The sequence below is a fragment of the Neisseria sp. HMSC058F07 genome, from assembly GCF_001810035.1.
Classification (GTDB): Bacteria; Pseudomonadota; Gammaproteobacteria; order Burkholderiales; family Neisseriaceae; genus Neisseria; species Neisseria perflava.
The window spans coordinates 356,880-472,222 of sequence record NZ_KV799674.1 but is presented as its reverse complement, the minus strand read 5'-3'; the positions used below and the strand labels follow the sequence as shown (position 1 = coordinate 472,222).

The following is a 115,343-nucleotide window of genomic DNA, read 5'->3' as shown; positions in this document are numbered from 1 at the left end:
TTTTGTCAAAAGCAATTTTGGCTTCCAGACTGGTATATCTGTCTTTGCAGAGGCGTTTTTCACGCCCTTTCAATTCATCGCAATCGCCAAAATATGCGCCGTTATCGTTACCGTTGATCATGACGCTGTTGCGGATTCGGTTGCTATCATCGGTAAACAGGAAGTTTTGCGAAGTCGTCGTGTCGCCTTGGCCTGTATAACTTGATTCGGCAACATAGCCCCAGTTTTGTGCGCCCACCTGAACAAACTTCCATTCCTTATTCTCCGGCGGCTCGCCCCATGCGCCGATTTTATCTTTTCCGTGCTGTTTGATTGCCCACTTGCCGTCTGTTTTCTCCAAAACAAACAATTCTGCCAGACCGGAAGAAACATGAGCGTCCTGTTTTACTTTTTGTTCCATATCGTAGGCAAAACCTGTGTACAACACATAGCGCGCGGCTTTGCCGTTGCGCGTTACGGTATGATCGGCAACAGGTTTCATGCAATACATAATGTTGTCAGATGCTGTCTCACTGTCTTTCGGCGGCTTGGCGAGCTGGCATTTGTGCGCGGCAAGCGGTCGGTTGTAATACTTGGCAATGACGGCCTGTACAGCGGCTTTGTCGTTATCGGGTGCAGCCGACGTCAAAATAGGGCAGGCAAGCAAAAGCAGGGAGATAATGCGTTTCATAGAAATTTTCCCAAAATGTTTTATTGAAAAAAGTACTGCTTACTTCAGGCCGTCTGAAACCGTTTTCAGACGGCCTTTTTGTGTTTGTTGCCGATACGCGCCAGCATACCGGCGACAAAAGTGGACGCAATAACGACGGTAATGCCCATCGCAGACATAGCACTTAAATGTTCGCCCAAAATTAACACCGCCATGATAACGCCGATGACAGGCTCAAGCGAAATCAGCAGGCCGGAGACGTTGGCAGGGACTTTGTTCATGCCTTTGTTCCACAACAGATAGGCAAGCCAACTGCAACCGATCCCCATATACAAAATCGACAGCGTACCGCCCCATGACCAGTTGATTTGATAACTGTCTGCCAACACCAGCGAAAACGGCAGACACAATACCGCCGCCACCGCCATGGAAGCCACGGTAAATGCAGGCGCACCGATGCGGGCAATCATCTGCTGGCTCGGTCGTATCACGCCTGCAAAACCCAATCCCGCAAGCAAAATCAGCAAACAGCCGAACCAATCAATCGTGCCGCCTTCTTCTGCACCGCCCATTACCATCATGCCCACGCCGGCAAACGCCACCGCGCCGCAAATCCAGTGGTAAATTTTCGCTTTGTCGCTGAAAAAGAAATGACCGACAAAAACCACCAGCAAGGGTTCCAGCCCGACCATGGTAATCGCGCTGGCGGCAGACGTGTATTTCAAACCGATAAACTGAAGCATCAAAACGACAACGTAGTTGACAAAGGAAATCCATAACAACGGCTTCCACTCGCTCCGCGGAATCCTTCCCAAATGACGGCGGCACGACGGCAGTACCATCAACGCGGCAATCAACAACCGTGCCTCAACCATCAGCGCAGGGTCGATCATCTCGTAAGAATACTTGGCAGCGATAAAAGAGCTGCCCCAAATCAGCAGGGCAAGTATTTGATAGAACATGGTCCGACCTTTTAAAAAGGGTTAATCGTTTCTTCTCTATATTTATTATTCAGACGGCCTGGAGGGTTGGCCTTTTTTATTTTGTCTGCGTCAGAGAATCCAAAAAGTCGAAGAGTTTGGCATTCATTTCACTGAAATCCGCCGCTTCGATTTTATCCGGATGCTGGACATAAGTTTGGGCTTGGCTTTGTTCGGCCACATTTTCGCGTCCGTCCGCCGCAATCAGCAGCCCGACGGCTTCACGGTCAAACTCCAAATGGGCCTGGAAGGCATAATGTTTGGGCGCAAAACGGATAATCTGGCGCGGACAGCCTTTGCTGGTTGCCAACACAACCGCCTTATCCGTCAAACCGGGCATATCGCCGTGCCAATGGCCGGTATTCAGGGTTTTGCCCAACAGGGAAACATGGGCATCCGCCAAACCTTCCGCCGTCAGCTCAATCGGATAAATGCCGATTTCACGCTCAGGGCTGCGTGTGTGGCGCGCGCCGTAGGCAACGGATAAAAGCTGCGCACCCAAACACACGCCGACAATATATTTATCCGCCGCCATCGCCTGACGCATCAGGCGCAGCTCGGATTCGGGGTCGTAATACGAGAATGCCTGCCTGTCTTCATCAGGCGATTGCGGCCCGCCCATCACAATCAAAAAATCTATATCGTCCACATTGTCAGGCAGGGTTTCCCTTTCGTACACTTTGGTTGTACTGATGTTATGTCCGCGCCATTGCGCCCATTTCAAATATGCTCCCGGCACTTCAAATGCCTCGTGCAAGATGAAATGGATATTTAATTTATTCGGATTTTGCATTGTTATTTCTCCTTCGACCGTCAGGACGGATTGCCCTGCCGTATTACAGCATACCGTGCTGTTGTAATTTTTTACGCAGGGTATTGCGGTTCAAACCCAAAATAACGGCCGCTTTAGACTGGTTTCCGCCGCATTGCTCCATCACGCAGGCAAGCATCGGCTTTTCCACTTGATGCAATACCATATCATACACACCGCAAGGTTCCGTACCATCCAAGTCTTTGAAGTATTGTCGTAAGTTTTGTTCAATACATTGCGCAATGTCAGTCGTCGTTTGATTCATCGTGATTGTCTTTCTTTAGATTTGTTTTTAGATGATGAGTCCGTCTGAACATTCAGACGGCGTTTATTTAATTTGATTGAGAAATTTACTCTATTCAATTCTTATTTTTTATCAAAATCTTATACTGCAATAGATTTCTGTAATTTACTATCCCAAAATGCCCGCCATATCCCGTTTTCTTGAGCCAGATAGATAACAAATTCATTATTGGCATGATCGGCAACGTAACGAATGGAATACGGTTTTTCTTCACAATTGACTATCCAAACATGAAATTTCCGTGCTTTTTCCCAAGATTGGCGGTTATATCCTATTTCTTGATACGCTCTAGGAATAGGCGATTGAGCCTCTTTTTCCAGAGAGGTTTGAACCTGATTATCCCATGCGTTCAAACGCTGCAGGATTTCCATACATTGAGCTTCATCCCCTGAGGCAAAATACAGCAGGATATTATGCGCTCCCTCACTTAACTCCAGCTCAACCGTATTACCCTGCTCGTCATAATGCCCTTCATCATTGACCAGCCGACGAGTGGCATCAGCCAATTCCTGTTCCCAATCCACATGTTCGAAACGATTGCGCGGAAACATGGAATCAGCTTGATGCTTTTTAGAAAATATACGTTTAATCAACTGAAACATAGGGTTTCCTGAAACCATCTCCTCACACAACCTACTGCTCAAAGCAAGTAATCTTGCCAACCTTTTCTCCGTCAGGTTCGATTTCTGCTACATTATCTCCATATTTATTACCCCAAAAGAAACGCCCGTTCTACTCATACCAAGGCTTGCCCAGTACATACCAAGCCTTGTCCAAACTGTCACCGGGGCGGATGGTTTCGCATGTTGCTTTATCCTTACCTGCACTCAGCATACAAGCATCATGTTGACGACAATCAGGATTCATGCACCTGCTCTTGTCTTCATTCCAATAGCGATCCATTAATTTACAGGCTATCAGATTGTAGTCATAAGCATAAATACCAAATCCTGTCAGCAACAGCACGGCTATGCCGAAGCGTTTGAACCGTGAGGTCAATTTCATATTTACTTCCCCAAAAGAAAAATGCCGTCTGAAACCCTTTAGCCTTCCCGATAGTGGCATACCCAACGGTCGGTTTTCTCTGAAAGCGTCTCAAGATAGGCGGCAAGGGTGTCGTATTGTGCTGCGGCGCTGTCCAAGCGGTTGATGTCTCGGCGTGTTTGCTCGCCGTTGGGCATTTCATCGATGTACCAGCCGATGTGTTTGCGGGCGATGCGTACGCCGGCCACTTCGCCATAAAATTCATACATAGCGCGGATGTGGTTCAAAATGGTGGCGTTGCATTCTGCCAAGCTTAAGGCCGGCGGCAAAACGCCGTGTTCGGCGTAATGTTTTAAATCACGGAAAAGCCACGGACTGCCTTGTGCGCCGCGCCCTATCATGATGCCGTCTGCGGCGGTTTGCTTGAGGACGGCGGCAGCTTTTTGCGGCGAAGTAATATCGCCGTTGACCCAAACGGGAATGTTCAGACGGCCTTTGGTTTCGGCAATCAGTTCGTAACGCGCTTCACCTTTGTACATCTGCGTACGGGTGCGGCCGTGGATGGCAAGGGCTGCGATGCCTGATTCTTCGGCGATTTTGGCAATGGTCGGCAAATTTTGATGTTCATTGTGCCAGCCCAAACGGGTTTTGAGGGTAACGGGTACGTCCACCGCGTTGACAACGGCTTCCAAGATTTCGGCAACCAAAGGCTCGTTTTGCATCAATGCGCTGCCTGCCTGCACATTACAGACTTTTTTGGCCGGACAGCCCATGTTTATATCAATCACCTGAGCGCCCAAGCCGACGTTATACCGCGCGGCTTCCGCCATCTGCTGCGGATCGCTGCCGGCAATCTGCACGGCCACCACTCCGCCCTCGCCTTCAAAATCGCTGCGGCGCAAAGTTTTTTTGGTATGGCGCAAGCTCGGATCGCTGGTCAGCATTTCGCATACCGCCCACCCTGCGCCAAACTCGCGGCAAATCCGGCGGAACGGTTTGTCCGTAATGCCTGCCATGGGGGCGAGTGCGATGGGGTTGTCAATGAAATAGCCGCCGATGTGCATGATGTGTGCGCCAAATTGAAAGGGCTGAAATTGTACAATTTTTAAGCAATTTTTCCAATTGTATTTACATGTTGCACAATGAAAAAGGCCGTCTGAAACTGAGTTTCAGACGGCCTTTTCAGCCAAAACATTTAAATAAACAACATGACAACCATCCGCACTGCGTCCTGAATCATGGCAATAATCGGCCAAATCAGTTTGGCCAGCAGGCCGGTAAACAACAGGATCAGGATAATCCATGTGCCGTATGGCTCGATTTTACGGAACTGCATGGACTGTTTGGCGTTGAGAAAGGTATCGATAAAAATACCGCCGTCCCAAGGCAAAATCGGAATCAGGCTGAATGCGACCCAAATCGAGTTCACCATCACGCCGTAACCGGCCATCTGCGCCAAGGGCGCTTGATAAGACTCAGGCACATACGCGGCAAGTACGACGACAAAACCCCAGAAGAACGCCAAAATCAGATTGGCTATCGGACCCGAAATCGACACCCAACGCCACGCGCGGCGCGGATCACGGAAATTGCGCGAATCGATGGGCATGGGACGCGCCCAGCCGAACAGAAAACTGCCTATCATCAGACACACCAACGGCACGACAATCGTACCGACAGGATCGATGTGCGGCAGCGGATTGAGCGTCAAACGCCCAAGCTGCTCGCCAGTATGGTCGCCCCAATACCGCGCCGTATAACCGCGTGCCACTTCGCGCACGGTAATGGCCAACAACACGGGCAATACTGCCAGCAGAAATACGCCTAAATCAAAATTTGCAAACATGGTTTTCCTTATCAAACATGCCGTCTGAAAACAGAAAATATCCTTTCAGACGGCCTGAGGCTTTAATCTTCTTCTGTCTTATCCGAATCGAAAGACTCTTTCAGCTCTTCCCAAGTAATGCCTTTACCTTGAGGATTAAATTTGAAGACTGGTTCACTATAAAGTAATGGCGAATATCTTTAATAAAAGGCCTGTCATGCTGAAATTTAACACGCAATACCGATTCCATAAAGGTTTTCAAACGGCATGATTTATTGCTTCTCGCTATCATACCTAATTCAATTGCCCTATCTATTTCAAGCCTAAAGGCCGTCTGAAACTTCAAATCCAGTTTCAGACGGCCTTTGATTTCCTATTTAAAATGCCTCAGCTGTTTTACAGGCTGTAATACATTTCAAATTCCAGCGGATGAGGTGCCATGCGGATACGGCGGACATCTTCCTCTTTAAAGGCAATGTAGCTGTCGATCCAGTCTTTGCTGAATACGCCGCCGCGCAGGAGGAATTCGTGGTCGGCTTTGAGGGCGGCCAGTGCTTCTTCCAAAGAGGCGCAAACGGTAGGCACCAATGCATCTTCTTCCGGAGGTAGGTCGTACAGGTTTTTATCGGCAGGGTCGCCCGGATGGATTTTGTTTTGAATACCGTCCAAACCGGCCATCAACAAAGCGGCAAACGCCAAGTATGGGTTGGCGGTCGGATCAGGGAAACGCGCTTCGATGCGGCGTGCCTTGCTGCTGTTCACGGACGGAATACGGATGGAAGCGGAACGGTTTTTGGCGGAATATGCCAGTTTGGTCGGTGCTTCAAAGTGCGGCACGAGGCGTTTGTAGGAGTTGGTGGACGGATTAGTAATCGCGTTCAGGGCTTTGGCGTGTTTGATGATGCCGCCGATGTAATAAAGGGCGGTATCGGACAAACCGGCATAGCCATCGCCTGAGAACAGGTTTTGACCGTCTTTCCAAATGGATTGGTGAACGTGCATACCGCTGCCGTTGTCGCCCATGATGGGTTTGGGCATGAAGGTAGCGGTTTTGCCGAAGTTGTGGGCGACGTTTTGAATCACGTATTTCATGTCTTGGGTTTGGTCGGCGCGTTTAACCAAAGTGGCAAAACGGGTGCCGATTTCCATTTGGCTGCCGGTACCGACTTCACTGTGGTGCACTTCCACTTCGATGCCGAGTTCTTCCAAAACATTGACCATGGAAGAACGCAGGTCTTGACCGCAGTCAATCGGTGCAACAGGCGCGTAACCGCCTTTGACGGTCGGACGGTGGCCGGTATTTTGACCGTCCATGTGCAGGCCGCTTGACCATGCGCCGCTTTCGGAAGTGATTTCGTAACGGGTTTTGTGCATGTCGGTTTCGAACTCTACGCCGTCGAAGACGAAGAATTCAGGTTCTGGGCCGAAATAGGCGGTGTCGCCGATACCGGAAGATTTCAAATAGGCTTCGGCGCGGCGTGCGATAGAACGAGGGTCGCGGTCATAACCTTGGCCGTCAGCAGGGTCGATAACGTCGCAGGTAAAGACAACGGTGGTATCGTCGTAGAAAGGATCGACGAAAGCTGTAGACGCATCGGGACGCAACTGCATATCGGAAGCCTGAATACCTTTCCAACCGCCGATGGACGAACCGTCAAACGCTTGACCGTTTTCGAACCATTCTTCGGGATCGTCGAGAACGATGCGGGCGGGGATGGTAAAGTGGTGCTGCTTGCCTTTGGTATCGGTAAAGCGCAAATCTACGAAGCGGGCTTCGCTTTCTTCAATCAGTTTTACAGCGTCTTTGATGGACATCTTCAGCTCCTGAGGGATTGGGTTTAAGTTGTTATTCTATCACGGTAAGGCCGTCTGAAATACATCAGGGCACCCGTTTTTACGCAATGAAATATAGTTTCAGACTGTTTAATTGTCAACAATTTTACATTACGCTTTCTTAACATAAAGACCGCTATAATAAGCACTCTTTTCTTTTGTTTTCTCAGACCCATTTTATGAACAACACTCCGCGTTACGCCGTTTTCGGCAACCCCGTCGCCCACAGCAAGTCGCCGCAAATCCATCGGCAGTTTGCCCTTCATGAAGGCATCGACATCGAATATGAGCGCATTTGTGCCGAAATCGGCGGTTTTGCCGAGGCTGTTGCGGCGTTTCGTGCCGAGGGCGGGCAAGGTGCGAATGTAACTGTCCCATTCAAGCAGGAAGCTTTTGCGCTGGCGGACGAGCATTCTGACCGCGCTTTGGCTGCCGGCGCGGTCAATACGCTAGTGTGGTTGGAAGACGGCAGGATACGCGGCGACAATACCGACGGTATCGGTTTGGCCAACGACATCACGCAGGTCAAAAATATTGCCATCGAAGACAAAACCATTTTGCTTTTGGGCGCAGGCGGCGCGGTACGCGGCGTGATTCCTGTTTTGAAAGAACACCGCCCTGCCCGTATCGTCATTGCCAACCGCACCCACGCCAAGGCCGAGGAATTGGCGCGGCTTTTCGGCATTGAAGCCGTCCCGATGTCGGATTTGAACGGCGGTTTTGATATCATCATCAACGGCACATCCGGCGGCTTGAGCGGTCAGCTTCCTGCCGTCAGCCCTGAAATTTTCCGCGGCTGCCGCCTTGCCTACGATATGGTTTACGGCGAAGCGGCTCAGGCGTTTTTGAACTTTGCCCAAAGCAACGGCGCGGCCGAAGTTTCAGACGGCCTGGGCATGCTGGTCGGTCAGGCTGCCGCCTCTTACCATACTTGGCGCGGATTTACGCCCGATATCCGCCCTGTTATCGAATACATGAAAGCCCTGTAACCATGTTCCGCATCATCAAATGGCTGATTGCCCTGCCCATCGGCATCTTCATTTTCTTCAACGCTTATGTGTACGGCAACATCATTACCTACCGCGCCGTCGCGCCCAGCAAAACCGCCTTCATGTCCATGCGCATGAGCCAGTTTGCAAAAGAAGGCCGCGATGTCAAGCTGGATTACCGCTGGGTGCCTTACGACCAAATTTCCGTCAACCTCAAAAAAGCCCTGATTGCTTCCGAAGACGCCAACTTTGCCGAACACAGCGGCTTTGACTGGAACGGCATCAAATACGCCATGAAACGCAATAAGCAAAGCGGCGAAGTCAAAGCCGGCGGTTCGACCATCAGCCAGCAGCTGGCGAAAAACCTGTTTCTCAACGAAAGCCGCAGCTACATCCGCAAAGGCGAAGAAGCGGCAATTACGGCAATGATGGAAGCGGTTACAGACAAAGACCGCATTTTTGAGCTGTATTTAAACTCAATCGAATGGCACTACGGCGTATTCGGCGCGGAAGCGGCGTCCCAGTATTTCTACAAGAAACCTGCCTCTGCCCTCACCCGCCAACAAGCCGCCAAACTCACGGCGCGCGTTCCGGCTCCGCTGTTTTACGCAGACCACCCTAAGAGCAAACGGATGCACAACAAAACCAATATCATCCTGCGCCGCATGGGTTCGGCAGAATTACCTGAAAGCGATATGGATTAATGAAAAAGGCCGTCTGAACATTTCAGACGGCCTTTGTTTTTAGGCTTTCTCTTCCGGCTCCGGTACGTCAAACACTTGGCGCAGGTAAGCGAGGAAGGTGTTGTTGGTGGTCATGGTTTTGCCCGGGGAGTCGGAGAGCTTGGCGACGGATTGGCCGTTACACTCGACGAGCTTCAAAACAATGTTCAAAGGCGTGTGTCCCAAGTCGTTGGTCAGATTGGTACCGATACCGAAACTGGTTTTGAAACGGTCTTTGAAGTATTGGTGCAACGCCCATGAACGCTCAATATCGAGGCCGTCTGAAAAGGTCAGCATTTTGGTGCGGCTGTCGATTTTAAGTTTTTTGTAATGCTCGTAGGCTTTGTCGCCCCAAACATAAGGATCGCCGCTGTCGTGGCGCAGGCCGTCGAAGAGTTTGGCGAAGTACAGGTCGAAATCACGCAAGAAGGCATCCATGCCGACTACGTCGGTCAGGGCGATACCGAGGTCGCCGCGGTATTCATGTACCCAGCTTTCCAGCGCGGCTTTTTGGAAATTACGCAAACGTACGTCCAAGGCTTGGAAGGCTTGGAGGAACTCGTGTGCCATGGTGCCGATGGGTGTGATGCCGAGCTTTTTGGCCAGATAAACGTTGCTGGTACCGCGCACGATGTCGGGAGCGGCTTCCAACAAGGTGCGGATAACGTGTTCCTGCCATGCAAGGGTGTAGCGGCGGCGTGTGCCGAAATCGGAAATAAGGAACGGCGGATCATTCGGATTTTGTGTAGCCGCAATTTCCTTCAGCTGTTGCGCTTTGGCCTGCAAACGGCGCTCGCCTTCTTCGATGACGGCAGGCGTTTCCAAGCGGCGGAAATAGAGTTCGTTGACGATGGCAAGAATAAAAATCTCGAAGAACATCGCCTGTACCATCGGGCCTTCGATGCGGATGTTCAGACGGCCTTGATCGTCAGGGCTGACTTGGACGAAGCGGCGTTGGAGTTGAAAAAGTTCGAGATAATCGACAAAATCGCTTTTGATAAAACGCAGGCTGCGCAGATAGTCGAGTTCGTCATGGGTAAAGCGCAGCTGGCACAGGGCGTTGAGCTCGCGTTCCAAGTCTTCTTGAATATCGGCCAGCGGATACACCATCTCTTTGTTGCGGCAGCGGAATTCGTAGAGGCTGTGGGTTTGCGGGAATTGGTGCAACACGACTTGCAGCATGGTGAATTTGTACAGGTCGGTATCAAGCAGGGATTGGATAATGGGCTGATAAGCAGACATAAGTTTTCTCTGAGTAAACGTGGGCGTTGAGGTATCAATTTTAATGGGAAAGGCCGTCTGAAAGAAACCTTATTCAGACGGCCTTTATCTTATTAATCCAGCTGCGCTACGGAAACCGGCAAAGAGCGGATGGTAGACAACATCGTGCTGGCATCTTTTTGCTGTTTGCGGAACGCGGCCATATTGGTCGGGGTCAATTTCGGCGTCGGCAGGGCGACGGTAGTCGGGTTGACCGGCTGGCCGTTGACGCGTGCTTCGTAGTGCAGGTGCGGGCCGGTCGAACGGCCGGTTGTACCGACAAAACCAATCACTTCGCCGGCGCGGACTCTGCCGTCGGCAGGGCTGAACGCGCTCATGTGGCCGTACAGGGTTTCCACACCGTTGGCATGTCGGATCATCACGGTATTGCCGTAGCCGCCTTTCCAACCTTTGAAAATCACTTCGCCGTCGGCAGCAGCCTTAATAGGCGTACCGGTCGGCGCGGCATAGTCGATACCGGTGTGCATACGAACGGTATGCAAAACCGGATGGACACGGTAGCCAAACGGGGAAGAAATGCGCGTGTATGCAACAGGCTCGGTATTAAAGCCTTCTTTTTGTTGCAGGGACTTACCGTTTTGGTCGTAGTAGCTGCCGCTTTCTTCGTCGCCTTTGCCTTGGCTGTAATAATAGGCTTGGTAGGTTTTGCCGTCTTTAACCACTTCAGCCGCCAAAATATCGCCGACCGCCATTTGTTGGCCGCGGAAATACATGCTGTTGTACAAAAGACGCACGGTATCGCCTTCTTTCAAATCGCTCATATTAAACGAGTCGGCAAAGATTTCTTTGAGCTGGATATACACTTCGGAAGGGATTTCGGCACGGAGCATATCGCCGATGGCGGAAGTGCGGATTTGCACAGAACGCAGGGTCGGCATGGTTTTCATGTCGATTTCGGCATTGGAGATGCGCCATTTACCTTTGACTTTTTCCAAAGCCACCAAGTTGCGTTCCAATTCTTCATCAGTAAAGAATTGAACGTCGGTCACTTGGCCTGAAGAATCGATGCGGATGTTGACGGATTGGTTGGTCCGCAGGTTTTTCATGTCGAGGTTGGCATTGTTTTTCGCCATGATTTGCTTGATGTCTTCTTGGTTGACACCCATACGTGTCAAAACGTCTGCCAAAGAGTCGCCGGCTTGGACGGCTTCTTGCGCCCAATAGCTGGATTGATAGGTATTGGTTTCCACATAAACGGCAGGCAGCTCTTCGGAAATACGCTCGACTTTAAAATCGGTTTGTGCAGGTTGAGGGTCGGTAATGGCGTATGCGGTCATGATGCCTGAAGCCGGCAGCAGAAACGCTAAGAGGGTTGCTTTGAATCGAGTGGAATATTTGTTTTTAATCACGCGTTATCCTTAATGGGGCGGTCTGTTTTTGAGGTTTGCAGAATGCCGGCACATCCGGCCTGCTGCGACCGCCTGCTGGTTTAAACAGTTTTGGGGATAAAGGACTTTGAGTCTTTTTTCCGATCTGAAAATCAGGTTTTCATTCGGAATGAATGAGGTCGTGTTTGAGATTGACGTTATTATCAGGGCTATTGTGTTGATTTACACCCTGTTTTTCTGAAATTTACGCCACGCATTTTAGCATGGCAGCCCGTTTTTTCCAAACCGGCCGTCTGAACGGCTCTTTTTGAGTACGTGAGGGCAAGGTTCCGAAACGCATCATTTGTCGCGTAAAATAACGGTTTTTCTATCTATTTGCGCTTATGAAGCTGACCCTCGCCCTCCCCTCACTCAACCGCTTTGCCGACGAATCCGTCCCTGAGCTTGCCTTACCTGCTTTTAACCGTCTTTTGCGTTACGGCACATTACGCAAAGAAACACTCAGGCCGTCTGAATTTTACGGACGCCATTTGTGGGGCGGCAGCCTCATTGCCCAAGTGCAACGTTTACGCCACACAAGCCAAAAACGCACAGCCGCTTTTGCCTCTCCGGTTTGGCAACAGATGGGCATGCACCATGTCAACATTATCAGTGGCGAGTTTATCGGCATCCAAAAAGAGGAGGCGCAACGGTTATGTGCGGACTTGTCGGCGTTTTATCAAGATAAAGATTGGCAATTCGAGCCGCTTTGCGAAAGCATGTGGCTGCTCAGTATGCCGACGATAGAAGATTGGGGGGCGGAATGTGTTTTGGATGTGTGCGGGCAGCCGGAAATGGACGGTCAGGCGCACGGCAAAGATGCGGTGTCTTGGTTGGCCGTGCAGACGGAAATCCAAATGTTTCTCCACTCGCATCCGATTAACCAAGCGCGTGAACAACAAGGATTGCCGGAAATCAACGGTTTGTGGCTGTGGAACGATGCGAACGGCACACAATCTGCGGATATTGTCGCCTCAGACAGCGCATGGGCGCGTTTTTTAGATACGCCCAAACTCGATGCGCCGTATGATTTGAAGGCTTGGTTTGAGATGGTTCAAGAAACAGGCAGCACAGTTTCAGACGGCCTTATCTTTTTGGACGACTTGGTTTCCACCTTACAGACAGGCGATGTTTGGGCATACAAAGATATTTTGGAAAGCTGGGAAACCCGTTGGTTTTCGCCTTTATGGGACGCACTCGCCTCAGGCCGTCTGAAAACTGTATGCATTACCACAGACGGCGAAAACGGCGGCACGCTGGAAATCGGCCGCCGTTCCAAATGGGCATTTTGGCGCAAAGCTAAAACGTTTAACGGATCGTGGTAAGCGGTTTTAAGCCTCCAACGCCTCCAATTTGGCAGAAATTCTATCCCACACATCCTGCAAAGGAATCGCTTTCAACAAACGTGTCGGATCGTTGGTATCGATACTGTCGGGGTGAGGCAGTTCGGCATAATCGCCGGCATAAATGACTTCGGCCTGCTCGGAATACGGACGCCATTTATCCACCCATGATGCGCCAAACAAAGCGATTTGCGGTTTATCCAAAGCTGCAGCGATGTGCATCGGTGCGGAATCGACACCGACAAACAGCTTGGCGCCCTCAATGGCCGCCGCCAATTCACGCAGGCTCAAACATCCGGACAACACATATACTTTTCTGCCTTCCGGAATATTCAGACGGCCTATAATTTCCTGAAGCATGTATTGTTCGACAGTGTCGGGAGAAGCAGTCAATACGACATTCTGTCCGCTGTTGAGCAGAAGTTGTACGATGGCGGCGTTTTTGCCGTCTTCCCAACATTTGAAATGCCAACGCGCACCCGGGTGCAGTAACACATAATCTTCACCGCTCCACCCCTGCTCACGCAATTTCTGCTGCATGCTTTCCCTTGCATCTTGTGCTACCCAAAGGCGTACCTTCGCATCGGCGACGTCTTCAGGCTGGATAAGCGGCGCAAGGATATTCAATTGGTTTTCAACGATATGATGGCTGGGATCAAGCTCATGGTTGATAAAATCATGACAGAAACGCCACCAAAAACCGTCGCGCTTGATGCAGTCAAAACCCACACTGCAACGGGCGCACAGTTTGGCGATTATTGCCGCGCGCCATTGGTCGGACAGGTTGAAAGCCCAGTCGTAATCGCGCGCCTTCAGCTTAGACAAAAGGTTTTTCTCACACGCCAACTGCTTGAATACGCCTAGCTTCTTCCAATTTCGATCAATGGTCAAAATCTGCGCAATCTGCGGATTATCAGCAATCAGCTGCTCCGTACCGGCATACACCAGCATATCGATTTCGCAATCGGGGAAACGGGTTTTCAGCGCATCGACCACCGGCGTGCTCAAAAGCACATCGCCATGATGGCGCAATTTGATGATCAGAATACGTTTGGGTTGGGCTAAAGACATACAAAACTTTCAGACGGCCTGTTGATTGGCTGCTATTGTAAAGCGGAAAACAGGTTTCATAAAATACAAAACAGGCCGTCTGAAAGCTATCCTGCTGATTCATCGCTATAAAATCCGCACAAGTCATGCAATTTATATTACAATCCGCACCCCGTGGTTCGAAAACCTCCCACATTAAAAAACTAAGGAAACCTCATGTCCCGCAACAACGAAGAGCTGCAAGGCATCTCCCTTTTGGGCAACCAGAAAACCCAATACCCAAGCGAATACGCGCCTGAAATTTTGGAAGCGTTCGACAACAAACATCCAGACAACGACTATTTCGTCAAATTCGTCTGCCCCGAGTTCACCAGCCTCTGCCCGATGACTGGCCAGCCCGACTTTGCCACCATCTACATCCGCTACATCCCCCATATCAAAATGGTGGAAAGCAAATCACTGAAACTCTATCTCTTCAGCTTCCGCAACCACGGCGACTTCCATGAAGACTGCGTCAACATCATCATGAAAGACCTCATCGCCCTGATGGATCCGAAATACATCGAAGTATTCGGCGAATTCACACCGCGCGGCGGCATCGCCATTCATCCGTTTGCCAACTACGGCAAAGCAGGCACAGAGTTTGAAGCTTTGGCACGCAAACGCCTGTTTGAGCACGATGCACAATAATCCTATTCAGACGGCCTAACGCCCTTTTCATTGCAAGACTTTCTCTATTGCACGGTCTCGCAAGGCTTCATGCCGTCTGAAAAAACTTCCGAAAGATTTCCATGTACGAATTTACTGCCGCACAGCAGAAGAAAGCGCTCTTCTGGCTGGTGCTTTTCCATATTTTTATTATCGCCGCCAGCAACTATCTGGTGCAGTTCCCCTTTCAAATTTTCAGTATCTTTACCACTTGGGGCGCATTTTCCTTCCCCTTTATCTTCCTCGCAACCGACCTGACCGTGCGCATTTTCGGCGCACCGTTGGCGAGACGGATTATTTTTTGGGTGATGTTCCCCGCCCTGCTGCTCTCTTACGTCTTCTCCGTCCTCTTTCATGACGGCAACTGGACAGGCTGGGCATCTTTAGCCGAATTTAACACCTTCGTCGGCCGTATCGCATTGGCCAGCTTTTCTGCCTATGCGCTCGGGCAAATCCTCGATATTTTCGTGTTCAACAGATTACGCCGTCTAAAATCATGGTGGATTGCCCCCACAGCTTCTACCGTTGTCGGCAACGCTTTGGATACGCTGGTGTTTTTCGCCGTTGCCTTTTATGCGAGCAACGATGAATTTATGGCGGCAAACTGGCAAGGAATCGCATTTGTCGACTATCTATTCAAACTTGCCATCTGCACCCTCTTCTTCCTGCCTGCCTACGGCATCGTATTGAGCATCTTGACCAAAAAACTGACTTCCTTAAACGTCCGTCAAGAAATGCCCGAATCGGTTTTAGCCAAATAAGCAGTAGATAAAAAACAAGGCCGTCTGAAACTTTAATCGTTCAGACGGCCTTTTATGTTTTAAACAATTAACCGGTTAATTGTTTGGTAATCAGTTTTTTCAGCGGCGGGAAGTTATTGCTTGCACGCAATACCAAACCGCGCAGCAGTTTTGCCGGAGCAGTTTCATTGGTAAAGAGTTTCAGCAGCATATTGGTGCCGTGGTAAATCGGATGGGCGTGTAGCATATGCTTGGTGCTGTATTTTTCCAGCAGGCTCTTCGCACCAATATCCTGACCGCGTTGCTCGGCTTCAAGAACCAATTTAGCCAAAAGATCGGCACTTGCCAGACCCAAGTTGAAACCGTGCGCAGTAACCGGATGCATACCGACTGCGGCATCGCCGATCAACGCGCTGCGTTTGCCGTAGAAACGTTGGGCAATCATGCCGACCAAAGGATAATTGTGAATGGTGCTGACCAATTCCATATCACCCAAACGGCCTTTGAGTTGCTCTTTCACGCTGGCTGCCAACTCTTCCGGCGACATGTTTTTAATCGTCTCGGCTTTATCGCTGTCCACCGTAATCACCGTATTGGTTAAATGCTCTTCCAAAGGCAGCAACGCAATGGTACGGCCGTAGTGGAAGCATTCATATGCGGTATGCAGATTAGACAAAGTATGCTTCATGCGGCACACAAACATAGTGCGGCTGTAATCGTGCATATCGGAAGAAATGCCCAATTGACGGCGCGTTTGCGAGAAGCGGCTATCGGCGGCCAACAACAGACGGCCGGTCAATACTTCGCCGCTTTCCAAAATAACTTGCGCCTCATTGTCGGAAGTTTTAACTTCTTTAACATTGGTGCCGGTCAAGATTTTGACGTTATCCAATTTGGACACGACTTCATAAGCGGCTTTACGGATGTTGTGATTGGAAATCAAATAGCCCAAGCAGTCCGCAGGCTCACCGCGTGCCTCTGTCGGTTGCGGGAAGTGGAGCTGGTAATCGGAATGACCGTTCAACACTTTGGCATCGCGCAAAGGATAAATTTCGTCTTTTGGAATCAAATCCCACATACCCAATCGCTGCATGATTTCGCGCGACAAGTGCGTCAGTGCGATTTCACGGCCGTCATACGGCGGATTTTGCAACACTTCTAAAGGACTTCTTTCAATCAGGGTTATGTTCAAACCGCTTCCGGCCAACTCTGCGGCAAAACTTAATCCGGCAGGGCCTGCGCCGACGACGAGAATATCACTGTGTAAGCTCATGGGAGGAATTCCTTGTATTCAACTGATACGGATTTTTTCAGACGGCCTTAAGTTTACTGTGTTTAGCTACATGAGGGTAAATCAAAGGCATTTGATAGATTATATAGAAAGCATTGATAGAATAAAACAAATGTTATCAATTGTAAGCGCGTTTTTACTTTGGCCTTAATATAAATCAAGCTTCACGACATACGGATTTTATCAAACGGACAAACATTCAGATAAACAAAAACCGCATTCCGAAAAGGGAATGCGGCTTTCAATCGTAAAACGATTATTCTTCAGAACCGGTGTAAGGACGGATGCTGACAGTTTTACGGTTCAGCGCGCCTTTGGTTTTGAATTCAACGTAACCGTCGACTTTAGCAAACAAAGTGTGGTCTTTGCCCATGCCTACGTTGTCACCTGCGTGGAATTTAGTACCACGTTGACGAACGATGATAGAGCCTGCCGGAATCAGCTCGTTGCCGTAGGCTTTAACGCCCAAGCGTTTGGCTTCTGAATCGCGACCGTTGCGGGTGCTACCGCCTGCTTTTTTACTTGCCATTTGTAATACTCCTGAACTTACTTGAAATTAGGCGATTGCCACGATTTCGATTTGGGTGAAATTTTGGCGATGGCCTTGGCGTTTTTGGTAGTGTTTGCGACGACGCATTTTGAAAATGCGTACTTTCTCGCCACGACCATGAGCAACGACTTTAGCTGTTACTTTTGCGCCTTCGATAAAAGGTGCGCCTACTTTTACAGATTCGCCGTCAGCAATCATCAAAACTTCAGTCAGTTCGATTTGGCTGTCGAGTTCGGCTGGTATCTGTTCTACTTTCAATTTTTCGCCAACGGAAACTTTGTATTGTTTACCGCCGGTTTTTACGACCGCGTACATACTCAACTCCATGAGAATTAGGTTAACATTCCGCACACCATGTGCGAAACGAGCTATTCTATTTCTATTTGCCTGTTTTGTCAAAATTTATTTTATTTACAAGTGAAAATGCCGTCTGAAAGATATGTTGCATGCTTTTTAACTGATATAATCACGCGCTGGATTGCTGATATCTTTATGCAACGTTATTACCCCGACCGAATGTACGGGTTTAAACAGATTCATTGGAGCCACCGCTCCGTTTTATCAACAGAGAATGTTTTATGCTCGAAAACCTGCCTTACTTCCAACGCCACCTGCCCGATGACCTTGCCAAAGTTAATGCGGTCATCAACCAAGCTGTTCAATCCGATGTTGCGCTGATTTCGCAAATCGGCACATACATCATCAGCGCGGGCGGTAAGCGCCTGCGTCCGATTATTACCATTTTGGCAGGCAAAGCAGTCGGGCATGACGATGAAAAACTGTACTCGCTGGCAGCGATGGTGGAATTCATCCACACCTCCACCCTCCTGCACGACGATGTCGTCGATGAAAGCGATTTGCGCCGCGGCCGTAAAACCGCAAACAACCTCTTCGGCAACGCGGCGGCTGTTTTGGTCGGCGACTTCCTCTATACACGCGCCTTCCAACTGATGGTCGGTTCGGGCAGCATGCGTATCTTGGAAGTGATGGCAGATGCGACCAACATCATCGCCGAAGGCGAAGTCATGCAGCTGATGAACATCGGCAATACGGATATTACCGAAGAGCAATACGTCCAAGTTATCCAATACAAAACAGCAAAACTATTTGAAGCGGCCGCACAAGTCGGCGCAATTTTGGGCAAGGCTTCCCCCGAACACGAGCAAGCCCTAAAAGACTACGGCATGTACGTCGGCACGGCTTTCCAAATCATTGACGATGTATTGGACTATTCTGGCGAAACCGAAGAAATTGGCAAAAACGTCGGCGACGATTTGGCAGAAGGCAAACCCACCCTGCCATTGATTTACCTGATGCGAAACGGCTCCGAACAGGCCGCCAACGATGTGCGCCATGCTTTGGAAAATGCCGACCGCAACTATTTTGAAAAAATCCACGACTATGTCGTCAACTCCGACGCTTTGCCGTATTCGATTTCCGAGGCGAAAAAAGCCGTCGACAAAGCCATCGCTTCATTGAACGTGTTGCCTGACAGCGAAGTCAAAGAAGCCATGATCCAACTGGCAAAAGAATCTTTGGCCCGAGTATCTTAATCCGATGAATTTCAGCTTTGTCCCTTTGTTTCTGGTTACGCTGATTTTTTTGGGCGTCGTCAGCAACAACAACTCGATTACGATTTCGGCAGCGGTATTGCTGCTCATGCAGCAGACGGCCTTGTCGCAATATCTTCCCTTGGTGGAAAAACACGGTTTGTATCTGGGCATCATCCTGCTGACCATCGGTGTATTGAGCCCGCTGGTTTCCGGTAAAATCCAGATTCCGCCGCTGTCCGAGTTTATCAATTTTAAAATGATTGCCGCCGTCCTTATCGGCATTTTGGTTGCCTGGCTTGCCGGACGCGGCGTTCCCTTGATGAGCGAACAGCCTGTTTTGGTAACCGGATTATTAATCGGCACGGTCATCGGCGTTGCCTTTGTCGGCGGCATTCCGGTTGGCCCTTTGATTGCCGCCGGCTTATTGTCTTTTTTTGCCGGAAAGGTTTAAAATCCCCTCCTTTACCGCCTCGCCATAGTTCAACGGATAGAACGTATGCCTCCTAAGCGTAAAATACAGGTTCGATTCCTGTTGGCGAGGCCATAATTTCAATAAAAGCCTTTCATATTCTGAAAGGCTTTTTTATTATCAATAATAAAGGCCATCTGAAACTTTTCAGACGGCCTTCTCATTTCGCCAAACCGTTAACCCGGACGACCATCCGAACGCGGACGGATCAACCAAGGAATATATTTCCATGCGTACAACAGCAAAGAGGCGGCAAACAAAGCGGCGGAGCAACGGATACTGTGCGTGTATGCCGTACCGCTCACAAAGGTTGCCAAAACACGGACAACCGTTGCGGCTATCATCAACCAAAAGGCAACAGGAACCACTTTAGGCGGTGGATAAATGGAGTTGCCGGTATGGCCAAGCGCAGTTCGCGCCATCATGCCCAAAGTCAGCACGCCGATACCGCCAACGCCGATAAGGTGCACGCCCAAATTCAGGAAGTTTGAAATCCAATAGGAAAGACCGACCGCAATCAAACCCAAGCCGGTAAACAGATAGCCGGCAAACAAAATCCAAAGCATAGGCTCTTTCAGCACGGCTTTATACCACCAGCGGTACACCTGCACGGTAAAAATCACACCGGCAGCCAGAGCAAACAACGCGGCCAGTCCCGGCAAAATGTTATGCGCCATCAGCATGGCGGTCAGCATAGGCAGCCAAAGTGAAGCGTGCGCTACCCATTGAGGGCTGGGAATTTGCGGCACGTTCAGGCGCTTGGACGTAAAGAACGAGATAATCCGCATACCGATCAAACCGATAAATCCGGCCACCATAATCAAACCGGATTGCAAACCGGTCATCAGCGCAATGGCATCAAACGGCTGCACTTTCAGATGGAAGGCGAAATGGGTGCCGCCCAAAACAAAAATAGCGAACACGGCAACATAGTTGCGCTTGTTTTGAGAACGAATTACCGGCAAAGCCATGCATACCGCGCCATACCAGAAAAAAATCGTACCGAATATGCCGCTTGCCGTTACCCCCCAACCAGGAATAAACATACAAATGCGGGCCAACAGCCAAAATGCGGTCAAACCGGCCAACGCCTTACCGCGTGTCGGCGGCTGGCCTGTCCAAGTCGCCACGGCCGTCAATAAGAATGCAATGACAACCAATCCGGCATAGCCCCAAATCATTTCATGGGCATGCCAATAGAAACCCGGCAACTCAGGCATACCCTGAAAGCCGAAGCCCCAAAGCAGTATAGACAATGCGCCATACAAAGCCGCCAACGAATAAAACGGGCGGAAGGCCATTGCCCAAACCGGGTGTTTGAACAAATCGGTCATGGTGGTTCCTTCAATTTTTATATCATCATAAAACAGCAACAGAGGCCGTCTGAAACTTTTCAGACGGCCATCGACTCCTTTACCTGTTACACATTTTCAGGCAAAGGCAAAAAAGGTTCAATCGCAGGGAAAAGCTCGCGCTCCTCAAAGCGCGCATGATCGCGCAAAGTGACAGCAAACTCCTTATTCCATGATTCATTCATATATTCAGGATGCGCCATCATCGCACGCAATTTGGCATGATCGCCTTCAAAACGCTGCTGCAACGCAGGGTCAATTTTATCCCAATACGGAGCAAACATGGTTTCCTCTTCCAAAAAATGTGGCTCAAGCTCAACAAAATGAGGCTCCAGCTCCGCCTGATGGCTTTGATCGGGCGTACGCAGAAGACGGACGCACAACGATAGCGAGCCATGATGTTCGCGGGAAAGTTCTATTAAGGCAGGATGGCGTTTCAAGGGCTTCATAAGTTCGTTATAATGGTAACAGTTTGTCAAACTGGATTAATTTAAATGTTTCAGATATTATGAAACCCAATCCCACATAAAGTCAAACAACCCTTTACCAAACACTACCCTTTTGACATATAAGAAAAAATATTCAAAGAGCCAGCCATGTATCTGACCCAACATACCGATTACGGATTGCGCGTATTGGTTTATACCGCCATCAACGACGACACCCTCGTCAATATCGGCACCATTGCCGAGACTTACAATATTTCCAAAAGCCATTTGATGAAAGTAGTTACCTCATTAGTCAAAGGCGGTTTTCTGGTCAGTGTGCGCGGCAAAGGCGGCGGTTTACGCTTGGCAGACAATCCTGAAAACATCAATATCGGTGCAGTTGTACGCCATCTTGAGCCGATGCAGGTCGTTGAATGCATGGGCGATAACAACGAATGCCTCATCACCCCATCCTGCCGACTGACCGGCATCATCACCGGCGCCATCAAAGCCTTCTTCAATCATTTAGATCAATATTCACTGCAAGATCTGCTGGACAAGCCGACTTACGACATACTTTATACACCGCGCATCCCAATCAACGAAATACGCGGAACGGCCGACTAAATCTTCAGGCCGTCTGAAAACAATCCAGTCATACTGAAATGGTATTACTTAAATAATAAAAAATGCCGTCTGAAATGAAGATTTTCAGACGGCATTGGTTTACAAAACACTCTACAACTTAAATAGCTGACTTTCATTCTATAGGTTAATTTTTATACTAAATATGTCGAATATAAGACAATAGAAAAACCTAAAATAAGAATAATCATAGCAACCGTAAAATTTATTCTTAATACTTTCAAATAAAATTTATTGGAGATTTTTTGCACTCCAAACAGCACCTTGAAAAAATTAAATTGCATTCTTCTAGCAATAAACAGATATTCAAAAAAACCCGCATTCATCCCTTCTAATTTTGATATTTTATATAGCATTACTAGATTAATGATAATTACAATAAAATACACAAATACTAAAAAAAACAGAAAATAAGGCAATAACTCCACCAAACTACTCCTTCTTTTTTAAAAAGAATTTTCCCTAAAAAACATATTGGACGACATAACCGAATTGCTATACTCGACATTATATTCCAACCCTTCACAAACCAATAAATACAAAAATGCCCGAAGCCAAAAGCCTCGGGCATTTTTAATATTTGGTGGGTCCGGTGGGTTTCGAACCCACGACCAAGGGATTATGAGTCCCCTGCTCTAACCCCTGAGCTACAGACCCGTCAAGAGTAGACGCGGATTATAGCATAACTTGTTGCTTGTTCAAAATGCCGAAAAATGTTTCAGACGGCCTGTTGGTTTTCTATTCGGGTATTATGCCGATATGCCCAATGCTTCCCAAACTTTCAAAGCGTCCGATGTTGCTTTGACATCGTGAACACGGATGATTTGCGCGCCTCTAGCCACTGTGGCCAAAGCGGCTGCAACGCTGCCGTGTACACGTTTGGCGGCATCTTGTTCGCCTGTCAGTTCGCCAATCATACGTTTGCGCGACACGCCGATCAGAAGTGGGAATCCGGTTGCGTCCATCAATTCAGGCAAATGTTTTATCAGGGTGATGTTGTGTTGCAGATTTTTGCCGAAACCGAAGCCGGGGTCTAGTGTGATGCGTTCAGGGGCAATACCTGCTTGAACGCATTCTGCCGCGCGTGCTTTTAAATAACGCACAACTTCTTCGACGACATCTTGATATTGCGGATTAAGCTGCATGGTTTTGGGCAAACCCTGCATGTGCATGAGACACACGCCTGTCTTCGGCTGTTGCGCCAGCAATGCGACTGCACCTTCATCACTCAATGCGGCAACATCGTTGATAATATCGATGCCGCCTTGCGCCAAGGCTTTTTCCATAATCACCGTGCGGCGCGTGTCCAAGCTGACGGGAACATTCCACTTGGCCACCTCCGCCAAAACCGGCTGCACCCTGGACCATTCTTCTTCGAGAGAAACATCATCCGAACCCGGGCGGGTAGATTCGCCGCCGATATCGAGAATATCCGCACCGTCTTTCAGCAGCTGCTCAGCATGTGCCAATGCTATTGAGACATTTTGCGAATAGGTGCCGCCATCGGAAAATGAATCGGGGGTCAGATTGACGATGCCCATGATTTTCGGTTTGTCTAAGGCGATTTCAAATCGGCCTGCCTGCCAAATGTGCGTGTTCATAATGCTTCCATTGATGAAATAATAGGATAGAGGCCGTCTGAAACTTTTCAGACGGCCTTTAGGTTTTGACTTCAAAACAGTAAATTACATTCCGCCGTAATTCGGTCCGCTCGCACCCTCAGGACAAATCCAAGTGATGTTTTGCGTCGGGTCTTTGATGTCGCACGTTTTGCAATGAACGCAGTTGGCGGCGTTGATTTGCAGGCGCGGGCTGCCGTTTTCTTCGACGATCTCATATACGCCGGCCGGACAATAGCGCGTTTCGGGCGAGGCGTATTCTTTGTAGTTTACGTCTATCATGACCTGCGGATTTTTCAGCACCAAATGGTCGGGCTGGTTTTCTTCGTGCGCAAGGTTGGCAAGGAAAACACTACTCAAACGGTCAAAGGTCAAAACACCGTCGGGCTTCGGATAATCAATCGGCTTGCATTCGGAGGCTTTTTTGAGCTGCTCGTTGTCTTTGCCGTGATGTTTCAAAGTCCAAGGGGCTTTGCCTCTGAAAATCATTTGGTCGATACCGGTATAGATTGAGCCGAGGTAAACGCCCCATTTGAATGACGGACGGACATTGCGCGCGGCGTAAAGCTCTTGATACAGCCAGCTTTGTTCAAAACGTTGCTGATAATCGGTGGCCTCTTTGCCGCTGTCGAAGCTTTCCACTTCTTCGAGGTTTTCCAACATAGGGAACACTGCTTCTGCGGCAAGCATGGCGGATTTCATGGCCGTATGGATGCCTTTGATGCGTGGCATATTCAGGAAACCTGCGGCATCGCCGACCAAAACGCCGCCTTTAAACGAGAGTTTCGGCAGGCTTTGCAAACCGCCTTCAATCAGCGAACGCGCGCCATACGCGATACGGCGGCCACCTTCAAAGGTTTTGCGGATTTCAGGATGGGTTTTGAAACGTTGGAACTCTTCAAACGGCGACAGATAAGGGTTTTGATAATCCAAGCCGACCACAAAGCCGACAGCGACTTTGTTGTCGTCAAAATGATAAATAAACGAGCCGCCATAGGTTTTGCTGTCCAACGGCCAGCCTGCACTGTGCATCACCAAACCGGGCTGATGTTTTTCAGACGGCACTTCCCAAATTTCTTTAATGCCCAAGCCGTAAGTTTGCGGCTCGCTGTTTTGGTCGAGCTTAAATTGTTCAATGACTTGCTTGGAAAGCGAGCCGCGACAGCCTTCGGCAAATATGGTTTGCTGCGCCCAAAGCTCCATGCCTGGCTGGAATGAATCGGTCGGTTCACCGTCTTTGCCCACGCCCATATTGCCGGTCGCAATGCCTTTGACCGAACCATCTTCGTGATAAAGCACTTCGGCGGCGGCAAAGCCCGGATAGATTTCCACGCCCAAATTTTCCGCCTGCTCCGCCAGCCAGCGGACAACTTCTCCCAAGCTGGCGATGTAATTTGCATGGTTGTCGAAATTAGGGGTAATCGGCAGGTTGAACGCTTTTTTCTCGGTCAGGAACACAACCCTGTCCTTCGTCACTGTACGCGTCAGCGGCGCACCTTTTTCTTTCCAATCAGGAATCAGCTCATTCAAAGAAATCGGATCGATGATGGCACCGGCCAGCGAGTGCGCACCGGCCTCCGAACCCTTCTCCACCACGCAAACGCTGATTTCGCGTCCATTCTTTTCGGCAAGCTGCTTGAGTTTGATGGCGGCAGACAAACCCGACGGGCCTGCGCCGACAATCACGACATCGTATTGCATACTGTCGCGCTCGATGGTTTCTGTCATAGTGGTTCCTGTATTGTCATTATTCAATTTAATCCGCTAATTATACAGCCTGGACATATAGTTACCAAATACAACAAAAGGCCGTCTGAAAGTCAATCAAGCTTTCAGACGGCCTTTACTGTGTTCAAAAGATTACTGCGCTTTGGTTTCCGTTACAAAACCAATTTTGCTGATACCGGCTTCGCGCGCCGCTTGCAGGGCTTGGTTGACATAATCGTATTCAACCGCTTTATCCGCCGCAATCGCCACAATCACATCTTCGTTTTTCGCTTTGGCTTCTTTCAGCTTGGCAGTTACCGTTGCTAAATCCACTTTGTTATCCGAATCGCCGCCAACGACATAAGCACCATTGGCATCAATGCTCAAACGCAAAGGATCTTTAGGCTGCTTATCCTCTTTCGCCGCTTTTTCCGAAGCAGTCGGCAACTCCAAAGGAATCGAGTGGGTCAGCACCGGCATGGTAATCATAAATACAATCAGCAACACCAGCATCACATCCACCAAAGGTGTCACATTGATATCCGACATCGGCGCATCATCGCCGGAATTCATTGATCCGAAAGCCATGGTTTAATCCTTTTGGTTCAGCAGGCGGACATGCAGGTCATGTGCAAATGCGTCCATATCTTGCGCGATGGTTTTTGTACCGCGATTGAGGAAGTTGTATGCCAATACAGCAGGAATCGCTACAAACAGGCCGACGGCAGTCGATACCAAAGCCTCACCAATCGGACCGGCTACCGCAGCAATGCTCATTTGACCGCTTTCGCTGATGCCGATCAGGGCATGGTAAATACCCCAAACAGTACCCAACAGACCGATAAATGGAGCGGTTGCGCCGATAGAGGCCAAAGCAGTCATACCGTAGTCGAACTGGCGCATAGTTTGGGACATGCTGTTGCGGATGTGAACAACCAAGTATTCGTTCAAAGGCAATTCGTCAATCAGCGATTTACTTGTCGTTTGACGGTAGTTTTGGTATGCGCGCAGAGACTCATCGGCAACATTGCTCATCGGTGCTTCTACCGCTTTGGCTTTTTGTACGGCATCGGCCAGCGTAAACGCATTCAACATCAACTCTTTTACCTGAGCATTGCCTTTTTTCGCTTTGCGGTATTTGATGCAGCGGATCACAATGACACTCCAAGTCACCACACTCATCAACAACATCAGGACAAATACACCAATCAGTACCACATCACCTGATTTGAAAACTAAACTTAAATCCATAATTTTTCCAAGTTAAAAATAAAATTAAAATTTCTATCGGGTCATTTAAAAATATTTCCCAACAGCATATATTTTCCAATCAATCAGCTTAGTCCTAGATACTTATTCAAGCGTGAATTTGACAGGTACTTTAAATTCAGTCCAAACACTTGCATGACAGCTACCATCTTTAACGGCTTTACGCGCTGCATTATCCAGACGACTATAACCACTTGATTTATTCACACTAATTGAATCCACTTTACCGCCGGGACCAACCAAGACTTTCAAAACAACCAAGCCCTCTTCGCCATTTTCAGTGGACAGTGAAGGATACGGAGGTCTCGGAATATGGCAGGTTCCTTTTGCCGGATTGCCTTTACTGCTGCCGGCACCTGTACCGCTGCCACCACCTCCGCCACCGGTACCGGAGCCATGTTCGCCTTTCGCACCACCACTGCCGGATCCGCTGCCTTCGCCACGGCCGCTGCCTGTACCTTTCGTACCGCCGCCGTTGCCTTTCCCTTCTCCGCCCAAGGCTTTGCCTTCGCCGTTGCCTTTACCGTTTTCAGCAGTATTCGGCCCGGTTTTGCTGCCTGAGTATTCAGATGCTTTGGGAGACGGTTTAGGTTCTGCCTTCGGCTCTGGTTTTGGTTCAGGTTTTGGTTCGGGCTTCGGCTCAGGTTTGGGTTCCGGCTTAGGCTCGGGCTTAGGTTTCTCGATAGGTTTCGGTTTTTCCTTTTGCTGTACGATATCCGCTTTTTCTTTTTTCGTTACCACAGGTTTGATAACAGGTTTGGGCGGCTCGACAGGCTTAGGTTTGGGTTTTGGCTTGGGTTTCGGTTGTTCGGGGGTTGGCTCGGGTGCGGCAGGTGCGCCTTCGCCTTCAGGGCTGCCGTCGCCACCGCCGAAATCGCCTAAATCGACAAATTCAATATTCGCCATTTCGACAGGAGGCGGTTTGTGCGCGTGCCATAAAAGTGCAACCAAGCCGACGTGAATCAACGCAACGGAAGTCACGACGGCTGGAGTTAAAATTCGTTTTTTATCCATAATTCCGTTATGTTAATAGCAACAATTCCCGTTTGCAAGTCGTTTTACAGTCAAAATAAGCATTAATGCTTATAGAGAAAGTTTATAGACCTGCTGTTTTAAAGGCTGCATATCATAATATGATATTAGCTCTCATTACTAATATTATCAAACAAAAGGTAGTTTTAAAAGATAAGCGGTAAGTCAAAACAGCCTATTCTTCCGGCGTTTATGCTATCCGCACATTAAACCAACATCCGAAACCTCGTCAGACCGATAAAAATTCAAATGGTTTCAAATTATCTTGTATTTTTATCCATAAAACATCAGGCCGTCTGAAAACGCTCTTCAGACGGCCTGACTCAAACAAAATCATTTTTTCCGTTTCGCCCTTGGGTGCGCCTCATCATAAACACGCGCCAAATGGTCGAAATCCAGCTTGGTATAAACTTGCGTAGCGGAAAGATTGCTGTGCCCCAACAATTCCTGCACAGCACGGATATCGCCCGATGCCTGCAAAAGATGGGTCGCATAGCTGTGGCGCATCATGTGCGGCGAGATATGGCTGGCACTGCCCACGCGCACTGCCCACGCCTGCAGGCGTTTTTGAATTTGACGTTGCCCCAGCCTGCTGCCGTTCTTATTGGTGAACAAGGCCTGCTCGCCCTCTTTAGCAATACGCACCGCCAGATAATCGCGCAATGCCGCAATGCTCTTGCCCACCAAAGGCACTTGCCGCTGCTTGCCGCCTTTACCCTTCACACTGACCCAGCCTTCGTCCAAAACGATACCGTCCAGATTCAAACCTTGTATCTCGCTCAGGCGCAAACCGCTACCATACATCAATTCAAACATGGCCTTATCGCGTACGTCCAACTCGTCATCAACAGGCGCATGGTCAAGGATATGGTTTAAAGGTTCTTGCGGCAGCGCTTTGGGCAGGCGTTCGGGCAGGCGCGGCGCTTTCATATTAAATGTCGGATCGCCTTCCATGACTTCTATCTGCACCAGCCAACTGCAATACTGCCGCCATACCGACAATTTCCGCGCCAAGCTGCTTTCGCTCAAGCCCTTTTGCGACAGCTTTTTCAATACCGCCACAAAATCACGGCGCGTCGGCAGACCGTTTTCCAGATTATCGGGCAATAGGCGCATCAATTCACTCAAATCGCGCCGATAAGCGGAAACGGTATGCTCCGACTTGCCTTGTTGCAGCAAGGTTTTCAGATAGCGTTCAAGATGAAGCGCAAAATTATTTGATTCCGCCATTTCAGACGGCCTCCAATGCTGCTTTCAAGGCCGAAGGCAGACGGCAGACGCGTTGTTTGCCATAATCAAAACACACCATGCCTGTCTGTACTTTCGCCAGCACAAGGCCGTCTGAAATCCTGCGGATACGGTACAACAAAGAAAAGCCCACACCGGCCATGCCTGCCGCCCCCATTTCTACCGACAGCTCATCGCCATGATGACCTTGCGCCAAATACTGCACCGCCGCATCCGCCATAATCAGGCCTGCCCCTCCAGCATCCATTTCGCTCCAACCCAGCTTCGCCAACCAACGCATCCGCACTTCATGGCACAAACGCAACACAGCATCGTTCGCCAAATGGCCGCCATAGTTCACATCGCCCACCTGCACCGTCAAGGCCGTCTGAAACAAAGGCTTATCACACTTGGCCACCGAAATCCTATCCATTTTGCACACCCGTTTTCAATACCACGCCATTATAAACCGAGACCCTGTTCGTTAATATATAAAAACAATGTAGCAGCTTGTAGTTTTTCATTTCAAAAAACATTATAATTTATCGGATAAATTTACCCTTCACTACTTCAGGAGCTTCTCATGGCACTCGTATCCATGCGCCAATTATTGGACCATGCTGCCGAAAACAGCTACGGTCTGCCCGCATTCAACGTTAACAACCTCGAACAGATGCGCGCCATCATGGAGGCGGCCGACCAAGTCAACGCCCCCGTTATCGTTCAAGCATCCGCAGGCGCACGCAAATACGCAGGTGCCCCATTCCTGCGCCATCTGATTTTGGCCGCAGTTGAAGAATTCCCGCACATCCCTGTCGTAATGCACCAAGACCACGGCGCATCTCCTGATGTGTGCCAACGCTCCATCCAACTGGGCTTCTCCTCTGTGATGATGGACGGCTCGCTGATGGAAGACGGCAAAACCCCTTCTTCTTACGAATACAACGTCAACGCCACCCGTACCGTCGTTAACTTCTCCCACGCTTGCGGCGTGTCCGTCGAAGGCGAAATCGGCGTATTGGGCAACCTCGAAACCGGAGAAGCCGGCGAAGAAGACGGCGTCGGCGCAGTGGGCAAACTTTCCCACGACCAAATGCTGACCAGCGTCGAAGATGCCGTACGTTTCGTTAAAGATACCGGCGTTGACGCATTGGCTATTGCCGTCGGTACCAGCCACGGTGCATACAAATTCACCCGTCCGCCCACAGGCGACGTATTGCGTATCGACCGCATCAAAGAAATCCACCAAGCCCTGCCCAACACCCACATCGTGATGCACGGTTCCAGCTCCGTTCCGCAAGAATGGCTGAAAGTCATCAACGAACACGGCGGCAAAATTGGTGAAACCTACGGCGTACCCGTAGAAGAAATCGTCGAAGGCATCAAACACGGCGTGCGCAAAGTCAACATCGATACCGACTTGCGCCTCGCCTCTACCGGTGCCATCCGCCGCTTCATGGCAGAAAACCCATCCGAATTCGACCCGCGCAAATACTTGAGCAAAACCGTCGAAGCCATGAAACAAATCTGTCTTGACCGCTACCTCGCATTCGGTTGCGAAGGCCAAGCCGACAAAATCAAACCGATTTCTTTGGAAAAAATGGCAACCAAATACGCCAAAGGCGAATTGAACCAAATCGTTAAATAATCCGTATCTCGGATTCACACTAAGGCCGTCTGAAAACTTGAAAATAAGGTTTCAGACGGCCTTAGCTTTTGGGAAATTTATAGTAAAATCTTCCACCGACTACACATCAAAACACATCGAAAGCAAACATGAAACTCGCCGTTATTTTGCCGGCCTATTGTGCCGAAGCTTATTTGCCCGAATGCTTGGATTCGGTATTGAATCAAACATTCCGTGACTTTTTCGTCATCGCCATCAACGATGCTTCAACAGACAAAACCGGCGAAATCCTCGAGGCTTACGCAGCTAAAGATTCACGTTTGCAGGTTTTCCACCTTCCGGAAAACAGGGGCGAGCCGTTTGCCTGCCAATTTGCCATGGATATGCTCAAAGACGTAAAGGTCGAATATGTGGCACGAATGGACGCAGACGATATTTGCGCCTTGGATCGTTTTGAAAAACAGATTCAGTTTTTAGACAGCCATCCCGAAATCGATATTGTCGGCAGCCAAGCCACCATCTTTTTCGACGACCAAACCGGAAGAGAACCCGTTTTAAGCGACCTCCCCCTGCTCGACAAAGACATTAAAGCCTTTCTCTCCTTTGCCGCCCAAAACATGTTCAACCCCACCACCATGTGGCGGCACGATAGCATTAAAAACCTTGGGATAAACTACACCGCGACAGAAACCGCTCCCGATTTCCATATGTGGGTACAATGCGCCCTACATGGCAAAACCTTTGCCAACCTGCCCGAGTCTTTGTTGTCATACAGGATACACACAAATCAAGAAAGCAAAAAAAGAGACAAAATCAACAGATCCGTCCAATACACCATGGAGTTGTGGATCAGTCATCTCTTCCCTGATTTGAACGCGACGGAAGTAACGCTCTTAAGCCGCATCTTGTACGAAAAGCAACTGCGCTTGACCACCGAAGAGCTGAAAACCATTTTTGCCGCGTATGACAGAATCAGTAAGGACCGCAGCATTTCTTTGTTTGGCGAAGACCGCAATACGATGTTCGACATGATAGACAATTTCTTCAATTTCTTAAAAAGCCGGTTGAAATTCACTTAAATTATAAAAGGCCGTCTGAAACCTCGTTTCAGACGGCCTTTATCTATTTCAAAATCAATCTAAATCAGAACAAGCCATGAATCACGCCGTCTGCATCCACATCGATTTTCTCGGCAGCTGGAACTTTCGGCAGACCCGGCATCTTCATCATGTTGCCGCACAGCGCAACGATGAAGCCCGCACCGGAAGAAACGGTAATACCGCGCACGGTAATGCGGAAGCCTTCAGGGCAGCCCAAGAGTTTGGCGTTGTCGCTCAAAGAATATTGGGTTTTCGCCATGCAGACCGGCATTTTGTCCAAGCCCAGTTTTTCCAGTGAAGCGATTTCGGCAGACGCTTCTGCGCTGAAATCGACATCTTCCGCGCCGTACACTTTTTGGGCAATCGCACGGATTTTGTCTTTAATGCTCAACTCAACATCGTAGGCAAAATTGAAGTTATTCGGTTGATTTTCGATGGCGTTGACGACTTTGTGCGCCAAGTCTGCACCACCCGCGCCGCCTTTACCCCACACTTCGGTCAAGGAAACTTCGACGCCGTGTTCCGCACAGGCTTTTTCAATCATGGCCAACTCGGCATCGGAGTCGGACACAAAGCGGTTGATGGCAACCACCACAGGCAGGCCGAATACGTTTTTCAGGTTGGAAATGTGTTTCAGCAGATTAGGCAGGCCTTTTGCCAAGGCTTCGAGGTTTTCTTCGCCGAGATTGGCACGCTCCACGCCGCCGTTGTATTTCAAAGCGCGGACGGTAGCCACGACAACAGCCGCATCAGGTTTCAAATCCGCCAGACGGCATTTGATGTCGCAGAATTTTTCCGCGCCCAAATCCGCGCCGAAGCCTGCTTCGGTTACGGCGTAATCGGCAAGGTGTTTCGCCAAACGGGTAGCGGTTACAGAGTTACAGCCGTGGGCGATGTTGGCGAACGGGCCGCCGTGTACAAAGGCCGGAGTGCCTTCGATGGTTTGTACCAAGTTAGGCTTAATCGCATCTTTAAGCAATGCCGCCATCGCGCCATTCGCTTTTAAATCTTTGGCGTAAACAGGGCTGCCGTCTTTGGCATAGGCGACAAGGATGTTGCCCAAACGCTCTTTTAAATCGCTGATGTCTTTGGCAAGACAGAATACTGCCATCACTTCGGACGCAACGGTAATGTCAAAACCATCGGGACGCATCACACCGTCAACAGGTTTGCCCATACCGTCGATAATGTTGCGCAACTGACGATCGTTCATATCGACCACGCGACGCCACAGCACGCGTTTCGGATCGATGTTCAACTCATTGCCTTGATAGATATGGTTGTCGAGCATGGCGGCGAGCAGGTTATTCGCCGCACCGATGGCGTGAAAGTCGCCGGTAAAGTGCAGGTTAATGTCTTCCATCGGCAAAACTTGGGCATAGCCGCCGCCTGCCGCACCACCTTTAACACCAAACACCGGACCCAAAGAAGGCTCGCGCAGGGCGATAACCGAGTCTTTGCCGATATGGCGCAATGCGTCCGCCAAACCGATGGTTACGGTGGTTTTACCCTCACCCGCAGGAGTCGGATTAATGGCGGTAACCAAAATCAGACGGCCTTGTTTTTCCGGCAGCTTGAATGCCTCGGCAGGATTGATTTTGGCTTTGTAATGACCATAGGGCTCGATGTTGTCAACGTTCAAACCCAGCTTGGCGGCAATTTCACCAATCGGGCGCATGGTGGAAGACTGGGCAATTTCAGCATCGGTTTTGAAGCTCATGATTTTCCTTTATTGAGAGAGGGAAAGGCCGTCTGAAACAATATAATAAAGACGGCTGGAAGAAAAAGAATATTAGTTCTATTATAGCGTTTTCCAAAGACAAACCGCAGTGAAAATTTCGATATTTCATCAACAAGCGGATTCATATTGTCAACAATTTGAAACAAAGGAATAAAACATGAGCAGTAACGCATGGCTGTTTTGGGCATTGGCATCGGCAGGCTTCGCCTCATTGACCGCCATTTTCGCCAAAATGGGTTTACAGGGCATAGATTCAGATTTCGCCACCTTTATCCGCACCTTGGTCATCCTCGCCGCTTTGGTATTGTTTTTAACCTACACCGGCAAATGGCAGGGTGTGAACGGCTTTACCGGCCGCAACTGGACATTCCTCATCCTATCCGGCCTCGCTACCGGCGCATCTTGGCTTGCCTACTTCAAAGCCCTGCAACTGGGCAACGCCTCACAAGTCGCGCCCGTCGACAAATTCAGCCTGGTCTTGGTTGCCCTGATGGCCGTCGTTTTCTTAGACGAGCGCCCAAGCACGCAGGAATGGATAGGCTTAGGCTTGGTAACCGCAGGCGTATTGACTTTGGCTTTGAAACGATAAAAATTGGGACATCAAAAAAGGCCGTCTGAAAAATTTCAGACGGCCTTTGCTTTGCTTCAAACAATCAGCTCACAATTAATTTGAACCGACTTTGATTTTTTGCCACAAGTTGACAGACAGTTTTTTCGCATCTGCGCTCATTTGAGGCATGACGAAACCGTCTTTCATGTCTTGCTCGTTCGGGAAAATAGAACGTGTATTCACCAGCTCTGCAGGCATTTTTTCGCGTGCCGGTTTGCTGGCCGGTGCGAAGGTCACGGCAATACCGTTTTTCGCAGCCACTTCGGGATCAAGTGTGTAGTTGATGTATTTGTGGGCATTAGCGATGTTTTTTGCATCAGCCGGAATCAACCAAGATTCAATCCAGAAGCCCATGCCTTTCGGTGTCAACACTTCAATGCCGACGTTGTTTTTCACTTCTTCGGAACGCGCTTTGGCCAAGTTCAAGTCGCCGCCGTTACCTGCCGCCAAGCAGATATCGCCGCGCGCCAATTCGTCAATGATGGAAGGGCTGAAACGTTTCACGTCAGGACGGATAGACTTCAACACTTCCGCCGCCGCTTTCAAATCTTCAGGATTCGAGCCTTTAGGATCTTTACCCAAGTAGTTCAACAAGATTGGGAACATTTCGCTCGGGGTATCCCACAAAGCGATGCCACAAGATTTCAGCTTGTTGGTGTATTCGGGTTTGAACAGCAAATCCCAGCCGTTTTCAGGCAATTTTCCGCCCAAAAGCTCTTTGCCCTTCGCCGTAATCGCAATCGTATTCACACCTGAGAAGTATGGAACGGCGTATTGATTGCCAGGGTCGGCGGTTTCCAACATCTTCAGCAATTCAGGGTCGATGTTTTTGTAGTTCGGAATCAGATCCTTATTGATTTTTTGGTATGCACCTGCCTCAATTTGGCGCGGCAGGAAGGCAATACCGGGTACAACCAAGTCATAGCCGGATTTGCCGGTCAGCATTTTGGCTTCCAACGTTTCGTTGTTTTCATACAAATCGTAAGTCAGCTTCAAATTGTTGGTTTTTTTGAAGTCTTCGACTGTACTTTCGTCAACGTAGTTTGACCAGTTGTAGATATTCAAAGTATCGGTGGCGGCTGCTTCGGTATTGGCAGCAGGCGCGCTGCCTGCTTGAGGTTGCTCGGCTTTTTTCTCGCCACCGCCGCACGCGGCCAAAGACAATGCGGCCAATACGGCTAATACGGATTTTTTCATACGGGCAGATTCCTGATGAAAGAGTGGTTAATGTCAATAAATAAGAAACCCTGCACCCCATAAACACCCCGGCGCAGAGTTAGGTTATTGTAATGGAAACGTAAGCAAACGCAAAGCAATATCCATCTGATTTTTATTGAAATAAGGCAAAGCAACACCATCTTTTTACCAAAAGCGTTGCACCGGCTGTAGTTTTTGGGCAAAATACGGCTGATTTGCGCGCGTTATAGAGAAAAAGCTTGCATATAAGGAAATCTGTCTTTAAAATTGCGCGTTTACAGAATTTATTTTTCAGGAGATATTCAATATGGCAAACAGCGCACAAGCCCGCAAACGTGCCCGCCAGTCGGTTAAACAACGCGCCCACAACGCCAGCCTGCGTACTGCATTCCGTACCGCTGTGAAAAAAGTGTTGAAAGCAGTTGAAGCCGGCGACAAAGCTGCTGCTCAAGCAGTTTACCAAGAATCCGTTAAAGTCATCGACCGTATCGCTGACAAAGGCGTATTCCACAAAAACAAAGCAGCCCGTCACAAAAGCCGTCTGTCTGCTAAAGTAAAAGCTTTGGCTTAATACTGATGCAGATGCTGGAAGTCCTGATAACCAAAGCAGGATAATCGAGCTGATACGATGCCCCTGAGGTCTTGCCTTTCAGGGGCATTGCCGTATTCACAGTCCAAACCAACTAAATAAAACCATTTACCCTTTCATCAGGCCGTCTGGAAAACAACGGAAACTCTCATGAACAAGATGTTGAAACATTCCCTAAGTATCGGATTCATTGCCGCCGCCCCGCTGGCCGCCGCCGATACCGCCCTACACTGCACCACCATTCAAGACAACGCCACCCGTTTGGCGTGTTACGACAACATCTACTCGGCGCAACTCCCCCCTCAATTCCCACTGCCGCAAGCGCAAACCGAAACCGCCAAAACACCAGTTGACCTCGAACAAAGCGTCCGCAAGAGCATCGAGAAAAAAGAAGCGGCCATCGTATTCGACAACCCTACCCATCCGAATATTTCAGACGACGTATTAAGCGAAACTACCGACAGCTACACACCTTTAAGCCTGATGTACGATTTGGATAAAAACGACACACGCGGCCTGTTGAGCGTACGCGAGCACAACCCTATGTACCTCATGCCCGTTTGGTACAACAGCAGCCCCAACTATTACCCGGAATCCCCCAGCCGCGGCGTAACCACACAGGAAAAATTCAGCGAGCAAAAACGCCTCGAAACCAAAATGCAGGTTTCCTTCAAAAGCAAGATTGCCGAAGATTTATTCAAGACCCGTGCCGACGTATGGTTTGGCTACACCCAAAAATCCGACTGGCAAATCTTTAACCAAGGCCGCAAATCCGCTCCGTTCCGCAATACCGACTACGAGCCTGAAATCTTCATTACCCAACCCGTTAAAGCAGACCTGCCTTTCGGCGGCAAACTGCGCATGGTTGGCGCAGGTTTTGTTCACCAATCCAACGGTCAAAGCCGCCCCGAATCACGCTCATGGAACCGCGTTTACGCCATGGCCGGTATGGAATGGGGCAAGCTGACCGTTATTCCTAGAGTTTGGGTGCGTGCCTTCGACCAAAAAGGGGATGACGATGACAATCCGGACATCAACAAATACATGGGCTACGGCGACTTAAAAGTCCAATACCGTTTCAACGATAAGCAAAATGTTTATTCCGTCCTGCGTTACAACCCGAAAAGCGGACGCGGTGCCGTTGAAGCGGCCTATACTTTCCCCATCAAAGGCAAACTCAAAGGCGTTGTCCGCGGCTTCCACGGCTACGGCGAAAGTCTGATTGACTACAACCACAAACAAAACGGCATCGGCTTCGGCCTGATGTTCAACGACTGGGACGGCATCTAAATGACCCCATATTATTTCAGACGGCCTTTGCAATCAAGGCAGCCGTCTGAAACAATGAAACAAAACAAGCCATTCGTTTAAAATACTCGTTTCCTAGCGTCCAAACGCGTATAATGCAAAGTTTGGGCAAAACTTGCCGGAATGAAACAAAGATGACAGAAGCCGCAGCCGAAAGCGGAAAAATCGCCAAGGCTTTAAAGAAATACCTGATTACAGGCGTGCTGGTTTGGTTGCCGATTGCCGTAACCATCTGGGCGATGAGCTATATCATCTCCGCCGCCGACAAACTGATCAACCTATTACCGGAAAGCTGGCAGCCCCAGCATTTCTGGGGGTTCAACATTCCCGGCTTGGGCATCGTCGCCGCCACAGTCGTCTTGTTCGTTACCGGTGTATTCGCCGCCAACGTATTGGGCAGACGGATTCTCGGCGCATGGGACAGCCTTTTAGGACGCATTCCCGTCGTCAAATCCATCTACTCCAGCGTTAAAAAAGTTTCCGAATCCCTGCTCTCCGACAGTAGCCGCTCGTTCAAAACCCCCGTACTGGTTCCCTTTCCGCAACCGGGCATTTGGACGATAGCCTTTGTTTCCGGCCATATCCCCGACAAACTCAAAGGCAGCCTGCCGCAAGATGACGACTATATTTCCGTTTACGTCCCAACCACGCCCAACCCGACCGGCGGCTACTACATCATGGTTAAAAAAAGCGACGTTCGCGAGCTGGACATGAGTGTGGATCAGGCATTGAAATATGTAATTTCACTGGGCATGGTGATGCCGGACGACTTACCAGTTAAAGCCCTACCTGCCCAAAAGCCGTCTGAAGACGGTGATACCGAACACAACAATTAAGGTCTTCTTTTTTTTCAGACGGCCTTTCCTTCTTTTCAAATTGAACAATATAAAAAGGTGATTTTATGCGTACCAACTATTGCGGCCTTATCAGCGAGCAATACTTAGACCAAACCGTTACCGTCAAAGGCTGGGTACACCGCCGACGCGACCACGGCGGTGTGATTTTTATCGACCTGCGCGACCGCGAAGGCATCGTTCAAGTCGTTATCGACCCTGATACTCCGGAAGCATTTGCCGCTGCCGACTCTTCCCGCAACGAATACGTTTTAAGCATTACCGGCCGCGTACGCAACCGTCCAGAAGGTACAACCAACGACAAAATGATTTCCGGCAAAATCGAAATCCTTGCCAAAGAAATCGAAGTCTTGAACGCTGCCGCTACGCCTCCGTTCCAAATCGACGATGAAAACATCAGCGAAAACGTTCGCCTGACCAACCGCGTTATCGACTTGCGCCGTCCTGCCATGCAACGCAACCTGCGCCTGCGTTACCAAGTGGCCATGGGCGTTCGCCGCTACTTGGACGCACAAGGCTTCATCGACATCGAAACACCGATGCTGACCCGCTCCACTCCGGAAGGCGCGCGCGACTACCTCGTACCAAGCCGCGTTCATCCGGGCGAATTCTTCGCGCTGCCGCAATCTCCACAATTGTTCAAACAATTGCTGATGGTTGCCGGTTTCGACCGTTACTACCAAATCACCAAATGTTTCCGTGACGAAGACTTGCGTGCCGATCGCCAACCTGAATTTACTCAAATCGACTTAGAAACCTCGTTCTTGAACGAGGATGAAATCATGGACATCACTGAAGGCATGGCCAAACAAGTCTTCAAAGATGCTTTAAACGTAGATTTGGGCGACTTTCCTCGCATGCCTTACTCTGAAGCCATGTTCTACTACGGCTCTGACAAACCGGATATGCGCATCAACTTGAAATTCACCGAGTTGACCGACCTAATGAAGACCGAAGAATTCAAAGTCTTCCGTGGTGCAGCCGACATGAAAGGCGGCCGCGTAGTCGCTCTGCGCGTGCCTAACGGTGCGAAATTCAGCCGCAAAGAGATCGACGAATATACTAAATTTGTCGGCATCTACGGCGCGAAAGGTCTGGCATACATCAAAGTAAACGATGTCAGCAACCTCTCCAACGGCGAAAACAGCGGCCTGCAATCTCCAATCGTGAAATTCCTGTCCGAAAACGCCCTGAAAGAAATCATCGAGCGTACCGGCGCGCAAAACGGCGACATCATCTTCTTTGGCGCAGACAAAACCAAAGTTGTGAACGAAGCCATCGGCGCATTGCGTATTAAAGTCGGCTTGGAACACGGTAAAGACAACGGCTACTTCGTAGACGAATGGAAACCTTTGTGGGTTGTCGATTTCCCAATGTTCGAATACGACGAAGAAGCCAACCGCTACGTAGCCGTACACCATCCGTTTACAGCGCCTAAAGAAGGTCATGAAGACCTGATGGTTTCCGACCCTGCAAACTGCCTGGCCCGTGCCTACGACATGGTATTGAACGGCTGGGAAATCGGCGGCGGCTCTATCCGTATCCACCGCGCAGACGTACAAGAGAAAGTGTTTGCCGCGCTGAAAATCAGCCCTGAAGAGCAACAAGAGAAATTCGGCTTCCTCTTGGACAACCTGAAATTCGGCGCGCCTCCGCACGGCGGCCTTGCATTCGGCCTCGACCGTCTGGTTACCCTGATGACCGGTGCAGAATCTATCCGCGACGTGATTGCCTTCCCAAAAACACAACGTGCACAATGTCTGCTGACCAATGCACCTAATGTGGTCGACGACAAACAACTTCGCGAGTTAAGCCTACGTCTGCGTCAGAAAGCAGTTGAAACAAAAGAAGCATAATTTACCGGCTTAACCTTTAAAATATCAAGGCCGTCTGAAATTTTTGAAATTTCTTTCAAATTTTTCAGACGGCCTTTCTACATTTTGGTCGTTTATATATAATCAACCCGCAAACTGTTTTATTTTAAATGTTCACTTTAATGACGTTAGAGTATGAAAAACAACCGTTTGTAAGAAAAACAAACAAATAAGCTCCACAAGCACTATCATGACTGTTACAACAATAAAGGAACCAAACAATGTTTCTGATACTGACGGGGCTGATACTGACTTTTTTTATTTTGTTGTTTATTATTACTTCAATTATTCACAAAAAACAGTTTGCCTATAACACACACCAAGACTATAACTATCCCTCCCTTCCCTCTACCGCGCATGCTACCCTCAAAGGCGGCAGCCTAACCTTGCCCGCCACTGTCAGCGGACAGGATACCGTCATTGCCAAAATCCGTATCAAGTCCAACTGGATGGGACTGCTGTTCTTGCCTTTTATCGAAACCATTTCATCCAAAGGCAAATGGAAGCAATATTTCGAATACGGCGCAAAAGGCGTGCGCTATATCAATCTGAGCGACACCTTCTCCGACAGTGACAAAACCATCCGTTTGGAAGGCAAATACCTGTCCTTGCCCGATCAAGAAATCGAACTCTCCGTTTATCCGCGTGAAAACCTCGACGGCAAAAAAATCCTTGTCCTCGCGCCCCATGCCGACGATGCTGAACTCAGCGCATACGGTTTGTACGAAAAACACGCCGCCAATTCAATGATCTGCACCTTAACCGCTAGCGAAGGCGGCAGCTTCCACTATGGCAACCTTTATAGCACGTGCGACTGCGACACCCAGGCACAATATCTGCAAAAAGGCCGGATGCGCGTTTGGAACAGCCTGACCGTTCCCCTTTTGGCCGGTGTGCCGTCTGAAAACATCCTGCAACTGGGCTACTTCGACAGCACATTGACCGCCATGCGCCAAAATCCGGAAAAAGAGATTAAATCGACCAAGATCGATACGACCGACGTCTATATTTTCCGTCGTGCCAATACATCCCCATTGGCGAAACACCTCAAACCCGGCTCAACTTGGAACAGCTTGGTAGACAACCTTGGCTATCTGATAGAAACGTTCCAGCCGGATATTATCGTGTCGCCGTCCCCCAATATTGATGCGCATCCCGACCACCAACATACTGCGCTGGCCGCCATCGAAGCCCTGCGCAAAATCGATTACCGCCGCGGCAATCTGTTTTTGCACACCATACATTATCTGAGCGACGACTTCCCTATCGGCAAAGTAGGCTCTTCCCTCAGCCTGCCGCCATCCTCCGAGCAACCGTTTTACTTCCAAAGCATCTATTCCCATCCTTTGGATAGAGAAGAGCAAAACCGCAAACTTCTCGCCCTTGACGCCATGAACGACATCCGTCCTAATTCAGACGGCTATATGCGTTGGAGTACCATGATATTCAAAGGCCTAAACAAACTGCGACACCATGTCCTCCATCTCGACAAAGACTTGGTCAACCGCTTTGTCCGCAGCAACGAATTCTTCTATACCGTCCCCATCAGCGACTTGTACCAAGAAGATACGCTGAAACAAATCACTTATCAGGGCAAAGCCCTATAAACCACAAAGGCCGTCTGAAAAGATGTTTCAGACGGCCTTTATCACACCAAATCAAAACAATAAAATCACTACATTACAAACGAAAAACACCAAACCCAACCAAACGCGACAACCCAAGTTATAATAAAACCCTTCCCACACGTCCCACATCATCATGCCGATTTACTTCATCGCCGATTTGCACCTGAGCGAATCCCATCCTCAACTGACCGCACTCTTCCAGAAATTTATCCAAGAAAAAGCCGTTCATGCCCAAGCCGTATACATTCTTGGCGACCTTTTCGATTTTTGGATCGGCGATGACGAAAACAGCCCTTTGGTTCAAATCATCAAGCAAACCATCCGCAGCCTGACCGAGCGTGGTGTCGCCTGCTATTTCATCCACGGCAACCGCGACTTCCTCATCGGCAAAACCTTCGCCCGCGATACCGGCATGACCTTACTGCCCGAGTACGCCGTTATCGACTTGTTCGGCACACCCACCCTGCTCTGTCACGGCGACACCCTCTGCACCGACGACCATTCTTATCAAAAATTCCGCCGTACCGTCCATCAAAAATGGCTGCAACGCCTGTTTCTGCTCCTGCCGCTCACACTCCGACTGAACATCGCCACCAAAATCCGCAAACAGAGCAAACAGGACAAGCAACACAAAACCGCCGACATCATGGATGTCAATCCGGCCTTTACCCACGAAACCGTCCAACGCTTCCACACGCCCCTGCTCATCCACGGCCATACCCACCGCGAAAACATCCATCGCAACGCCGATTACACCCGCATCGTACTTGGCGACTGGCGCGACAATTACGCCTCCATTCTCGAAGTCGATGCCGAAGGCTACCGTTTTATCGCCTTATAAAACATCAGGCCGTCTGAAAACCGGTTTCCCGATTGTTCAGACAGCCTGACTGACAAATATCCTCAACCGGTTTACGCAAACCAACCGCGTATCCGCTCCAAACCACCAAAGCGCACACACGCATCCGCATTCGCCTCAGTTTTCGGTTTCGCCCGATAAGCAATGCCGAATCCCGCCTCCCTTATCATCGGAATATCGTTCGCACCATCACCCATCGCCACCACCTGCCACGGAGCCAAACCCAGACGCTCACGGTATTCACGCAACAAATCCGTCTTAGCCTGTGCATCGATAATCCGCCCTTTCAGACGGCCTGTCAGCTTGCCGTTTTCCACTTCCAACACATTCGCAAAATGGAAATCCAAGCCCAAACGCCGTTGTAGGCGTTCCGTAAAGAACGTAAATCCGCCCGACACCAGCATAAACTTCACATCATTCCGTTTACACTCTTCCAACAAAAATTCCGCGCCCGGCGACAGCTGCAACACATTCTCGTACACCTCTTCCAACACGCGCTCGTCCAAACCGGCCAGCAAAGCCACACGCTTGCGCAAAGACTGCTCAAAGTCCAGCTCGCCGCGCATCGACTGCTCCGTAATCTTGGCCACCTCATCTTTCAGCCCGACACCGGCCGCAATCTCATCCACGCACTCAATCGTAATCAGCGTCGAATCCATATCGCTGACAATCAGCCTCAAATCAGCAAAAGCCATATCCGGCAACATCGCGCCATCTATCTGCTGCGCAATCAACGCCGCACGCATCTCGTCCGTCAATTCAAAATCATCCGAAACCGGCACACGCAACACCGACTTCCCTGATGGCGCAGACACCAAACCGCCAAACGCCGACCAGTCGCACGCGCCCAAATCCCCATGTTGCAACACCAAAACTTTCTTCATCTCATTCTCCTCATACCCCAAAACCTTTGCAAACAGATCGGGTACACATTCAGCCTAAAACCCCGAAACCGTATTTTTGCGAAGACCTTAAAAAACCAAAACAGCATTATAGCCAACCACCCCGAAAATTTTTAGACGGCCTGGAAACAAATTCAGCTAGAGCTACCAACCCCTGCATCAACCAAGTAATTACTCAAAAATTTGATTTTAGGCAAGCCGACTAAAAATTTTTGCCAGTAACAGGCAACTTGTGTTGATTTTTCTTACAGTTTCGATATAGTTACTTATAGCTAGTTTGGCACTACTCCTTATATCTAGCTTTCATTGCATTACCACCTCCATTCGTTGCCAACGACTTCCTTTCCGGTGGCAACCTTTTTTTTGGCTCGATGGTTTGACAATATCAAATTTAAATGAAATAAAATGATTCAGGGATCTATATTTAAAAACAAACCCTTCCTCATCTGCGCACGCATTTCATGCCTTGCAGCTATTTTATCTAACAGTTTGAAGAAGCCCTCACTTTAACTCAATTCGGTTAGTCAGGAGATTTCAGCTTTCCCCCCCCGACCGACTCAATCAATATGGCCATGTACACACACATCAGAGTAATGCTCAGAGTATGGCTGCTCCCAATCACTGATGCCTGCCGTTTTAATTGTCCTTAGCCTATCCTCTATTACCATCATCTCAAGATTCAATCCCTATCTGATAACTCACTGAATTTGAATGAAAAAATTATTTAAATGTTAAAATGTGCAAAACGCTTGCTTTCAATCCTAACAAGAGATATAGTACTAAATAACTAGTTCTTATTGATGAGAGATACTCCTTGGATACTTGCCTCCGGTCCTCCAACCCGGGGGCATTTTTTTACATTTTTATTTTGTGTTCGTATGGATAGGATAAAGACGAAACACCCACCACAAATCAACAAACAAATCGAACCGCAAACTGCGTTTTCCAAACGCTCAGGCCGTCTGAAACCCGCTCTCGAATATTATTCATGCCATATTTCAGACAGCCTGTTTAACCCTCTATTGCAAAGCTTGGCACAAGCACCTCTGACCGACGGCAATTAATTACTATATAATCAAACGCATCATCATCCCTACAAAGGAGCCACACCATGACCACAAAAATTAAAATTGGTATCGTCGGTGCAACCGGTTACACAGGCGTTGAATTGTTACGCCTGCTCAGCAGCCACCCCAACGCAGAAGTCACTGCCGTCACCAGCCGAAGCGAAGCCGGTATTGCGGTTGCCGACTACTTTCCCAGCCTGCGCGGCATTTACGACCTTGCATTCCAAACGCCCGAAGATGCCGGGCTTGACCGTTGCGACCTCGTGTTCTTCGCCACACCCAACGGCGTGGCCATGAAAGAAGCACCGTCCCTTGTCGAAAAAGGCGTACGCGTGATTGACCTGTCTGCCGACTTCCGCATCCGCGACATCTCAACATGGGAACAATGGTACAAAATGACCCATGCCGCGCCGCAACTCGTTTCCCAAGCAGTGTACGGTTTGTGCGAACTTCACAAAGACGACATCGCCAAAGCCATGCTGGTGGCCAATCCGGGCTGCTACCCCACCTGCGTTTCCCTGCCCTTATTGCCACTGCTTCAGGCTGGCCGTCTGAAAGCCAATGCGCCGCTGATTGCCGACTGTAAATCCGGTGTTTCCGGTGCAGGCCGCAAAGCCAGCACCCACGCCCTATTGTGCGAAGCAGGCGACAACTTCAAAGCCTACGGCGTCGGCGGCCACCGCCATCTGCCTGAAATCCGACAAACCCTGTCCGGGCTGCAAGACCATGTTTCAGACGGCCTGATTTTCGTGCCACACCTTGTTCCAATGATACGCGGTATGCACGCCACCCTGTATCTGCACCTGCAAGAACATACCGATCCTGAAGCCTTACTGCGCGAATACTACCGCGACAGTCCTTTTGTCGATATCCTGCCTTCAGGTTCGACACCTGAAACCCGCAGCGTGCGCGGCGCCAACCTTTGTCGTATCAGCGTTCAAAAAGCGCCCGAACAAGACGATGTGTGGATTGTTCTTTCCGTCATCGACAACTTGGTCAAAGGCGCAGCCGGTCAAGCCGTGCAGAATATGAACATCATGTTCGGCCTACCCGAAACCACCGGCCTGACTAATGCACCATTGATGCCTTAAGCCATCATTATTAAAAACACAAGGCCGTCTGAAACTTTGATCATTCAGACGGCCTTTATCGATTCATTCACAAACATCACTCATACACTACGCCGGCAAGCATTTCTTCTTCATTCAAGTTGCCGTACTGTTGCTCCCAATCGTGGGTAGCCTCCACCATATCGCATTCTTTGGCAAAAGCCAGCAGCCTGCCGTCCATCTGATCCAGACTCAAGCTGCCCAAGCGTTCGCATTCCGAAGCCGTCAGATTACCGTCCGCCTCATGCGCCTCCGAAGATCCGAAAGGCAGAGCAAAAAAACCCAGTACCAACGCCAGCAGCACCCAAAAAGTATTTTTACGCGAACGAGTCATTTCACACCTCTCATCATAATCATATAGCAGGTTTAAATCAGAAAAACTAAACCAAATAAAATTAAACTAAGAAAAATCGAACAGAAATTTAGAAATATCGATTTATCTAAGACAAAACGAATAATACTAAGAAAAAATAGAATATGCAATACTTTTTCTTAGATGAAGTAATTTTTTTCTTACAATTTTATAAAAACTAAGGTAAAATACACTCAAATCGTCCAAACCATATAAAAAACATACCTCCACAAAGGCATAAACATGGATACCTTTAAAGACCGCCTGGCTTTCTTATGGAAAGATGAAGCCCGCCAAGCCAAAATTGCCGCCGACATCGATATGACCATCGCCGGATTCAGCCGTATCTGGAACGAAGGAGGCCTGCCGAAATCGGAAACGCTAAAAAAAATCAAACAACTTAAAGGCTGCAGCATAGACTGGCTTTTAACAGGCGAAGGTTCTCCCTTCCCTGATTCCGAAGCCCCAAAGGCCACAGCAACCGACACACTAGGCAACCCTGTCGATATAGACGAATTTGTCTTCGTACCGCGTTACGACATCCAGGCCGCGGCCGGACACGGCCAGCTCGTCGGCGATGAGCAACCCATATTCGCCATGGCGTTCCGACGCTATTGGATTGAAAATTATGTAACGCGAGACATCAAAAACCTTTCCGTTATCTCAGTCAAAGGCGACTCGATGGAAGGCGTGCTGAATGATGGCGACACCATCCTCATCAACCACGGCCAAACCACGCCGCGCGACGGCCTCTATGTTTTACGCCTCAATGAAAACCTTTTGGTCAAACGCCTGCAACTGATACCCGGTGGCATCGTCAACGTCATTTCTGCCAACGAAGCCTACCCTACTTTTGAAATCGACTTGAAAAACCCGACCGACGACGTTGCCATCATCGGCCGTGTAGAATGGTTTGGCAGAAGCATCTAAATCTGACATACTGGTGCTTGAAATTTCTGCCATGCCCTCCATGTAAGCTGGCAGACCCTGTCTGCACAAACTTGCCTTGGCTAACGGTTTGAGCGACAATAGTAAAAATATTCATATAAAAGGAATCACATCATGTCAGACGAAAGCCCTATTATCTTTACTGACAGCTGCTGCACCAAAGTTGCCGACCTGATCGCCGAAGAGAACAATCCCGATTTGAAATTGCGCGTATTCGTCAACGGCGGCGGTTGCTCCGGCTTCCAATATGGTTTTACCTTTGATGAAATCAAAAACGACGACGATTTCGAAATCCAAAAAAACGGCCTGACGTTCTTGGTCGACCCGATGAGCTACCAATATCTGGTTGGTGCAGAAATCGACTACACCGAAAGCCTGCAAGGTTCTCAATTCGTCATCCGCAATCCGAATGCCGAAACAACTTGCGGTTGCGGCTCGTCCTTCTCCGTATAAATAATCCGTTTCTTCATGAAAAACAGGCCGTCTGTATCTTCAGACGGCCTTTTGTGTGAATTTATTTTAAACAATATTGGATTTATCTTATAATAATAATATCGGGCGTGAATATTTACTCTACAATAGACATAACATTGGACATGCATATTGCCATATAAATAAAAAATCATTGTCCAGCCGATTAACGACACAAAGGCACCCCCTATCCGGTCTGCCTAAGACTGCGGCCTCTGTTTTTGCCTGCATCGCAAGCCAAAACAGCTCAAACACAATAACAAAACCTCAGACCCAACCCATTTGGTTGATGCAGTCGAAATATTCATGGGATATCAATGAGCAAACAAGAAAAATTTTTCGACGTATACGTTTCCTATCCGCCGAACACGGATAGGGAGCGCATCCATGCCTGCCTGTATGACAACCTGCCTGAAAACGAAGTCGAGAGTCTGATTCAAGCTTTGGCCGAGCGTCCGCAAGCTATTGTGGCCGAGAAATGCACCCAAGACGAGCGCGAAAATGCGCAGCATTACTTCAGCTATTTAGGTTTGGACGTAATCGTCCGTCAGGCTATGGAGTTGGAAGCGGTTGAAGAAGAACCCGTGTTGGCAGTCAACACGCCCGACCCTATCCAATGCCCAGTCTGCATGACGATTATCGACGAACTCGACGCACAGGAATGTAAAACCTGCCACTTTGATTTGACAGAAAAAAATGAGCTGGCCATCCAGCGCAAGCGCATTGAATGGCAGGAAAAAATCTCTTTCGAGCATAAAAAACAAACCGAAATTGCCCACAAGCTCAAATATGAACGCGAGCAGGAAGAGAAAAAGCTGCGCAAGAAAATCCGTGCTGAATTGGAATCCCAACTACGCGAAGAGTTAGGCCAAAATCCTGAGCTGGCCGCACTTGCAGCAAGGAAGAAAACACAGTTTCTGCTTACAATGGCTATCGTATTCGCCGTTTTGAGTCTGCTTGCACTCGGCTATATCGCTGCAAAATTCTTCTAAACTGATTCCAAAACTTAAGGCCGTCTGAAAAACAGATTTTCAGACGGCCTTTTATTTCTATATTGATTGAATCATTTCAATCAAGCCTCTTGCACATCAACGTCCACCGACCATCGGATTTTGCCGTCCCTGTTTTGCTGTAACACTTGTACCCACAAACTCACGGCGCGATGCAAATCTTGTCGAGATGTCGATTCGAGGAAAACTTGCGCACGTTCGCGTTCGGCAAGGCGCACCATCAGCATGGGGGCGGCGCCGAACTGGGAGACGCTTTCAGGCAAAAGCGGAGCAATGGTTTCTTTGGCGGCGTTGAGAAACTCCATCGCATCGGCAACGCGCGGCGCGTCGGCGCGGACGGCAGTCTGGAAACCGAAGGGCGGCATGGCGAACATTTGTCGCTCGTTCAATTCGTTTTCGGCAAACACGGCGTAGTCCTGCGCTTTGACGGCGGCGAAGACGGGATGTTCGGGCAGTTGGGTCTGTATCAACACCTTGCCGGGTTTGTCGGCGCGCCCCGCCCTGCCGGACACCTGCATCAGCTCGGCGAACAGCCTTTCCGGCGCGCGGAAATCCGCGCTGTATAGACTGCCGTCGGCGTTTAACACGATAACAAGGTTGAGTCGCGCGAAATCATGACCTTTGGCGAGCATCTGCGTGCCGACCAGAATATCGATTTCGTTGTCGGCGATGCGGCGGTACAAATCCGCCCAGTCATTTTTGTGCGCGGTGCTGTCCCTGTCGACGCGGACGACGGCGGCCTTGGGCAGGAAGGCGCGCAGGGTTTCTTCGACGCGCTGCGTGCCGTGGCCGACGGCGGTCAGGTCTTGGTTGCCGCAGTCGGGGCATTTGAATGGGATGGGTTCGCGGTGGTCGCAGTGGTGGCAGCGCAGTTGGCGGGCGCGTTGGTGCAGCACCATCTTGGCGGAGCAGTTCGGGCAGCCGAAGGTATGGCCGCAGTCGCCGCAAAACAGCGCGGGCGCGAAGCCGCGCCGGTTGAGGTACACCAGCGACATGCCGCCTGCTTCAAAGTTCTGTTTCAAAAGCTGCAAGGCTTGCGGCGAGAAGCCGTTGTCGAGTTTCAGACGACCTACGTTGAGGATGTCTACTTGCGGCAGTTGCGCAGTGGTATGGGCGCGTTCGGTCAGTTGCAGCAGGCGGTACGCGCCGCTTTGCGCCTTGTGCCAGCTCTCCAAGCTGGGCGTGGCGCTGCCCAAGACGACGGGACAGCCGCTCTGCTTCGCCCGCCACACCGCCAAATCGCGGGCGTGGTAGCGTAATTCGTTGTCCTGTTTGAACGAGCCGTCGTGTTCCTCATCGACCACAATCAGCCCGACATCATCCATCGGTGTGAACACCGCCAGCCGCGTGCCGATGACCAATTTCGCCTGTCCCAACATCGCGCGCAGATAATCCTGCGTGCGTTTGCCTGCCGCCATTTGGCTGTGCAACACAGCGGTCGGCACATCGGCAAAACGGTCTTCCACCCGCTTCAAAAGCTGCGGCGTGAGGTTGATTTCGGGCAACAGAAACAACACCTGCCGCCCCTGCGCCAACACTTTCGCCATCGCATCGAAATATACCTCGGTCTTGCCGCTGCCGGTGATGCCGTACAGCAAAAACGGCTGAAATTTACCGAAGGCCGTCTGAATTTCATCGGAAGCCTTCTGCTGGTCAGCATTTAATACAAATTCAGAGTGCGAAGCCTGCCCATTGCACGACCTTAAAACGGGTTTCGCCGCTTCCATAGTTTCAATCCAACCCTGTTCCGCCCAATCTTCAATTAATTTCGCCGCCTGCGCGTTCACCTGCTTCAACGCCGCCATCGTCATTCCACCCGACAGCAGCGCGTCCCACAAAGCCGCTTTTTTGTTGAACCGAGCCGGCGGCGGCGTTTGCGCCCTACCCGCTTCGTTCAAAGTATAAAAAAACGGCGGCTGCGGCATTTCCACCGCGCGCGTTTCCTTCAAACCCTGCGGCAATGCGGTAAATACTGCCTGCCCGGTCGGATAGTGGTAATAACGCGACGTAAACGCCAACAAATCACGCCAGCCTTGAGGCAACGGCTTTTCTTCCACAAAGGCCGTCTGAACGCTCAAAATCCGCGCCGTATCCATATCGGGCGCAATATCCGTTTCCCACACAATCCCAACAACGGTTTTATTGCGGAAAGGCACGAGCACCCGCGTTCCCGGAGGAAGCGGCTTAGAATAGGAATAAGTCAAAAGGCCGTCTGAAAGCGGCACGTTTACGGCAATACGGTGGTAGAACATACAAACAATCAAATCATTTTTTCGTATTTTAACAGCCGAAAGCTATTTTCAGACGATAAATTGAGCCTCAATACAATGCAGGCATGACAGAGGTTTGATACAATGCCTTACTTTCAACACACGCAAGTCTCTCGCATGAAAACCAAGTTAATCAAAATCTTAACACCGTTTGCCGTCCTTCCTTTGTTGGCATGCGGTCAACCTGCCGTATCCAACGCCAACGCCGCGCCTGCGCCGGCTGCCAAAGCAGAAGCGCCTGCCGACAAATCCGTTGCCGCTTCTTTGAAAGCGCGTCTGGAAAAAGTCTATGCCGCCCAAGATTTGAAAGTTTTGAGCGTCAGTGAAACACCGATTAAAGGCATTTACGAAGTTGTTGTCAGCGGCAAACAAATCATCTATACCGATGCCAAAGGCGACTATATGCTCGTCGGCGACCTCATTAACGTCAACACGCGCCAAAGCCTGACTGAAGAACGCGCCGCCGATTTGAACAAAATCGACTTCGCTTCCCTGCCTTTGGACAAAGCCATTAAAGAAGTTCGCGGCAACGGCAAACTGAAAGTCGCTGTTTTCTCCGATCCGGACTGCCCGTACTGCAAACGCTTGGAGCATGAATTTGAAAAAATGACCGACATCACGATTTATACCTTCATGATGCCGATCCCAAGCCTGCACCCTGATGCCGCGCGCAAAGCCGAGCTGTTGTGGTGTCAGCCTAATCCGACCCAGGCATGGATCGACTGGATGCGCAAAGGCAAACTCCCAAGCGGCAAAGCAAACTGCGAAAACCCTGTTGCGGAAACCACTTCGTTGGGCGAACAATTCGGCTTCAACGGTACGCCGACCCTGGTCTTCCCTAACGGCCGCAGCCAAAGCGGTTACAGCCCTATGCCTCACCTCAAAGAAATCATCGAGAAAAACCAGTAATACTTTTCAGGTTTTAATCTCCATAAAGGACGCTTTACGCGTCCTTTATTCATGTTGCCCGCCATCAACTGCCTTCAGACGGCCTCGATACTGACAAGTACAAAAAAGGACGTGTCCAACACGTCCTTTTTTCCCTTTACCTTACAGGTAGAATTTTTCAATCACTTTCAGGTTTTCATCCAATTTGTACACCAGCGGCTGACCGGTCGGGATTTCCAAGCCCATGATGTCTTCATCGGAAATGCCTTCGATATGTTTGGCCAACGCACGCAGGGAGTTGCCGTGTGCCGCAACCAAAACACGTTTGCCGCTCAGGATGGCCGGAGCGATTTGGTCTTCCCAGAAAGGCAGGACGCGCTCGAGGGTAACTTTGAGGTTTTCACCATCAGGTACGACATCGCTAGGCAGGTTGGCATAGCGGCGGTCGTTGTGGGCGGAGTGAGGGTCTTTAGGATCAAGCAGAGGAGGCAGGGTGTCGTAGCTGCGGCGCCAGATGTGGACTTGCTCGTCGCCGTATTTTTCTGCGGTTTGTTTTTTATCCATACCTTGCAGCTGACCGTAGTGGCGCTCGTTCAAACGCCATGATTTGATTTGTGGAACAAACAGTTGGTCGGATTCTTCCAAAACGATGTTACAGGTTTTGATGGCACGGGTCAGAACGGAGGTAAAGGCGATGTCGAATTCATAGCCTTTTTCTTTCAGCTTTTTACCTGCTGCTGCGGCTTCTGCCAAACCTTGCTCGCTCAGCTTGACGTCGCACCAGCCGGTGAAAAGGTTTTTCGCGTTCCATTCGCTTTGTCCGTGACGGATGAATACTAATTCCATGATTGTTTGCTCCAATGAAGTTTGGGAAAAGGTATTTATAGCACACTTTGCCGCCGCGCTGATAACGTCGGCAGTTTCTTTTGATATGTTGCAAATTTGCTTCTAGTCTTCAGACGGCCTTGTCGGAAGGTAAACGTCAAAACGCGTGCTTTTGCCTGTGTATTGATAAGCAGGTTTGCGCCCGTCAAGAAATTCGCCCAAGCGCGGGCGTTTGACGACAATGCGCTTTTTGGCGGTATTCAACGCTGCGTCCAACAACTCGGCTTCGTCTTGTGCCGCGCCGACCAAGTCGTGGAAATAGGCCATTTCTTTTTTCACGGCGGCGGTTTTGCGGCGTTCCGGGTACATCGGGTCGAGGTACACCACATCGGGTCTGCCTTTTTGCGCGGCCAATTTCTGCATTAAATCAACGGCATTGCCGAAGTGCAAAGTAATTCGCTGGGCAATCTCCCGTGTCTCTTCACTTTGTCCTGCCCTGTTGAGGCCGTCTAAAAGTAGACAGGCAACAGCAGGATTTTGTTCAAAAGTTTGTACATTCAAGCCCAACGAGGCAAGCACGAAGCTGTCGCGTCCCAGTCCGCCGGTAGCGTCCCAGACAGTCGGTTGCGCAGTATGGTTGACGGCTTTGGCAATCAACTCACCTCCGCCTTTAGTACGCCGGTAATGGGAGGCACCGCCATCAAAATCAACGCGGACACGGCCTTTTTCACCTGCGCGGCACAAGCTGATGCCGCTTTCGTCAGCGATAAGGAAACTGTCTTCTTCAGGCTGCCGGTCGATAACGGTCAGCCCGAACGGCTCGGCAAGGCTGCGAAGTTCGGCAGATGCGGTTTCGTCAAAATAAATCTTGTACATGATGCCCATGTTTCAGACGGCCTTGAAAACTCAGGCCGTCTGAACGTTTTAATTGATGTCCAAGCGTTCCATACGGTAGCGCATAGAGCGGAAGCTGATGCCCAAAAGCTTGGCGGCTTGGGTACGGTTGTAACGGGTTTGCTGCAAAGCCTGCTCGATGATGCTGCGTTCCACTTGGTCGAGGTAATCCTGTATCTGCATGGTGCGTGGATCAAACGGTGGAATGGGACTGTGATTGAGCGTAGTTTCACGCGCGTCGGGTTCGGCAATATCGTCAAAAGAGAAGCCGCTGCGTTCTGCCTTAACCTGCGGAGCATTTTGAATCTGCAAGTCGTCCACTTGTATCACTTGGCCTACCGTTAGCGCAACGGCGCGTTCGAGGATGTTTTCCAACTCACGGAAGTTGCCGGGATAGCTGTAATGCAACAGGGCTTCTTGGGCTTTCGGGCTGAGTTTGTAGGTTTGATTGCCGTGACGGTGTTTATACAGCAGATACAGAATCAGCGCGCCCAAGTCTTCGCGCATTTCGCGTAAAGGCGGCATATGCAGAGAGACTACGTTGAGGCGGTAATACAAGTCCTGACGGAATGCGCCGCTTTCAACCAAAGCTTCGAGGTTTTTATGGGTCGCACAAATAATGCGCACATCCACAAAGGTTTCCCGCGCATCGCCGATACGACGCACGGCTTTTTCTTGAATGGCGCGCAGGAGTTTGACCTGCATGGCAAGTGGCAAATCGGCAACTTCATCAAGGAACAAAGTGCCGCCGTCAGCGTGTTGGAAAAAACCTAAACGGTCTTGATCCGCACCGGTAAAGCTGCCTTTTTTGTAGCCGAAAAATTCGCTTTCCATCAGGTTTTCAGGAATGGCACCGCAGTTGACGGCAATAAATGGTTTGTCGGCGCGGTCGGACAGCTCGTGAATCGTGCGCGCCGCCTGCTCTTTACCCGTACCGGATTCACCGGAGATATAAACAGGAACAAGGCTGCGGGCCAATCTGCGAATCAGGTGGCGTACTTCGACCATTTGCGGCGAAGTACCCAACAGGCGCGGCATATCGTCCTCGCCTTCCAATACAGGTGCGTCTTGTTGCAAAGCAGGATTGATGCTACCGGCCGAAAAACGCTCTTTTAAGGAATTGAGCCCTTCCGGAACAGTCAAAGGCCGGTTAAATTCACTCTGTACGCTCTTAGGAGGCGTAACGACAGGCTTAGCCGGCTGAGGTTCGGGTTTATACAGGGCGGCAGAAACAGGCGCAGGCTGCGATTTGACTTTTTCAGACGGCGTGGGTTCGGCAGTATTGTCTGAAACCGACACTGCCGATTTAACCAATGAACGCAACTGCGACAGCGTAATCGGTTTTTGCAGATAATCAAACGCCCCTGCTTTCAAGGCTTCAACAGCTTGGTCGGCATTGCCGAAAGCCGTAATCACGGCGACGGGCGTATCGAGCATCAACTCGTCAATGTATTGGACCACCTCGAGGCCGGAGCCGTCGGGCATACGCATATCGGTCAACACCAGCGAATAATCGTTGTTGTCCAGCTTGTCTTTGGCTTCTTCAACACCAGCCGCCGTATCGACGCGCAGACCCATTTTCATCAGGGTCATTTCCATCAGATCGCGGATGTCTGCCTCGTCATCGACAACCAAAACCGGCTCTTGCAATTTATTCATCCTGCGCTTGCTCCTTCGGTAAAATCAGTTCGAACCCGTTCATTTCAGGGTGATAATGCAGCTGTCCCATATTGGCGTGTGCCAACTCGCGTGCGACGTAAAGCCCCAAACCGGTGCCTTGTTTTTCGGTGGTGTAAAACGGCTCGAACAGATGGTTTCGCACATCCGGCGGCACGCCTTTGCCGTTGTCCGCCACGACGATGGAAATATGCATCCTGCCGCTGGGGCGGATCAGGACGGTAATGGCGTTTTCGTCCTGACGGCTGTGTCGCCAAGCGTTGTTGCACAAGTTCCACATCACTTGCTGCAAGTGCATGGGATCGACCAATACGGTCAGGTTGTTGCCGTCCATATTCATGCGCAGACAGCCAATGGCATCGGGATTGTTCAAGGTAAATTCCTGCTTGAATTCCAACCAGAATTTCATCAGATTAATCGGCTGGCGGCTGATGTTGTCGCGTTTGTTAATCAGGGATACGTCTTCCAACATTTTGTCGATACGTTGGATATTGCTGTCGATGATGTTGTACAGCTTGGCCTTGAGCGGATCTGCCTCGTCGCCTTCCTGCAACAAATCGCTGGCATGGCGGATGGCGGACATCGGGTTGCGGATTTCGTGGGCGAGGTTGGCAGTCAATTGACCGAGCGAAGTCAGCTTGGTGGACATGGCCTCTGCAGCCACTTCACGCAATGAGCGGACGTACAACATCAGCAGCTCGGTCTGCTCCTGAATCAGCGGAACGGCTCGGACGTGCATGGCGTGTTGGAAAATATGGATATCGGTTTCAAAAGGTTTGTCGGGTTGGCGCTGCCATCGGGCCACCAGTTCGCCAAACACGATTTCCTGCTGATCGATAATCAGGCTGGGGAAATAGATTTTTGCCTGTTTGTTAAACAGCCACACGCGCTGGGTCGCATCAATCACCACCACCGCTTCCTGTACGCGGTTTAAAACCAAATGGTTCAGGCCGCTGATACGGCGGTAGGCCAATTGATGGCGGCTGGCGGACTCTGTGGCCTGTTCGAGATAACGGGCGGCAAACGAGGTCAGCATCGCCACCAGATAGCTGGCACCGATCAGCATCGAAGAATTCACCATTGATTTCGCGTCCCAATTAAACGAATCGAAACGCATACTGCCGTCTAAAAACAGGTTCAAAATAAACAACATTGCCGTATAGCCTGCATACAGCATAGGATAGTGGCCATAACTGAGCAGACACGACGTGGCGACAAACGGCAAAACCAAAATCCCGAAACCGGAAGCCGTACCGCCGGAGATATACACCAAAACCATCATCATGGTGATGTCGACCACGGCGCTGGCATTGGGCAAATCCAAAGACTGCCACTGCCAGCCCGGACGGAACACGGAAAGCATAATCAGGAAGAAATACAACGTTACCCAGATATAAAACTCAACGTCCGGCAACGAAACGCCAATCAGGTTGCCGCCTGTGTAGCTGCCGAAAGCGTGCAAAACCAAAAGCGGTAAGACGATGGCTATTCGGGCAATGTTGATTACACCGGGAATCCGCTCCCTCAGATTACCCAGCTCTTGAAGATTGGCTCTGTTCATAAGTGAACCTTTTTTATTTTCATGCAATGTCGTAGTAAATTTAATTTATTTGAATATATTGGTTTTTGCCTTAAGACAAACTTTTCAGACGGCCTGATATTTCCAATACTTTGCCTTTTTTACCGCGTTTGCCGTCAATATCGGCAATCCGCAGTTTTTCCTGATGCTCGGCGCCGCGTCGGCCGACCGATACAACGGTAAATTCAGGAGAGGTCGTCACCATAATGTGTTCCAAAGACGCGCCATCGGTCAGCGACATCAGCTGCAAACCGCGGCCTTTGGGCATGACTTTGAGCTCGCCGATGGAAAACGCCAAGAGACGGTGGTCGCTGCTGGCCAGTACGACTTTGCAGTCGGGATTGATCAGCGAAGAAGCATAGACGGCAACCGGCGGCAGGACGGTTTCGCCGCTGTCCACGGTCATGACCACTTTGCCCGCTTTCACGCGTCCGACCATATCGGCCAACTTGGTAATAAAGCCGTAGCCGCCGCTGCCTGAAAGCAAGTAATGCTGTTCGGGCTGGCCGGTGAACATGGCGACAGGTTTGGCACCGTTTTGCAGCTCAATTAAGGATGAAACCGGCACGCCGTCGCCGCGTCCGCCGGGGATTTCAGCGGCATCAAGCGTGTAGGTTCTGCCCAATGAATCAAGAATAACGACGGGTAAAACGGTGCGGCCTTCAAGGGTTTGTTTGAGGCGGTCGCCTTCTTTGAACGCGGTTTGACTTAAATCGAGATTATGTCCGGCACGGCTGCGTATCCACCCTTTTTCCGACAGAATCAGCGTGATCGGTTCGTCGGCGGTGGTCTGCGTCAACACGGCGCGCCCGGCTTCTTCCACCAGCGTGCGGCGCGCGTCGCCAAACTGCTTCATGTCCGCCTGCATCTCTTTGATAATCAGCTTGCGTTTTTCGTTTTCGTCGCCCAAAAGGATATTCAGACGGCCTTGTTCTTCGCGCAACTCGTTCAATTCTTTTTCAAGTTTGAAACCTTCCAAACGCGCCAACTGACGCAGGCGGATTTCCAAAATGTCTTCGGCTTGGATTTCAGTCAGCCCGAACGCCGCCATCAAATCGGCTTTCGGATCGTCTGATTCGCGGATGACTTTAACCACTTCGTCAATGTGCAGAAAGACTTTCAGACGGCCTTCAAGGATGTGCAGTCGTTTTTCCACTTGGTTCAAACGGAATTTCAGACGGCGTGTTACGGTCACGACGCGGAAATCCAGCCATTCCTGCAAAATCGTTTTCAGGTTTTTCTGCGCAGGGCGGTTGTCCAGCCCCATCATCACCAAGTTCATGGACACATTGCCTTCCAGAGAAGTCTGCGCCATCAACGTGTTGATGAAGGTATCCGTATCGATGCGGCTGGATTTCGGTTCGAACACAAGTCGCACGGGATGTTCGCCATCTGACTCGTCGCGCACGCGGTCGATTAAATCCAGCATCAGCTTTTTGGTGTTGAGCTGGTCTTGGTTGAGCTGCTTTTTACCCGCTTTTGGTTTCGGGTTGGTCTGCTCTTCGATTTCGGCAAGGATTTTGGCGGAATTGGCGTTTGGCGGCAGCTCGGTCACAATCACGCGCCACTGTCCGCGCGCCAGCTTCTCGATTTCGTAACGCGCACGCACACGCACGCTGCCCTTGCCGGTTTCGTAAATGCGGCGCAATTCGTCCGCCGGCGTGATGATTTGACCGCCACCGGCAAAATCGGGCGCAGGGATGTACTGCATCAGGTCGGCGGTTTCCAGCGTCGGCTTTTTCAACAACGCAATCGCCGCCTGTGTCACTTCGTTCAAATTGTGCGATGGGATTTCGGTCGCCATGCCCACTGCAATGCCTGACGCGCCGTTGAGCAACACCATAGGCAGGCGGGCGGGCAGGTGCAGCGGTTCGTCAAACGCGCCGTCATAGTTCGGCACAAAATCCACCGTCCCCTGATTGATTTCGGACAACAGCAATTCCGCAATCGGCGTCAACCGCGCTTCAGTGTAACGCATCGCCGCCGCCCCGTCGCCGTCGCGTGAGCCGAAGTTGCCGATGCCGTCGATTAAGGGATAGCGCAAGATAAAATCCTGCGCCATGCGAACCATCGCTTCATAGGCGGAACTGTCGCCGTGCGGGTGGTATTTACCCAAAATCTCGCCAACCACGCGCGCCGATTTCACCGGCTTCGCGCCTGCCGTCAAACCCATATCGCGCATGGCAAACAAAATACGCCGTTGTACAGGCTTTTGGCCGTCTGAAACTTCAGGCAGCGCGCGGCCTTTGACCACACTCATGGCGTATTCGAGATAGGCGCGTTCGGCGTATTGACCTAACAGCAGGTAGTCTTCACCGACAGGAGATGGGCTTGGAGCGGAAATGTGTTCTGTCATCAGGATGGTAAAACGAAATAAATTAAAGAAGGATATTGTAAAGCAAAATCGGTAGTCATAGCCAATTTGAGTGATGAACGGTAGCGCAGCAACAATAAGGTTTACCGAATCAGGTCAGCAAATGGAATCCATTTCGACAAAAAAGGCCGTCTGAAACCATTTCATGTTTCAGACGGCCTTTTCATTTTGGTTTTAAATCAAGACTTCGTTATTCTGCAGTAGCCGGTTTGGCCGCAGTTTTAATGGTTAAGGTCACCGCTGCGGCAATGGCCAGGGAAACACCGGCAAAAGTCATCGCATTGGCAGGGTTTGAACCCAAGAAAGTTCTGTACACCCAGCCGAAAGATACAGTTTCAATCAGCATTGGAATCACAATCATCATGTTCACAATACCCATGTACACGCCGTAACGTTCTTTAGGGATAGAGCCGACCACAATCATAAACGGCACGCCCATCATACTTGCCCAACCGACACCGAAACCAATCATCGGCGCAAACATCAGGTATTTGTTGCTGATGTGCGGAATGGTGAGCAAAGCCAGCGCAGCAAGGGTAACGGCAAAGGCGTGAACATATTTGGCAGCGTATTTGCGCGCCATCCACATCAGGCCGAAAGCAGAGATAAAGGTTACAACGTTGTAGAAACCGTTTACCAAACCGGTCCATGCAACCGCTTGACTATATGCTTCGGTATTTTCAACAGTCGAATCCCAAACGGATTGAACGATACTGTGGGAAATATATTGCCAGTAGATGAAGAGCGCGTACCATTGGAAGAGATACACCAAAGCCAGTTGCCATAGGGCAGTCGGCATTTCTCGGACAGCAACGATAATATCTTTAACGGCATGGGCCGGACCGCTCGGCTGGGCTTTAATGGCCGCCATTTCTTCAGGGCTGGGCTCGCGTTCGGCCGTTGATAAAACGGTAATCAAAACCGAACCGATGGAGCAGACCGCACCAATATAAAACGAACCGAATACCCAATACGGAATGCCTGCTTCGGAAGTTTGTTGCAACCAGCCGATTTGTTGGAAGATATAGAGGGAAACGTTGGCCAGGGTAATGCCCAAGCCGGTAAACACAGACTGCATCAAGAAACCGGTGGATTGCTGGTGTTCAGGAACGGTATCGGCAATGAAGGCACGGAAAGGTTCCATTGCAGTATTATTACTGATGTCCAAGAGCCACAGCAGCAATACGGCCACCCACAAGGCGGTAACGTGCGGATAGATAAAGAGACAGAGACTGCAACCAATGGCGCCAATCAAGAAATACGGACGGCGGCGGCCCAATCCGGGCACCCAAGTGCGGTCACTCATCGCACCAATCATCGGCTGCACCAGCAAACCGGTAATCGGGCCTGCCATATTCAAAATCGGCAATTGGCTCGGATCGGCATGAAGAAAGCTGAAAATCGGGTTAATCGCAGTTTGCTGCAACCCGAAGCTGTATTGAATGCCGAAGAAACCGAAGTTCATCAGCATAATCTGGCGAAGTGTCATCGCCACTTGTGGGGAGATTTTCATAGGAAGGCTACTCCTGGATAATAAACTATGGAAACAACAAACTCCAATTTCAGCGGTATGACGCTCTTATTGTATTGAGCCGCCTTTTTTAATGAGGCAACCCTGTTTTCAGACGGCCTTTATTTTGACCGTTTATATAATCTTGTTTTGATGTGTGTTTGTGTTGTTTGAAGCTTATTTTTAGGCCGTCTGAAACTATTTATTCATTACAGACTGACGCCAGATGGTTTCCCCAACGACCTTGACGGGCTGAGCCGTACCGGCCGGATGTTCGATGTATTGGAACAGCAAATCCGCCGCCATTTCGCCCATGCGCAGATAAGGCAGCTCGGTGCTGGTCAACGGCGGAAACAGCGTTTCCGCAATCGCACTGTGGTTATCATAGCCGGCAACGGAGACTTGCTCGGGAACCCGCACGCCGCGCGTCCTCAAAATCCCGTACACGCGCACGGCCATTTCATCGTTGCCGCAGCAAATTACCGTCGGCGGAAGCGGCAAAGACAGCAGCTTCAAAATAGCCGAAATCAAAGACCCGCTGTCATTGCTGAAGTCAGGATAACCAGTTTGCACCAAATCAGGATCGAAGACAATATCCGCATCCGCCAAAGCCCGGCGGTATCCGGCCAATCTCAATCTCGTTGCTTCTACACCCGGCTGCAAAGTTACATAAGCAATCCGTTTGTGTCCGCTCTGGATAATCCGGCGCACCAAGCCATACTGCCCTGCCTCATCGTCCGGCAAAACCGACGGCGTACCTGCCAAATCAAAACAGTTAACCAATACCATCGGGCAGCGGTTGGGCACTTCCGGCAACAACACTTCCTGATGGAAACCGGCCACATACAAAATCCCCTCGGCACGGTGTTCCATAAAGGTACGGATCAGTGGCTCCATCTGACCGGGCTGACCCGGCTTGTTGTCGATGTCGGCAATCATCAAAATCTTGCCTTGTGTGCGAATCTGCTGCTGAATGCCCTTAATCAAGAACATATCCGGTATGCCGTGTCCGCCCGTATTCTCGCCTGTCCGCGAAATGGCGCCGGTAATCAGACCGACCAATCCGGAACGGTGTGACCGCATAATCCGCGCCGCAGAAGACGGGATATAGCCCAAAGCAGCAATCGCTGTTTCTACTTTGGAACGGGTTTTATCACTGACCGGCGCATCGCCGTTAATCACCCGGCTGACCGTCTTGGGAGACACTCCGGCATAAGCAGCGACATCATAAATTGTAGCCATCTTACGAACCCGCCCCGACAGGATTTCAATAATGTTACATAGGATAACACAGCAGACATCGGTGTCATACCCTTTTTTTTACAGAAACTTGATGATAATCAACCGTTTCTATTGCATTTTGCATACATTTCTTAAACAAAACCGCCCCTACCATCTCCCAAAAGTTGTCCAAATTTGTTAAACTACAAGCCACTACAAAAAAGCAGGAAATACCTATCTATCCTGCTTATTTTACCGTTACATACTAAGGAAACGAGATGTCCGCATACTCAGACGCATGGCAGGCCTTGGAAACCCATCATGCCGATACTCAACACGTTACCCTGCGCGAACGCTTCGCCGCAGATGCCGAACGTTTCAACAATATGCACGAAATTCTGCATGGTTTGTTATTTGATTACAGTAAAAACCGCCTAGATGAAAATACCCTTGATTTATTGTGCCAACTGGCCGAAGCGGCCGATTTGCCACAATATATGCAGGCCATGAGCAGCGGTGAAAAAATCAACACCAGCGAACACCGTGCCGTCCTCCACACTGCCCTACGCCTGCCTGCCAATGCCAAACCTGTTTACGTCGACGGCGAAAACATCGTGTCCAAAGTTCATCACGAACTCAACCGCACCCTCGAATTCGCACGCCAACTCCTAGACGGCACCCACGCAGGCATTACCGGCAAACCGATTACCGACCTGGTTCACATCGGCATCGGCGGCTCCGATTTAGGCCCGCGCATGGCCACACAGGCGCTGCAGCCTTATTGGAAAAACATCCGCGTCCACTTTGTCAGCAACTCCGATGATGCCGACCTGACCCAAACCCTTCTCGGCCTCAACCCCGAAACCACCGTATTCAGCATTGCCAGCAAATCGTTCCGCACACCGGAAACCCTGCTTAATGCCTATGCGGCGCGTACTTGGTACCGTGATGCAGGTTTGCCTGATTCCGGCATCTACCGCCACTTCTGCGCCATTTCCGCCGATGTGGCCGCAGCCCAAAATTTCGGTATCTCCCCCGACAAAGTCTTTGCCATGTCCGACTGGGTCGGCGGCCGCTATTCCGTCTGGTCGCCCATTGGCCTGCCACTGATGGTTGCCGTCGGCGAAAAAGCGTTCCGCAAAATGCTGGCTGGCGCACACGCGATGGATACCCATTTCTTCGAAACGCCATTCCGCCGCAATATTCCCGTCCTGATGGCACTCATCAACGTTTGGTACAACAACTTCCAACATTCAGACGGCCAAACCGTTGTCCCATACAGCCACAACATGCGCCTCTTTACCCCATGGCTCAACCAACTCGATATGGAAAGCCTCGGCAAACAGCGTACTTCAGACGGCCAACCCGTTTCCTGCACCACCGGCGGCATTGTCTTTGGTGATGAAGGCGTCAACTGCCAACATGCCTACTTCCAGCTTCTGCACCAAGGTACGCGTCTGATTCCCGTTGATTTCATCGTCCCCATGACCACAATCTACGGCAACCACCGCCAACACCGCTTTACCGTTGCCAACGCCTTCGCCCAAGCCGAAGCGCTGATGAAAGGCAAGACCTTAGACGAAGTACAAGTCGAATTAGCTGCCCTGTCCCAAGACGAACGCGACCGCCTTGCACCGCAAAAAGAATTCCCCGGCAACCGTCCGAGCAACAGCCTGCTCATCGACAGCCTGACGCCTTTCAACCTCGGCATGCTGATGGCTGCTTACGAACATCGTACTTTCGTTCAAGGCGTGATTTGGCGTATCAACCCCTTCGACCAATGGGGCGTGGAATACGGTAAAGAGCTGGCCAAAACCATCGAACCCGAACTCGAACGCGGCACGCCTGCACACGACAGCTCCACCAACGGTCTGATCGCCTTCTACCGCAACTGCAACGCAAGATCGAAGGCCGTCTGAAAATAAAATGCCCGTAAGACAAGCATATCTGCCTGTCTTACGGGCATTTCAAAACCTAATCGGCGGTAAGAATGAACCGTTAAAGCACCGCACTTTTAGACAAAAGTAGCTAGATTTTGATATAAAAAAAGGCTAAATCGATAATGACTTAGCCTTTTTCATCAGACTTGATTAGTTGTTTGTTGTTAATGCGCCTAAATCTTTATCAACTAAGAACAAACCTTTACCATCTTCACCAAGAAGATTTAATTTATCCAAAATTCCACTGAATAATTTTTCTTCTTCATGTTGTTCAGCCACATACCATTGTAAGAAGTTAAAGGCAGAGTAGTCTTTCTCTTCAAAAGTTCTACCAACTAATTCATTGATTTTAGAGGTAATTAACTTTTCATGTTCATAAGTTAATTCAAGTACTTGTTTCAATGATGAAAATTGATGAGGTGGTTCATCAATTTGTGTGATGATAGCCAATGCGCCGGTCTCATTTAAATAAGTGAAGAGTTTACGCATATGCTGCATTTCCTCAGCCGCATGCTCTGATAAAAATTTTGCAGCTCCTTCGAAACCTTGTTGTTCGCACCAGGCGCTCATTTGTAAATATAAGTTAGAAGAATAAAACTCTAAATTCATTTGATCATTTAATAGTTTAATCACGCTATTTGATAACATTTTATTTCTCCTATTCTTATAAAGTTTTTAATTCACGATCAATGTAGTAGAGCGCTGTACCACTTTCACCAAGAAGTTTGAATTTATCAACAATACTGTTAAATAATTTTTCTTCTTCATGCTGTTCAGCTACATACCATTGTAAGAAGTTAAAAGTAGAGTAATCCTTTTCTGCAAAAGTACTCTCAACTAACTCATTAATTTTAGATGTCACTAGTTTTTCGTGTTCAAGTGTTGTTTCAAAAACTTCTTTTAATGAAGCGTAATCGTGTTTAGGGGCGTCAATTTTACCTAACAAAGGCATTCCACTGGTTTCGCTCACATAAGTAAACAACTTTTGCATATGTTCCAATTCTTCATCGGCATGACGAAGTAAAAATGCTGCAGCGCCTTCATAACCATGTTTATGGCACCATGCACTCATTTGCAAATAGACATTTGATGAATACAACTCGAGATTAATTTGTTCGTTTAATTTTGCTGTAATTGACTTACTTAGCATAACTAACTCCTTTTCTTAATGCGGTTAATAGATGTATCACAATACAAAATTTGTATTTGCGGATGAATTTTACTCATTTTATTGAGAATAGTCAATTTTATTTTATCAATTTTTATTGTAACCCATTAATTTAAAAGGATTTTATAAATAAATAATTCTCATTTAGTTCCATTTAATGAAATGAGTTATCAATATCGCCTTTGCCTAAATTCTCTAGAGAAATGATGAGGTGTTGGAAGGAGAATCGTAGATTTCCAAAGTTTTTTGCTCTCACTTATCAACTCCAAAATACTGGATAAATAGAAAACATGAAAATTCAATGTTTTTTATAGAATTACGCATCAAAGCGATATAGTTTCAAAGTAGGTTATCCTTAATATTTGAATGTGACAATTACCATTTATTATTTAACATAATATACATATTGTTGAAAAATCTACTGGTTAACTTCAATCAGGGAAAGCATGAAGAAGTTAGGAAGTTGGTTGGAAAGTTGATTAGGGTAGATTTTATTCAAATGAAAGACTAGGCTATGAAATCAAAATTTGTGTATAAGTTACTGGTAATTTCAAAGTCCCTGTACATTTTAATTTGTATATCAATACCAATCGTTTTTATTTATGAAAGCTACCAAGGAGATAATGTTGATTTTATGATTTATATTCATGCTTTTATTATTTTTTCCATATTGGGTGTATTAACTCAATATTCTACATCTAATTTTTTTGAAAAGGAAAAATAACATGATTGAACTATCCATTGAGGATCTGGAACTAATTTATGGAGGAGGCTTAGGAGAGAGAATCCTTCAAGGAGGAGCAAATGGTGCATAAATAGGAGGATCAATTGGTGCAGGTATTGGTCTGGTGTCGGTATAGCTTTTGGCAGTATTCCTGCCGGACCAGCTATTATGGTCGGTGGCACAATTGGTGCTGCTGTTGGTGCTGCAACTGGTATGGGTGTTGCAGCATATGAGTATTACCAAGAAACTCAGCCTAAAGGGACAGTAACGGTCGGTCCGATTTCTGCTTTTGCTGTGGACAAATCAGGAAACGGCTACACTGACGGCACAAATTACCACTGATATTTCTCATCGTTCAAACGATCTCTAGGGGTCGTCTGAAACTTTCTTAACTTCAATTTTATAAATACACCCAAGCAACCCTTCTTCCGTCCTGAAGTCTCCGTTGCCCGCCAAACCAGTTGTTCCAACAAAAGGCCGTCTGAAACTTAATTTGTCAAAGTTTCAGACGGCCTTTATTCAATAAAGATAGCAGAAGCTCATTCGCCATATCCCCCATCTTTGCTACAATATCCCTTTTCTTTTTTTATTGATTCCATTATGACAACCGCACCCCAACCCAGCACTTGGCGCAAGATTTTTTCGCGCAAAATGCTGATTTGTATTTTCACAGGCTTCACTTCGGGGCTGCCGCTTTATTTTCTGATCAACCTGATTCCGGCATGGTTGCGCAGCGAACACGTCGATTTGAAAACCATCGGCCTGATGGCACTAATCGGCCTGCCTTTTACTTGGAAATTTATCTGGTCTCCCGTCATTGATTTGGTCAGATTACCTTTTTTAGGACGGCGGCGCGGTTGGATGCTGGTGACACAAATTGGTTTGCTGCTGGCCTTGCTCATTTACGCCTTCCTAAATCCTGCTCAGCATTTATATGTAATTATGGGCTTATCGTTGGTGGTCGCCTTTTTCTCTGCTAGCCAAGATATTGTATTGGATGCATTTCGCCGCGAAATTTTGTCAGATGAAGAATTAGGCTTAGGCAACTCTATCCACGTCAATGCCTACCGTATCGCCGCTTTGGTACCCGGATCGCTCAGCTTGATTTTGGCCGACTTGATGCCTTGGCACAACGTATTCATCATTACTGCACTATTTATGCTGCCCGGTCTGCTGATGACCCTGTTTTTAGCCAAAGAGCCTGACATTCCACCATCTGTGTCGCGTACATTTGCCCAAACAGTCTCTGACCCTTTCAGTGAGTTCTTCTCCCGCAAAGGAATCAAACAGGCTATATTGGTATTGCTGTTTATCTTTCTCTACAAACTGGGCGACAGCATGGCAACTTCTCTGGCCACACCGTTTTATCTGGACATGGGCTTCAGCAAAACCGACATCGGCCTGATTGCCAAAAATGCCGGCCTGTGGCCTGCTGTCATTGCCGGTATTGTAGGCGGTATTTGGATGTTGAAACTTGGTATCAATAGGGCATTATGGGTTTTCGGCGTAGCTCAATGGGTAACGATTCTAGGCTTTTCCTGGTTGGCAAATTTTGGCAAGTTTGAAACCATCACACTGACAGAACAAATGATGCTTGCGGCAGTGATTGGTGCAGAAGCAGCTGGTGTCGGTTTAGGTACAGCAGCATTTGTTGCCTATATGGCTCGTGAAACCAATCCTGCATTTACGGCCACACAATTAGCCCTCTTTACCAGCCTGTCAGCCGTTCCACGTACATTTATCAATGCTTCGGCAGGTTATCTGATTGAAGCGATGGGTTACTTTAATTTCTACTGGCTGTGTTTCGCTTTGGGAATACCAGGTATGTTATTGCTGTTTAAAGTGGCACCGTGGAATGGTGAAAAAGTGAGTAACTAGATTGCCAGTCTAAAACATCTAGCAAAACAAAAGGCCGTCTGAATATTCAGACGGCCTTTATCATACAAAAACTTTATTCGGCAGCAGGTTTGACAGTACTGCGGACATCGCCGCTTTTTTCTTTATGTTTCAAAACAGCGCGGTCGAGTTTGTCCATCAAAACATCAATCGCGGCATACATATCCTGTTCAATCGCTTCAACGTGCAAATCTTTGCCTGCCAAATGCACATCGGCTTCGGCTTTCTGGCTGACTTTTTCCACCGAGAGCGTGATGGTCACGGAAATGATGTTGTCGGCGTGGCGACTGATTCGTGCCAACTTGTCGGAAACGTAGTTTTTGATGGCTTCGGTAACATCAAAATTCAGACCGGTGATTTTCAGATTCATGATACAGCTCCTTCGGTTGGTTAGTCCGTCAAAACGGATCGGAATATATCTACTCGGTAAATTTTCGTTTGTGTGCCGGTGGGATGTCTAATGATTCTCTATATTTAGCAACTGTACGTCTGGCAATTTCAATGCCGCGTTGTTTTAATAATTTGACGAGGGTCTCGTCCGAATAGGGTTTGCTGCTGTCTTCACTTTCAATCAACTGGCTCAATACGGCTTTGATTGCGCCTTGGCTGAACCCTTCGCCATCATCATCGGCATTGACTGCCTGTGTGAAGAAATAGCGTAACGCAAACAGGCCGCGCGGGCAAGACAAATATTTCTGATTGGCGGCACGCGAGATGGTACTTTCCGCCAAACCCAATTCGGCGGCGGCATCTTTCATCAGCATGGGAGACAGGCCGATTTCTCCGAAGATGAAAAAATCTTCCTGATTTTTGACGATATACTCGGCAAGGCGGAGGACAGTGCTTTTACGCAGCTCCAAAGAATCAATGCGCTGCTTGGCTTCGTTGATTTTTTCCTTCCACTCCGGTGCGCCCTCTTCCTCTGATTTCATCAGGTCGCAATATTCCTGATTGAGCTGCAGCTTCGGCCAAGCCGCTTCGTTGCTGATGACTTCCCAGCCGTCCTTGCCCTCTTTGACCCAAACGTCAGGCTGAATATAAGGCGTAGGCGTGGCAGAGGCGAAGCCGTAGGCTGGATAGGGATTGAGCCCGGCAATCATATCGAGCGCGGCTTCTATGGTTTTGCTGTCGGTATCGGGATAAAGTTTGCGGAAACGCAGAACGTTTTGTTTGCGGTTTTTGCCTAAGTCTTGAAGCGAACTTTGCACCAAATGCGCGGCCATTTGTCGGGCAGGAGAAGCCGGCAAACGCATTAACTGCAACATAAGCGACTCGGTCAAATCCGCCGCCGCCACGCCGGGCGGCTCAAAGGTTTGCAATACATCCAGCGCGTTTTGCAGGGCTTCTTCGTCCAGCATCCATTCCAACGGCGTGTGGTCGATAATTTCTTCGAGGCTGTCGGTGAGGTAGCCTTGTTCGTCCAAAAAATCAATCAAGACGTGAACATAGGCCGCTTCCACTTGCGAGAGCGGATGCTCGCACACTTGGGCATGCAGATAGTGTTTGAAATCCTCTTCTTCGGCGATGTTGCTCCAAATATCTTCGGCATCGTCGCCGCTCAACTGCTGACCTGCGCGCGGCATGGTTACCGCACGGTTGAGCCCGCTATCGGCAAATTCATCGCTTTCCGGACGCTCAAGCAGAGGATTGTCTGACAACCAGTCTTCCACTTCGCGCTCAAGCTCAAGACCCGACATCTGCAAGATGCGCAGAGACTGTTGCAGCCGCTGGTTGAGCTGCTGGGTCTGTTTGAGTTTAAGGACGAGTGAAGACATAGTGTTTAATTCGAAATGTATGGATAGTTTTTCAGACGGCCTTTATACGGCAGGCCGTCTGAAAGATTAGTTTATCGGTATTATATTTGTATTTTTAGTGATTATTCCAATATTTATAGCCGCCCTCAATTGAAATGAGGGTCTCATATACCGTCAAATATGCATTCAATATTTGAAATTTTCACCCAAATAAACCGAACGGACTTGTTCATTGTTGACTAAATCATCCGGCTTGCCTGAAGCCAATACCGTACCGTCGCTGATGATGTAGGCACGGTCGCAGATGCTGAGGGTTTCGCGCACGTTGTGGTCGGTAATCAATACGCCGATACCGCGTGATTTGAGGAACTCGATGATTTTCTGAATATCGATGACGGCAATCGGGTCAACGCCGGCAAAAGGTTCGTCCAACAAAATGAAACGCGGCTGCATGGCCAACACGCGCGCGATTTCGACACGGCGGCGTTCGCCACCGGACAAGGACGGCGCAGGGTTGTTGCGCAGGCGCTCAATATTCAAATCTGCCAACAGTTTTTCAAGTTCGGCATCGATGCGGCTTTTGTCCTTCATGCTGATTTCCAAAATGGCGCGGATATTTTGTTCCACGGTCATTTTGCGGAAAATCGAGGCCTCCTGCGGCAGATAGCCAACGCCGAGGCGGGCGCGTTCGTGAATGGGCAGGTGGCGCAATTCTTGGCCGTCCAACATTACGCTGCCTGCATCGGCGGCAATCAGGCCGACTATCATGTAAAAGCTGGTGGTCTTACCCGCGCCGTTGGGGCCGAGCAGGCCGATGACTTCGCCGCTTTCGATTTCAAGGGAGAAGCTTTTGACGACTTGGCGTTTTTTGAAACTTTTTTGCAGGTTTTGAACCACAAGACGGCTGTTGTTTGCGCTCATATTCTGTTGACTTTCGATATTGACCTCAGGCCGTCTGAAACTTTTTCAGACGGCCTTTTTGTGTGTTTTCTTATTTGTTTTTCTGCGTACTGGACGGCTGGATAACAACGCTGACGCGGCCGGATTTGGCGGCGGATTTCACACCGGATTTGGCGCTGCCGTTGATGGTGTAAACCTCGGTTTTGGTGTTGTAAGTGATGACCGCACCTTCGGCCACATCGCCGCCGCGCTGTACTTTGGCATTGCCGGACAGAGTAACGAGGTTGGCTGCGGAAGAATACATGACGGTATTGGCTTGGCCGTTGACTACGCCTTTGCCGCCGTCCAACTCTTGGCTGAATTTGACGGGCGAGCCGGTGGCTTTCATCAACTGCTCGCTTTTGTCGTTGCGCGAAACGGTCACGCTGCCGGCACGGATATTGAGCGTGCCTTGTTTGATGATGACGTTGCCGGAAAAGGTGGTGCTTTGGTTGTTTTGGTCAAGCGAGCCTTGGTCGGCTTCGATTTGAATCGGCTGCTTGCTGTCGCTTTGCAGGGCAAAGGCCGGGCTGGCGGCAAAAACGGCAACAAGGGCTAAAGTTTTACAAATTTTTTGTATCATAAATTGTGGCTTTCACTTTGGAAGGGAAATTCAGCAAACCGGTTTTGTGATCATAAGTCATGCCGTTTGCCTGACCGCTGGACTGTCCGTATTGGAAAGTAACGGGGCTGTCGGTATGGGCGTATTGCGCCTCGGTATCGACATTCAAGCGTTCGGTTTTGACGATGCCGGCCAAACGCTTGGCATCTGCCGCTTTGTTTAAGACAACATTCTGTTCAAAAACGACTTTCTTGTTTTGAATATTGTACGCTGCTTTGTCACTGCCGACTTCGTACAGCAGGCTGCCGTCGCGGTAAAACGAAAGATGTGGTTTGTCCAAATGCACGTCTGCGCTATTCGGATATTGGACGGCATCGACCGCGCTCAGGTTTTCTTTCAGACGGCCTTCTTGGTCAAAACGTTTGCCGTTGATGCCTTTCATCGAATATTGCGGCTCATTCGGATTGAGGACGACTTCTTCGACCTGCACTTCGCTGATGCGGCCGAGCCACGCCGCCAGTGCGCCGAGTGAAACGGCCAACACCAGCGGAAAGGCGATTCCGTAACGCCATCTGATTTTCATCGTACATACTCTTTCAAAGCAGGTTCAAGCGTACCTTGCGCCTGCATAATCAAATCGCACACTTCACGCACCGCGCCTGCGCCGCCGGAACGTCGGGTTACATAATGGGCGTATTGCAAAGTAAACCAATGCGCTTCCGGGACGGCGACCGCCAATCCGCAACGCACCATCACGGGCAAATCGACAACATCGTCGCCGACAAAGGCGCACTCATGCTCCTCCACACCGGCCTGTTCGCGTAATTGGGCGTAGGCGACACGTTTGTCATGAATGCCTTTGAAGTAATAGTTGATACCGAGCTGCTTCACGCGGATACCGACGGAAGGCGCATCGCGGCCGGTAATAATCGCCGTTTGCACGCCGCTGGCCTGAAGCATTTTCAAACCATGTCCGTCCAAAGTGTGGAACGATTTGATTTCTTCGCCGTTGTCGCGAATAAAAATGCGGCCGTCGGTCAAAACACCGTCCACATCCAGTATCAGCAGTTTGATGCCTGAAGCGCGTTGTTGCAGGTCGGAAGAGAGGTTTTGCATAAGGTTTCCTTGTTTCAGACGGCCTATTCTAGCATAAGGCCATCTGAAAACGTTTTTGCCGTCGATTCAGACAATTCGTGCCATCAATAAATCGTGCATGTTCAGCGCGCCAATCAGCACGCCGTTTTCTTCGACCACCAGCAAACCGTTCACATGGCCGCTTTGCATGGCTTTCAAAGCTTCGGTGGCGAGACGATCGGCAGAGATGGTTTTCGGAGAGGCGTGCATGATGTCGTCCACTTTCAAACCGGCAAAGCTGTCGCGTTCTTGAAACAGACGGCGCAAGTCGCCATCGGTAAATACGCCTTTCAGACGGCCTTCGGCATCGGTTACCGCCAACATACCCAAGCCTTTTTCACTCATGCGGACAATGGCTTCTTTTAACGGCGTGCCCAACAAAACGGCTGGCAGGGCTTCGTCTTTGTGCATGATATCCGCCACGCGCAGCAACAGGCGTTTGCCCAAGCTTCCGGCCGGATGGCTCAAAGCAAAATCATCCGGCGTAAACGCTCGCGCCTGCAGCAATACCACCGCCAGCGCATCGCCCAAGGCCATCACGGCGGTCGTACTGGAAGTCGGTGCAAGGCCGAGCGGACAAGCTTCTTTGGAAACCGCCGCGGTAATATGGATATCGGCATGACGCGCCATGGTCGAAGTCGGATGGGCAGTGATACAAATAAGCGTGATGTTTTTACGTTTCAACGCCGGAATAATCGCCGCAATTTCATCGCTTTCGCCGGAATTAGAAATGGCAACCACGACATCGTGGTCCACAATCATGCCCAAGTCGCCGTGTGCCGCTTCGGCAGGATGGACGAAAAACGCAGGTGTGCCGGTAGAAGCCATGGTTGCCGCCATTTTGCGGCCGATGTGTCCGGACTTACCCATGCCGGTAATGACGACCCTGCCCTTGCAGTGCAACAATGCTTCCGCCGCACGGATAAAATCATGGTCCAAAGCCGCCGCAATTTCGCGCAAACCTTCGGCTTCCGTATCCAATACATCGCGCGCCCAGTCGAGATAAAGTGTGTTTTCCGCCATCAAAGCCACCTTTCGTGCTTGAATTTAGGTTTGTTTTGCCCAAATTAATCGGCTGTAAACTGTTCAAATTCATCGAATCGGCGTAGCATTACCGCCACTTCACAAACAAACCTATTATGTAAAAGGAATCAGAGATGACTATTTTATCGGACGTTAAAGCATTAGGACAACAAATCTGGTTGGACAATCTCTCCCGTTCGCTGGTACAAAGCGGCGAATTGGCAGAAATGCTGAAGCAAGGTGTGTGTGGCGTAACTTCCAATCCTGCCATTTTCCAAAAAGCCTTTGCCGGAGATGCCCTGTACGCCGATAAAGTAGCCGCACTCAAACAGCAAAACCTGACCCCGAAACAACGCTACGAAACCATGGCGGTTGCCGACGTACAAGCCGCTTGCGACGTATGTCTTGCCGAACATGAATCCACCGGCGGCAAAACCGGCTTCGTCAGCCTCGAAGTTTCGCCTGAATTATCCAAAGACGCACAAGGCACGGTTGAAGAAGCGCGCCGCCTGCACGCCGCCATCGGCCGTAAAAATGTCATGATTAAAGTACCGGCAACCGACGAAGGCATCGAAGCGCTTGAAATCCTCGTTTCAGACGGCATCAGCGTCAACCTGACCCTGCTCTTCTCCCGCGCCCAAACCCTCAAAGCCTATGCGGCCTACACGCGCGGCATTGCCAAACGTTTGGAAGCAGGACACGACGTTTCCCATATCCAAGTTGTCGCCAGCTTCTTTATTTCCCGTGTCGATGCCGCATTGGACGCCACCCTGCCCGACCACCTCAAAGGCAAAGTCGCCATTGCACTGGCCAAAGCCGCCTATCAAGATTGGGCGCAATACTTCGGCAGCAGCGAATTTGCCGCACTTGCCGAAAAAGGTGCCAACCGCGTCCAACTTTTATGGGCATCTACCGGCGTGAAAAACCCTGCCTATCCTGACACGTTGTACGTTGATAGCCTGATTGGCGCCCATACCGTCAACACCGTTCCCGATGCCACACTCAAAGCCTTTATCGACCACGGCACCGCCAAAGCTACTTTGACCGAAGGTGTGGACGAAGCCAAAGCGCAGCTTGCCGAAACCGCGAAACTCGGCATTGATGTCGAAACTTTGGCAACTCGTTTGCAGGAAGACGGTTTGAAACAATTTGAAGACGCTTTCGCCAAACTACTGGCTCCCTTGGCTTAAGCGGATTGAACGGACGGCCGAGAAACTTAAATCATTTTGAAAAGTCTCAGGCCGTCTGAAACCCAAATTCGGGCGTGTACGGCACGCCCTTTTCTATCACGATTTGAATACCGTGCAGGCATACTTCCCCTGCCCTACAAAACCACCCTGCCATGTATATAGGACGTTTCGCCCCCAGCCCTACCGGCCTGCTTCATATCGGCTCCCTACTGACCGCCGTCGCCTCCTATGCCGACGCGCGCGCTCATCAGGGCAAATGGCTGGTCCGCATTGAAGACCTTGACCCCCCGCGCGAAATGCCCGGCGCCGCCGCCGACATTTTGCGCACGCTTGAAGCCTTCGGCTTTGAGTGGGATGGCGAAGTCGTCTATCAAAGCCGCCGTTACGACCTATATCAAGACACCCTCGACCACCTCAAAGCAGCCGAGCTGGTGTATCCCTGCTATTGCAGCCGCAAAGACTGGCAGGCGGCGGCAACACATGGCGCAGACGGATTTGTATATAACGGCCGTTGCCGCAATCCTCAGCAAAGACCCGATACGCAAAACAAAACTCCGGCATGGCGCATTCAAGTTCCCGATCGCGTGATCGGTTTTTCAGACGGCATTGTCGGACATTACGCACAAAATCTGGCACACGATATCGGCGATTTCGTCCTGCTCCGTGCCGACGGCTATTGGGCATATCAGCTTGCCGTGGTTGCTGACGATGCCGACCAAGGCATAACCCATATTGTCCGCGGTCAAGATTTGCTCGTTTCCACGCCACGCCAAATCTATCTGCAACAATGCCTCGGCGTTCCCACACCGGCCTACGCACACCTTCCCCTATTGACCAACAGCCAAGGGCAAAAATGGTCGAAACAAACCCTTGCCCCGGCTTTGGATTTGAATCAAAAAGAACAACTTCTCCGCCAAGTCCTAACCTACCTCAACCTGCCCGATGCACCTGCTATGAACCGTCCGCAGGAATTGCTCGATTGGGCGGTGGCACACTGGCAAATGGACAAAATCCCAAAATCGTCCATTATCACGGACTGAATTAGCATGATTACAACAAAATTACTCTGGGTATTACAATATTTCATAAAATTATGTAAGTAATCTTCCGACTCATCCCAAACCATGCCCAAGAAGCGAAAAATCATGTATATTTTAAAAATTTCCTAAAATTGTCACAAACTGATAATTTCAAGGTTGTAACAACATACGGCTGACGCGTTATTGAGGATGACAAAGCGCGGCAGATCTCCCACGATACAACAAAAAGAATACCGCTATGCCAAGTGCCATTATTGTAGAAGACGAAGTATTAGCAGCAGAACGCTTACGTGTATTATTGGAAGAGTGCAATGTCGTACTGCTCAACGTCTTTCACCATGCCATGCCAGCATTGGAGTGGCTGAGTGTCCACGAAGTCGACATCGTATTTGCCGACATCGGCATGCCGGAAATCGACGGTCTCGAGTTTGTCGAACGCATTAAGCGTACCGCCAAACGCCAGCCGGAAATTGTATTCACCACAGCCTACGAAGAACACGCCCTGCGCGCGTTTGAGCTGGCCGCCGCAGACTATCTGCTCAAACCGATCAAAATGACCCGCCTGCAAACCGCGCTTGACCGCATCATCGAGAAAAACCGCGAAAAAGCAGACAGTTTCACCCATTTCAAAGTGTACAACCGCGAACGCATGGTTGAAATCCCATGGCAACAGGCGCGTTACCTGATGGCGGAACACAAAACCGTCTATCTGTTTACCGGCGACGGCCACAGCTACGAATTACCGAAGACCTTGGTTTACTGGGAAGAATTGCTGGGCGACAAAGTCATCCGCATCCATCGCAATGCCCTCGTCTTCCGCCACACCCTCGACAGCCTGATTCGACTGGACGACGACGAAAACGACGAATACGCATCCACATGGGGCGCTAAAATTCTCGATATTCCGACCCCGCTGCCCGTCAGCCGCCGGCAACTATCCACTCTGCGGAAAATTATTAAAAACAGCATCTAACAATGCGCTCCTTGATTAGCTCTTTTTAAATCAAAGGCCGTCTGAAAAGATATTTTTCAGACGGCCTTTTAACTTCTTAGCCAAATAGTAGAAAATTAAAAAAGAATAGCCTAAGTCTGTCATTTAACTTTATCCAAGCTCTCAATTTGATCAAAGCTTGTTATATCCACAAACAAAGTTTTCCATTTTTTAATCCAGCATCTCTCAATTACTACCACTCAACAGAAAAGGCCGTCTGAAAAAATTCAGACGGCCTCGATGCTTAATCCTTACCAATTAAAAGAACAATTCACGCCAGCTGATGCGTTTGAGTCCGCATGTACGGCCTTGTACTTCCAGGCTAACCAGCTGGTTAGACAAGAGACTGCGATCGCCTTTGGTTGCAAAACATTTATTGTTTGGCACGCTCGGCGTAGCGTTCAACTCCTTATCCGTACCCGTGCCGCCGCTATCGCCATCGGCAGTTACCGGAGAATCATCGGCTTTGCTGGAATTTATATAAGTAAAGTTGATAACACCATCAAAAGTCATACCGTTGGCGTAATAAATCTGGCCATTATTCTCGCGTTTGATAAATGTACGATCCTTGCTGGAGATACGCGCATCACGCAAGCCCAAACGACCGCCATTTTCAGCATTTACACCCAGAATAATCGTTTTCGCTGTCGTTTGTGTGGATGTACTGTCCGGTAAACAAACATCGGTACTAGAAGAGTCAGTATGAATTGTTTTGGTTTCATACTTGCGGATGGTCACAACAGCTGTACGCAAAATCATCGTCGGCTTGACAGTCACACGTTCATTCGGATCTAAAGTCAGACTCCAGCCTTTTTTACCTTCACCAACCTTATTGTCGCTGACATAAATATGTTCGTCGTCACTTTCTCTGGTTTGCTGTTCCAACTCACTACTTTTTGCCAAAACCGCATCAGTAGATACATCATCGTAAATACCGTAAACGGCATTGATTTGTCCGTTAGTACCTTCTAGTTCATTCTGATAAATCTCGCTACCCGTACCAAAAATAACGACATACTTATCTTTACCACGACGTGATACCGCAGGCGCAGACGTAATCGGTTGATTCCCCGAACCTTGGAAAATCATTTGCGCCGACCATTCAGACTCGGTTTTACCTCTCAAGTCGAAGCGGAACATATTGCCGTAACGGTCACCGGCATAAGCAATATCAACAATACCGTCAAAATCGGTGTCTACCAAAGTAGGGGTAGAGAGGCCGCCTTTGCCATTCGGTGCAGGAATTCTAGCTAAGAGCTTGCCGGCTTTAGAAGAAGAAACATTAGTACCAGTATTTTTTGTCCCTGCCTCTTTCCCTGTCATATCATAAACATACAAAGCCGTTTCATTGTCGGCACTGTTCACATCCTCAGTACGATAGCCGCTAGCCAAGAAGCCCGCATAACGCACATTCGATTCCAGATTGACCGGAGTGGTATCGCGTTTGATGGAAACACGGCCGATTTGTGTCGAACCAATGGTATAACCCAGCTTATTGTCAAAGCCTTTTTTTGTTTCAAACAAAGGCACAGTCGTATTCCAACCACTACGATCGCTGTTAGCTACCGCACCAATATTCAACGCATACGCACCGCGTCCACCTTGACCCATCGCACCAAACATAAAGGTTTGCTTATCAGGTGTTTGGCGGAGAACAAAGCCACCATTAACCATATAACGGTGCGGCGTGCCAGAGCCGTAACCATCGCGTGCAATATCTTTCAGAACCTTGCCCAAAGTTGTCGCTTGACCTTGATCGTCCTCGCGCTCCATGCCTGCCGGAATATAGCTGAGTTTCAAGTCATAAGGATTGCTAGGCGTACCATTACGGAAAATATGTACCATGCCGTCATTGGCAGCAGAGACCAAAAACTCTTGACGGTTGTCGCGCTTATCGCCAATAGCTGCAACCGAACCATCTAAAATATCGCCTAAATTACGTTCATCTTTACTTGAATCAGCAGAATCTGTCGGACGAATTCGATAAGACTGGCTATAACCTTTTGTCTCTGCATCCGCTTTGATGGTTTCATCACTACCTACTCGGCCAGTCCATTTCAGCAATGCATTTTTCCATTCCAACTTATCTTTCGCACTACCGTCTGAAATGCCAAAATCGGCATTTGAAGCCTCATTATCTGCAACTCTATCGATGAAATAGGTCTTACTGCCGTCATTAACCAAAGTAAGGCGGTTATTAAATGATGGCTGAACAAACTCAGTCGTATTGATAGGTGTACCATCACGGTTCAATTTATAAAACCGCAATTGACTACTCCAAGAGCCGGTATTCAAATGAACCGTTGCCGCCATATCGGGAATACCCATACTGGTCGTTGCCGGAGCAGTAGAGGATACTCCTTCAAATTTCGTATTTTTGCTGTCATTTTCAATATTGTCGACAATGGTTTTAAAGGCTTCAAGCAAATCTTCTTTTTTCGCAGCATTAAAATACCAGTCTGGACGGCTCGCACCCTTTTCCAGATACTCTCTCCCAACTTCAGAGATCCCCTCACCAAAACCCACAGTAAAAGTCTGAACCAATTGCTTGCTGTAATCTATGCCTTTGGGATCGCTTGGATCACCATCCCAGCTCTTACCCGCAGCATCTGAACCGTCTTTTGCTGTTTTAATGTCTTTTTCTGCCAAAGTCTGGCTAAAGAAACGCATACCGCGTTTTTCATCCTTATAGTTCCTATCCCAATAAGGAACAATAATTTCGCCTGCAGCTACCCACATATACCTACCATAATTAGGATCATACTCATGCTTATATTTACTAGATTGACATAGCAATTTCTTTTCATTCTCAGGCAAGCCAAAATCATTATCATATTGATAAGGTAGAAAATCAAAGTATCCTTTGATACGACCTCCACCATTAAAGAATTTACCTTTCCCATAGCTATCATCATTAGCCTTCACTTCAGACGGACCAAAATATTGGTATGCAGACGTACCCGCACTACGTTCAATATCGCGGTAATAGTTTGAATAGTAATAATCCCTATCGTAGTTGAAGTTAGTATTACGAGATAAACGAGGATCTTCACCTGGAATCTGGTTACTACAACTCATATTGGCATCGCCGTCCGACATCACAATCACATAAGACTTCTGACAACGGTATTTGATATTGGGCATCACAAAGTTTTTGACTACTTCATAGTAGCGGCGCGTGATTGGCGTAGCATGGCCAGGATCAATGCCATCTACCCTCCTTTGAACATCCTTCCAATCATCGGTAAAGCCCCCCTCATCTGGAGTATCAGTACGACCATTGTTATGCAGAGTTTGCAAACCCCACTGGAATCGTTGTTTTTCGCCATACTCTTTCAATACCGATTTTAGGGCCTCCTTAGTAATCGTTATTCTTTTATCAGCCCGTACAGATGTTTCCTTACCTTGTACATTCCATTGCATACTGCCCGAGTCATCAATCAAAAACATAATATTGTGTTTGACTTTGGGTTGGCCGCTGACGTCGGTTTTGTTTTGCAGGTAAAAAGGAGTTTGGGCAAATTGCTGCGTATTTGCCTGAACGGAAATACTGATGAGTGCTAAAGCGGAAGCTACGCTTGCATGAATGAGGCGATAGCGGCCTGATGGAGCGTTTTGCATAATGTGTTCTTTTTTCATCGGATAATCTCAGCTAAAAATGACGTTGTTTTTATTTTTTATGAGGTTACGATTCTAGCATAAACAGCCTGTTTCATGTTTGATTCGGCTGAATTTCCCTACACCTGCATTTCAAACACAACAAAAATGAAACAATCTGCCTGCTCAGTTTTCAGACGGCCTGACTGAATATTTAGTTCAACTTTATTCATCAAGCATTCCAAAAGCAAGGGACTGTACCGTAAGATAAAACGTTTTTAAATTATCGATTATTTGCTCTATGCTTGAAATTCCTATTACTTTGACTTAAAATACATTGCTTCTACGGCATAGACCGCTATGTCTGAAAAAGCACGTTACACAGCAAAATCAAAGCTGCGGAGCGTGTTTTTTTTTAGCCGAGATTTCCGAAGGCTGTCTTTTTTGTAAACAATTTTTATTTTTCAGACGGCCTGACCCATTTTTTTCGAACCGATCATCATCAGGCAAACAGGATTCCATCATGACCACTCCGGCTCTTCTCGTTCTCGCTGACGGCAGCGTATTTCACGGCACATCAATCGGTTACGAAGGTTCGACTTCAGGCGAAGTCGTGTTCAACACTTCCATGACCGGCTATCAGGAAATCCTGACCGACCCTTCCTACTGCAAACAAATCGTTACCCTTACCTACCCACACATCGGCAACACCGGCACCAACGCCGAAGATGAAGAAAGCCGCAGTGTTTACGCCGCCGGTTTGATTATCCGCGACCTGCCACTCTTACACAGCAACTTCCGCGCCTCTGAAAGCCTGCACGACTATTTGGTACGCAACCAAACCGTCGCCATCGCAGATATCGACACCCGCCGCCTAACCACCCTGTTGCGTGAAAAAGGCTCGCAAGGCGGTGCAATCTTGACCGGTGCAGATGCCACCGTTGAAAAAGCACAAGAACTGATTGCCGCATTCGGCAGCATGGTCGGCAAAGACTTGGCAAAAGAAGTTTCCTGCACAGAAACTTACGAATGGACCGAAGGCGAATGGGAATTGGGCAAAGGTTTCGTTACTCCTTCCGAACAGCCTTACCACGTCGTCGCCTACGATTTCGGCGTCAAAACCAACATCCTGCGCATGCTCGCCTCGCGCGGCTGCCGCCTGACCGTTGTTCCCGCACAAACCAGCGCGGAAGACGTGTTGGCACTCAATCCTGACGGCGTATTCCTGTCCAACGGCCCCGGCGACCCCGAGCCTTGCGACTACGCCATCAAAGCCGTACAAAAACTGATGGAAAGCGGCAAACCGATTTTCGGCATTTGTTTGGGACATCAGCTGATCAGCCTCGCAATCGGCGCAAAAACCCTGAAAATGCGCTTCAGCCATCACGGTGCCAACCACCCGGTACAAGATTTGGACAGCGGCAAAGTCGTCATTACCAGCCAAAACCACGGTTTCGCCGTCGATGCCGATACCCTGCCCGCCAACGCGCGCATTACCCACAAATCCTTGTTTGACAACACCTTGCAAGGTATCGAACTGACAGACAAACCTGTGTTCTGCTTCCAAGGCCACCCCGAAGCCAGCCCGGGTCCGCAAGATGTCGGCTATCTGTTTGACAAATTTATTGACAATATCAAAGCAGCAAAACAATAAAGCTGATTTTTTCAGACGGCCACACTCAACTCAACAACAGGCCGTCTGAAAACCAAACCTCAAAAAATAAATTCAGACACCCTCTCAACATCTACACAGTCTGAAACCCAACCCTCTAATCAGAAAGGAAGAACCATGACAGAAAAGCAAATGCGCATTCTTTCCGTCGTCGCCACCCTGACCGCCGTCGGTATGTACGTTTCCTATATCCCACAAATCCAAAACAACCTTGCCGGCAACCCCGGCTCGCCGTTGCAACCCCTCGTCGCCGCCATCAACTGCACATTATGGGTTGCCTACGGCTTTTTAAAAGAAAAACGCGACTACCCCGTCATGCTGGCAAATGCCCCGGGCATCATTTTGGGTTTGATTACATTTGTCACTAGTTTTTAATCCTTTGGGAGGTTGAGTTATTAAACCTACTGTTCGTTAAATAACGAAAAAAATTTCATTAAGTTTTAGCTCAACCTACTCCACAGCTACTTGGAGAATTAAATGCCATTATATGATTTTCGTTCTGTTCATTTACCATATTGCTTAGAAAAACAAGAAGACGGAAGTTATGTAGTATTAAATAGAGAATATGCGCCAATTGGCTTTACACAACGAAAAGACTATAACCAACTACCAATTTTTGTAAAAATCAAAAATTTAACTCCAAAATTAGCGGAAAAACTTTCTTACAAAAAAAGCAACGACACTTCAAATATTTACTTATACAATGATGGAAGTATTCCCACTAGTTCAAAAGAAAATATGCAATCCTATCTAGACAAGCTAGCCCTACTAGCAGAGCTGCAATTTCATACAGAAGATCAATGACATTAATTAATCTAAGGTATAGATAAACCTAATTATAAAATCTTATTTTAATCAAAGAGTTTAATGAATTTTATATTGGATAATACCCAATACACATTTGTTTGATAAATTCATTGTTTCTCAGATACACAGAAACAAATCAAGTTACTAAATTAAGAAAGACCCACCCATGCCTAAACGTACCGACCTAAAATCCATCCTTATCATCGGCGCCGGCCCTATCGTTATCGGTCAGGCCTGCGAATTTGACTATTCGGGCGCACAGGCCTGCAAAGCCTTGCGTGAAGAAGGCTATAAAGTCATTTTGGTAAACTCCAACCCTGCCACGATCATGACCGACCCTGAAATGGCGGATGTTACCTACATCGAGCCGATTATGTGGCAGACGGTGGAAAAAATTATCGCCAAGGAGCGACCTGATGCGATTCTGCCTACCATGGGCGGTCAGACTGCGCTGAACTGTGCGCTGGATTTGGCGCGCAACGGCGTGTTGACGAAATACAATGTCGAATTAATCGGTGCGACCGAAGATGCTATCGATAAGGCGGAAGACCGCGGCCGCTTTAAAGAAGCGATGGAAAAAATCGGTTTGTCTTGCCCGAAATCTTTTGTCTGCCACACCATGAACGAAGCTTTGGCAGCGCAAGAACAGGTCGGCTTCCCTACCCTGATTCGTCCTTCTTTCACGATGGGTGGTTCAGGCGGCGGCATTGCCTACAACAAAGATGAGTTTTTGGCGATTTGCGAACGCGGTTTCGATGCGTCGCCTACGCATGAGCTGTTGATTGAGCAGTCCGTCCTCGGCTGGAAAGAGTACGAGATGGAAGTGGTGCGCGATAAAAACGACAACTGCATCATTATCTGCTCGATTGAAAACTTCGACCCAATGGGTGTGCATACCGGTGACTCCATCACTGTTGCGCCTGCACAAACATTGACTGATAAAGAATACCAAATCATGCGTAATGCTTCGTTGGCAGTATTGCGCGAAATCGGTGTGGACACGGGCGGCTCGAACGTGCAGTTTGCGGTGAACCCTGAAAACGGCGAGATGATTGTGATTGAGATGAACCCGCGCGTGAGCCGTTCGTCCGCGCTGGCTTCCAAAGCAACGGGCTTCCCGATTGCGAAGGTGGCGGCGAAACTGGCGGTCGGCTTTACGCTGGATGAGTTGCGCAACGATATTACCGGCGGCCGCACGCCCGCGTCGTTCGAGCCTTCCATCGACTATGTCGTGACCAAAATCCCGCGTTTCGCCTTTGAAAAATTCCCCGCCGCAGACGACCGCCTGACCACGCAGATGAAATCGGTGGGCGAAGTAATGGCAATGGGCCGTACCATTCAAGAAAGCTTCCAAAAAGCCTTGCGCGGTTTGGAAACCGGCTTGTGCGGCTTCAATCCGCGCAGCGAAGACAAAGCGGAAATCCGCCGCGAACTTGCCAACCCGGGCCCTGAGCGTATGTTGTTTGTAGCCGATGCGTTCCGCGCAGGCTTCACTCTGGACGAAATCCACGAAATCTGCGCCATCGACCCTTGGTTCTTGGCGCAAATCGAAGACTTGGTGAAAGAAGAAAAATCGGTTTCAGACGGCCAGTTGCAAGACTTGGATTACGCCGCTTTACGCCGTCTGAAACGCAAAGGCTTCTCTGACAAACGTTTGGCACAATTGTTGAACGTAAGCGAAAAAGAAGTCCGCGAACACCGCTACGCGCTGAACCTGCATCCGGTTTACAAACGCGTTGACACCTGCGCCGCCGAGTTTGCCACCGAAACCGCTTATCTCTACTCCACTTACGAAGAAGAATGCGAATCCCGTCCTTCCGACCGTAAAAAAGTGATGATTCTCGGCGGCGGCCCAAACCGTATCGGTCAGGGTATTGAATTTGACTACTGCTGCGTTCATGCCGCACTCGCCCTGCGCGAATCCGGTTTTGAAACCATCATGGTCAACTGCAACCCGGAAACTGTATCCACCGACTTCGACACCAGCGACCGCCTGTACTTCGAGCCGCTGACCTTGGAAGACGTATTGGAAATCGTCCGCACTGAAAACCCATGGGGCGTGATTGTTCATTACGGCGGCCAAACCCCGCTCAAACTGGCCAATGCCTTGGTGGCAAACGGTGTAAACATCATCGGCACATCTGCCGACAGCATCGACGCCGCCGAAGACCGCGAACGCTTCCAAAAAGTATTGAACGACTTAGGCTTGCGCCAACCGCCTAACCGCATCGCCCACAACGAAGAAGAAGCCCTCGTTAAGGCCGAAGAAATCGGTTATCCGTTGGTTGTCCGTCCTTCTTACGTACTCGGCGGCCGCGCCATGCAGATTGTTCACTCTGCCGAAGAGTTGCAAAAATACATGCGCGAAGCCGTACAAGTTTCCGAAGACAGCCCTGTATTGCTCGACTTCTTCTTGAACAACGCCATCGAAGTGGACGTAGACTGCGTTTCAGACGGCCAAGATGTCGTGATCGGCGGCATCATGCAACACGTCGAACAAGCAGGTATCCACTCCGGCGACTCCGGCTGCTCATTGCCTCCATACTCATTGGACGAAGAAATTCAAGACGAAATCCGCCGTCAAACCAAAGCCATGGCATATGCACTGGGTGTGGTCGGCTTGATGAACGTACAGTTTGCCGTACAAGACGGCGTGGTCTTCGTACTGGAAGTAAACCCACGCGCCAGCCGTACCGTACCGTTCGTATCCAAAGCCACCGGTGTACCGCTCGCCAAAGTCGGCGCACGCGTGATGGCAGGCATTTCGCTGAAAGAGCAAGGCGTAGAAAAAGAAGTCATCCCGGACTTCTACGCCGTTAAAGAAGCCGTGTTCCCATTCATCAAATTCCCAGGTGTGGACACCATTCTCGGCCCTGAAATGCGCTCTACCGGCGAAGTCATGGGCGTAGGCGCAAGCTTCGGCGAAGCCTACTTCAAAGCCCAACTCGGCGCAGGCGAACGCTTGAGCACAACAGGCAAAGTGTTCCTCGCCGTACGCGACGAAGACAAACCGCTCATCGTCAAAACCGCACAAAACTTCCAAGCACTCGGCTACGGTGTCTGCGCCACTCGCGGTACCGCCGAATACTTGAAAGAACACGGCATCATCGTGCAAGCGGTCAACAAAGTGCAGGAAGGCCGCCCACACATCGTGGACGCAATTAAAAACGGCGAAATCGCACTGGTGGTCAACACCGTCGGCAGCACAGTACAATCTGTTACCGACAGCCACAGTATCCGCCGCACCTCCCTCACCCAACGCGTACCGCAATACACCACCATCGCCGGCGGCGAAGCCATGAGCGAAGGCGCAAAAAGCCGCGAACACTTGGGCGTGTACAGCGTACAGGAATTGCATGGCCGTCTGAAAAACAAAGCCTAATCAATCCTATCGGATTTAAATAGCTAAAAGGCCGTCTGAAACCTGATTGCTCAGTTTCAGACGGCCTTTTCATATTTCAAATTCCAACCGTCTGTCCATCAAAACAACCTTTTCTGCCATCTCCAAACAAGCAATAGCAACATGAAATATAATTTCGTTATTGATTGGATTCATACGACAAAATTGTTGTTTTTTCATCATAATCCAAAAATATCGAGTTTAACGCCTATTCTCCTTGCTTTATAATGGCCGTCTGAAATAAAAATACAATTAAAGCAGAAGCATGTCTTTGCAACTTAAGCAGATTTGCATAATTAAATATATGCTTTAATCATAATAATGATAAAATAATACGGCTTTCCTCTAAATTAAAGGGAAAACTGCACAAGAAACGGAAAATAAAATGAGTGTCGGATTATTGCGTGTTTTGGTTCAAAGCCAGACCATCTCAAATCAACAAGCGGAACATTACAACAACCTTTTACAATCAGGCAAAGAAATCCTGCCCAACCTGTTTTCAGACGGCATCATCTCCCCTAAAGCTTTGGGGGAGTTAGTTGCGCGCGTATTCAGCTATCCCCTTTTGGATTTGCACTACTACCCGCGCAATAATGTAGTCAGCGACATTCTGACGGAAGAGCAAATGGTGCAAAACCGTTGCATTCCGATTTTCAAACGCGGACGCAAGGTTTATTTCGCCGTATCCGATCCAACCCAAATCCAAAACTTTCAAAAAATCGCTTTTGCTTCAGGTTTAAGTGTCGACTTGGTCGTAGTTCCCGACGACCAGCTCAGCTCATTGCTGGAATGGCTGGGTCAACGTTCGACAACCATTCTGAAAGAAATCAACGACGAACATGAAGCAACGCAGCAATCGCAATCGCTTTATATCGACAATGAAGAAGCTGAAGACGGCCCTATCCCCCGTTTCATCCACAAAACCTTATCCGATGCCCTGAACGCGGGCGCATCGGACATCCACTTTGAATTCTACGAACAAATGGCGCGCGTCCGTTTCCGTGTGGACGGGCAATTGCGTGAAGTCGTACAGCCGCCTGTCGCCGTACGCGGCCAGTTGGCATCGCGTATCAAAGTGATGGCGCGTTTGGATATTTCCGAAAAACGTATTCCGCAAGACGGCAGAATTCAAATTGCCTTCCATAAACACGGCCGTCCGATTGACTTCCGTGTCAGCACTTTGCCGACATTGTTTGGCGAAAAAGTGGTGATGCGTATCCTAAATTCCGATGGTACATCGCTCAATATCGACCAGCTCGGTTTGGAGCCTTTCCAAAAAGAAATGCTGCTGGAAGCCATCAACCGCCCTTACGGCATGGTATTGGTTACCGGTCCGACAGGTTCGGGCAAAACCGTTTCGCTCTATACCTGCCTGAGTATTTTGAACACAGAAGATGTGAATATTTCAACGGCAGAAGATCCGGCCGAGATTAACCTGCCAGGCGTCAACCAAGTCAACGTCAATGAAAAACAAGGCCTGACGTTTGCTGCCGCACTCCGATCCTTCTTGCGTCAAGATCCTGATATTATTATGGTCGGTGAGATTCGTGACTTGGAAACCGCCGACATCGCCATTAAAGCCGCCCAAACCGGCCACATGGTTTTCTCTACCCTGCATACCAATAATGCACCAGCCACGCTGTCCCGCCTTTTGAACATGGGTGTTGCGCCTTTCAACATCGCCAGCTCGGTCAGCCTGATTATGGCGCAAAGGTTGTTGCGCAGACTGTGTCCAAACTGCAAACGCGAAGTTGAGCGCCCGCCGGTTCCAGCATTGAAAAAAGCCGGCTTTACCGATGCAGACTTGGCTCAAGATTGGAAACTCTACCGCCCGGTTGGCTGCGACAGCTGCCGCGGCAAAGGCTTTAAAGGCCGCATCGGTATTTATGAAGTCATGCCGGTCAGCGATGAAATGCAAAAAGTCATTATGAACAACGGTACAGAAGTTGATATCATGAACATGGCCTATCAGGAAGGCATGGTAGACTTGCGTCGTGCCGGCCTCATGAAAGTCATGCAAGGCCTGACCTCGTTGGAAGAAGTGACTGCTCATACCAATGACTAAACTGCCATATTTTCGAAAATTAAAATAAAGCGGTACGGGGAAACAGTCCGCTTTATTTCTTACAAACAAGGGATAACTCATGGCTCAAGCAGAGCAAAAAAGAAGTCTGTTCGGCTCAAGAAGCAAAGGCAAGCGTTTTACATTTGAAGGAAAAAATACCGAGACCGAACGTCTTGTCCGTGGTGAAGTAGTTGCCAAAGACGAAGAAGAAGCACGCAAAAAACTCCAACGCAGAGGCATTCGCCCTTTGCGTATCAGCAAAGTTAAAACCGCACGCAAACGCCGTATTACCCAAGAAGACATCACGGTGTTTACGCGCCAACTGGCAACGATGATGAAGGCAGGCTTGCCGCTGATGCAGGCTTTTGAAATCGTTGCTCGCGGCCACTCCAATCCGAGCATGACCGAAATGCTGATGCAGGTTCGCTCCGATGTCGAACAAGGTAGCGCATTAGGCAAATCATTCTCCAAATATCCAAAATATTTCGACCGCTTCTATTGCAATCTGGTCAGCGCAGGCGAGTCCGGCGGCGTATTGGAAAGCTTATTGGACAAACTGGCTGTCTATAAAGAAAAAACCCAAGCCATTAAGAAAAAAGTCAAAACCGCACTGACCTATCCGATTGCCATTATCGTGGTGGCGATTGCGCTTATCTTCATCATGATGATGTTTGTGCTACCTGCCTTTAAAGAAGTTTATGCCAATATGGGTGCAGAGTTACCAAGCCTTACCCAACTTGTCATGAACTTGTCTGATTTATTCGTCGACTACGGCTGGATTATGATCATCCTTTTGATTGTTTCGGCCTTCGGCCTGTACAAACTCCATGAAAAATCGCCTACTTTCCAAAAACGAATCGATGCTTTGATTTTGAGACTGCCTGTTTTTGGCACCATCGTCCGAAAAGCGACCATCGCCCGTTGGGCGCGTACGACTTCCACCCTCTTCGCAGCCGGCGTTCCTTTGGTGGAAGTATTAGATTCAGTTGCAGGCGCATCCGGCAATATTCTCTATGAAGAAGCCACTCAAGATATTCGAGCCAAGGTAACCCAAGGCCTGTCGCTAACATCCAGTATGCAAAGTACAGATATGTTCCCAAATATGGTGATCCAAATGGCAGCCATCGGCGAAGAGTCAGGCTCTTTGGACGATATGCTGAACAAAGCAGCCGAATTCTACGAAGATGAAGTAGACAACTCCGTCTCCCGCTTATCTGCCTTGATGGAGCCTATCATCATGGTGGTATTGGGTTCGCTCATCGGTATCTTGCTGATTGCCATGTATCTGCCTCTGTTTAACTTGGGTAATGTCGTAGGTTGATATGCTTGATAGTATTTACTCTGCCATCGACGCCCTCTCCGTTCTTGCGCCATTCGCTATTCCTTTAGCCGTTATTTTGGGATTACTGATTGGCAGCTTTCTGAACGTTGTTATTTATCGCACGCCGATAATGATGGAACGCGAATGGACACAATTTTCTAAAGAGCATTTGGGCATCGAGCTGAAAGACGAAGAAAAACAGCCATTTAATCTGCGCAAACCGGATTCACGCTGCCCCAAATGCAAAAGCCCAATCAAACTTTGGCAAAACATCCCCATCCTCAGCTATGTTTTCCTGGGAGGAAAATGCCACTCCTGCAAAACCGCTATCGGCATACGCTATCCGCTGATTGAGCTGCTGACAGGTGTCTTATTCGGTATTGTCGCATGGCAATACGGCTGGTCATGGGCAACTATTGGCGGATTCATTCTGACTGCCATATTGATTGCGCTGACCTTTATCGATGCCAATACTCAATATTTACCCGACAGCCTGACTCAGCCCCTAATTTGGATCGGCCTGCTGTTTAATCTGAATGATACATTCGTGCCCCTGCATTCAGCCGTTTTAGGCGCAATCGCAGGCTATATGAGCCTTTATACTTTATGCGCCGTCTATAAACTTCTGACCGGTAAAATCGGCATGGGCAATGGCGACTTCAAACTTTTGGCTGCGCTTGGTGCATGGCTGGGCGTAGGAATTTTGCCTGTTCTGATCTTCATGGCTGCCTTAGTCGGGCTGGTGGGCGCACTCATCGCCCGTGTCGGCAAAGGCCAATATTTTGCTTTTGGTCCCAGTCTTGCTGTGGCAGGATGGATTATTTTGGTTGCCAATGCACCTATTACCCAACTGGTACAATGGTGGCTCGTACAATCAGGATTCCGATAATGACATTATGGATAGGCTTGACCGGCGGTATCGGTAGTGGCAAATCATCTATCGCCCAAATGTTTGCCGAACTTGGCGTACCCATTATCGATGCTGATGCCATCAGCCGCTCACTGACCGCTGAAAACGGCGAAGCCCTTCCTGCCATCCGCCAGCTTTTCGGGGATGAGGTTTTTGATCATAAAGGCCGTCTGAATCGTATGGCTTTACGGGAAGAAGTTTTCAGACGGCCTCAATCTAAAAAACAACTGGAAAACCTGCTTCTGCCATTAATCTTAAACAAAATCCAACAGCAGAAACAAAAACTTGCCTCATCCGCCTACGGCATTGTCGATGTACCGCTTTTGATTGAGAATCCGGCATTTAAAGCGGAGACCGACCGTATTTTGGTTGTAGATGTTCCAGAGTCCGTCCAAATCAAACGCGTACACCAGCGCAATGGTTTTTCAGAAGAACAAACGCGTCAAATCATGGCCACCCAAGCTTCTCGACGTGACAGACTGCTGCATGCCGACGATGTATTGGACAATACCCATAGCATGGAAGAAGCAAAAATCAAGGTTGCCCATTTGCATCAATACTATCAATCCATTGCAAAAACTCTGAAAGAAACTGCATGACCGCTCCTGTTGTAAAATGTCCGACCTGCCACAAAAAAGTCGTTTGGAACACCGACAGCCCCTACCGCCCTTTCTGCAGCAAACGGTGTAAACTCATTGATTTAGGCGAATGGGCGCAAGAAAAATACACTGTTTCTTCAGAAGACGACCCTTTTTCAGACCTATTGAACAGCAAATAACCTACGCCGCTTCCTTCAGCCTATCCAAAACAAGCTCAAAACAGTAAAATACCCTCTTTATTCCAATCTATTCCATCCACCATGCTCACCTTCCAACAAATTATTTTCAAATTACAAAACTACTGGGCAGACAAAGGCTGCACCGTTATCCAACCTTTCGATATGGAAGTCGGTGCCGGTACTTCGCATCCAGCCACCTGCCTGCGCGCATTAGGCCCGGAGCCTTGGTTTGCCGCTTACGTTCAACCCAGCCGCCGCCCCAAAGACGGCCGCTATGGCGACAACCCCAACCGCCTGCAACACTACTATCAATTCCAAGTTGCGCTCAAACCAGCTCCCGCCAATATTCAAGACCTATACCTCGACTCCCTGCGCGAATTGGGTATCGACCCTAAAGTACACGACATCCGCTTTGTCGAAGACGACTGGGAAAACCCTACTCTCGGCGCTTGGGGTTTGGGTTGGGAAGTTTGGCTCAACGGTATGGAAGTAACCCAATTCACCTACTTCCAACAAGTCGGCGGTATCGACTGCTCCCCTGTACTTGGTGAAATCACCTACGGTATCGAGCGTCTCGCCATGTATTTGCAAGGCGTAGAAAACGTGTACGACCTCGTTTGGGCAAAAACCCTTGATGGTAACATCGTCACTTACGGCGACGTTTATCATCAAAACGAAGTCGAACAATCCACCTACAACTTCGAATACAGCGATGCCGATTGGCTCTTGCGCCAATTCAACAACTACGAAGAACAAGCTAAACGCCTGCTTGCAGTTGAAGACACCAGTCTTGCCCTACCTGCTTACGAGCTTGTACTCAAAGCCGGCCACACGTTCAACCTCTTGGATGCACGCGGCGCCATTTCCGTTACCGAGCGCGCAACCTACATCGGCCGCATTCGTGCACTGAGCCGTATCGTTGCGCAAAAATTCGTTGAAAGTCGCGAGAAACTGGGCTTCCCATTACTTAAAAACCAATAAGCCCTCACATACATGCCACGCCGCCCTTTGATACATTCAAGTGGCGGCGTTTCTATTTTCAGACGGCCTTAACGTCGATGCCATCGCAAACACTTCCTGCCTGCTTTCAGGTAAAATAAGCCCTTTATTACATAAACCGTCTGAAAACATGAGTTCATCCTCTTCTGCAAAAACGCCCTTTTTCTTACTTTCCCTCGTTGCCATCATTCTTGACCAACTGAGCAAATGGGAAATCTTGAAACACTTTACCGAAGGCGAACGCCTCAATATCATTCCAGACTTTTTTGACCTGACGCTTGCCTATAATCCAGGCGCGGCATTCAGCTTTTTGGCAGACCAAGGCGGCTGGCAAAAATTCTTCTTTTTAGGTCTGGCCGTCGTCATCAGCCTGTATTTGGCCCGTGCCATCTGGCGCGATGAGTTTGGACGCTGGGGCAAACTGGGGGCAGCCATGATTATCGGCGGCGCAATTGGCAATGTGGTTGACCGTCTGATTCACGGCCACGTTGTCGATTTTCTGCTTTTCTATTGGCAAAACTGGTTCTACCCCGCATTTAACATTGCCGACAGCTTTATCTGCGTTGGCGCAGTTTGCTTGGTAATAGACGGTTTGCTGCACAAAAAAACACCTTCAAACGACACAAAGGCCGTCTGAAAACGGAACGCACATGACTCAAAAAACCATTATCCTTGCCAATCCCCGCGGCTTCTGTGCCGGTGTTGACCGTGCTATCAGCATTGTTGAACGTGCACTCGAAGAATTCGGCGCACCCATTTACGTCCGCCATGAAGTCGTTCACAACAAATTCGTCGTGGACAATCTGCGGGCAAAAGGTGCCGTCTTTGTCGATGACTTGGCGGGTGTCCCAAAGGGTGCCACACTGATTTACTCTGCTCACGGCGTATCCAAAGCCGTACAGGAAGAAGCGGCACAACGTGGTTTCCGCGTTTTTGATGCCACCTGCCCTCTGGTCACCAAAGTTCATAAAGAAGTAGCCCGCCTCGATGAGCAAGATTACGAAATCATCATGATCGGCCACAAAGGCCACGTCGAAGTGGAAGGCACGATGGGACAGTTGCCCCCGGGTAAAATGTTTTTGGTTGAGACAGTGGAAGATGTAGCCGGACTGAACATCAAAAATCCTGACAAACTTGCCTACGTCAGCCAAACCACTTTATCGGTAGACGAAACCAAAGACATTATTGCTGCTTTAAACCAACGCTTCCCCAATATCCGCAATCCGCACAAAGAAGACATCTGCTACGCTACAACCAACCGTCAAACTGCCGTTAAAGAATTGGCGGAAGAATGCGATATTGTGATTGTTGTCGGCTCGCCCAACTCTTCCAACAGCAACCGCTTGCGTGAAGTAGCCGCATTGCGCGGAGTTGATGCCTATATGGTCGATAATGCTACCTATCTGAAGAAAGAATGGTTTGAAAACAAAACCAAGGTCGGTGTCACTGCCGGGGCATCTGCGCCCGAAGTCTTGGTTCGAGAAGTCTTGCAAACCATTCAAAACTGGGGACACGAGACCATACGCGAAGGAGAAGGTGCAGAAGAAAGCATTGTATTTGTCTTGCCTAAAGAGTTGCGTCGTGAGGGTGAAAACAAGCAAATCCTAAATAAAGGGTGAGTTTGTTATTTGCTTTATTTGAACTTAAGGCCGTCTGAAAACTTTCAGACGGCCTTAAGTTTATTTTGCTAATAAAAAAGACCCGCCTTTAAGGCAGGTCTTTTCATACATGATCCTGATTATTTCTCAGAAGTATGTTGCTGACGGCGCAAGATAGCCGGAATTTCAAAGTCATCCAGTACAGACTGGTTGCTGAAATCAGCCGCAGTCAGATTCATAGAACGGATATTGCGGTTGGTACGAACCAGGCTTTCAGCACTGCTTTGGCTTTGAGCTTGAGGCGTTTCTTCCGCACCACGTACCAATTGTTGGGTACGAGCAGCAGCGCGCAGTTGGTTGTCAGTACCGTTTTCTTTCAAGCCGGTAGCAATGATGGTAATACGGATAGCGTCTTCGCTCATGCTCTCGTCTTCGGCAGCACCAAATTTGCATTCCACTTCAGGGTGTGCATTTTGGTTGACGATACGCATAATCTCGTTGAACTCAGACATTTTCAGGCAACCAGGAGCAGTGGTAATGTTTACCAATACACCGCGTGCACCATCCAAAGTAACGTTATCCAAGAGCGGGCTGGAGATAGCTTGGTCGGTAGCCAAGCGAGCACGGTCGATACCTTGTGCGAAACCAGAACCCATCATGGCGATACCGCGATTGCTCATCACAGTTTTCACGTCGGCGAAGTCCAAGTTGATCATGTCGCTAGGACAAGTCACCACTTCGGAAATACCGGCAACCGCATCACGCAGTACATTGTCGGCCGCACGGAAAGCTTCACGCATGGTCACGTCTTCGCCCAAAGCAGTCATCAATTTGTCGTTAGGGATAATAATCAGGGAATCAACGCGCTCTTTGAGCTGATCCAAACCTGCTTGAGCGATGTGTACGCGTTTGCCTTCGTAAGCAAACGGACGGGTTACAACCGCAACGGTCAGGATACCCATTTCTTTAGCGATTTCAGCTACAACAGGAGCAGAGCCAGTACCTGTACCGCCACCCATACCGGTAGTGATGAACAGCATGTTTGCACCACGGATGGCATCTTCGATGGCTTCGCGATCTTCTTGGGCAGCGGCGCGACCGATCTCAGGATTTGCACCGGCGCCCAAACCGCGAGTCAGGTTTGTACCCAATTGAATGCGTTTAGCCGCATTGTTTTTAGCCAATGATTGTGCATCGGTATTGGCACTGATGAACTCAACGCCATGAATAGTGTTGGCAACCATGTTGTTGATGGCATTACAGCCGCCGCCGCCCAAACCGATAACTTTAATAACAGCAGGGCTCGTTGCTGATTCTGCTACGTCGTAAACAAATTCCATTCAATAATCCTCCGCGCCCCGCTTTATAAGGACGGTTCAAAAATAACTCATTATCCGTATTATATAAGAAGTATTCAGATACTGGCAAAAATCTTCTTACCATTCGGCTGTCGGCGTTATATTTTTACTACATTTTTTAACAGAAAATATACAAGTTTTAAATTATTCACTTGGCAATTATTTAAAACCGTTTAATTCCACTTAAATATTCAGGACAAACGGTTGCTGCACCGCCTGCCCTGAAAACTTTTATCAGAAATTGTCTCTGAAGAATCTTTGGATTTTTTCCCACAGACCCATTTTTTTGCCTGAATCATTCAGGGCAATCGCACCGGTTCGGCTGGTTTGCTCACCCTCTTCGGCAGCATAGGCCGTCTGAAGCAGGCCGATCGCTGTTGAATAGCGTGGATTGCGGATACGCTCGGACACACCGCCCATTTCTTGTGGAACACCGATACGCGCCGGCAAATTAAAGACTTCTTCCGCCAACTCAACAATACCAGTCAACATAGAAGCACCGCCGGTCAAAACGATACCGGAAGTCAGCACTTCTTCAGGGAAGCCGGAACGGCGCAATTCGTTCAGCGTCAATTCCAAAATCTCTTCTACACGCGGGCCGATGATTTCAGCCAATACACGGCGTGAAATTTGACGTGATTGACGGTCGCCAACACTAGGAACTTCAATCATTTCATCCAAGCCGTCCATAGTCGGAATAGCAGCACCGTAATGGATTTTGATGTACTCGGCTGCACTGTGCGGCGTACGCAAGGCTTGTGCCAAGTCTTTGGTAATCAAATCGCCAGCAACGGGAATAACCGCGGTATGGCGGATGGCGCCATTGGTATAAACCGCGATGTCGGTCGTACCGCCGCCAATATCGATGACGCACACGCCCAAATCTTTTTCGTCTTCAGTCAAAACGGCGTGACCGCTTGCCAAAGGCTGAAGCATGATTTGATCCATTTGCAGGCCGCAACGTTGGATACATTTTTGGATATTTTGCAAAGCAGTGTTCGCACCGGTGATGATGTGTACACGGGTATCCAAACGCACGCCGCTCATGCCGATAGGCTCTTTCACACCGGGTTGGTTGTCGATGATGTACTCTTGAACCACGGTATGTAAGATATTGTGATCAGGCGGAATATTGATGGCTTTAGCCGTTTCGATGGCGCGATCGATATCGGCTTGCGATACTTCGCCATCTTTAATTTTTACCACGCCTTGTGAATTCAGGCTGCGGATATGGTTACCGGCAATACCGGTAACGACGTGGGAAATTTTGGTATCTGCCATCAGCTCGGCATCTTCTACCGCCTGACGAATGGCTTGTGCAGTGGCGTCAATGTTGGTCACCATACCTGCACGCAGGCCGCGTGAAGGGCTTTGACCCAAGCCAACAATGTGGATTTCGTTATCTTCCCGAATCTCACCGATTAAGGCAATGACCTTGGACGTACCAATGTCTAAGGCACTGATATATTTATTTTGTTGTTCCATAATTGCTCGTTCGCTATGTTGTCTGACTGACGGTTTGATTATTTTTGAAACAAGATTGCTTCACGTCTAATCGGCTATTCACTCTCGGAAGGGTTTTCAGACGGCCTGTAACGGACTGAAAAACCATCCTTATAACGCATATCGACATACTCGATACGACTTTGTTTTTTACGCAGCAGCGATGGCCAAATCTGGGCAAACTGCTGCAAACGTTTGATTTCATTTTCACGCCCCAAACGCACGGTAATGCCGTTGTTCAATACAAGCAGCCATGCCGAACGCGGCGTGTAGATCAATTCTTTGATGGTCAGTTTCAACGGGCTCAAAATACCGGAAAAGTCCGCATAATGTTTGACCATGTCTTTGCCTGTCCCCTGCTGCCCTTCAAATATAGGCAGGTCCTGTTTCAGACTTGCGGCAAACACATTGCCCTTACTGTCCATCAAGCCGCCAGCGCGCCAATGCGCAACCGGCACACGCTCGGTCAGGATAATTTCCACGGTTTCCGGAAAACGGCGGCGTACCATTGCCGAGTCAATCCAAGGCAATTCCTGAAAAGCGGCCTGCGCCGAATCAATATCGGCGCGGAACATATTACCCCTGATATGCTCTCGTGCAACGGTTTGCAATTCTTTGTTGGAAGCATATTTCAGCTTACCCTGAATGGCAATCTGTTTCACAGGAAAATATTTGGAATTGTAAAGCCAAGCTATGCCCGAACCTATCAGTAGAAAGGTCATCAGCACCAATAGCCGGCGGGTCAGCCGACCCAATGCGCCTGCATCATCCCACATGAGCGGTCTTCAAAATCTCAATACATAAATCAGCAAAATCTACGCCGGTATGGGCTGCAGATTTTGGCACCAAACTGTGGCTGGTCATACCGGGCAAGGTATTGATTTCCAAAAGATACAGCTTACCGTCCGTATCTTTTAGGAAGTCCACGCGCGAACAACCGTCCGCACCAATCGCCTGCGCGCCACGCACGGCCAGTTCGCGCATCAGGTTTTCCTCATCCTCACTCAAATCTTCCGACGGGCATTGATAAACCGTATCGTCGCGGTTGTATTTAGCCTCGTAGTCGTAAAACTCAGTAGCTGGAATAATATGAATGCTCGGCAGGCCTTTGCCGTTCAATACCGGGCAAGAATACTCGCCGCCTCCGATAAAGCGTTCGGCAATAATTTCACCCTGCAAATGTTTCAATTCTTCGTAAACGCTTTTCAGACGGCCTTTTTCTTTTACTTTTACCACACCGACGCTGCTGCCTTCCGCGGCAGGTTTCACAAACATCGGCAGGCCCAATTTTTCTTCAACAGCATCAAAGTCGCTGTCGTCATGCAATACAGCAAACTCAGGAACAGGCAAACCCACGGCCTGCCAAATCAGTTTGCAGCGGTATTTGTCCATACCCAGCGCGGAAGCGGCCACACCACTGCCGGTGTAAGGAATACCCATCAGTTCCAACGCGCCTTGAACCGCGCCATCTTCGCCGAAAGTACCGTGCAGAATATTGAAGGCCGTCTGAAAACCTTGTGTTTTCAATTCAGACAACGGAGTTTCTTTGGGGTCGAACGCATGGGCATCGACGCCTTTGCTTTTCAAGGCAGCCAAAATAGCGGCGCCGCTGTCCAGAGAAACTTCGCGCTCGCTAGAGAAGCCGCCCATCAACACGGCCACTTTGCCAAAATTCTGCATAATTTCCACTTTCTTAAATACTGATACAGGCCGTCTGAATATTGTTCAGACGACCTATCTGCCCTCAAAGACCAATATGCCCGTTTATTATGATTGTTTCGACAATTCCACCAATGCAGACGGAACGCGGTTGATGCTGCCGGCACCCATATTCAACACAACATCGCCGTCCTGCAAAACATTCAGCAGCATTTGCGGCAAGTCGGCAACGTTTTCGCAGTAAATCGGCTCAAGTTTGCCCAATATGCGGATGGCGCGTGCCAAGGCGCGGGAATCGGCTGCGGCAATCGGCTCTTCGCCTGCGGCATAAACTTCGGTCAACACCAGCGCATCAACGGTATTGAGGACTTTGGTGAAATCTTCGAACAAATCACGTGTGCGGGTATAGCGGTGTGGTTGGAAAGCCAAGACCAAACGTTTTTCAGGGTATGCACCGCGCGCAGCGGAAAGGGTTGCTGCCATTTCAACAGGATGATGGCCATAATCGTCCACCAGCAAAGCAGTTCCGCCGTTTGGTAATTTAATGTCGCCATATTTTTGGAAGCGGCGACCGACACCTTCAAAGCCGAGCAAGCCTTTTTGAATGGCTTCAACCGATGCGCCAACTTCCAGCGCAACGCCGATAGCCGCCAACGCATTGAGGACGTTGTGGCGGCCGGGCATATTCAAAACAACTTCAAACGGCTCTTGCTCATGTCCTTTCATTTGAACATGAACGGTAAATTTCATTTGCGCACCGATGTTTTCGATGTCGGTTGCGTAGATATCAGCGGTATCGTCCAAGCCGTAAGTGGCGTAAGGTTTGCTGATTTTCGGTAAAATCGCGCGGACGTGTTCGCTGTCGATACACAAAAATGCCTTACCGTAAAACGGCATACGGTGGATAAAATCTACAAACGCCTGATGCAGTTTATCAACGCTGTGACCGTAAGTATCCATGTGATCTTCGTCGATATTGGTCACGACGGACATAATCGGCGTCAGATACAGAAAAGAAGCATCGGATTCGTCGGCTTCGGCAACAATGTATTCGCCTTTACCCAAACGGGCATTGGTACCAGCGGCATTGAGTTTGCCGCCGATAACGAAAGTCGGGTCAAGTCCTGCCGCGCCGAGAATAGAAGCAGTTAGACTGGTGGTTGTGGTTTTGCCGTGCGTACCGGCAATGGCGATACCATCGCGGAAGCGCATCAATTCTGCCAACATCAACGCGCGCGGAATGACGGGGATTTGCTGTTCCAACGCGGCAACGACTTCGGGATTGTCTTTTTTGACGGCAGTAGAGGTAACAACTACGTCGGCGCCATTGACGTGTTCGGCAGTATGGCCGGGATAAACTTGGATGCCGAGAGCGCTCAAATGCTCGGTAACGGCATTACGCGCCTGATCCGAACCGGAAACTTTAAAGCCCAAATTGTGTAAAACTTCGGCAATACCGCTCATGCCGACGCCGCCGATTCCGACAAAATGGATGTTGGTCACTCGATTTTTCATCATAACGTTGCGTTCCGGTTGGTTTTTAGTGCGTAAAGGCGTTATTTTAAAGGGCTATCCGCTTCTGCGCTATGCTTTTATTGTAAAGGAATTTTAACAAAAGCAATAAAGGCCGTCTGAAACGCCGTTAATCAACTTTTCAGACGGCCTTTACTCGAAGTCTGCCTGCTTATTCGGTACAAGAGATGGCAACTTCCGCCACATCGTCCGCACTGTGCGGCAACGCCAAGGTACGGGCATTTTTCGCCCATTTCAGGCATTTTTCACGGTTTAATCCGCCGAGGATTTCGGCCAGTTTTTCTGCCGTCAGTTGAGTTTGCGGCAGCAGCAAACCAGCTTCAGCCTGTACCATAAAACGCGCATTGGCTGTTTGATGGTCGTCCACTGCGTGCGGATACGGCACCAGCAATGCGCCCAAACCGGCAGCCGTCAATTCGGCAATCGTCAGCGCGCCGGCACGGCAAATTACCAAATCGGCATCGCGGTAGGCAGACACCATATCGGTAATAAATTCGACGCACTCGGCTTGCACACCCAACGCATCGTAATCCGCCTGCAAGTTGCCCAATTTATTGCGGCCGGACTGATGATACATTTGCGGACGAACCTCCTCAGGCAATAATGCCAAAGCTTGCGGAACGGTTTTGTTCAACACATCCGCACCCAAACTGCCGCCCACCACCAAAACTTTCAGACGGCCTTGACGGTTTTCAAAGCGTTCTTCGGGAACAGGCAATGCCGCAATATCGGCACGGACAGGATTACCCACCAAGCCGCCTTCATGTTGAAAGGCTTTGGGGAAAGCGTACAAGACACGTTTTGCCCAACGCGACAATTGGCGGTTGGACAAACCGGCTACGGCGTTTTGCTCGTGAATCACAATCGGCACACCGGAAATTTTTGCCGCTAAGCCGCCGGGGAAAGTAACGAAACCGCCAAAACCGATAACACACTCGACACGGTGTTTCTTAATAATCTGCTGAGCCGCACGGACGGTTTTATACAGTGTAAACGGCAACATCAGCTTGCGCTTGATGCCGTTGCCGCGGATGCCTTTAATCGCCAGCGTTTCCAAGCGTATGCCGTATTGCGGCACAATGCGCTCTTCCATCGAATCCTGACTGCCCAGCCAAATCACATGATGGCCGCGCTTTTGCAGCGACTCGGCAACCGCCAATGCAGGGAAAATATGGCCGCCCGTACCGCCGGCCATCAGCATAAAAGTTTTACCGCTCATGGTTTTACTCCACCGAATAACCGCGCATTTTTTGGCGGTTTTCATAATCAATGCGCAATAACAAAGTAACGCACACCAGCATGATAAAGACAGCCGAACCGCCGTAAGACATAAACGGCAAAGTCAGGCCTTTAGTAGGCAGGATACCGATGTTTACACCGATATTGAAGAAACTTTGAATACCAATCCAAATACCGATACCGTTGGCAATATACGCGCTGAACATCAAGCCCGAATCACGCGCCTGCTTGCCAATGGAAAACGCGCGCCACACCAGCCAGCCGTAGCAGAACACCAAAACCAGCATCCCTAAAAAGCCGAATTCTTCGCCGATGACGGCAAAAATAAAGTCAGTATGCGCTTCAGGCAGGTAGAAACGTTTTTCCAAACTTGCTCCCAAGCCCTCGCCAAACCAGCCGCCGCGCGCAATCGCCATCAAGGAATGTGTCAGCTGATAGCCTTTACCCAAAGGATCACTCCAAGGGTCCAAAAACGCCGCCACACGCGCCATACGGTAAGGTGCGGCCAAAATCAACAAACCCATACCACTCACAACGGTCGCCACCAATACGGCAAAATACTTCCACGGAAAGCCCGCCAAAAACAGCATACCCATGGTAATCACGACAATCACGACAAACGAGCCAAAGTCCGGCTGACCCATAATCAAAACCAAACCGAACGCCACCAACATAATCGGCAGAATCAAGGTCTTAAACTTGCGGAAACGTTCCTTTACCCTTACCCAAGCTTCACTTTTAAAAGGGCTGCACACCAAATCACCAATACCGGTAAACAAAGACGACCAACCCAAAGAATCCAAATCGCGCAACATTTCTTCACGGCGCGTAAACAGGCTGGACAAATACAAGACCGTCGCCAATTTGAAAAATTCAGTCGGTTGCAAGTTGAGCGGCCCGATATGAATCCAGCGCGTCGCGCCATTAATCTCACGGCCGACAAACAAAACCAGCAACAACAGCAAACCTGAAACAGCAAAATAAAACGGAATAATCCGCCGCCAGAAACTCATCTTCAGCAGGAAAAGCGGCAAGCATATAGCCACTGTAAACAGGATAAACATTGCCTGTTTGGACACAAAAGAAAACTGGCTGCCCCCTTCCGATGCTGCATACGCAATAGAAGCCGAATAAATCATAATCAGGCTGAAGACCGTCATTAAGACGACCATCCACAAGAGAGAAACATCAAACTTCCGACCATCGCGCGCAATCGGCCGGTCAAGCATTTTGGAAAGACTAATCATGAAAACATCCGTAACGGCTTGAATAAAATATTCAGACGGCCTGCAAATGGGCAAGAGGCCGTCTGAAAAAATGAATTAACGTTATTTTAAAGGTTTATTTCCAAACCAACAATTCAGAATCTACGGTTCAAAAAAGAGAAAGCGTGTTGACCTATCCTTAGAAAGGATTGGCGGCTTATTTTAGATAAAAATCCCAGTATCAAGTCCCCTGCCCTGTCGAGCTTTTCAGACGGCATGATAAGCAATCGACTACCCGTTACAACCGCCCCATCACTTCAACAGGCATAAAACCTACGGCAGAATCTCAATTTCCGCGTTGTGTTTTACGCTGCGGTAGAGTTCGTCGACTTCTTCGTCTGTTACCGCGATGCAGCCGTTGGTCCAGTCTTTTTGCAGGTGTTTTTTACCGATAAAACCCCAGCCGTTTTTCATGCCGTGGATTTTAATCAACCCGCCCGGGCTTTTGCCTTGTGCCGCAGCGTAGGCTTTATCGGCTTCGTTGGGATAGGAAACACCGAGGTTTTTATGGTAGCCGCTATTGGGATTACGCTCATTGATGCGGTATTTTCCTTCAGGCGTTTTGCCGTCGCCTTCAAACTGTTTATGCCCGACCGGTTGCTTGCCCAACGAAATGGGATAGGTTTTCAGCAACCTGCCTTGCGAGTACGCCGACATGGTGCGCTTGCTTTTATGCACAACCAACCTGTCGATAACGGCATTTTCAGGCAACGCCGCTTCGCTTGGCGTGGCTACGGTTGTCGTGGAACGAATCGGCGCGGCAAACCAAAATACTAAAGCGGCGACAGCCGAAAGCATAGCTACCGCCAAGCCGATCTTCAACCCAACTTTCATCTTTCAGACGGCCTTACAAAGCTTTGAACACTTCAATAAACACTTCCGAACGGTGTGCATAGCCTTTAAACATATCGAAGCTCGCACAAGCTGGGCTGAGCAACACGATATCGCCCGCTTCGGCTTGGGCGTATGCCTTCTGCACCGCTTCTTCCAAAGTGGCGCAGTCGATCATATTCAGACCGCAGCCGTCCAAATCGCGACGGATTTGCGGCGCATCGACACCGATCAGGAACACGCCTTTTGCCTTGCCGGCAAGCGCGTCGCGCAGAGGCGTGAAGTCCTGCCCTTTGCCCATGCCGCCCAAAATTACAAAGAGCGGATTTTGCAAACCGGCAATCGCGGCGGCAGTCGCACCGACGTTCGTGCCTTTGCTGTCGTCGATAAACACCACGCCGTTTTTCTCGCCGATTTTTTCCACGCGGTGCGGCAGGCCTTGGAAGGTTTTAACATGTTCGAGCAATGCTTCGCGCGGCAAACCGACCGCTTCGCACAAGGCGATGGCAGCCATAACGTTGGCGGCGTTGTGCAGACCTTGCAACGGAATGTCTTGCGTGGCAATCAAGTCCTCATTGCCTTGTTTCAGGCATCCTGTCTCACGTTCCAACCAAAAATCGGCTTTATGTTCCAACGAAAACCATTTCACCTCGCGCCCGGCACGCTTCATCGCACGGCAGAACGCATCGTCTGCATTCAAAACCTGCACGCCATCGCCACGGAAAATCTTGGCTTTGGTATGCGCGTAGTCGAGCAAATCGTCGTAGCGGTCGAGATGGTCTTCGGAAATGTTCAGCACCGTCGCCGCAGTCGGGCGCAGGCTTTCGGTGTTTTCCAGTTGGAAGCTGGAAAGCTCCAACACCCACATGTCCGCCTTTTTGCCTTCGCGCTGCAATTCCGCTTCCAAAACCGGCGTGCCGATATTGCCCGCGATGACAGTATCCAGCCCGCACTTGATGCAGAGATAGCCGACCAAGCTCGTTACCGTCGTTTTGCCGTTGCTGCCGGTAATCGCAATCACCTTGTCGCCGCGGCGGTTCACAATGCCCGCCAGCAATTCGATATCGCCCAACACGCGCCCACCGTTTTGCTTGAACGCCTCGATATCTGGCTGACGCTCGCTGATGCCGGGACTGAGCGCCAAAATATCGAAACCATTATCCAACGCATCTTTCAGACGGCCCGTATAAAACACCAGCCCGTCAAACATCTTACCGATTTGCGACACGCGCTCCGGTTTCAGCTCCGCATCATACGCGGCAACCTCCGCGCCGTTTTTGCGCAGGTAGGCAATCATAGAAATGCCCGTGCCGCCTAGTCCGGCGACGAGGATTTTTTTATTTTGAAAAGTCATTTTGGTTTTGTCCTAAGTTTTTCAGACGGCCTTTGAATAAGGATTCAATATCCTTTCTGATTCAATTCTCGGTAAGCATCGCAACCTCGTTGCAATCCATTATCACAAGCCTTACCAAACCAATCTTTGGCAATCTTATAATTCTGACGAACACCTTCTCCGTTGGCATACATCACACCAAAATTATATTGGGCTTCTGCATATCCTTGCTCTGCCGCCTTACGATACCAATGCACTGCCTGTGCATCATCTTGACGAACTCCTTGCCCTTGATCATACATTATACCCAAATTGAATTGCGCTTGAGCAACACCTTGTTCTGCAGCCTTGTGATACCACCTCACCGCCTGTACATCATCTTGACGAATTCCTTGCCCATTGGCATACATTACACCCAAATTATATTGGGCTTTAGCATGCCCTTGTTCTGCCGCCCTGCCAAACCACTGCACTGCCTGTGCATTGTCTTGACGGACTCCTTGCCCTTGAAGGTACATCATGCCCAAATTAAATTGAGCTTGAGCATCTCCCTGCTCTGCTGCCTTTCTGTACCACTTAATCGCCTCTACATAATCTTGACGTACACCTTCCCCACTCGCATACATATCGCCTAAATTATATTGTGCATCTACATTCCCTTGTTCCGCAGCTTTACGATACCATCCTATAGCCTGTATGTAATCCTGATGCACTCCTTCCCCGTTAGCATATGCCACACCTAAATTATACTGACCTATGGCATCTCCATGACCAGCCGCTCTACGAAACCATTTCAACGCCTTCTCATAGTCTTTGCCAACACCTTGCCCATTAGCATACAGCATACCCAAATTTAACTGAGCATCTGTATTTTCCTGATTCGCAGCCCTATAAAACCATTCCGCAGCCTGAGCATAGTCTTGACTAACACCTTGCCCATTTTGATACAACATACCCAAATTATTTTGAGCTCCAGTATCACCCTGTTCGGCAGCCTTACGATACCATTCTGCCGCCTGTACATAATCTTGACCAACACCTTGCCCCAGCTGATACATTACACCCAAGTTAAATTGAGCTTTAGCATTCTCTTGCTCTGCTGCCTTACGAAACCACTGCACTGCTAGCCTGTTGTCTTGACTAATACCCTGTCCATTCGCATACATTGCTCCAATACTTAATTGAGCTTCTGGATCTCCTTGCTCCGCAGCTCTCAGCATATTCTTAAAATCCGGAATACTTTCAGCTAAAGCTGCCTGCCCTAACCCAAAGCAAGCCATCACACCCATTATTATTTTTTTCACCGAAACCTTCATTTTAAAATCCATTACATTCAAATTATTATTTCTGTTTTATCCTAGTTTTTCAGACGGCCCTTAGCAAAATTTAATATCCTGCCTAATCCAATTTTTGATAAGCATCACAACTTTGCTTGTCTCCATTAGCACAAGCCTTCTTAAACCATTCTTTAGCAACTATTTTACTTTGACGTACACCTTGCCCTTTTAGATACATTACACCTAAATTGTATTGGGCCTCAGAACTTCCTTGCTCCGCTGCTTTACGATACCAATATAAGGCCTGCTTATCATCTTGACGAACACCGAATCCATTATGATAAGCCACGCCAAGATCTGATTGAGCTTTGATATTTTCTTGATCTGCTGCACGATGTAGCCATAGCACCGCCTGTTTAAAATCTTTTTGCACGCCTAAACCATGCATATACCTTGTAGCCACAGTATATTGTGCTTGATTATCTCCCTGCTCCGCCGCCTTTCGATACCATTGGAACGCCTTCTCAGGAGCTTTACCGACACCTAATCCGTTATCATACATAATGGCTAAATTGTATTGGGCATCAAGATACCCTTGTTCTGCCGCCTTTTCATACCATTGAGCTGCTTGATCATAATCTTGTTCAATGCCTTTACCAAAAAAATAGATTGTTCCTAAATCATACTGAGCTTTAGCAAAGCCTTGTGCAGCAGCTTTTTGAAACCAATATTTGGCTTGCTCATAATCTTGAGCAACACCTTGTCCCTTATAATATAATCCCCCTAGATTGCTCTGCGCTTCAACATCCCCCTGTTCTGCCGCTCTACGGAACCAATGTTCTGCCTGTTTATAATCTTTGGTAGCCCCTTTCCCCAAGTAATACATCAAACCTAAATTAAATTGGGATGCAGCATTCCCTTGTTTGGCTTCTTGCTCTGTTTCTGCAAAATTTGGGATATCACTTGTATTAGCCATCTGTCCGAATCCAAACAAAGCAACTGCTATTTTTCTTAACCAATTTTTCATTTTACATTCTCTCTTATATTCTTTAATGTCATAGCAGCATTTTCAAACAGACTTAATCTGAAAATTCCTCAAAAAATCTGTTTACACCGTAGCTACTCAAAATCTGCTGCAATTCCGGTGTGCGCACCCATGGGTCAACCGCCATTGGCGGCATAGGCGGTTCGATACCGTCTTCGTTTTGGTTACGACACCAATCTGCCATGGCAAAAACTTGGATTAAAACCGGCTCGGCAAGTGCTTTATCGATGTCCAGTTCGCTCATGGCTTGGGCAAAGCAGGCGATCCATTCGTTGCGGACTTGTACGTTGACGGCAAAAGGCATATGGCGGGCACGCAGTTGGGGATGGCCGTATTTTTCGACAAAGAGTTGTGGACCGCCGAGCCAGCCGCTGAAAAATTCGTAGAGCTTTTCGCGTATCAGGGTCATGTCTTCGCCGTGCATTTGGCGTAAGGCTTGGTATTTCGGCTCAAGTTCCATTAAGTCGTAGAAACGGTCGGTCAGGGTGCGGATGCCGGTTGCGCCGCCGAAAGATTGGTACATGTTTGGAGACTTTCTGTGTGGATTATTGCGGGATTTATTTTGGGACGTAGGATTCAGGCAAGCATGCTTACCTTACATAATGGCCGTCTGAAACTTTCAGACGGCCTTTGGAGATTTAGCGGATTTTGAGGGTACTTAAACCAATCAGCACCAAGACGATGGTGATAATCCAGAAGCGGACAACGACTTGGGTTTCTTTCCAGCCTTTTTGTTCGTAATGGTGATGAATCGGCGCCATCAGAAAGATGCGTTTTTTGGTTCGTTTGTACCAACCGACTTGCAACATAACGGAAATGGCTTCAACAACAAACAGGCCGCCCATGATGACGAGGACAAATTCTTGGCGGATGATGACGGCAACGGTACCGAGCGCCGCACCAAGCGCGAGCGCGCCGACGTCGCCCATAAAGACTTGTGCCGGATAGGCGTTAAACCACAAAAAGCCGAGACACGCACCACACATGGCGGTACAGAAAATCACCACTTCGTTTGCGCCGGCAACGTAAGGCAATTGCAGGTATTGGGCAAATTGGGAGTGGCCGCTGGCATAGGCAAAGATAGCAAGACCGGCGGCGACAAGTACAACGGGGAATGCGGCTAAGCCGTCCAATCCGTCGGTCAGGTTAACGGCATTGGATGTGCCGACGATGGTCAGGTAGGACAATACCAAGAAGCCAACTACGCCAAGCGGCAAGGCAACTTGTTTGAAGAAGGGAACAATCAGGATATTGTTGGCAGAATTTGTCGCAAGGTAGAACAACGCCAAACCGGCGATGATGGCAACGCTGGACTGCCACACCATTTTGAATTTGGCAGACACGCCGTTAGGGTCTTTATAAACCACTTTACGCCAGTCGTCGTAAAAACCGAGTGCGCCGGTAGCAAGCAAGACGCCTAAGAGAATCCAGATATAAGGATTTGCCCAGTTGCCCCACAAAATTGTGGACACGGTAATAGCGGTCAAAATCAGCGAGCCGCCCATGGTTGGCGTACCGTTTTTGATCAGGTGGGTTTGAGGGCCGTCAGTACGGACGGCTTGGCCGACTTTAAGCGCAGTCAGCTTGCGGATGGTCCACGGACCAAGCAATAGAGAAAACGCCAAAGCAGTCAGCGCAGCCATCACGGCACGGAATGTGGTGTATTGAAAAATATTCAGGCCGGTTAACCAGTTACTGAAATGTGCGAGCCATAAAAACATGGGGCTTCCTTTTTTGTTTTTGTTGTTACAGTGGGCTTATTGCCCAATTAAAAATAAATCGGTATGCCGTCTGAAATTTCAGACGGCCTTATTGAGTAAGATTATTTCTCTACCACGCAAATCGGATAGTTTCCGGGATTCTTTCCGCCGCCTAAATCCAAGCAGGTATCTTCATAGATAAATGCCTGTACTTTCATTCCGGCATAAAACGCGGCAATCAGCAAACCAGTCAATAGTAAAATCTTTTTCATATTTCAGACGGCCTTCTTAAGTTTTATTTTCTTGGGTCTGAAAATAATCCTTGGGATGTAAGCAAAACAAGCTGTAACAAATTGCAGCGCGAATAATGACATCCAACAATGGAAACCCGATTCTAGGGGAAACCAAATAACCGACCATATTGTAGACGATATACAGTATACAGCCATAACCTACGCGCCCAATCCTTACCTCTCCATAATCCAACAGCACTAACCAGCATCAATATCACTTGCACAAGCAAATGAAAATTTCCTAACCAAAATTCAAACCAACCCCAACGTCCTCTTGTGCTTTCGTATGCTTCGCTTATTGTCTCAAATCCTACATCTTTGATGTACTGCCACACTGCAACCGGCCATAAAACTGCTGCCACTACCATCATCCCAACGATAACCTGCAACAGTATAGGCCGTTTCCTTTTCTGTTCCATTTTCAGACAACCTCTTTATCCGTCAGTGCCTCGACCACTTCTTCCATCTTCATAAAGCGTGATCCCTTGACCAATACAGTAGCGCGTTCAGGCAAATCGTGGCTCAACACTTGAATCAGCGGATCTTTGTCAGCAAACCACAAACCTTCCGCGCCAAACGTTTCCGCTGCTTCAACGCTGTTGTCGCCGACAAAATATGCGGCCTCGATGCCTTTATCCCGTGCATACGCGCCAACTTCGGCGTGCATGGCGGCGGCTTCGTCCTCACCCAATTCGCCCATGTCGCCCATCACAAAAATACGCGGCGCAGGCATAGCAGCGAGCACATCAATGGCGGCTTTCATACTGTCGGGGTTGGCATTATAAGTATCGTCAATCAAAGTCGCGCCTTTAATGCCTTGCTTGATATTCAGACGACCTTTGATATTACTGAAATTTTTCAGGCCGTCTGAAACTTCGGCAAGGCTCAAACCTGCCGCCAAAGCCAGAGCAGCCGCCGCTACGGCATTATGCACATTGTGACGGCCGGGGACTGGCAACACCACGGCAACACGTTCATTGCCACGCACCAAATCAAATTCGCAGGACAACGGTTTCAACTCAATATTTTCTGCATGGACATCGCCACTGGCAACGCCGAAAGTCTGAGCATTCAATTGCGCAGTAGCAGCTTCAAATGTAGCGATATTGGCATCTTCGCACGGAATCAGCGCAATGCCGTCTGAAAGCAAACCTTCGTAGATTTCACTTTTTGCTTTAGCAATATCGCCGACGCCATCAAAACCGCAACCGACATGCGCGCGCAAAGCGTTATTAACCAGAGCAACATTCGGACCGGCAATTTGGGTCAGCAAAGACAATTCGCCAAAATGGTTCATACCCATTTCAATGACGGCATAGCGGTGTTTTTCGTTCAGTTTCAACAAAGTCAGCGGCAAGCCAATATGATTGTTGAAATTGCCGGCAGTCGCCAACACAGCTTCATCACCGAATCGATGACGCAATACGCCGGCCAACATCTCTTTAACCGTCGTTTTGCCGGAAGAGCCGGTAATACCAAAGACAAACGGATTCACATTTTCACGCCACGCCTTCGCCAGTTTTTGCAAAGCCGCAAGCGTATCGTCAACCTTCAACGCGCCTTTCAAAGCCGCGCAATCTTCGCGCGAAACCACAACCGCCGTTGCCCCCGCTGCCAACACATCTTCAACAAAGTCATGCGCGTCAAAACGCTCACCGGCAAGCGCGAAAAATACATCGCCGTCCTGAATATCACGGCTGTCTGTAACAATACGCGAAACGGATTGATTTTCAGACGGCATCGGAAGGCCGAGGGTCTGACAAATAAAATTAAGGTCTAGTGGTTTCATGATTGTGTTTCTTGTCCTTGTTCTAACGGCTCCACATTTTTATCCGTATTTTGGGAAACCATTTTTAAATGACGACAATTGCGTCCTGCCAGCACAATAAAAAGAATAGCGGCAAAATTTATACCGACAGTAAGTTTATGTACTATAAGGCTAAATGATAATTGCAGTACACTTTCTATATAATACGTAAAAGAAAATGCCTCTCCTACAAAGACTATTTGCAACAAGCATGGCGTGTACACATATATCATTCTATTAAAACCTATTTCACGGAATTTAAACGCATTCCATGCTGCAGACAACGCCAACACACCCAAAATGAAAAGTAAAATCCCAAAAAACACAGCCCATGCCATGTTGTTAATCAGTCCTTGCACACTCTGAATTGATGCCAGAATCAACCAAACTACGCCCTGCACAAAAGTCAGCCATGCCATAAATTTGCCGCTTTTGGGCAATTTTTTATATTCAGGAAATGTATTGGAAAACCAACTTTTCATACTACAAATCACTTTCTCTTATCAACTGCCGATTTTCCCGTACTGCTGGTAATCGGAAAAACACAATACAATGGTTTTACCGTTTTGGCGGTAAGGGTGGCAAAGGCTGTAATTGCCATCTTTTGCTTCATAACGTATTTCATTTGTTTGTCCGGCAAATATTCTTTGCAAGTATTCACGCTCGCTCAAATTCGGAGCATAAAGATATTGCGTTTTGCTGATCGTTTCTTTATTGCCATTCCGAGTAACGACAAAACCATTATTATCGCCTACTCCCTGAGCATTGGGCGCCTGCTCATCAATCCCACTTAACTGGGAATCGGCTGAGAAAGCCAAATAAACTTGTTTATTACCTATCGTATCCGGCACAATCACCGTAGCTGCTTTAAAGGCAGAATCCTCCTTCGACATCAGCTCAAGGATTAACGCTGCTTTTTTGATATACGCAAAATCAAAACGATAATCTGCCAACGCGTTGATTTGCGACGGATTGTCCTTGACGATGCGCTCTAGCGATTGAGTCAAAATCTGACGTTTTTTCTGAACCGTCAGATAATTTCCGCCAAATAGCAAAGCGGCCAAAACGGGAAATACGGCCAACAACAAATATAAGGTTTTCCGGCCACCTTTGCTTTCTTCCTCTTGTCCCCGCTCGGCAATACGGGTCAGATTCAGCATGATGTTCAGTATCAAGGCACCCGCCATCACGGCAAAAATCCCCAAAATACTCATCAGGAAAATTTCCGTAATGTATTCGCGGAACACCTTAAGCCCGAAAACATTGGATAAAATCAGAACAAATACCCAATACACCAACAGCACGACTGCCACTATACCGACAATATTCGTTGCCTTAACCAATTTCTTTGCGTTCATACTCTCAAATCTTGTTCAGACGGCCTATCTATTCTGATTAATCAGCGGATACGGATTCACCGCGCCGCTGGGCAGATACACGCCGTAATGCAGGTGAGCCGGTGTGGTTCTGGCATTGCCGGTTTTGCCGACATAGCCGATGACCTGTCCTTCTTTTACTCGTTCATACAGACGGATACGGGCAAATTTATTGAGGTGGGCATAGTAATGCCACGCACCCGGCCCTTGAATACCGATAACTTTACCGCCCAATCGGTTGCGCCCGATTTTGGTGACGATACCGGGCGTGGTACTGCGTATCGGCGTGTTTTTCTTAGCAAAAATATCCACACCTTCATGCCTTCGCCCCTGACTGCGCGCTGCGCCCCAAGTGTCGTCAAAACGCTTGCCTTTAACGGGATTCGGCAGGCTTTGCTCGACCGGAGGCTGTTGCGCCCTCAACTGCTCGATTTCGGCAGTAGGACGCGGAAGTTGTTTGGTTGTACAGCCTGCAAATAAAACTACGGCTGCACTGATTAATAAGGTTTTTGTCGGCATTTTCAGCATCAAATCGGTCTCCTTGTTGTTCAGACGGCCTTATTAAAAAGTCTTCCGAAACAAACAACTGTGATGGGTTTAATGGCTGACGTGCCGTAATGCGTGTGTCGTATTGCTTTTATTGTATATGTTTAAATCTTTTTCAGACGGCCTTAAGGTTTCGGGCCGTCTGAACATTTGCGATATGGCTTAACCGCGCTCTGCCAATGCTTTTTCTGCGATTTCAAAATCGGAGAAATGATGCTTCACGCCTTGTACATCCTGATAGTTTTCATGCCCTTTACCAGCAATCAGAATGATGTCGTTAGCGGCAGCCTGCTCAACCGCATAACGGATGGCAACGGCACGATCAACTTCGACACGTTCAGGATTAGATACAGCAGGCAAAATATCGTTGATGATGTCTTGAGGATTTTCCAAGCGCGGGTTATCGCTGGTAACCACTACTTTATCGGCACCCTGAACTGCTGCCGCACCCATCAATGGGCGTTTGCCGCAGTCTCGGTTGCCGCCGCAGCCGAATACGCACCACAAAGCCGCGCCCTGCGGTTTGATTTCCTGCAAAGTGGAGAGTGCTTTTTCCAGTGCATCCGGCGTGTGGGCATAATCGACAACGACCAAAGGTTTGCCGCTGTTCATAATGCAATCCATGCGGCCTGAAGCGGGACGGATTTTTGCCAGTACTTCCAAAACGTTATTGAGTGGATAACCGTTGGCACACAGCAAGGCAACGCAGGCGGCGAGGTTTTGCGCGTTGAATCGTCCGAGCAGACGGGTACGGCATTTTCCTTCGCCCCATGGTGTTTGGAATACGGCTTCCATGCCGTCTGAAGAAGCGGTGAAATCGGTAATGCGGATATCGGCTTGCTCGCTGAAACCATAGCCATAAACGGCTAAATCGGGACAGTCTTTTTTCAGACGGCCTGCGAGTTCTGCACCGTATTCATCATCGACATTGATGATGGCGTGTTGCAGACCATGCCAGTAGAACAGGCGCGATTTGATGGCACCATAGGCTTCCATGGTGCCGTGATAGTCGAGATGGTCGCGGGTGAGATTGGTAAAGATTGCGCTGCGAAACGGCACGCCGTTGACGCGCGATTGGTCAAGGCCGTGGCTGGAAACTTCCATCGCGGCGGCTGTTGCGCCTTGCTGGCGGAAGCGGTAGAGCAGGGTTTGGACATCGACAGGAGCAGGTGTGGTATGTGTGGTTTCTTCCAATGTGCCCCAAAAGCCGTTGCCGACTGTGCCGATAATGGCGGTTTTTTCGCCCAACAGATCGGCAGCTTGCGCCAGCCATTGTGTGATAGAGGTTTTGCCGTTGGTACCGGTTACGCCCCAAACTTTAAGGCTGTCTGAAACATTACCGTAAACCTGCGCCGCCAACATACCGGCGCGATGTTTCAGATCTTTAATGCCTTGATTAGGAACGTTCCATTCGGGATTCCATGTAAATTTGCCGTCATCATCCCAAAAAACAAAGGTTGCACCGTTGGCAATGGCGGCAGGAATATAGCTGCGGCCGTCTGTATATTCGCCCTGACAGGCAACGAAAATGTCACCCTGTTTAATTTGTCGGCTGTCTGAATGCAACAAACGCCCTGCTGCGTTTTCACACAGCAGAGGCGGAAAGTTGGTTTCAGCCAAGGGGGTTAACTTGCTGAACATAAACAATATCTCTTTGATTGTTTGGATTATGACGGTACTTTGACGGTAGCGGTATTACTTAAAGGCTTGGTCGGGGAAACACCCAAGATGTTCAAGCTTCCGCTCATGACTTCTTTGAATACGGGACCGGCAACCACGCCGCCGTAATAGCCGTTGGCAGTCGGTTCGTCGATGGTAACGGCCACAATCACGCGTGGATTTTTAGCCGGGGCAAAACCGATGAACGTACCAACGTGTTTGTTGTCTACATAGCGGCCATTGACCAGTTTACGCGCCGTACCGGTTTTCGCACCTACGTCGAAACCATCGACAGCACCGGCAGTACCGGTACCACCGGCTTCAGTAACGGAAACCATCAACTCGCGCACTTTTTTCGCAGTAGAGGCTTTGATGACGCGCTTGCCTTTAGGTGCAACCGCTTGTTTTTCAAAGCTGACAGGCAACAATTCGCCGTCATGGGTCAGGACAGTATAGGCACGCGCCAATTGCAACAGGCTTAATTGCAGACCATAGCCGAAAGACATAGTTGCCTGTTCGATTTTTTGCCATCTGCGCCAGCTTCTCAACAAACCTGCAGTCTCACCAGGAAAGCCTGAATGCATGCGCACGCCCACACCTAAATCGTGATAGAAATCGTACATTTCTTTAGGCGTAAACATGGCAGAAAGTTTACTGGTGCCGACGTTGGAAGATTTTTGCATAATGCCACGCACATCCAAAGTAGGATAAACGTGGGTATCTTGTACGGTAGCCGGACCGATTTTGTAAGGCAGGGTATTGAACGTATCGGTTGCATCCACTTTACCGGAATCCAATGCTTTGGCAATGGTAAACGGTTTCATTGCAGAACCGGGTTCAATCATATCGGTTACGGCGCGGTTACGGCGCTGTTCGCTATTGGCTTGACCCGGTTGATTCGGATCGTAAGCAGGGCTGTTGACCAAAGCCAAAATTTCGCCGGTTTGCGCATCCAATACCACAACCGTACCCGCTTTGGCTTTGTGATAAGCCACAGCCTTGTTCAACTCGTCATAAGCCAGCGTTTGAATACGCTGATCCAAAGACAAAATCATGTCTTGGCCATTTTTAGGCACGCTGTTGCGTGGAGAGTCGAGGCTGTCAACGATATTACCTTTGTTGTCACGCAATACGACTTTCGCACCATCTTCACCGCGCAGACTGTCTTCACGGGAAAGCTCCAAGCCCTCTTGACCTTTGCCGTCGATATTGGTAAAACCGATAACATGCGCAAACAGATTGCCCATCGGGTAATGGCGTTTCAATTCTTTTTGGAATGCGATACCTTTAATGCCCAATGCTTTGATTTCTTCTGCTTTCTCGTAGCTGAGTTGACGTTTCAGATAGATAAAGCCTTTGTCTTTTTTAGACAATTTATTTTTCAAAACTTCAACAGGCACATCGGCAATGGCCGACAGTTTTTCTAACTGCTCGTCAGTCGGCATTTCCTCCATGCCGGAAGGCATGGCATACAATGATTCGGTAGGCGCACTCAACGCCAATGTAGCACCATTGCGGTCGGTAATCATACCGCGTGATGCAGGCAGCGGAAGTGTGCGCACAAAACGTTGGTCGCCCTGATTTTTCAAAAACTCATGCTGACTGGTTTGCAGATAAACCCCGCGCACCAACAGACCGGTAAATGCCAGCGCAACGGCACCCAGCACCAAACCAATACGTCCGTTACTTGTCAGCGGTTTTTTTGTTTTTGTGGTTCCAGACAGCATTTGAGGTTTATATTCGTTCTTAATTAACATGTTGGACTTCTCATGACTTAGCTGCTCAGTGAGCTATTAATTCCCGTAAACACCTTGAAAACAAGGCTATATTCTTATTTTTTGCGTTCCAGCATAGCCGTATTATGCGCACCCGGCGGAAGCAGATGTTGCTTTTCGGCCGCCACTTTAATCAGTTTGTGGTTTGCCAATCTTGCTTGCTCCAGTTTCAAGCGCGCGTAATCCTGTTCCAACTGAATTTCCCGCTTTTGCGCCTTATCCAACTCGATAAAGTGCAAGCGCGACTGGTTTTGCTTAAACACTACGGCAAAGGCAGAAACCGTCACCAAAACCAGTAATAAAATATTCAACTTACCCATTTCAAACTTTCAGACGGCCTGTCAACAGAAACATCCCTTGCGACAATGCCGAAACGCTTTCCCTAGTCAACAACCGAAAATTCGCCGCTGCTGCGCTCCGCCAC

108 protein-coding genes, 2 tRNA genes and 1 riboswitch (1 of these 111 only partly in view) are annotated in these 115,343 nt (G+C 49.1%); of the genes, 42 read left to right on the top strand and 68 right to left on the bottom strand.

Annotation, left to right across the window (positions count from 1 at the left end; translation table 11 throughout):
• From HMPREF2696_RS05635 to glnA, 9 genes are all read right to left on the bottom strand, one after another.
• Nucleotides 1-670: the 5' portion of a hypothetical protein gene (locus HMPREF2696_RS05635; RefSeq protein WP_070588037.1), read on the bottom strand. The gene continues 149 nt to the left of window position 1, outside the view; the window shows 670 of its 819 coding nt (coding positions 1-670); the start codon lies at nt 668-670; the stop codon falls past the left edge of the window.
• Between the two features lie 65 nt (nt 671-735).
• Nucleotides 736-1,611 carry a DMT family transporter gene (locus tag HMPREF2696_RS05630; RefSeq protein ID WP_004518784.1) on the bottom strand — a complete coding sequence of 292 codons (876 nt, stop codon included), beginning with the start codon at nt 1,609-1,611 and terminating at the stop codon, nt 736-738.
• A 76-nt stretch (nt 1,612-1,687) separates the two neighbouring features.
• Nucleotides 1,688-2,422, bottom strand: coding sequence for a glutamine amidotransferase-related protein (locus HMPREF2696_RS05625; protein WP_004518785.1), 735 nt, complete (start codon nt 2,420-2,422; stop codon nt 1,688-1,690).
• 43 nt (nt 2,423-2,465) lie between these two features.
• Nucleotides 2,466-2,705, bottom strand: a complete 240-nt coding sequence (locus HMPREF2696_RS05620; RefSeq protein ID WP_003684241.1) for a Fis family transcriptional regulator — start codon at nt 2,703-2,705, stop codon at nt 2,466-2,468.
• Nucleotides 2,706-2,824: 119 nt separating this feature from the next.
• Nucleotides 2,825-3,346 (bottom strand): hypothetical protein, encoded by a 522-nt coding sequence (locus HMPREF2696_RS05615; protein ID WP_004518786.1) that lies wholly within the window; start codon nt 3,344-3,346, stop codon nt 2,825-2,827.
• Nucleotides 3,347-3,476: 130 nt separating this feature from the next.
• Nucleotides 3,477-3,749 carry a hypothetical protein gene (locus HMPREF2696_RS05610; protein WP_004518787.1) on the bottom strand — a complete coding sequence of 91 codons (273 nt, stop codon included), beginning with the start codon at nt 3,747-3,749 and terminating at the stop codon, nt 3,477-3,479.
• A gap of 38 nt (nt 3,750-3,787) precedes the next feature.
• On the bottom strand, nt 3,788-4,792 hold the full coding sequence (gene dusB / locus HMPREF2696_RS05605) for a tRNA dihydrouridine synthase DusB (RefSeq protein WP_004518788.1): 1,005 nt from the start codon (nt 4,790-4,792) through the stop codon (nt 3,788-3,790).
• Between the two features lie 131 nt (nt 4,793-4,923).
• Entirely contained in the window at nt 4,924-5,574 is a 651-nt protein-coding gene (locus HMPREF2696_RS05600; RefSeq protein WP_004518789.1) for a site-2 protease family protein, read from the bottom strand.
• Between the two features lie 375 nt (nt 5,575-5,949).
• A complete protein-coding gene (glnA, locus tag HMPREF2696_RS05595; RefSeq protein WP_004518791.1) occupies nt 5,950-7,368 on the bottom strand; it encodes a type I glutamate--ammonia ligase in 1,419 nt (472 codons plus the stop codon).
• A 197-nt stretch (nt 7,369-7,565) separates the two neighbouring features.
• On the opposite strand from glnA, the gene aroE reads away from it, so the two are divergent.
• Both aroE and mtgA read left to right on the top strand, forming a co-directional pair.
• On the top strand, nt 7,566-8,375 hold the full coding sequence (gene aroE / locus HMPREF2696_RS05590; protein ID WP_004518793.1) for a shikimate dehydrogenase: 810 nt from the start codon (nt 7,566-7,568) through the stop codon (nt 8,373-8,375).
• A 2-nt stretch (nt 8,376-8,377) separates the two neighbouring features.
• Complete coding sequence (gene mtgA, locus HMPREF2696_RS05585) at nt 8,378-9,079, top strand: monofunctional biosynthetic peptidoglycan transglycosylase (RefSeq protein WP_004518794.1); 702 nt, start codon at nt 8,378-8,380, stop codon at nt 9,077-9,079.
• A gap of 39 nt (nt 9,080-9,118) precedes the next feature.
• On the opposite strand, the gene pncB is transcribed toward mtgA, so the two are convergent.
• A complete protein-coding gene (gene pncB / locus HMPREF2696_RS05580; protein ID WP_039861840.1) occupies nt 9,119-10,339 on the bottom strand; it encodes a nicotinate phosphoribosyltransferase in 1,221 nt (406 codons plus the stop codon).
• A gap of 92 nt (nt 10,340-10,431) precedes the next feature.
• On the bottom strand, nt 10,432-11,727 hold the full coding sequence (locus HMPREF2696_RS05575) for a M23 family metallopeptidase (protein ID WP_003748435.1): 1,296 nt from the start codon (nt 11,725-11,727) through the stop codon (nt 10,432-10,434).
• 362 nt (nt 11,728-12,089) lie between these two features.
• Here HMPREF2696_RS05575 and HMPREF2696_RS05570 point away from each other — a divergent pair, with 362 nt between their 5' ends.
• The gene (locus tag HMPREF2696_RS05570) at nt 12,090-13,070 is read left to right on the top strand and encodes a hypothetical protein (RefSeq protein WP_049337014.1); all 981 of its coding nucleotides are present in this window, start codon (nt 12,090-12,092) and stop codon (nt 13,068-13,070) included.
• Between the two features lie 6 nt (nt 13,071-13,076).
• Here the strand turns inward: HMPREF2696_RS05570 and rfaQ are convergent, their stop codons facing one another.
• Complete coding sequence (rfaQ, locus tag HMPREF2696_RS05565) at nt 13,077-14,159, bottom strand: putative lipopolysaccharide heptosyltransferase III (RefSeq protein ID WP_049337016.1); 1,083 nt, start codon at nt 14,157-14,159, stop codon at nt 13,077-13,079.
• A 147-nt stretch (nt 14,160-14,306) separates the two neighbouring features.
• Nucleotides 14,307-14,351: riboswitch (PreQ1 riboswitch) on the top strand.
• Nucleotides 14,352-14,354: 3 nt separating this feature from the next.
• Between rfaQ and queF the strand changes: the two genes are divergently transcribed.
• Complete coding sequence (gene queF / locus HMPREF2696_RS05560; RefSeq protein ID WP_003748427.1) at nt 14,355-14,828, top strand: preQ(1) synthase; 474 nt, start codon at nt 14,355-14,357, stop codon at nt 14,826-14,828.
• Nucleotides 14,829-14,929: 101 nt separating this feature from the next.
• Entirely contained in the window at nt 14,930-15,607 is a 678-nt protein-coding gene (locus tag HMPREF2696_RS05555; protein ID WP_049337017.1) for a 7-cyano-7-deazaguanine/7-aminomethyl-7-deazaguanine transporter, read from the top strand.
• 67 nt (nt 15,608-15,674) lie between these two features.
• On the opposite strand, the gene ubiM is transcribed toward HMPREF2696_RS05555, so the two are convergent.
• The 3 genes from ubiM to rplU form a co-directional block, all read right to left on the bottom strand.
• Nucleotides 15,675-16,859, bottom strand: coding sequence for a 5-demethoxyubiquinol-8 5-hydroxylase UbiM (gene ubiM / locus HMPREF2696_RS05550; protein WP_004518804.1), 1,185 nt, complete (start codon nt 16,857-16,859; stop codon nt 15,675-15,677).
• Nucleotides 16,860-17,133: 274 nt separating this feature from the next.
• Nucleotides 17,134-17,406 carry a 50S ribosomal protein L27 gene (gene rpmA / locus HMPREF2696_RS05545; RefSeq protein WP_002212328.1) on the bottom strand — a complete coding sequence of 91 codons (273 nt, stop codon included), beginning with the start codon at nt 17,404-17,406 and terminating at the stop codon, nt 17,134-17,136.
• Between the two features lie 27 nt (nt 17,407-17,433).
• Nucleotides 17,434-17,742, bottom strand: coding sequence for a 50S ribosomal protein L21 (gene rplU / locus HMPREF2696_RS05540; protein WP_002216394.1), 309 nt, complete (start codon nt 17,740-17,742; stop codon nt 17,434-17,436).
• A 263-nt stretch (nt 17,743-18,005) separates the two neighbouring features.
• Here rplU and ispB point away from each other — a divergent pair, with 263 nt between their 5' ends.
• The 3 genes from ispB to HMPREF2696_RS05525 all read left to right on the top strand — a co-directional run bounded on the left by ispB (nt 18,006) and on the right by HMPREF2696_RS05525 (nt 19,524).
• Entirely contained in the window at nt 18,006-18,980 is a 975-nt protein-coding gene (gene ispB / locus HMPREF2696_RS05535; RefSeq protein WP_070588035.1) for an octaprenyl diphosphate synthase, read from the top strand.
• A 4-nt stretch (nt 18,981-18,984) separates the two neighbouring features.
• On the top strand, nt 18,985-19,431 hold the full coding sequence (locus HMPREF2696_RS05530; RefSeq protein WP_063069345.1) for a DUF441 domain-containing protein: 447 nt from the start codon (nt 18,985-18,987) through the stop codon (nt 19,429-19,431).
• An 18-nt stretch (nt 19,432-19,449) separates the two neighbouring features.
• A tRNA-Arg gene (locus tag HMPREF2696_RS05525) sits at nt 19,450-19,524 on the top strand.
• A gap of 101 nt (nt 19,525-19,625) precedes the next feature.
• On the opposite strand, the gene HMPREF2696_RS05520 is transcribed toward HMPREF2696_RS05525, so the two are convergent.
• Together HMPREF2696_RS05520 and HMPREF2696_RS05515 are read right to left on the bottom strand one after the other, a co-directional pair.
• The gene (locus HMPREF2696_RS05520) at nt 19,626-20,783 is read right to left on the bottom strand and encodes an NnrS family protein (RefSeq protein WP_070588034.1); all 1,158 of its coding nucleotides are present in this window, start codon (nt 20,781-20,783) and stop codon (nt 19,626-19,628) included.
• Between the two features lie 86 nt (nt 20,784-20,869).
• Entirely contained in the window at nt 20,870-21,250 is a 381-nt protein-coding gene (locus tag HMPREF2696_RS05515; protein ID WP_070588032.1) for a hemerythrin domain-containing protein, read from the bottom strand.
• A gap of 147 nt (nt 21,251-21,397) precedes the next feature.
• On the opposite strand from HMPREF2696_RS05515, the gene HMPREF2696_RS05510 reads away from it, so the two are divergent.
• Nucleotides 21,398-21,856, top strand: coding sequence for an RrF2 family transcriptional regulator (locus tag HMPREF2696_RS05510; protein ID WP_004518811.1), 459 nt, complete (start codon nt 21,398-21,400; stop codon nt 21,854-21,856).
• 599 nt (nt 21,857-22,455) lie between these two features.
• On the opposite strand, the gene HMPREF2696_RS05500 is transcribed toward HMPREF2696_RS05510, so the two are convergent.
• From HMPREF2696_RS05500 to HMPREF2696_RS05465, 8 genes are all read right to left on the bottom strand, one after another.
• Nucleotides 22,456-22,531, bottom strand: a tRNA-Ile gene (locus HMPREF2696_RS05500).
• Between the two features lie 92 nt (nt 22,532-22,623).
• Nucleotides 22,624-23,475, bottom strand: a complete 852-nt coding sequence (gene folP, locus HMPREF2696_RS05495) for a dihydropteroate synthase (protein ID WP_070588029.1) — start codon at nt 23,473-23,475, stop codon at nt 22,624-22,626.
• Between the two features lie 84 nt (nt 23,476-23,559).
• Entirely contained in the window at nt 23,560-25,221 is a 1,662-nt protein-coding gene (locus tag HMPREF2696_RS05490; protein ID WP_070588028.1) for an electron transfer flavoprotein-ubiquinone oxidoreductase, read from the bottom strand.
• Nucleotides 25,222-25,353: 132 nt separating this feature from the next.
• Complete coding sequence (locus tag HMPREF2696_RS05485; protein WP_070588026.1) at nt 25,354-25,788, bottom strand: ExbD/TolR family protein; 435 nt, start codon at nt 25,786-25,788, stop codon at nt 25,354-25,356.
• A gap of 3 nt (nt 25,789-25,791) precedes the next feature.
• Nucleotides 25,792-26,451 carry a MotA/TolQ/ExbB proton channel family protein gene (locus HMPREF2696_RS05480; RefSeq protein WP_049332314.1) on the bottom strand — a complete coding sequence of 220 codons (660 nt, stop codon included), beginning with the start codon at nt 26,449-26,451 and terminating at the stop codon, nt 25,792-25,794.
• A 102-nt stretch (nt 26,452-26,553) separates the two neighbouring features.
• A complete protein-coding gene (locus HMPREF2696_RS05475; protein ID WP_070588025.1) occupies nt 26,554-27,483 on the bottom strand; it encodes an energy transducer TonB in 930 nt (309 codons plus the stop codon).
• A gap of 351 nt (nt 27,484-27,834) precedes the next feature.
• Nucleotides 27,835-28,731: a tyrosine recombinase XerC gene (gene xerC, locus HMPREF2696_RS05470; RefSeq protein ID WP_070588024.1), complete on the bottom strand. Its 897-nt coding sequence runs from the start codon at nt 28,729-28,731 to the stop codon at nt 27,835-27,837.
• Nucleotide 28,732: 1 nt separating this feature from the next.
• The gene (locus tag HMPREF2696_RS05465; RefSeq protein ID WP_070588022.1) at nt 28,733-29,161 is read right to left on the bottom strand and encodes an acyl-CoA thioesterase; all 429 of its coding nucleotides are present in this window, start codon (nt 29,159-29,161) and stop codon (nt 28,733-28,735) included.
• Between the two features lie 150 nt (nt 29,162-29,311).
• On the opposite strand from HMPREF2696_RS05465, the gene fba reads away from it, so the two are divergent.
• Together fba and HMPREF2696_RS05455 are read left to right on the top strand one after the other, a co-directional pair.
• The gene (gene fba / locus HMPREF2696_RS05460) at nt 29,312-30,376 is read left to right on the top strand and encodes a class II fructose-bisphosphate aldolase (RefSeq protein ID WP_003686828.1); all 1,065 of its coding nucleotides are present in this window, start codon (nt 29,312-29,314) and stop codon (nt 30,374-30,376) included.
• A 128-nt stretch (nt 30,377-30,504) separates the two neighbouring features.
• Nucleotides 30,505-31,434, top strand: coding sequence for a glycosyltransferase family 2 protein (locus tag HMPREF2696_RS05455; RefSeq protein ID WP_004518819.1), 930 nt, complete (start codon nt 30,505-30,507; stop codon nt 31,432-31,434).
• Nucleotides 31,435-31,498: 64 nt separating this feature from the next.
• Here the strand turns inward: HMPREF2696_RS05455 and HMPREF2696_RS05450 are convergent, their stop codons facing one another.
• Nucleotides 31,499-33,175, bottom strand: a complete 1,677-nt coding sequence (locus HMPREF2696_RS05450) for a formate--tetrahydrofolate ligase (protein WP_004518820.1) — start codon at nt 33,173-33,175, stop codon at nt 31,499-31,501.
• Between the two features lie 178 nt (nt 33,176-33,353).
• Between HMPREF2696_RS05450 and HMPREF2696_RS05445 the strand changes: the two genes are divergently transcribed.
• Nucleotides 33,354-33,785, top strand: a complete 432-nt coding sequence (locus HMPREF2696_RS05445; protein ID WP_003680126.1) for an EamA family transporter — start codon at nt 33,354-33,356, stop codon at nt 33,783-33,785.
• A gap of 75 nt (nt 33,786-33,860) precedes the next feature.
• Here the strand turns inward: HMPREF2696_RS05445 and HMPREF2696_RS05440 are convergent, their stop codons facing one another.
• Nucleotides 33,861-35,003: an extracellular solute-binding protein gene (locus HMPREF2696_RS05440; RefSeq protein WP_004518822.1), complete on the bottom strand. Its 1,143-nt coding sequence runs from the start codon at nt 35,001-35,003 to the stop codon at nt 33,861-33,863.
• Between the two features lie 307 nt (nt 35,004-35,310).
• Here HMPREF2696_RS05440 and rpsT point away from each other — a divergent pair, with 307 nt between their 5' ends.
• The 6 genes from rpsT to lpxH all read left to right on the top strand — a co-directional run bounded on the left by rpsT (nt 35,311) and on the right by lpxH (nt 42,097).
• Nucleotides 35,311-35,574: a 30S ribosomal protein S20 gene (gene rpsT / locus HMPREF2696_RS05435; RefSeq protein ID WP_002212556.1), complete on the top strand. Its 264-nt coding sequence runs from the start codon at nt 35,311-35,313 to the stop codon at nt 35,572-35,574.
• A 168-nt stretch (nt 35,575-35,742) separates the two neighbouring features.
• Complete coding sequence (locus HMPREF2696_RS05430) at nt 35,743-36,882, top strand: phospholipase A (protein WP_004518824.1); 1,140 nt, start codon at nt 35,743-35,745, stop codon at nt 36,880-36,882.
• A gap of 152 nt (nt 36,883-37,034) precedes the next feature.
• Nucleotides 37,035-37,736: a DUF502 domain-containing protein gene (locus HMPREF2696_RS05425; protein ID WP_039861915.1), complete on the top strand. Its 702-nt coding sequence runs from the start codon at nt 37,035-37,037 to the stop codon at nt 37,734-37,736.
• A gap of 65 nt (nt 37,737-37,801) precedes the next feature.
• Nucleotides 37,802-39,610, top strand: a complete 1,809-nt coding sequence (aspS, locus tag HMPREF2696_RS05420) for an aspartate--tRNA ligase (RefSeq protein WP_004518826.1) — start codon at nt 37,802-37,804, stop codon at nt 39,608-39,610.
• Between the two features lie 239 nt (nt 39,611-39,849).
• Nucleotides 39,850-41,235 carry a PIG-L deacetylase family protein gene (locus HMPREF2696_RS05415; RefSeq protein ID WP_004518827.1) on the top strand — a complete coding sequence of 462 codons (1,386 nt, stop codon included), beginning with the start codon at nt 39,850-39,852 and terminating at the stop codon, nt 41,233-41,235.
• Nucleotides 41,236-41,386: 151 nt separating this feature from the next.
• Nucleotides 41,387-42,097 (top strand): UDP-2,3-diacylglucosamine diphosphatase, encoded by a 711-nt coding sequence (gene lpxH / locus HMPREF2696_RS05410; protein WP_198400576.1) that lies wholly within the window; start codon nt 41,387-41,389, stop codon nt 42,095-42,097.
• A 71-nt stretch (nt 42,098-42,168) separates the two neighbouring features.
• Here lpxH and serB read toward each other — a convergent pair whose 3' ends face one another.
• A complete protein-coding gene (gene serB, locus HMPREF2696_RS05405) occupies nt 42,169-42,999 on the bottom strand; it encodes a phosphoserine phosphatase SerB (protein ID WP_039861844.1) in 831 nt (276 codons plus the stop codon).
• A gap of 896 nt (nt 43,000-43,895) precedes the next feature.
• Between serB and HMPREF2696_RS11510 the strand changes: the two genes are divergently transcribed.
• A complete protein-coding gene (locus HMPREF2696_RS11510; protein ID WP_004518831.1) occupies nt 43,896-44,081 on the top strand; it encodes a hypothetical protein in 186 nt (61 codons plus the stop codon).
• A gap of 47 nt (nt 44,082-44,128) precedes the next feature.
• Complete coding sequence (gene argC / locus HMPREF2696_RS05400; RefSeq protein WP_004518832.1) at nt 44,129-45,175, top strand: N-acetyl-gamma-glutamyl-phosphate reductase; 1,047 nt, start codon at nt 44,129-44,131, stop codon at nt 45,173-45,175.
• Between the two features lie 76 nt (nt 45,176-45,251).
• On the opposite strand, the gene HMPREF2696_RS05395 is transcribed toward argC, so the two are convergent.
• Nucleotides 45,252-45,527 (bottom strand): hypothetical protein, encoded by a 276-nt coding sequence (locus HMPREF2696_RS05395; protein ID WP_003680156.1) that lies wholly within the window; start codon nt 45,525-45,527, stop codon nt 45,252-45,254.
• A gap of 261 nt (nt 45,528-45,788) precedes the next feature.
• Here HMPREF2696_RS05395 and HMPREF2696_RS05390 point away from each other — a divergent pair, with 261 nt between their 5' ends.
• From HMPREF2696_RS05390 to HMPREF2696_RS05380, 3 genes are all read left to right on the top strand, one after another.
• Nucleotides 45,789-46,475, top strand: coding sequence for a S24 family peptidase (locus HMPREF2696_RS05390; RefSeq protein ID WP_004518834.1), 687 nt, complete (start codon nt 45,789-45,791; stop codon nt 46,473-46,475).
• Between the two features lie 132 nt (nt 46,476-46,607).
• Nucleotides 46,608-46,946: an iron-sulfur cluster insertion protein ErpA gene (erpA, locus tag HMPREF2696_RS05385; protein ID WP_003680162.1), complete on the top strand. Its 339-nt coding sequence runs from the start codon at nt 46,608-46,610 to the stop codon at nt 46,944-46,946.
• A 335-nt stretch (nt 46,947-47,281) separates the two neighbouring features.
• Nucleotides 47,282-47,956: a hypothetical protein gene (locus tag HMPREF2696_RS05380; protein ID WP_004518836.1), complete on the top strand. Its 675-nt coding sequence runs from the start codon at nt 47,282-47,284 to the stop codon at nt 47,954-47,956.
• Between the two features lie 80 nt (nt 47,957-48,036).
• Here HMPREF2696_RS05380 and HMPREF2696_RS05375 read toward each other — a convergent pair whose 3' ends face one another.
• Nucleotides 48,037-50,226: a primosomal protein N' gene (locus HMPREF2696_RS05375; protein ID WP_070588020.1), complete on the bottom strand. Its 2,190-nt coding sequence runs from the start codon at nt 50,224-50,226 to the stop codon at nt 48,037-48,039.
• A 135-nt stretch (nt 50,227-50,361) separates the two neighbouring features.
• Here HMPREF2696_RS05375 and HMPREF2696_RS05370 point away from each other — a divergent pair, with 135 nt between their 5' ends.
• Nucleotides 50,362-51,153 carry a DsbC family protein gene (locus HMPREF2696_RS05370; protein WP_070588058.1) on the top strand — a complete coding sequence of 264 codons (792 nt, stop codon included), beginning with the start codon at nt 50,362-50,364 and terminating at the stop codon, nt 51,151-51,153.
• Between the two features lie 141 nt (nt 51,154-51,294).
• Here HMPREF2696_RS05370 and HMPREF2696_RS05365 read toward each other — a convergent pair whose 3' ends face one another.
• The 7 genes from HMPREF2696_RS05365 to HMPREF2696_RS05335 form a co-directional block, all read right to left on the bottom strand.
• A complete protein-coding gene (locus HMPREF2696_RS05365) occupies nt 51,295-51,978 on the bottom strand; it encodes a 2,3-diphosphoglycerate-dependent phosphoglycerate mutase (protein ID WP_070588019.1) in 684 nt (227 codons plus the stop codon).
• Between the two features lie 102 nt (nt 51,979-52,080).
• Entirely contained in the window at nt 52,081-52,833 is a 753-nt protein-coding gene (locus HMPREF2696_RS05360; protein WP_070588056.1) for a class I SAM-dependent methyltransferase, read from the bottom strand.
• Between the two features lie 48 nt (nt 52,834-52,881).
• On the bottom strand, nt 52,882-54,510 hold the full coding sequence (locus tag HMPREF2696_RS05355; protein WP_070588017.1) for a sigma-54-dependent transcriptional regulator: 1,629 nt from the start codon (nt 54,508-54,510) through the stop codon (nt 52,882-52,884).
• Nucleotides 54,503-56,089: a two-component system sensor histidine kinase NtrB gene (locus HMPREF2696_RS05350; protein WP_070588016.1), complete on the bottom strand. Its 1,587-nt coding sequence runs from the start codon at nt 56,087-56,089 to the stop codon at nt 54,503-54,505. The genes HMPREF2696_RS05355 and HMPREF2696_RS05350 overlap by 8 nt, the downstream gene beginning before the upstream one ends.
• Nucleotides 56,090-56,159: 70 nt before the next feature.
• A complete protein-coding gene (parC, locus tag HMPREF2696_RS05345) occupies nt 56,160-58,463 on the bottom strand; it encodes a DNA topoisomerase IV subunit A (protein WP_070588014.1) in 2,304 nt (767 codons plus the stop codon).
• Between the two features lie 208 nt (nt 58,464-58,671).
• A complete protein-coding gene (locus tag HMPREF2696_RS05340; protein ID WP_070588012.1) occupies nt 58,672-59,994 on the bottom strand; it encodes an MFS transporter in 1,323 nt (440 codons plus the stop codon).
• A 195-nt stretch (nt 59,995-60,189) separates the two neighbouring features.
• The gene (locus HMPREF2696_RS05335) at nt 60,190-61,233 is read right to left on the bottom strand and encodes a LacI family DNA-binding transcriptional regulator (RefSeq protein ID WP_070588011.1); all 1,044 of its coding nucleotides are present in this window, start codon (nt 61,231-61,233) and stop codon (nt 60,190-60,192) included.
• Nucleotides 61,234-61,490: 257 nt separating this feature from the next.
• Between HMPREF2696_RS05335 and pgi the strand changes: the two genes are divergently transcribed.
• Nucleotides 61,491-63,131 (top strand): glucose-6-phosphate isomerase, encoded by a 1,641-nt coding sequence (gene pgi, locus HMPREF2696_RS05330; RefSeq protein ID WP_070588010.1) that lies wholly within the window; start codon nt 61,491-61,493, stop codon nt 63,129-63,131.
• 171 nt (nt 63,132-63,302) lie between these two features.
• Here the strand turns inward: pgi and ftnA (HMPREF2696_RS05325) are convergent, their stop codons facing one another.
• Together ftnA (HMPREF2696_RS05325) and ftnA (HMPREF2696_RS05320) are read right to left on the bottom strand one after the other, a co-directional pair.
• Nucleotides 63,303-63,800, bottom strand: a complete 498-nt coding sequence (gene ftnA, locus HMPREF2696_RS05325) for a non-heme ferritin (protein ID WP_003686798.1) — start codon at nt 63,798-63,800, stop codon at nt 63,303-63,305.
• A gap of 16 nt (nt 63,801-63,816) precedes the next feature.
• Entirely contained in the window at nt 63,817-64,302 is a 486-nt protein-coding gene (gene ftnA, locus HMPREF2696_RS05320; RefSeq protein WP_003686837.1) for a non-heme ferritin, read from the bottom strand.
• 910 nt (nt 64,303-65,212) lie between these two features.
• On the opposite strand from ftnA (HMPREF2696_RS05320), the gene HMPREF2696_RS11780 reads away from it, so the two are divergent.
• A complete protein-coding gene (locus HMPREF2696_RS11780) occupies nt 65,213-65,386 on the top strand; it encodes a hypothetical protein (RefSeq protein WP_224783520.1) in 174 nt (57 codons plus the stop codon).
• Between the two features lie 258 nt (nt 65,387-65,644).
• Complete coding sequence (locus HMPREF2696_RS05305; protein ID WP_234396472.1) at nt 65,645-66,922, top strand: AmpG family muropeptide MFS transporter; 1,278 nt, start codon at nt 65,645-65,647, stop codon at nt 66,920-66,922.
• Nucleotides 66,923-66,995: 73 nt separating this feature from the next.
• Here the strand turns inward: HMPREF2696_RS05305 and hpf are convergent, their stop codons facing one another.
• From hpf to HMPREF2696_RS05270, 7 genes are all read right to left on the bottom strand, one after another.
• Nucleotides 66,996-67,310 (bottom strand): ribosome hibernation-promoting factor, HPF/YfiA family, encoded by a 315-nt coding sequence (hpf, locus tag HMPREF2696_RS05300; RefSeq protein WP_004518850.1) that lies wholly within the window; start codon nt 67,308-67,310, stop codon nt 66,996-66,998.
• A gap of 49 nt (nt 67,311-67,359) precedes the next feature.
• Nucleotides 67,360-68,715 (bottom strand): RNA polymerase factor sigma-54, encoded by a 1,356-nt coding sequence (gene rpoN / locus HMPREF2696_RS05295; protein ID WP_004518851.1) that lies wholly within the window; start codon nt 68,713-68,715, stop codon nt 67,360-67,362.
• Between the two features lie 165 nt (nt 68,716-68,880).
• A complete protein-coding gene (lptB, locus tag HMPREF2696_RS05290) occupies nt 68,881-69,615 on the bottom strand; it encodes an LPS export ABC transporter ATP-binding protein (RefSeq protein ID WP_003679854.1) in 735 nt (244 codons plus the stop codon).
• A gap of 70 nt (nt 69,616-69,685) precedes the next feature.
• Nucleotides 69,686-70,216, bottom strand: coding sequence for a lipopolysaccharide transport periplasmic protein LptA (lptA, locus tag HMPREF2696_RS05285; RefSeq protein ID WP_004518852.1), 531 nt, complete (start codon nt 70,214-70,216; stop codon nt 69,686-69,688).
• Nucleotides 70,197-70,778: an LPS export ABC transporter periplasmic protein LptC gene (lptC, locus tag HMPREF2696_RS05280; protein WP_004518853.1), complete on the bottom strand. Its 582-nt coding sequence runs from the start codon at nt 70,776-70,778 to the stop codon at nt 70,197-70,199. The genes lptA and lptC overlap by 20 nt, the downstream gene beginning before the upstream one ends.
• Nucleotides 70,775-71,311, bottom strand: coding sequence for a KdsC family phosphatase (locus tag HMPREF2696_RS05275; protein ID WP_004518854.1), 537 nt, complete (start codon nt 71,309-71,311; stop codon nt 70,775-70,777). Before HMPREF2696_RS05275 ends, lptC begins: the two co-directional genes overlap by 4 nt.
• Nucleotides 71,312-71,377: 66 nt before the next feature.
• Nucleotides 71,378-72,352, bottom strand: coding sequence for a KpsF/GutQ family sugar-phosphate isomerase (locus HMPREF2696_RS05270; RefSeq protein ID WP_004518855.1), 975 nt, complete (start codon nt 72,350-72,352; stop codon nt 71,378-71,380).
• Nucleotides 72,353-72,486: 134 nt separating this feature from the next.
• Between HMPREF2696_RS05270 and tal the strand changes: the two genes are divergently transcribed.
• The 3 genes from tal (at nt 72,487) to HMPREF2696_RS05255 (ending at nt 75,555) form a co-directional block, all read left to right on the top strand.
• Complete coding sequence (gene tal, locus HMPREF2696_RS05265; protein WP_004518856.1) at nt 72,487-73,542, top strand: transaldolase; 1,056 nt, start codon at nt 72,487-72,489, stop codon at nt 73,540-73,542.
• A gap of 152 nt (nt 73,543-73,694) precedes the next feature.
• Complete coding sequence (gluQRS, locus tag HMPREF2696_RS05260; RefSeq protein WP_004518857.1) at nt 73,695-74,582, top strand: tRNA glutamyl-Q(34) synthetase GluQRS; 888 nt, start codon at nt 73,695-73,697, stop codon at nt 74,580-74,582.
• A gap of 238 nt (nt 74,583-74,820) precedes the next feature.
• Complete coding sequence (locus HMPREF2696_RS05255; RefSeq protein ID WP_003686784.1) at nt 74,821-75,555, top strand: LytR/AlgR family response regulator transcription factor; 735 nt, start codon at nt 74,821-74,823, stop codon at nt 75,553-75,555.
• A 276-nt stretch (nt 75,556-75,831) separates the two neighbouring features.
• Here HMPREF2696_RS05255 and pilC read toward each other — a convergent pair whose 3' ends face one another.
• A complete protein-coding gene (pilC, locus tag HMPREF2696_RS05250; protein ID WP_232502736.1) occupies nt 75,832-79,194 on the bottom strand; it encodes a PilC family type IV pilus tip adhesin in 3,363 nt (1,120 codons plus the stop codon).
• Nucleotides 79,195-79,693: 499 nt separating this feature from the next.
• On the opposite strand from pilC, the gene carA reads away from it, so the two are divergent.
• The 12 genes from carA (at nt 79,694) to ispH (ending at nt 92,741) form a co-directional block, all read left to right on the top strand.
• The gene (carA, locus tag HMPREF2696_RS05245) at nt 79,694-80,824 is read left to right on the top strand and encodes a glutamine-hydrolyzing carbamoyl-phosphate synthase small subunit (RefSeq protein ID WP_070504297.1); all 1,131 of its coding nucleotides are present in this window, start codon (nt 79,694-79,696) and stop codon (nt 80,822-80,824) included.
• 135 nt (nt 80,825-80,959) lie between these two features.
• Nucleotides 80,960-81,217 (top strand): SemiSWEET family transporter, encoded by a 258-nt coding sequence (locus HMPREF2696_RS05240; RefSeq protein ID WP_049331825.1) that lies wholly within the window; start codon nt 80,960-80,962, stop codon nt 81,215-81,217.
• A gap of 102 nt (nt 81,218-81,319) precedes the next feature.
• Nucleotides 81,320-81,646: a hypothetical protein gene (locus HMPREF2696_RS11500; protein ID WP_141744529.1), complete on the top strand. Its 327-nt coding sequence runs from the start codon at nt 81,320-81,322 to the stop codon at nt 81,644-81,646.
• A gap of 169 nt (nt 81,647-81,815) precedes the next feature.
• Complete coding sequence (gene carB / locus HMPREF2696_RS05235) at nt 81,816-85,031, top strand: carbamoyl-phosphate synthase large subunit (protein ID WP_070504294.1); 3,216 nt, start codon at nt 81,816-81,818, stop codon at nt 85,029-85,031.
• Between the two features lie 403 nt (nt 85,032-85,434).
• A complete protein-coding gene (gene pilB, locus HMPREF2696_RS05230) occupies nt 85,435-87,114 on the top strand; it encodes a type IV-A pilus assembly ATPase PilB (protein ID WP_004518864.1) in 1,680 nt (559 codons plus the stop codon).
• A 79-nt stretch (nt 87,115-87,193) separates the two neighbouring features.
• Nucleotides 87,194-88,435: a type II secretion system F family protein gene (locus HMPREF2696_RS05225; RefSeq protein WP_004518865.1), complete on the top strand. Its 1,242-nt coding sequence runs from the start codon at nt 87,194-87,196 to the stop codon at nt 88,433-88,435.
• A 1-nt stretch (nt 88,436) separates the two neighbouring features.
• Nucleotides 88,437-89,324 carry a prepilin peptidase gene (locus tag HMPREF2696_RS05220; RefSeq protein ID WP_004518866.1) on the top strand — a complete coding sequence of 296 codons (888 nt, stop codon included), beginning with the start codon at nt 88,437-88,439 and terminating at the stop codon, nt 89,322-89,324.
• Nucleotides 89,324-89,944: a dephospho-CoA kinase gene (gene coaE, locus HMPREF2696_RS05215; protein ID WP_004518867.1), complete on the top strand. Its 621-nt coding sequence runs from the start codon at nt 89,324-89,326 to the stop codon at nt 89,942-89,944. Before HMPREF2696_RS05220 ends, coaE begins: the two co-directional genes overlap by 1 nt.
• Nucleotides 89,941-90,123, top strand: a complete 183-nt coding sequence (gene yacG, locus HMPREF2696_RS05210; protein ID WP_004518868.1) for a DNA gyrase inhibitor YacG — start codon at nt 89,941-89,943, stop codon at nt 90,121-90,123. Before coaE ends, yacG begins: the two co-directional genes overlap by 4 nt.
• 81 nt (nt 90,124-90,204) lie before the next feature.
• The gene (glyQ, locus tag HMPREF2696_RS05205; RefSeq protein ID WP_004518869.1) at nt 90,205-91,104 is read left to right on the top strand and encodes a glycine--tRNA ligase subunit alpha; all 900 of its coding nucleotides are present in this window, start codon (nt 90,205-90,207) and stop codon (nt 91,102-91,104) included.
• A gap of 148 nt (nt 91,105-91,252) precedes the next feature.
• The gene (gene lspA / locus HMPREF2696_RS05200; protein WP_039861846.1) at nt 91,253-91,759 is read left to right on the top strand and encodes a signal peptidase II; all 507 of its coding nucleotides are present in this window, start codon (nt 91,253-91,255) and stop codon (nt 91,757-91,759) included.
• 13 nt (nt 91,760-91,772) lie between these two features.
• Nucleotides 91,773-92,741 carry a 4-hydroxy-3-methylbut-2-enyl diphosphate reductase gene (ispH, locus tag HMPREF2696_RS05195; protein WP_004518871.1) on the top strand — a complete coding sequence of 323 codons (969 nt, stop codon included), beginning with the start codon at nt 91,773-91,775 and terminating at the stop codon, nt 92,739-92,741.
• Between the two features lie 119 nt (nt 92,742-92,860).
• Here the strand turns inward: ispH and ftsZ are convergent, their stop codons facing one another.
• The 21 genes from ftsZ to ftsL form a co-directional block, all read right to left on the bottom strand.
• Nucleotides 92,861-94,060: a cell division protein FtsZ gene (gene ftsZ, locus HMPREF2696_RS05190; RefSeq protein ID WP_004518872.1), complete on the bottom strand. Its 1,200-nt coding sequence runs from the start codon at nt 94,058-94,060 to the stop codon at nt 92,861-92,863.
• Nucleotides 94,061-94,312: 252 nt separating this feature from the next.
• Nucleotides 94,313-95,563 (bottom strand): cell division protein FtsA, encoded by a 1,251-nt coding sequence (ftsA, locus tag HMPREF2696_RS05185; protein ID WP_004518873.1) that lies wholly within the window; start codon nt 95,561-95,563, stop codon nt 94,313-94,315.
• 74 nt (nt 95,564-95,637) lie between these two features.
• The gene (locus HMPREF2696_RS05180) at nt 95,638-96,357 is read right to left on the bottom strand and encodes a cell division protein FtsQ/DivIB (protein WP_070588007.1); all 720 of its coding nucleotides are present in this window, start codon (nt 96,355-96,357) and stop codon (nt 95,638-95,640) included.
• Entirely contained in the window at nt 96,347-97,261 is a 915-nt protein-coding gene (locus HMPREF2696_RS05175; RefSeq protein WP_049335322.1) for a D-alanine--D-alanine ligase, read from the bottom strand. The genes HMPREF2696_RS05180 and HMPREF2696_RS05175 overlap by 11 nt, the downstream gene beginning before the upstream one ends.
• A gap of 87 nt (nt 97,262-97,348) precedes the next feature.
• On the bottom strand, nt 97,349-98,758 hold the full coding sequence (gene murC, locus HMPREF2696_RS05170) for a UDP-N-acetylmuramate--L-alanine ligase (protein WP_004518876.1): 1,410 nt from the start codon (nt 98,756-98,758) through the stop codon (nt 97,349-97,351).
• 166 nt (nt 98,759-98,924) lie between these two features.
• On the bottom strand, nt 98,925-99,992 hold the full coding sequence (murG, locus tag HMPREF2696_RS05165; protein ID WP_004518877.1) for an undecaprenyldiphospho-muramoylpentapeptide beta-N-acetylglucosaminyltransferase: 1,068 nt from the start codon (nt 99,990-99,992) through the stop codon (nt 98,925-98,927).
• A 4-nt stretch (nt 99,993-99,996) separates the two neighbouring features.
• Nucleotides 99,997-101,259 (bottom strand): FtsW/RodA/SpoVE family cell cycle protein, encoded by a 1,263-nt coding sequence (locus HMPREF2696_RS05160; RefSeq protein ID WP_004518878.1) that lies wholly within the window; start codon nt 101,257-101,259, stop codon nt 99,997-99,999.
• A 291-nt stretch (nt 101,260-101,550) separates the two neighbouring features.
• Entirely contained in the window at nt 101,551-102,111 is a 561-nt protein-coding gene (locus HMPREF2696_RS05155) for a L,D-transpeptidase family protein (protein ID WP_004518880.1), read from the bottom strand.
• Between the two features lie 13 nt (nt 102,112-102,124).
• Complete coding sequence (murD, locus tag HMPREF2696_RS05150; RefSeq protein ID WP_004518881.1) at nt 102,125-103,462, bottom strand: UDP-N-acetylmuramoyl-L-alanine--D-glutamate ligase; 1,338 nt, start codon at nt 103,460-103,462, stop codon at nt 102,125-102,127.
• 44 nt (nt 103,463-103,506) lie between these two features.
• On the bottom strand, nt 103,507-104,769 hold the full coding sequence (locus HMPREF2696_RS11955) for a tetratricopeptide repeat protein (protein WP_004518882.1): 1,263 nt from the start codon (nt 104,767-104,769) through the stop codon (nt 103,507-103,509).
• 70 nt (nt 104,770-104,839) lie between these two features.
• On the bottom strand, nt 104,840-105,745 hold the full coding sequence (locus HMPREF2696_RS05140) for an SEL1-like repeat protein (protein WP_049335334.1): 906 nt from the start codon (nt 105,743-105,745) through the stop codon (nt 104,840-104,842).
• Nucleotides 105,746-105,797: 52 nt separating this feature from the next.
• On the bottom strand, nt 105,798-106,286 hold the full coding sequence (locus tag HMPREF2696_RS05135) for a group II truncated hemoglobin (RefSeq protein WP_004518885.1): 489 nt from the start codon (nt 106,284-106,286) through the stop codon (nt 105,798-105,800).
• A 115-nt stretch (nt 106,287-106,401) separates the two neighbouring features.
• Nucleotides 106,402-107,484 (bottom strand): phospho-N-acetylmuramoyl-pentapeptide-transferase, encoded by a 1,083-nt coding sequence (gene mraY / locus HMPREF2696_RS05130; RefSeq protein WP_004518887.1) that lies wholly within the window; start codon nt 107,482-107,484, stop codon nt 106,402-106,404.
• A gap of 101 nt (nt 107,485-107,585) precedes the next feature.
• A complete protein-coding gene (locus HMPREF2696_RS11585; protein WP_049335337.1) occupies nt 107,586-107,735 on the bottom strand; it encodes a hypothetical protein in 150 nt (49 codons plus the stop codon).
• A gap of 442 nt (nt 107,736-108,177) precedes the next feature.
• Nucleotides 108,178-109,545: a UDP-N-acetylmuramoyl-tripeptide--D-alanyl-D-alanine ligase gene (murF, locus tag HMPREF2696_RS05120; RefSeq protein ID WP_070588005.1), complete on the bottom strand. Its 1,368-nt coding sequence runs from the start codon at nt 109,543-109,545 to the stop codon at nt 108,178-108,180.
• On the bottom strand, nt 109,542-110,045 hold the full coding sequence (locus HMPREF2696_RS05115; protein WP_070588003.1) for a hypothetical protein: 504 nt from the start codon (nt 110,043-110,045) through the stop codon (nt 109,542-109,544). Before HMPREF2696_RS05115 ends, murF begins: the two co-directional genes overlap by 4 nt.
• A gap of 21 nt (nt 110,046-110,066) precedes the next feature.
• On the bottom strand, nt 110,067-110,921 hold the full coding sequence (locus HMPREF2696_RS05110; protein ID WP_070588001.1) for a peptidase: 855 nt from the start codon (nt 110,919-110,921) through the stop codon (nt 110,067-110,069).
• Between the two features lie 24 nt (nt 110,922-110,945).
• On the bottom strand, nt 110,946-111,467 hold the full coding sequence (locus tag HMPREF2696_RS05105; protein ID WP_070588000.1) for a M23 family metallopeptidase: 522 nt from the start codon (nt 111,465-111,467) through the stop codon (nt 110,946-110,948).
• 180 nt (nt 111,468-111,647) lie between these two features.
• On the bottom strand, nt 111,648-113,126 hold the full coding sequence (locus HMPREF2696_RS05100; RefSeq protein ID WP_004518894.1) for a UDP-N-acetylmuramoyl-L-alanyl-D-glutamate--2,6-diaminopimelate ligase: 1,479 nt from the start codon (nt 113,124-113,126) through the stop codon (nt 111,648-111,650).
• Nucleotides 113,127-113,152: 26 nt separating this feature from the next.
• A complete protein-coding gene (locus HMPREF2696_RS05095; protein ID WP_004518895.1) occupies nt 113,153-114,901 on the bottom strand; it encodes a peptidoglycan D,D-transpeptidase PBP2 in 1,749 nt (582 codons plus the stop codon).
• A 74-nt stretch (nt 114,902-114,975) separates the two neighbouring features.
• Complete coding sequence (gene ftsL / locus HMPREF2696_RS05090; RefSeq protein WP_003681879.1) at nt 114,976-115,239, bottom strand: cell division protein FtsL; 264 nt, start codon at nt 115,237-115,239, stop codon at nt 114,976-114,978.
• Nucleotides 115,240-115,343 lie beyond the last annotated feature (104 nt).

Excerpts from the sequence above, each read along its gene's own strand:
- HMPREF2696_RS05425 (WP_039861915.1), top strand. The coding sequence starts at position 37,035 with ATGACAGAAGCCGCAGCCGAAAGCGGAAAAATCGCCAAGGCTTTAAAG.
- HMPREF2696_RS05350 (WP_070588016.1), bottom strand. The coding sequence starts at position 56,089 with ATGAACAGAGCCAATCTTCAAGAGCTGGGTAATCTGAGGGAGCGGATT.
- HMPREF2696_RS11510 (WP_004518831.1), top strand. The coding sequence starts at position 43,896 with ATGGATAGGATAAAGACGAAACACCCACCACAAATCAACAAACAAATC.
- carB (WP_070504294.1), top strand. The coding sequence starts at position 81,816 with ATGCCTAAACGTACCGACCTAAAATCCATCCTTATCATCGGCGCCGGC.
- HMPREF2696_RS05475 (WP_070588025.1), bottom strand. The coding sequence starts at position 27,483 with ATGGATAAAAAACGAATTTTAACTCCAGCCGTCGTGACTTCCGTTGCG.
- lspA (WP_039861846.1), top strand. The coding sequence starts at position 91,253 with ATGAGTTCATCCTCTTCTGCAAAAACGCCCTTTTTCTTACTTTCCCTC.
- HMPREF2696_RS05335 (WP_070588011.1), bottom strand. The coding sequence starts at position 61,233 with ATGGCTACAATTTATGATGTCGCTGCTTATGCCGGAGTGTCTCCCAAG.
- ftnA (WP_003686837.1), bottom strand. The coding sequence starts at position 64,302 with ATGCTAAGTAAGTCAATTACAGCAAAATTAAACGAACAAATTAATCTC.
- pncB (WP_039861840.1), bottom strand. The coding sequence starts at position 10,339 with ATGTCTGCTTATCAGCCCATTATCCAATCCCTGCTTGATACCGACCTG.
- HMPREF2696_RS05135 (WP_004518885.1), bottom strand. The coding sequence starts at position 106,286 with ATGTACCAATCTTTCGGCGGCGCAACCGGCATCCGCACCCTGACCGAC.
- HMPREF2696_RS05490 (WP_070588028.1), bottom strand. The coding sequence starts at position 25,221 with ATGACAGAAACCATCGAGCGCGACAGTATGCAATACGATGTCGTGATT.
- ispB (WP_070588035.1), top strand. The coding sequence starts at position 18,006 with ATGCTCGAAAACCTGCCTTACTTCCAACGCCACCTGCCCGATGACCTT.
- murC (WP_004518876.1), bottom strand. The coding sequence starts at position 98,758 with ATGATGAAAAATCGAGTGACCAACATCCATTTTGTCGGAATCGGCGGC.
- rpsT (WP_002212556.1), top strand. The coding sequence starts at position 35,311 with ATGGCAAACAGCGCACAAGCCCGCAAACGTGCCCGCCAGTCGGTTAAA.
- HMPREF2696_RS05095 (WP_004518895.1), bottom strand. The coding sequence starts at position 114,901 with ATGTTAATTAAGAACGAATATAAACCTCAAATGCTGTCTGGAACCACA.
- aroE (WP_004518793.1), top strand. The coding sequence starts at position 7,566 with ATGAACAACACTCCGCGTTACGCCGTTTTCGGCAACCCCGTCGCCCAC.
- HMPREF2696_RS05255 (WP_003686784.1), top strand. The coding sequence starts at position 74,821 with ATGCCAAGTGCCATTATTGTAGAAGACGAAGTATTAGCAGCAGAACGC.
- HMPREF2696_RS05270 (WP_004518855.1), bottom strand. The coding sequence starts at position 72,352 with ATGGCGGAAAACACACTTTATCTCGACTGGGCGCGCGATGTATTGGAT.
- HMPREF2696_RS05355 (WP_070588017.1), bottom strand. The coding sequence starts at position 54,510 with ATGAATAAATTGCAAGAGCCGGTTTTGGTTGTCGATGACGAGGCAGAC.
- HMPREF2696_RS05140 (WP_049335334.1), bottom strand. The coding sequence starts at position 105,745 with ATGAAAAATTGGTTAAGAAAAATAGCAGTTGCTTTGTTTGGATTCGGA.
- aspS (WP_004518826.1), top strand. The coding sequence starts at position 37,802 with ATGCGTACCAACTATTGCGGCCTTATCAGCGAGCAATACTTAGACCAA.
- ftnA (WP_003686798.1), bottom strand. The coding sequence starts at position 63,800 with ATGTTATCAAATAGCGTGATTAAACTATTAAATGATCAAATGAATTTA.
- HMPREF2696_RS05160 (WP_004518878.1), bottom strand. The coding sequence starts at position 101,259 with ATGATTAGTCTTTCCAAAATGCTTGACCGGCCGATTGCGCGCGATGGT.
- ftsA (WP_004518873.1), bottom strand. The coding sequence starts at position 95,563 with ATGGAACAACAAAATAAATATATCAGTGCCTTAGACATTGGTACGTCC.
- HMPREF2696_RS05630 (WP_004518784.1), bottom strand. The coding sequence starts at position 1,611 with ATGTTCTATCAAATACTTGCCCTGCTGATTTGGGGCAGCTCTTTTATC.
- HMPREF2696_RS05365 (WP_070588019.1), bottom strand. The coding sequence starts at position 51,978 with ATGGAATTAGTATTCATCCGTCACGGACAAAGCGAATGGAACGCGAAA.
- HMPREF2696_RS05240 (WP_049331825.1), top strand. The coding sequence starts at position 80,960 with ATGACAGAAAAGCAAATGCGCATTCTTTCCGTCGTCGCCACCCTGACC.
- dusB (WP_004518788.1), bottom strand. The coding sequence starts at position 4,792 with ATGCACATCGGCGGCTATTTCATTGACAACCCCATCGCACTCGCCCCC.
- HMPREF2696_RS05610 (WP_004518787.1), bottom strand. The coding sequence starts at position 3,749 with ATGAAATTGACCTCACGGTTCAAACGCTTCGGCATAGCCGTGCTGTTG.
- HMPREF2696_RS05465 (WP_070588022.1), bottom strand. The coding sequence starts at position 29,161 with ATGGATAGGATTTCGGTGGCCAAGTGTGATAAGCCTTTGTTTCAGACG.
- HMPREF2696_RS05430 (WP_004518824.1), top strand. The coding sequence starts at position 35,743 with ATGAACAAGATGTTGAAACATTCCCTAAGTATCGGATTCATTGCCGCC.
- HMPREF2696_RS11585 (WP_049335337.1), bottom strand. The coding sequence starts at position 107,735 with ATGAAAAAGATTTTACTATTGACTGGTTTGCTGATTGCCGCGTTTTAT.
- parC (WP_070588014.1), bottom strand. The coding sequence starts at position 58,463 with ATGACAGAACACATTTCCGCTCCAAGCCCATCTCCTGTCGGTGAAGAC.
- HMPREF2696_RS05520 (WP_070588034.1), bottom strand. The coding sequence starts at position 20,783 with ATGACCGATTTGTTCAAACACCCGGTTTGGGCAATGGCCTTCCGCCCG.
- HMPREF2696_RS05360 (WP_070588056.1), bottom strand. The coding sequence starts at position 52,833 with ATGTACAAGATTTATTTTGACGAAACCGCATCTGCCGAACTTCGCAGC.
- HMPREF2696_RS11780 (WP_224783520.1), top strand. The coding sequence starts at position 65,213 with ATGGTCGGTGGCACAATTGGTGCTGCTGTTGGTGCTGCAACTGGTATG.
- HMPREF2696_RS05390 (WP_004518834.1), top strand. The coding sequence starts at position 45,789 with ATGGATACCTTTAAAGACCGCCTGGCTTTCTTATGGAAAGATGAAGCC.
- HMPREF2696_RS05600 (WP_004518789.1), bottom strand. The coding sequence starts at position 5,574 with ATGTTTGCAAATTTTGATTTAGGCGTATTTCTGCTGGCAGTATTGCCC.
- tal (WP_004518856.1), top strand. The coding sequence starts at position 72,487 with ATGACTATTTTATCGGACGTTAAAGCATTAGGACAACAAATCTGGTTG.
- rplU (WP_002216394.1), bottom strand. The coding sequence starts at position 17,742 with ATGTACGCGGTCGTAAAAACCGGCGGTAAACAATACAAAGTTTCCGTT.
- HMPREF2696_RS05485 (WP_070588026.1), bottom strand. The coding sequence starts at position 25,788 with ATGGCTTTCGGATCAATGAATTCCGGCGATGATGCGCCGATGTCGGAT.
- rfaQ (WP_049337016.1), bottom strand. The coding sequence starts at position 14,159 with ATGTCTTTAGCCCAACCCAAACGTATTCTGATCATCAAATTGCGCCAT.
- rpmA (WP_002212328.1), bottom strand. The coding sequence starts at position 17,406 with ATGGCAAGTAAAAAAGCAGGCGGTAGCACCCGCAACGGTCGCGATTCA.
- coaE (WP_004518867.1), top strand. The coding sequence starts at position 89,324 with ATGACATTATGGATAGGCTTGACCGGCGGTATCGGTAGTGGCAAATCA.
- ubiM (WP_004518804.1), bottom strand. The coding sequence starts at position 16,859 with ATGAGCTTACACAGTGATATTCTCGTCGTCGGCGCAGGCCCTGCCGGA.
- HMPREF2696_RS05180 (WP_070588007.1), bottom strand. The coding sequence starts at position 96,357 with ATGTGGGATGATGCAGGCGCATTGGGTCGGCTGACCCGCCGGCTATTG.
- HMPREF2696_RS05555 (WP_049337017.1), top strand. The coding sequence starts at position 14,930 with ATGTACGAATTTACTGCCGCACAGCAGAAGAAAGCGCTCTTCTGGCTG.
- HMPREF2696_RS05515 (WP_070588032.1), bottom strand. The coding sequence starts at position 21,250 with ATGAAGCCCTTGAAACGCCATCCTGCCTTAATAGAACTTTCCCGCGAA.
- HMPREF2696_RS05375 (WP_070588020.1), bottom strand. The coding sequence starts at position 50,226 with ATGTTCTACCACCGTATTGCCGTAAACGTGCCGCTTTCAGACGGCCTT.
- HMPREF2696_RS05445 (WP_003680126.1), top strand. The coding sequence starts at position 33,354 with ATGAGCAGTAACGCATGGCTGTTTTGGGCATTGGCATCGGCAGGCTTC.
- ispH (WP_004518871.1), top strand. The coding sequence starts at position 91,773 with ATGACTCAAAAAACCATTATCCTTGCCAATCCCCGCGGCTTCTGTGCC.
- carA (WP_070504297.1), top strand. The coding sequence starts at position 79,694 with ATGACCACTCCGGCTCTTCTCGTTCTCGCTGACGGCAGCGTATTTCAC.
- mtgA (WP_004518794.1), top strand. The coding sequence starts at position 8,378 with ATGTTCCGCATCATCAAATGGCTGATTGCCCTGCCCATCGGCATCTTC.
- HMPREF2696_RS05530 (WP_063069345.1), top strand. The coding sequence starts at position 18,985 with ATGAATTTCAGCTTTGTCCCTTTGTTTCTGGTTACGCTGATTTTTTTG.
- HMPREF2696_RS05110 (WP_070588001.1), bottom strand. The coding sequence starts at position 110,921 with ATGAACGCAAAGAAATTGGTTAAGGCAACGAATATTGTCGGTATAGTG.
- gluQRS (WP_004518857.1), top strand. The coding sequence starts at position 73,695 with ATGTATATAGGACGTTTCGCCCCCAGCCCTACCGGCCTGCTTCATATC.
- HMPREF2696_RS05510 (WP_004518811.1), top strand. The coding sequence starts at position 21,398 with ATGTATCTGACCCAACATACCGATTACGGATTGCGCGTATTGGTTTAT.
- HMPREF2696_RS05370 (WP_070588058.1), top strand. The coding sequence starts at position 50,362 with ATGAAAACCAAGTTAATCAAAATCTTAACACCGTTTGCCGTCCTTCCT.
- HMPREF2696_RS05450 (WP_004518820.1), bottom strand. The coding sequence starts at position 33,175 with ATGAGCTTCAAAACCGATGCTGAAATTGCCCAGTCTTCCACCATGCGC.
- rpoN (WP_004518851.1), bottom strand. The coding sequence starts at position 68,715 with ATGTCTTCACTCGTCCTTAAACTCAAACAGACCCAGCAGCTCAACCAG.
- HMPREF2696_RS05455 (WP_004518819.1), top strand. The coding sequence starts at position 30,505 with ATGAAACTCGCCGTTATTTTGCCGGCCTATTGTGCCGAAGCTTATTTG.
- fba (WP_003686828.1), top strand. The coding sequence starts at position 29,312 with ATGGCACTCGTATCCATGCGCCAATTATTGGACCATGCTGCCGAAAAC.
- lptB (WP_003679854.1), bottom strand. The coding sequence starts at position 69,615 with ATGAGCGCAAACAACAGCCGTCTTGTGGTTCAAAACCTGCAAAAAAGT.
- HMPREF2696_RS05395 (WP_003680156.1), bottom strand. The coding sequence starts at position 45,527 with ATGACTCGTTCGCGTAAAAATACTTTTTGGGTGCTGCTGGCGTTGGTA.
- HMPREF2696_RS11955 (WP_004518882.1), bottom strand. The coding sequence starts at position 104,769 with ATGGATTTTAAAATGAAGGTTTCGGTGAAAAAAATAATAATGGGTGTG.
- HMPREF2696_RS05105 (WP_070588000.1), bottom strand. The coding sequence starts at position 111,467 with ATGCTGAAAATGCCGACAAAAACCTTATTAATCAGTGCAGCCGTAGTT.
- murD (WP_004518881.1), bottom strand. The coding sequence starts at position 103,462 with ATGACTTTTCAAAATAAAAAAATCCTCGTCGCCGGACTAGGCGGCACG.
- serB (WP_039861844.1), bottom strand. The coding sequence starts at position 42,999 with ATGAAGAAAGTTTTGGTGTTGCAACATGGGGATTTGGGCGCGTGCGAC.
- HMPREF2696_RS05415 (WP_004518827.1), top strand. The coding sequence starts at position 39,850 with ATGTTTCTGATACTGACGGGGCTGATACTGACTTTTTTTATTTTGTTG.
- HMPREF2696_RS05155 (WP_004518880.1), bottom strand. The coding sequence starts at position 102,111 with ATGAAAGTTGGGTTGAAGATCGGCTTGGCGGTAGCTATGCTTTCGGCT.
- HMPREF2696_RS05570 (WP_049337014.1), top strand. The coding sequence starts at position 12,090 with ATGAAGCTGACCCTCGCCCTCCCCTCACTCAACCGCTTTGCCGACGAA.
- HMPREF2696_RS05380 (WP_004518836.1), top strand. The coding sequence starts at position 47,282 with ATGAGCAAACAAGAAAAATTTTTCGACGTATACGTTTCCTATCCGCCG.
- ftsL (WP_003681879.1), bottom strand. The coding sequence starts at position 115,239 with ATGGGTAAGTTGAATATTTTATTACTGGTTTTGGTGACGGTTTCTGCC.
- HMPREF2696_RS05225 (WP_004518865.1), top strand. The coding sequence starts at position 87,194 with ATGGCTCAAGCAGAGCAAAAAAGAAGTCTGTTCGGCTCAAGAAGCAAA.
- HMPREF2696_RS05440 (WP_004518822.1), bottom strand. The coding sequence starts at position 35,003 with ATGAAAAAATCCGTATTAGCCGTATTGGCCGCATTGTCTTTGGCCGCG.
- murF (WP_070588005.1), bottom strand. The coding sequence starts at position 109,545 with ATGAAACCACTAGACCTTAATTTTATTTGTCAGACCCTCGGCCTTCCG.
- HMPREF2696_RS05115 (WP_070588003.1), bottom strand. The coding sequence starts at position 110,045 with ATGAAAAGTTGGTTTTCCAATACATTTCCTGAATATAAAAAATTGCCC.
- HMPREF2696_RS05625 (WP_004518785.1), bottom strand. The coding sequence starts at position 2,422 with ATGCAAAATCCGAATAAATTAAATATCCATTTCATCTTGCACGAGGCA.
- HMPREF2696_RS05620 (WP_003684241.1), bottom strand. The coding sequence starts at position 2,705 with ATGAATCAAACGACGACTGACATTGCGCAATGTATTGAACAAAACTTA.
- pilC (WP_232502736.1), bottom strand. The coding sequence starts at position 79,194 with ATGCAAAACGCTCCATCAGGCCGCTATCGCCTCATTCATGCAAGCGTA.
- hpf (WP_004518850.1), bottom strand. The coding sequence starts at position 67,310 with ATGAATCTGAAAATCACCGGTCTGAATTTTGATGTTACCGAAGCCATC.
- HMPREF2696_RS05100 (WP_004518894.1), bottom strand. The coding sequence starts at position 113,126 with ATGTTCAGCAAGTTAACCCCCTTGGCTGAAACCAACTTTCCGCCTCTG.
- pgi (WP_070588010.1), top strand. The coding sequence starts at position 61,491 with ATGTCCGCATACTCAGACGCATGGCAGGCCTTGGAAACCCATCATGCC.
- glnA (WP_004518791.1), bottom strand. The coding sequence starts at position 7,368 with ATGTCCATCAAAGACGCTGTAAAACTGATTGAAGAAAGCGAAGCCCGC.
- argC (WP_004518832.1), top strand. The coding sequence starts at position 44,129 with ATGACCACAAAAATTAAAATTGGTATCGTCGGTGCAACCGGTTACACA.
- lptC (WP_004518853.1), bottom strand. The coding sequence starts at position 70,778 with ATGAAAATCAGATGGCGTTACGGAATCGCCTTTCCGCTGGTGTTGGCC.
- xerC (WP_070588024.1), bottom strand. The coding sequence starts at position 28,731 with ATGGCGGAATCAAATAATTTTGCGCTTCATCTTGAACGCTATCTGAAA.
- HMPREF2696_RS05175 (WP_049335322.1), bottom strand. The coding sequence starts at position 97,261 with ATGCAGAATTTTGGCAAAGTGGCCGTGTTGATGGGCGGCTTCTCTAGC.
- glyQ (WP_004518869.1), top strand. The coding sequence starts at position 90,205 with ATGCTCACCTTCCAACAAATTATTTTCAAATTACAAAACTACTGGGCA.
- mraY (WP_004518887.1), bottom strand. The coding sequence starts at position 107,484 with ATGTTTTTATGGCTCGCACATTTCAGTAACTGGTTAACCGGCCTGAAT.
- ftsZ (WP_004518872.1), bottom strand. The coding sequence starts at position 94,060 with ATGGAATTTGTTTACGACGTAGCAGAATCAGCAACGAGCCCTGCTGTT.
- yacG (WP_004518868.1), top strand. The coding sequence starts at position 89,941 with ATGACCGCTCCTGTTGTAAAATGTCCGACCTGCCACAAAAAAGTCGTT.
- HMPREF2696_RS05480 (WP_049332314.1), bottom strand. The coding sequence starts at position 26,451 with ATGGATTTAAGTTTAGTTTTCAAATCAGGTGATGTGGTACTGATTGGT.
- pilB (WP_004518864.1), top strand. The coding sequence starts at position 85,435 with ATGAGTGTCGGATTATTGCGTGTTTTGGTTCAAAGCCAGACCATCTCA.
- HMPREF2696_RS05340 (WP_070588012.1), bottom strand. The coding sequence starts at position 59,994 with ATGAAAATCTCCCCACAAGTGGCGATGACACTTCGCCAGATTATGCTG.
- HMPREF2696_RS05305 (WP_234396472.1), top strand. The coding sequence starts at position 65,645 with ATGACAACCGCACCCCAACCCAGCACTTGGCGCAAGATTTTTTCGCGC.
- folP (WP_070588029.1), bottom strand. The coding sequence starts at position 23,475 with ATGAACACGCACATTTGGCAGGCAGGCCGATTTGAAATCGCCTTAGAC.
- HMPREF2696_RS05615 (WP_004518786.1), bottom strand. The coding sequence starts at position 3,346 with ATGTTTCAGTTGATTAAACGTATATTTTCTAAAAAGCATCAAGCTGAT.
- lptA (WP_004518852.1), bottom strand. The coding sequence starts at position 70,216 with ATGATACAAAAAATTTGTAAAACTTTAGCCCTTGTTGCCGTTTTTGCC.
- HMPREF2696_RS11500 (WP_141744529.1), top strand. The coding sequence starts at position 81,320 with ATGCCATTATATGATTTTCGTTCTGTTCATTTACCATATTGCTTAGAA.
- murG (WP_004518877.1), bottom strand. The coding sequence starts at position 99,992 with ATGAGCGGTAAAACTTTTATGCTGATGGCCGGCGGTACGGGCGGCCAT.
- HMPREF2696_RS05275 (WP_004518854.1), bottom strand. The coding sequence starts at position 71,311 with ATGCAAAACCTCTCTTCCGACCTGCAACAACGCGCTTCAGGCATCAAA.
- queF (WP_003748427.1), top strand. The coding sequence starts at position 14,355 with ATGTCCCGCAACAACGAAGAGCTGCAAGGCATCTCCCTTTTGGGCAAC.
- HMPREF2696_RS05220 (WP_004518866.1), top strand. The coding sequence starts at position 88,437 with ATGCTTGATAGTATTTACTCTGCCATCGACGCCCTCTCCGTTCTTGCG.
- erpA (WP_003680162.1), top strand. The coding sequence starts at position 46,608 with ATGTCAGACGAAAGCCCTATTATCTTTACTGACAGCTGCTGCACCAAA.